The organism is Flagellimonas oceani (assembly GCF_011068285.1).
Classification (GTDB): domain Bacteria; phylum Bacteroidota; class Bacteroidia; order Flavobacteriales; family Flavobacteriaceae; genus Flagellimonas; species Flagellimonas oceani.
The window spans coordinates 3,350,687-3,466,029 of sequence record NZ_CP049616.1 but is presented as its reverse complement, the minus strand read 5'-3'; the positions used below and the strand labels follow the sequence as shown (position 1 = coordinate 3,466,029).

The 115,343-nt window shown below is 43.1% G+C and carries 101 protein-coding genes and 1 pseudogene (2 of these 102 running past the window's edge); 52 read left to right on the top strand and 50 right to left on the bottom strand.

Features of this window, described 5'->3' with window-relative positions; translation table 11 throughout:
- Positions 1-927 carry the 5' portion of an Rne/Rng family ribonuclease gene (locus GVT53_RS15690; RefSeq protein ID WP_166249437.1) on the bottom strand. Its footprint begins 624 nt before the window's first position, so the window shows 927 of its 1,551 coding nt (coding positions 1-927); its start codon is at positions 925-927; the stop codon falls past the left edge of the window.
- A gap of 274 nt (positions 928-1,201) precedes the next feature.
- On the bottom strand, positions 1,202-1,492 hold the full coding sequence (locus tag GVT53_RS15685; protein WP_014032385.1) for an HU family DNA-binding protein: 291 nt from the start codon (positions 1,490-1,492) through the stop codon (positions 1,202-1,204).
- A gap of 124 nt (positions 1,493-1,616) precedes the next feature.
- On the opposite strand from GVT53_RS15685, the gene mutY reads away from it, so the two are divergent.
- Genes mutY through gldD form a run of 4 tightly spaced genes read left to right on the top strand, consistent with a single transcriptional unit; the run spans position 1,617 to position 5,029 of the window.
- Positions 1,617-2,654 (top strand): A/G-specific adenine glycosylase, encoded by a 1,038-nt coding sequence (gene mutY, locus GVT53_RS15680; RefSeq protein ID WP_166249436.1) that lies wholly within the window; start codon positions 1,617-1,619, stop codon positions 2,652-2,654.
- Positions 2,655-2,677: 23 nt separating this feature from the next.
- Positions 2,678-3,145: a single-stranded DNA-binding protein gene (locus GVT53_RS15675; protein WP_166249435.1), complete on the top strand. Its 468-nt coding sequence runs from the start codon at positions 2,678-2,680 to the stop codon at positions 3,143-3,145.
- Positions 3,146-3,171: 26 nt separating this feature from the next.
- Positions 3,172-4,482, top strand: a complete 1,311-nt coding sequence (locus GVT53_RS15670) for a gliding motility-associated protein GldE (protein ID WP_166249434.1) — start codon at positions 3,172-3,174, stop codon at positions 4,480-4,482.
- The gene (gene gldD / locus GVT53_RS15665; protein WP_166249433.1) at positions 4,472-5,029 is read left to right on the top strand and encodes a gliding motility lipoprotein GldD; all 558 of its coding nucleotides are present in this window, start codon (positions 4,472-4,474) and stop codon (positions 5,027-5,029) included. Before GVT53_RS15670 ends, gldD begins: the two co-directional genes overlap by 11 nt.
- 2 nt (positions 5,030-5,031) lie before the next feature.
- Here the strand turns inward: gldD and GVT53_RS15660 are convergent, their stop codons facing one another.
- The 3 genes from GVT53_RS15660 to GVT53_RS15650 all read right to left on the bottom strand — a co-directional run bounded on the left by GVT53_RS15660 (position 5,032) and on the right by GVT53_RS15650 (position 9,013).
- Positions 5,032-5,466: a hypothetical protein gene (locus GVT53_RS15660; RefSeq protein ID WP_166249432.1), complete on the bottom strand. Its 435-nt coding sequence runs from the start codon at positions 5,464-5,466 to the stop codon at positions 5,032-5,034.
- A gap of 150 nt (positions 5,467-5,616) precedes the next feature.
- Positions 5,617-7,689 carry a M16 family metallopeptidase gene (locus GVT53_RS15655; RefSeq protein ID WP_166249431.1) on the bottom strand — a complete coding sequence of 691 codons (2,073 nt, stop codon included), beginning with the start codon at positions 7,687-7,689 and terminating at the stop codon, positions 5,617-5,619.
- Position 7,690: 1 nt separating this feature from the next.
- A complete protein-coding gene (locus tag GVT53_RS15650; RefSeq protein WP_166249430.1) occupies positions 7,691-9,013 on the bottom strand; it encodes a M16 family metallopeptidase in 1,323 nt (440 codons plus the stop codon).
- A gap of 184 nt (positions 9,014-9,197) precedes the next feature.
- On the opposite strand from GVT53_RS15650, the gene GVT53_RS15645 reads away from it, so the two are divergent.
- From GVT53_RS15645 to GVT53_RS15620, 6 genes are all read left to right on the top strand, one after another.
- Positions 9,198-9,653 carry a DUF4199 domain-containing protein gene (locus GVT53_RS15645; protein ID WP_166249429.1) on the top strand — a complete coding sequence of 152 codons (456 nt, stop codon included), beginning with the start codon at positions 9,198-9,200 and terminating at the stop codon, positions 9,651-9,653.
- A gap of 95 nt (positions 9,654-9,748) precedes the next feature.
- Positions 9,749-10,288 carry a 50S ribosomal protein L21 gene (gene rplU, locus GVT53_RS15640; protein ID WP_166249428.1) on the top strand — a complete coding sequence of 180 codons (540 nt, stop codon included), beginning with the start codon at positions 9,749-9,751 and terminating at the stop codon, positions 10,286-10,288.
- Positions 10,289-10,312: 24 nt separating this feature from the next.
- Positions 10,313-10,573: a 50S ribosomal protein L27 gene (gene rpmA / locus GVT53_RS15635; protein WP_163624958.1), complete on the top strand. Its 261-nt coding sequence runs from the start codon at positions 10,313-10,315 to the stop codon at positions 10,571-10,573.
- 149 nt (positions 10,574-10,722) lie between these two features.
- Positions 10,723-12,312 carry a tetratricopeptide repeat protein gene (locus GVT53_RS15630; RefSeq protein ID WP_166249427.1) on the top strand — a complete coding sequence of 530 codons (1,590 nt, stop codon included), beginning with the start codon at positions 10,723-10,725 and terminating at the stop codon, positions 12,310-12,312.
- 171 nt (positions 12,313-12,483) lie between these two features.
- Entirely contained in the window at positions 12,484-15,387 is a 2,904-nt protein-coding gene (locus GVT53_RS15625) for a TonB-dependent receptor (RefSeq protein ID WP_166249426.1), read from the top strand.
- Positions 15,388-15,483: 96 nt separating this feature from the next.
- Positions 15,484-16,503: a phytase gene (locus GVT53_RS15620; protein WP_166249425.1), complete on the top strand. Its 1,020-nt coding sequence runs from the start codon at positions 15,484-15,486 to the stop codon at positions 16,501-16,503.
- A 170-nt stretch (positions 16,504-16,673) separates the two neighbouring features.
- On the opposite strand, the gene GVT53_RS15615 is transcribed toward GVT53_RS15620, so the two are convergent.
- The gene (locus tag GVT53_RS15615; RefSeq protein WP_166249424.1) at positions 16,674-17,786 is read right to left on the bottom strand and encodes a D-TA family PLP-dependent enzyme; all 1,113 of its coding nucleotides are present in this window, start codon (positions 17,784-17,786) and stop codon (positions 16,674-16,676) included.
- Between the two features lie 160 nt (positions 17,787-17,946).
- On the opposite strand from GVT53_RS15615, the gene GVT53_RS15610 reads away from it, so the two are divergent.
- Positions 17,947-18,525 (top strand): DUF3332 domain-containing protein, encoded by a 579-nt coding sequence (locus GVT53_RS15610; RefSeq protein ID WP_166249423.1) that lies wholly within the window; start codon positions 17,947-17,949, stop codon positions 18,523-18,525.
- A 67-nt stretch (positions 18,526-18,592) separates the two neighbouring features.
- Here the strand turns inward: GVT53_RS15610 and ahcY are convergent, their stop codons facing one another.
- Entirely contained in the window at positions 18,593-19,909 is a 1,317-nt protein-coding gene (gene ahcY, locus GVT53_RS15605) for an adenosylhomocysteinase (RefSeq protein ID WP_166249422.1), read from the bottom strand.
- 74 nt (positions 19,910-19,983) lie between these two features.
- Between ahcY and GVT53_RS15600 the strand changes: the two genes are divergently transcribed.
- The 7 genes from GVT53_RS15600 (at position 19,984) to GVT53_RS15570 (ending at position 26,043) form a co-directional block, all read left to right on the top strand.
- The gene (locus tag GVT53_RS15600) at positions 19,984-20,625 is read left to right on the top strand and encodes a 4'-phosphopantetheinyl transferase family protein (RefSeq protein ID WP_166249421.1); all 642 of its coding nucleotides are present in this window, start codon (positions 19,984-19,986) and stop codon (positions 20,623-20,625) included.
- A 40-nt stretch (positions 20,626-20,665) separates the two neighbouring features.
- Positions 20,666-20,926, top strand: a complete 261-nt coding sequence (locus tag GVT53_RS15595) for a YkoF family thiamine/hydroxymethylpyrimidine-binding protein (RefSeq protein ID WP_166249420.1) — start codon at positions 20,666-20,668, stop codon at positions 20,924-20,926.
- Positions 20,910-21,545, top strand: a complete 636-nt coding sequence (gene pnuC / locus GVT53_RS15590) for a nicotinamide riboside transporter PnuC (protein WP_166249419.1) — start codon at positions 20,910-20,912, stop codon at positions 21,543-21,545. Before GVT53_RS15595 ends, pnuC begins: the two co-directional genes overlap by 17 nt.
- Positions 21,506-22,087, top strand: a complete 582-nt coding sequence (locus GVT53_RS15585) for an AAA family ATPase (RefSeq protein WP_166249418.1) — start codon at positions 21,506-21,508, stop codon at positions 22,085-22,087. The genes pnuC and GVT53_RS15585 overlap by 40 nt, the downstream gene beginning before the upstream one ends.
- Positions 22,068-23,606 (top strand): DUF4301 family protein, encoded by a 1,539-nt coding sequence (locus tag GVT53_RS15580; protein WP_166249417.1) that lies wholly within the window; start codon positions 22,068-22,070, stop codon positions 23,604-23,606. The genes GVT53_RS15585 and GVT53_RS15580 overlap by 20 nt, the downstream gene beginning before the upstream one ends.
- A gap of 653 nt (positions 23,607-24,259) precedes the next feature.
- A complete protein-coding gene (locus GVT53_RS15575) occupies positions 24,260-24,562 on the top strand; it encodes a hypothetical protein (RefSeq protein WP_166249416.1) in 303 nt (100 codons plus the stop codon).
- A gap of 134 nt (positions 24,563-24,696) precedes the next feature.
- On the top strand, positions 24,697-26,043 hold the full coding sequence (locus GVT53_RS15570) for a sigma-54-dependent transcriptional regulator (RefSeq protein WP_166249415.1): 1,347 nt from the start codon (positions 24,697-24,699) through the stop codon (positions 26,041-26,043).
- Here GVT53_RS15570 and GVT53_RS15565 read toward each other — a convergent pair.
- Positions 26,018-28,456 carry a hybrid sensor histidine kinase/response regulator gene (locus GVT53_RS15565; protein ID WP_166249414.1) on the bottom strand — a complete coding sequence of 813 codons (2,439 nt, stop codon included), beginning with the start codon at positions 28,454-28,456 and terminating at the stop codon, positions 26,018-26,020. The two genes, GVT53_RS15570 and GVT53_RS15565, sit on opposite strands and share 26 nt — an antisense overlap.
- 275 nt (positions 28,457-28,731) lie before the next feature.
- Between GVT53_RS15565 and GVT53_RS15560 the strand changes: the two genes are divergently transcribed.
- Together GVT53_RS15560 and GVT53_RS15555 are read left to right on the top strand one after the other, a co-directional pair.
- Positions 28,732-30,987, top strand: coding sequence for a TonB-dependent receptor (locus GVT53_RS15560; RefSeq protein ID WP_166249413.1), 2,256 nt, complete (start codon positions 28,732-28,734; stop codon positions 30,985-30,987).
- An 87-nt stretch (positions 30,988-31,074) separates the two neighbouring features.
- Positions 31,075-32,076 (top strand): Gfo/Idh/MocA family protein, encoded by a 1,002-nt coding sequence (locus GVT53_RS15555; protein WP_166249412.1) that lies wholly within the window; start codon positions 31,075-31,077, stop codon positions 32,074-32,076.
- Between the two features lie 4 nt (positions 32,077-32,080).
- Here the strand turns inward: GVT53_RS15555 and GVT53_RS15550 are convergent, their stop codons facing one another.
- The gene (locus tag GVT53_RS15550; protein ID WP_166249411.1) at positions 32,081-33,067 is read right to left on the bottom strand and encodes an aldo/keto reductase; all 987 of its coding nucleotides are present in this window, start codon (positions 33,065-33,067) and stop codon (positions 32,081-32,083) included.
- A 9-nt stretch (positions 33,068-33,076) separates the two neighbouring features.
- The gene (locus GVT53_RS15545) at positions 33,077-33,514 is read right to left on the bottom strand and encodes a Rieske (2Fe-2S) protein (protein ID WP_166249410.1); all 438 of its coding nucleotides are present in this window, start codon (positions 33,512-33,514) and stop codon (positions 33,077-33,079) included.
- 186 nt (positions 33,515-33,700) lie between these two features.
- Here GVT53_RS15545 and greA point away from each other — a divergent pair, with 186 nt between their 5' ends.
- Both greA and GVT53_RS15535 read left to right on the top strand, forming a co-directional pair.
- A complete protein-coding gene (greA, locus tag GVT53_RS15540; protein ID WP_166249409.1) occupies positions 33,701-34,177 on the top strand; it encodes a transcription elongation factor GreA in 477 nt (158 codons plus the stop codon).
- Positions 34,178-34,245: 68 nt separating this feature from the next.
- The gene (locus GVT53_RS15535) at positions 34,246-34,635 is read left to right on the top strand and encodes an HIT family protein (RefSeq protein WP_166249408.1); all 390 of its coding nucleotides are present in this window, start codon (positions 34,246-34,248) and stop codon (positions 34,633-34,635) included.
- On the opposite strand, the gene GVT53_RS15530 is transcribed toward GVT53_RS15535, so the two are convergent.
- Together GVT53_RS15530 and GVT53_RS15525 are read right to left on the bottom strand one after the other, a co-directional pair.
- A complete protein-coding gene (locus GVT53_RS15530) occupies positions 34,632-34,976 on the bottom strand; it encodes a hypothetical protein (protein ID WP_166249407.1) in 345 nt (114 codons plus the stop codon). The two genes, GVT53_RS15535 and GVT53_RS15530, sit on opposite strands and share 4 nt — an antisense overlap.
- A gap of 9 nt (positions 34,977-34,985) precedes the next feature.
- Positions 34,986-36,131 carry a sensor histidine kinase gene (locus GVT53_RS15525; RefSeq protein WP_166249406.1) on the bottom strand — a complete coding sequence of 382 codons (1,146 nt, stop codon included), beginning with the start codon at positions 36,129-36,131 and terminating at the stop codon, positions 34,986-34,988.
- Positions 36,132-36,253: 122 nt separating this feature from the next.
- Here GVT53_RS15525 and GVT53_RS15520 point away from each other — a divergent pair, with 122 nt between their 5' ends.
- Together GVT53_RS15520 and aat are read left to right on the top strand one after the other, a co-directional pair.
- Positions 36,254-36,631 (top strand): DUF3127 domain-containing protein, encoded by a 378-nt coding sequence (locus GVT53_RS15520; RefSeq protein WP_166249405.1) that lies wholly within the window; start codon positions 36,254-36,256, stop codon positions 36,629-36,631.
- Positions 36,632-36,721: 90 nt separating this feature from the next.
- A complete protein-coding gene (aat, locus tag GVT53_RS15515; RefSeq protein WP_166249404.1) occupies positions 36,722-37,396 on the top strand; it encodes a leucyl/phenylalanyl-tRNA--protein transferase in 675 nt (224 codons plus the stop codon).
- Here the strand turns inward: aat and GVT53_RS15510 are convergent.
- The 3 genes from GVT53_RS15510 to GVT53_RS15500 are packed head-to-tail and all read right to left on the bottom strand — an operon-like array spanning position 37,367 to position 39,174.
- Complete coding sequence (locus GVT53_RS15510; RefSeq protein ID WP_240905043.1) at positions 37,367-38,053, bottom strand: DUF2490 domain-containing protein; 687 nt, start codon at positions 38,051-38,053, stop codon at positions 37,367-37,369. The two genes, aat and GVT53_RS15510, sit on opposite strands and share 30 nt — an antisense overlap.
- Positions 38,040-38,624: a hypothetical protein gene (locus tag GVT53_RS15505; RefSeq protein WP_240905042.1), complete on the bottom strand. Its 585-nt coding sequence runs from the start codon at positions 38,622-38,624 to the stop codon at positions 38,040-38,042. The genes GVT53_RS15510 and GVT53_RS15505 overlap by 14 nt, the downstream gene beginning before the upstream one ends.
- Positions 38,611-39,174: a DNA-3-methyladenine glycosylase I gene (locus GVT53_RS15500; protein ID WP_166249402.1), complete on the bottom strand. Its 564-nt coding sequence runs from the start codon at positions 39,172-39,174 to the stop codon at positions 38,611-38,613. Before GVT53_RS15500 ends, GVT53_RS15505 begins: the two co-directional genes overlap by 14 nt.
- Positions 39,175-39,292: 118 nt before the next feature.
- On the opposite strand from GVT53_RS15500, the gene GVT53_RS15495 reads away from it, so the two are divergent.
- The 5 genes from GVT53_RS15495 (at position 39,293) to GVT53_RS15475 (ending at position 45,325) form a co-directional block, all read left to right on the top strand.
- Positions 39,293-39,970: a TetR/AcrR family transcriptional regulator gene (locus GVT53_RS15495; RefSeq protein WP_166250510.1), complete on the top strand. Its 678-nt coding sequence runs from the start codon at positions 39,293-39,295 to the stop codon at positions 39,968-39,970.
- Positions 39,971-41,638 (top strand): peptidase domain-containing ABC transporter, encoded by a 1,668-nt coding sequence (locus GVT53_RS15490; protein WP_166249401.1) that lies wholly within the window; start codon positions 39,971-39,973, stop codon positions 41,636-41,638. It abuts the gene before it with no gap.
- 5 nt (positions 41,639-41,643) lie between these two features.
- Positions 41,644-42,999, top strand: coding sequence for an HlyD family secretion protein (locus GVT53_RS15485; protein ID WP_166249400.1), 1,356 nt, complete (start codon positions 41,644-41,646; stop codon positions 42,997-42,999).
- Positions 42,983-44,398, top strand: a complete 1,416-nt coding sequence (locus GVT53_RS15480; RefSeq protein ID WP_166249399.1) for a TolC family protein — start codon at positions 42,983-42,985, stop codon at positions 44,396-44,398. Before GVT53_RS15485 ends, GVT53_RS15480 begins: the two co-directional genes overlap by 17 nt.
- Positions 44,399-44,704: 306 nt before the next feature.
- A complete protein-coding gene (locus GVT53_RS15475; protein WP_166249398.1) occupies positions 44,705-45,325 on the top strand; it encodes a thioredoxin family protein in 621 nt (206 codons plus the stop codon).
- Here the strand turns inward: GVT53_RS15475 and GVT53_RS15470 are convergent.
- The 5 genes from GVT53_RS15470 to GVT53_RS15450 are packed head-to-tail and all read right to left on the bottom strand — an operon-like array spanning position 45,308 to position 48,756.
- Positions 45,308-46,027: an energy transducer TonB family protein gene (locus tag GVT53_RS15470; protein WP_166249397.1), complete on the bottom strand. Its 720-nt coding sequence runs from the start codon at positions 46,025-46,027 to the stop codon at positions 45,308-45,310. The two genes, GVT53_RS15475 and GVT53_RS15470, sit on opposite strands and share 18 nt — an antisense overlap.
- A gap of 44 nt (positions 46,028-46,071) precedes the next feature.
- Positions 46,072-46,776, bottom strand: a complete 705-nt coding sequence (gene truB, locus GVT53_RS15465; protein ID WP_166249396.1) for a tRNA pseudouridine(55) synthase TruB — start codon at positions 46,774-46,776, stop codon at positions 46,072-46,074.
- 30 nt (positions 46,777-46,806) lie between these two features.
- Entirely contained in the window at positions 46,807-47,601 is a 795-nt protein-coding gene (locus GVT53_RS15460) for an undecaprenyl-diphosphate phosphatase (protein WP_166249395.1), read from the bottom strand.
- The gene (locus tag GVT53_RS15455; protein WP_166249394.1) at positions 47,602-47,868 is read right to left on the bottom strand and encodes a DUF3098 domain-containing protein; all 267 of its coding nucleotides are present in this window, start codon (positions 47,866-47,868) and stop codon (positions 47,602-47,604) included. It lies immediately after the preceding gene.
- A 9-nt stretch (positions 47,869-47,877) separates the two neighbouring features.
- Entirely contained in the window at positions 47,878-48,756 is an 879-nt protein-coding gene (locus GVT53_RS15450; protein WP_166249393.1) for a cell division protein FtsX, read from the bottom strand.
- Between the two features lie 89 nt (positions 48,757-48,845).
- Here GVT53_RS15450 and GVT53_RS15445 point away from each other — a divergent pair, with 89 nt between their 5' ends.
- The 3 genes from GVT53_RS15445 to GVT53_RS15435 all read left to right on the top strand — a co-directional run bounded on the left by GVT53_RS15445 (position 48,846) and on the right by GVT53_RS15435 (position 54,103).
- Positions 48,846-51,917 (top strand): leucine--tRNA ligase, encoded by a 3,072-nt coding sequence (locus tag GVT53_RS15445; RefSeq protein WP_166249392.1) that lies wholly within the window; start codon positions 48,846-48,848, stop codon positions 51,915-51,917.
- A 286-nt stretch (positions 51,918-52,203) separates the two neighbouring features.
- Complete coding sequence (gene ald, locus GVT53_RS15440) at positions 52,204-53,304, top strand: alanine dehydrogenase (protein WP_166249391.1); 1,101 nt, start codon at positions 52,204-52,206, stop codon at positions 53,302-53,304.
- A 97-nt stretch (positions 53,305-53,401) separates the two neighbouring features.
- A complete protein-coding gene (locus GVT53_RS15435) occupies positions 53,402-54,103 on the top strand; it encodes a zinc metallopeptidase (RefSeq protein ID WP_166249390.1) in 702 nt (233 codons plus the stop codon).
- A gap of 70 nt (positions 54,104-54,173) precedes the next feature.
- On the opposite strand, the gene GVT53_RS15430 is transcribed toward GVT53_RS15435, so the two are convergent.
- The 4 genes from GVT53_RS15430 to GVT53_RS15415 all read right to left on the bottom strand — a co-directional run bounded on the left by GVT53_RS15430 (position 54,174) and on the right by GVT53_RS15415 (position 57,070).
- A complete protein-coding gene (locus GVT53_RS15430) occupies positions 54,174-54,692 on the bottom strand; it encodes a ferritin (protein ID WP_166249389.1) in 519 nt (172 codons plus the stop codon).
- Between the two features lie 120 nt (positions 54,693-54,812).
- The gene (locus GVT53_RS15425; RefSeq protein ID WP_166249388.1) at positions 54,813-55,139 is read right to left on the bottom strand and encodes a hypothetical protein; all 327 of its coding nucleotides are present in this window, start codon (positions 55,137-55,139) and stop codon (positions 54,813-54,815) included.
- Positions 55,140-55,177: 38 nt separating this feature from the next.
- Positions 55,178-55,648, bottom strand: a complete 471-nt coding sequence (locus GVT53_RS15420) for an Lrp/AsnC ligand binding domain-containing protein (RefSeq protein WP_108245901.1) — start codon at positions 55,646-55,648, stop codon at positions 55,178-55,180.
- A gap of 48 nt (positions 55,649-55,696) precedes the next feature.
- Positions 55,697-57,070, bottom strand: a complete 1,374-nt coding sequence (locus GVT53_RS15415; protein WP_166249387.1) for a saccharopine dehydrogenase family protein — start codon at positions 57,068-57,070, stop codon at positions 55,697-55,699.
- A gap of 79 nt (positions 57,071-57,149) precedes the next feature.
- On the opposite strand from GVT53_RS15415, the gene GVT53_RS15410 reads away from it, so the two are divergent.
- Positions 57,150-57,530 (top strand): DUF423 domain-containing protein, encoded by a 381-nt coding sequence (locus GVT53_RS15410; RefSeq protein ID WP_166249386.1) that lies wholly within the window; start codon positions 57,150-57,152, stop codon positions 57,528-57,530.
- 15 nt (positions 57,531-57,545) lie between these two features.
- Here the strand turns inward: GVT53_RS15410 and GVT53_RS15405 are convergent, their stop codons facing one another.
- Positions 57,546-58,535 (bottom strand): SH3 domain-containing protein, encoded by a 990-nt coding sequence (locus GVT53_RS15405; protein ID WP_166249385.1) that lies wholly within the window; start codon positions 58,533-58,535, stop codon positions 57,546-57,548.
- A 304-nt stretch (positions 58,536-58,839) separates the two neighbouring features.
- Here GVT53_RS15405 and pckA point away from each other — a divergent pair, with 304 nt between their 5' ends.
- Positions 58,840-60,456 carry a phosphoenolpyruvate carboxykinase (ATP) gene (pckA, locus tag GVT53_RS15400; protein WP_166249384.1) on the top strand — a complete coding sequence of 539 codons (1,617 nt, stop codon included), beginning with the start codon at positions 58,840-58,842 and terminating at the stop codon, positions 60,454-60,456.
- Positions 60,457-60,512: 56 nt separating this feature from the next.
- Here pckA and GVT53_RS15395 read toward each other — a convergent pair whose 3' ends face one another.
- From GVT53_RS15395 to GVT53_RS15385, 3 genes are read right to left on the bottom strand one after another with little or no spacing between them, the layout of a single operon-like run.
- The gene (locus GVT53_RS15395) at positions 60,513-61,256 is read right to left on the bottom strand and encodes a uroporphyrinogen-III synthase (RefSeq protein WP_166249383.1); all 744 of its coding nucleotides are present in this window, start codon (positions 61,254-61,256) and stop codon (positions 60,513-60,515) included.
- Between the two features lie 6 nt (positions 61,257-61,262).
- Positions 61,263-61,919 (bottom strand): DUF4271 domain-containing protein, encoded by a 657-nt coding sequence (locus GVT53_RS15390; RefSeq protein ID WP_166249382.1) that lies wholly within the window; start codon positions 61,917-61,919, stop codon positions 61,263-61,265.
- Positions 61,919-63,574 carry a glycosyltransferase family 39 protein gene (locus tag GVT53_RS15385; protein ID WP_166249381.1) on the bottom strand — a complete coding sequence of 552 codons (1,656 nt, stop codon included), beginning with the start codon at positions 63,572-63,574 and terminating at the stop codon, positions 61,919-61,921. The genes GVT53_RS15390 and GVT53_RS15385 overlap by 1 nt, the downstream gene beginning before the upstream one ends.
- Positions 63,575-63,696: 122 nt before the next feature.
- On the opposite strand from GVT53_RS15385, the gene GVT53_RS15380 reads away from it, so the two are divergent.
- Genes GVT53_RS15380 through GVT53_RS15370 form a run of 3 tightly spaced genes read left to right on the top strand, consistent with a single transcriptional unit; the run spans position 63,697 to position 66,214 of the window.
- Positions 63,697-64,425 (top strand): polyprenol monophosphomannose synthase, encoded by a 729-nt coding sequence (locus GVT53_RS15380; RefSeq protein WP_166249380.1) that lies wholly within the window; start codon positions 63,697-63,699, stop codon positions 64,423-64,425.
- Positions 64,426-64,427: 2 nt separating this feature from the next.
- Positions 64,428-65,762 (top strand): dihydroorotase, encoded by a 1,335-nt coding sequence (locus GVT53_RS15375; RefSeq protein ID WP_166249379.1) that lies wholly within the window; start codon positions 64,428-64,430, stop codon positions 65,760-65,762.
- 2 nt (positions 65,763-65,764) lie between these two features.
- Complete coding sequence (locus tag GVT53_RS15370; protein WP_166249378.1) at positions 65,765-66,214, top strand: DUF4296 domain-containing protein; 450 nt, start codon at positions 65,765-65,767, stop codon at positions 66,212-66,214.
- Here GVT53_RS15370 and GVT53_RS15365 read toward each other — a convergent pair.
- On the bottom strand, positions 66,198-67,202 hold the full coding sequence (locus GVT53_RS15365; RefSeq protein ID WP_166249377.1) for an NAD-dependent epimerase/dehydratase family protein: 1,005 nt from the start codon (positions 67,200-67,202) through the stop codon (positions 66,198-66,200). The genes GVT53_RS15370 and GVT53_RS15365 overlap by 17 nt on opposite strands.
- Before the next feature lie 85 nt (positions 67,203-67,287).
- Here GVT53_RS15365 and tyrS point away from each other — a divergent pair, with 85 nt between their 5' ends.
- Positions 67,288-68,583: a tyrosine--tRNA ligase gene (tyrS, locus tag GVT53_RS15360; protein WP_205791727.1), complete on the top strand. Its 1,296-nt coding sequence runs from the start codon at positions 67,288-67,290 to the stop codon at positions 68,581-68,583.
- Position 68,584: 1 nt separating this feature from the next.
- Here tyrS and GVT53_RS15355 read toward each other — a convergent pair whose 3' ends face one another.
- The 5 genes from GVT53_RS15355 to GVT53_RS15335 all read right to left on the bottom strand — a co-directional run bounded on the left by GVT53_RS15355 (position 68,585) and on the right by GVT53_RS15335 (position 76,481).
- Positions 68,585-69,571, bottom strand: a complete 987-nt coding sequence (locus tag GVT53_RS15355) for a LuxE/PaaK family acyltransferase (protein ID WP_166249375.1) — start codon at positions 69,569-69,571, stop codon at positions 68,585-68,587.
- Between the two features lie 72 nt (positions 69,572-69,643).
- Complete coding sequence (locus GVT53_RS15350; protein WP_166249374.1) at positions 69,644-69,970, bottom strand: T9SS type A sorting domain-containing protein; 327 nt, start codon at positions 69,968-69,970, stop codon at positions 69,644-69,646.
- Positions 69,971-70,118: 148 nt separating this feature from the next.
- On the bottom strand, positions 70,119-70,430 hold the full coding sequence (locus tag GVT53_RS15345) for a T9SS type A sorting domain-containing protein (RefSeq protein ID WP_166249373.1): 312 nt from the start codon (positions 70,428-70,430) through the stop codon (positions 70,119-70,121).
- Between the two features lie 156 nt (positions 70,431-70,586).
- Positions 70,587-73,529 (bottom strand): beta strand repeat-containing protein, encoded by a 2,943-nt coding sequence (locus GVT53_RS21210; RefSeq protein ID WP_205791724.1) that lies wholly within the window; start codon positions 73,527-73,529, stop codon positions 70,587-70,589.
- Positions 73,530-73,577: 48 nt separating this feature from the next.
- Positions 73,578-76,481 carry a TonB-dependent receptor gene (locus GVT53_RS15335; protein ID WP_166249372.1) on the bottom strand — a complete coding sequence of 968 codons (2,904 nt, stop codon included), beginning with the start codon at positions 76,479-76,481 and terminating at the stop codon, positions 73,578-73,580.
- 178 nt (positions 76,482-76,659) lie between these two features.
- Between GVT53_RS15335 and GVT53_RS15330 the strand changes: the two genes are divergently transcribed.
- Both GVT53_RS15330 and GVT53_RS21085 read left to right on the top strand, forming a co-directional pair.
- The gene (locus GVT53_RS15330; RefSeq protein WP_166249371.1) at positions 76,660-77,346 is read left to right on the top strand and encodes a response regulator transcription factor; all 687 of its coding nucleotides are present in this window, start codon (positions 76,660-76,662) and stop codon (positions 77,344-77,346) included.
- Entirely contained in the window at positions 77,346-78,446 is a 1,101-nt protein-coding gene (locus tag GVT53_RS21085) for a sensor histidine kinase (protein ID WP_166249370.1), read from the top strand. The genes GVT53_RS15330 and GVT53_RS21085 overlap by 1 nt, the downstream gene beginning before the upstream one ends.
- Before the next feature lie 83 nt (positions 78,447-78,529).
- Here GVT53_RS21085 and GVT53_RS21205 read toward each other — a convergent pair.
- Positions 78,530-78,826 (bottom strand): annotated as a pseudogene (locus GVT53_RS21205) (glycosyltransferase); the annotation flags it as partial.
- A 721-nt stretch (positions 78,827-79,547) separates the two neighbouring features.
- On the opposite strand from GVT53_RS21205, the gene trmB reads away from it, so the two are divergent.
- From trmB to GVT53_RS15305, 3 genes are read left to right on the top strand one after another with little or no spacing between them, the layout of a single operon-like run.
- Complete coding sequence (trmB, locus tag GVT53_RS15315) at positions 79,548-80,216, top strand: tRNA (guanosine(46)-N7)-methyltransferase TrmB (protein WP_166249368.1); 669 nt, start codon at positions 79,548-79,550, stop codon at positions 80,214-80,216.
- Between the two features lie 3 nt (positions 80,217-80,219).
- A complete protein-coding gene (locus GVT53_RS15310) occupies positions 80,220-80,855 on the top strand; it encodes a LysE family transporter (RefSeq protein WP_166249367.1) in 636 nt (211 codons plus the stop codon).
- Between the two features lies 1 nt (position 80,856).
- Entirely contained in the window at positions 80,857-81,177 is a 321-nt protein-coding gene (locus tag GVT53_RS15305; protein ID WP_166249366.1) for an MGMT family protein, read from the top strand.
- Here GVT53_RS15305 and GVT53_RS15300 read toward each other — a convergent pair whose 3' ends face one another.
- Positions 81,178-82,740 carry an amidase gene (locus GVT53_RS15300; protein WP_240905041.1) on the bottom strand — a complete coding sequence of 521 codons (1,563 nt, stop codon included), beginning with the start codon at positions 82,738-82,740 and terminating at the stop codon, positions 81,178-81,180.
- Between the two features lie 320 nt (positions 82,741-83,060).
- On the opposite strand from GVT53_RS15300, the gene GVT53_RS15295 reads away from it, so the two are divergent.
- The 4 genes from GVT53_RS15295 to GVT53_RS15280 all read left to right on the top strand — a co-directional run bounded on the left by GVT53_RS15295 (position 83,061) and on the right by GVT53_RS15280 (position 85,957).
- Complete coding sequence (locus GVT53_RS15295) at positions 83,061-84,200, top strand: Mrp/NBP35 family ATP-binding protein (protein ID WP_166249364.1); 1,140 nt, start codon at positions 83,061-83,063, stop codon at positions 84,198-84,200.
- A gap of 11 nt (positions 84,201-84,211) precedes the next feature.
- Positions 84,212-84,448: a NifU family protein gene (locus tag GVT53_RS15290; RefSeq protein WP_108246045.1), complete on the top strand. Its 237-nt coding sequence runs from the start codon at positions 84,212-84,214 to the stop codon at positions 84,446-84,448.
- Positions 84,449-84,511: 63 nt separating this feature from the next.
- Positions 84,512-85,570: an NAD(P)/FAD-dependent oxidoreductase gene (locus tag GVT53_RS15285; RefSeq protein ID WP_166249363.1), complete on the top strand. Its 1,059-nt coding sequence runs from the start codon at positions 84,512-84,514 to the stop codon at positions 85,568-85,570.
- A gap of 54 nt (positions 85,571-85,624) precedes the next feature.
- Positions 85,625-85,957, top strand: coding sequence for a 2Fe-2S iron-sulfur cluster-binding family protein (locus GVT53_RS15280; RefSeq protein ID WP_166249362.1), 333 nt, complete (start codon positions 85,625-85,627; stop codon positions 85,955-85,957).
- Here GVT53_RS15280 and GVT53_RS15275 read toward each other — a convergent pair.
- The gene (locus GVT53_RS15275) at positions 85,954-87,690 is read right to left on the bottom strand and encodes an ABC transporter ATP-binding protein (protein WP_166249361.1); all 1,737 of its coding nucleotides are present in this window, start codon (positions 87,688-87,690) and stop codon (positions 85,954-85,956) included. The two genes, GVT53_RS15280 and GVT53_RS15275, sit on opposite strands and share 4 nt — an antisense overlap.
- A gap of 118 nt (positions 87,691-87,808) precedes the next feature.
- Between GVT53_RS15275 and GVT53_RS15270 the strand changes: the two genes are divergently transcribed.
- Both GVT53_RS15270 and GVT53_RS15265 read left to right on the top strand, forming a co-directional pair.
- Positions 87,809-88,846 (top strand): TPM domain-containing protein, encoded by a 1,038-nt coding sequence (locus tag GVT53_RS15270; RefSeq protein WP_166249360.1) that lies wholly within the window; start codon positions 87,809-87,811, stop codon positions 88,844-88,846.
- A gap of 52 nt (positions 88,847-88,898) precedes the next feature.
- The gene (locus GVT53_RS15265; protein WP_166249359.1) at positions 88,899-91,073 is read left to right on the top strand and encodes an acylase; all 2,175 of its coding nucleotides are present in this window, start codon (positions 88,899-88,901) and stop codon (positions 91,071-91,073) included.
- Between the two features lie 13 nt (positions 91,074-91,086).
- Here GVT53_RS15265 and GVT53_RS15260 read toward each other — a convergent pair whose 3' ends face one another.
- The gene (locus tag GVT53_RS15260; protein WP_166249358.1) at positions 91,087-91,746 is read right to left on the bottom strand and encodes a hypothetical protein; all 660 of its coding nucleotides are present in this window, start codon (positions 91,744-91,746) and stop codon (positions 91,087-91,089) included.
- 178 nt (positions 91,747-91,924) lie between these two features.
- On the opposite strand from GVT53_RS15260, the gene GVT53_RS15255 reads away from it, so the two are divergent.
- On the top strand, positions 91,925-92,581 hold the full coding sequence (locus tag GVT53_RS15255) for an outer membrane beta-barrel protein (RefSeq protein ID WP_166249357.1): 657 nt from the start codon (positions 91,925-91,927) through the stop codon (positions 92,579-92,581).
- 23 nt (positions 92,582-92,604) lie between these two features.
- Here the strand turns inward: GVT53_RS15255 and GVT53_RS15250 are convergent, their stop codons facing one another.
- From GVT53_RS15250 to GVT53_RS15240, 3 genes are all read right to left on the bottom strand, one after another.
- Entirely contained in the window at positions 92,605-93,741 is a 1,137-nt protein-coding gene (locus tag GVT53_RS15250) for an acyltransferase family protein (RefSeq protein ID WP_205791712.1), read from the bottom strand.
- A 91-nt stretch (positions 93,742-93,832) separates the two neighbouring features.
- The gene (locus GVT53_RS15245; RefSeq protein ID WP_166249356.1) at positions 93,833-94,996 is read right to left on the bottom strand and encodes a helix-turn-helix domain-containing protein; all 1,164 of its coding nucleotides are present in this window, start codon (positions 94,994-94,996) and stop codon (positions 93,833-93,835) included.
- A 2-nt stretch (positions 94,997-94,998) separates the two neighbouring features.
- Positions 94,999-95,895: a metallophosphoesterase gene (locus GVT53_RS15240; protein ID WP_166249355.1), complete on the bottom strand. Its 897-nt coding sequence runs from the start codon at positions 95,893-95,895 to the stop codon at positions 94,999-95,001.
- Between the two features lie 116 nt (positions 95,896-96,011).
- Here GVT53_RS15240 and GVT53_RS15235 point away from each other — a divergent pair, with 116 nt between their 5' ends.
- Positions 96,012-98,387 (top strand): GAF domain-containing protein, encoded by a 2,376-nt coding sequence (locus GVT53_RS15235; RefSeq protein WP_166249354.1) that lies wholly within the window; start codon positions 96,012-96,014, stop codon positions 98,385-98,387.
- A 1-nt stretch (position 98,388) separates the two neighbouring features.
- Here the strand turns inward: GVT53_RS15235 and GVT53_RS15230 are convergent, their stop codons facing one another.
- Positions 98,389-99,582 carry a Pycsar system effector family protein gene (locus GVT53_RS15230; RefSeq protein WP_166249353.1) on the bottom strand — a complete coding sequence of 398 codons (1,194 nt, stop codon included), beginning with the start codon at positions 99,580-99,582 and terminating at the stop codon, positions 98,389-98,391.
- A gap of 53 nt (positions 99,583-99,635) precedes the next feature.
- On the opposite strand from GVT53_RS15230, the gene GVT53_RS15225 reads away from it, so the two are divergent.
- Entirely contained in the window at positions 99,636-103,340 is a 3,705-nt protein-coding gene (locus GVT53_RS15225) for a metallophosphoesterase (RefSeq protein ID WP_166249352.1), read from the top strand.
- On the opposite strand, the gene GVT53_RS15220 is transcribed toward GVT53_RS15225, so the two are convergent.
- The 8 genes from GVT53_RS15220 to GVT53_RS15185 all read right to left on the bottom strand — a co-directional run.
- Positions 103,337-104,194, bottom strand: a complete 858-nt coding sequence (locus GVT53_RS15220) for an NHL repeat-containing protein (protein WP_166249351.1) — start codon at positions 104,192-104,194, stop codon at positions 103,337-103,339. The genes GVT53_RS15225 and GVT53_RS15220 overlap by 4 nt on opposite strands.
- Entirely contained in the window at positions 104,187-105,089 is a 903-nt protein-coding gene (locus GVT53_RS15215; protein ID WP_166249350.1) for a GyrI-like domain-containing protein, read from the bottom strand. Before GVT53_RS15215 ends, GVT53_RS15220 begins: the two co-directional genes overlap by 8 nt.
- Positions 105,090-105,111: 22 nt before the next feature.
- The gene (locus GVT53_RS15210) at positions 105,112-106,443 is read right to left on the bottom strand and encodes a vanadium-dependent haloperoxidase (RefSeq protein ID WP_166249349.1); all 1,332 of its coding nucleotides are present in this window, start codon (positions 106,441-106,443) and stop codon (positions 105,112-105,114) included.
- 12 nt (positions 106,444-106,455) lie between these two features.
- A complete protein-coding gene (locus tag GVT53_RS15205; RefSeq protein WP_166249348.1) occupies positions 106,456-109,695 on the bottom strand; it encodes a VCBS repeat-containing protein in 3,240 nt (1,079 codons plus the stop codon).
- Positions 109,688-113,035: a VCBS repeat-containing protein gene (locus GVT53_RS15200; protein WP_166249347.1), complete on the bottom strand. Its 3,348-nt coding sequence runs from the start codon at positions 113,033-113,035 to the stop codon at positions 109,688-109,690. Before GVT53_RS15200 ends, GVT53_RS15205 begins: the two co-directional genes overlap by 8 nt.
- A complete protein-coding gene (locus GVT53_RS15195; protein ID WP_205791710.1) occupies positions 112,980-113,261 on the bottom strand; it encodes a hypothetical protein in 282 nt (93 codons plus the stop codon). Before GVT53_RS15195 ends, GVT53_RS15200 begins: the two co-directional genes overlap by 56 nt.
- Positions 113,262-113,366: 105 nt before the next feature.
- Positions 113,367-114,962 carry a RagB/SusD family nutrient uptake outer membrane protein gene (locus GVT53_RS15190; RefSeq protein ID WP_166249346.1) on the bottom strand — a complete coding sequence of 532 codons (1,596 nt, stop codon included), beginning with the start codon at positions 114,960-114,962 and terminating at the stop codon, positions 113,367-113,369.
- An 11-nt stretch (positions 114,963-114,973) separates the two neighbouring features.
- Positions 114,974-115,343: the final stretch of a SusC/RagA family TonB-linked outer membrane protein gene (locus GVT53_RS15185; RefSeq protein WP_166249345.1), read on the bottom strand. It continues 2,693 nt past the right edge of the window; the window shows 370 of its 3,063 coding nt (coding positions 2,694-3,063); its start codon lies beyond the right edge, outside the window; its stop codon occupies positions 114,974-114,976.

Here is a 115,343-nt window from a genome sequence, read left to right as displayed (position 1 = left end):
AGCCCCGCGGCTCATGGATGCTGTTCGGCCAAAAGAGGTCTTTATTTGACGCTCTATCCCGAATTTTTCAAAAATTGGGGCCGGACCGGTGTACAACTTTACAATGGATTCTTTTTCTGGTGCAATTTCATGCAAATAATCCTTGATCTGGTTGTAGAGTGTTTCTTCATCAACATGTATTCCTGTGAAGGAATCGTTGAAGACATCCCTAAGGATGGATGACGCCCTGTTCAGTTCCACCAAAACTTTGGATGGATGCGACGCCCGCTGCAATTTCTTGCTCATGTTTGTCCATTTGGAAAACAAGTTCTGAAGATCTTTGTCCAGTTCTGCAACCTTTTTGCCTTCTGCTACGGTACGTATAATTACTCCAAATCCCTTGGGCTTAATACTTTTTACAAGTCTAATAAGTCTGTCCTTTTCTTCCTTGCTCGCTATTTTTTGTGATACCGAGACTCTATCGGAAAAAGGTACCATGACCAGAAAGCGCCCGGCTATGGAAAGCTCTGAGCTGATTCTTGGCCCCTTTGTTGAGATGGGTTCTTTTACTATTTGTACCAGTAATGACTGATTGGCCTTCAACACATCGTTGATGCTGCCATTCTTGTCAATGTCTTTTTCAAATGGAAAATTTCTAAGGGAATAATCTTTGAGTTTCCCTGTTCTAGCTTTTTTAATGAATTTCAACATGGAGGACAGTTGCGGGCCCAGGTCATGGTAGTGCAGGAAAGCATCTTTTTCATAACCTACATTGACAAATGCTGCATTAAGGCCTGTAACGGGTTTTCTTATCTTGGCTAGGAAGATATCCCCTACGGAAAAGTTGTTGTTGTCCTCTTCCTTGTGTAATTCTACTAATTTTCCATCCTTTAATAAGGCAAAATCGACTGCTTCCGGCGTAGATCTTACTATTAATTCTCTATTCACCTGAATCGATTTTTATTTATCCCACATGAATAATTTTGGGATAAATGATTAAACAATATATGGAATCGGCCATTTTTCGGACCGATTGAAATTCGTTTCTTGAATCTCTATGTCAAAGAACGTAATTGGGTAAAACGAAAAAGTAGTTGAAACAACTACTTTTTCTTGTGTCGGTTAGCTCTTCTGCGTTTCTTACGCTTGTGCGTCGCTACCTTATGTCTTTTTCTTTTCTTTCCACTCGGCATATGCTCTTGCTTTAGTGTTGTTAATTATATTATTTTACTTGTACATTAGTTTTTACGCCTTCCACAAATACTTTGGCCGGCTTGAATGCAGGAATATTGTGTGCTGGAATTTTAATGGTAGTGTTCTTGGAAATGTTCCTACCTGTTTTTTCCGCTCTGGTCTTGATGATAAAGCTACCAAAACCTCTTAAATAAACATTATCACCATTCTCCAAGGATGATTTTACCTCTTCCATAAAGGATTCCACTGTCGCTTGCACATCTCCTTTTTCAATACCTAGTTTCTCCGAGATCCTAGTTACAATATCTGCTTTCGTCATTTTGTAATATTAATTTTCTAATTTTTTTCGGCTTGCAAATATAAACATTATAATTAATCTTTCCCTTTAACCCTTTAATTTTAAGTATATAAACTGATACATTTGGGCTTTATTACTTTCTTAGATGAATTTTGCCCCAAAAATACTGAATTGGTACCGTGAACACCAACGCGATCTCCCTTGGAGAAAAACACGTGACCCCTACAAAGTTTGGCTATCGGAAATTATTCTCCAGCAGACCCGCGTTGCCCAGGGAATGCCCTACTATTACAGCTTCGTGGACGCTTTTCCAACCGTTTACGACCTTGCCAATGCGCCCGAGGAACAGGTGTTGAAGCTGTGGCAAGGGCTCGGGTATTATTCCCGGGCACGCAATTTGCACGCTACGGCAAGGATGGTGGTGGATGATTTCGACGGGAAGTTTCCAGAAACGTACAAGGGATTAAAATCGTTAAAAGGAGTGGGCGATTACACGGCAAGTGCCATTGCATCTTTCTGTTTTGATGTTCCGGAACCCGTAGTGGACGGAAATGTGTACCGTGTTTTGTCACGATATTTTGGAATTGATATACCTATTAATAGCACACAGGGCATCAACTATTTTAAGGAACTCGCCCGCGAAGTGATGGATGCGGAGAACATTAGGGACTACAATCAAGGGATAATGGAGTTCGGTGCCATACAATGTGCTCCAAAAAAACCGTACTGTTTGTTGTGCCCGCTACAGGAAAGTTGTGTTGCGCTCCAAGAGAACAAAGTGGACCAGCTTCCCGTAAAGTTGAACAAAACGAAGGTTCGGAACCGTTACTTTAATTTTTTGGTGTTCCTGGACGATGAGGGCAATACCATTTTGGAGCAACGCACAGGAAAGGGCATTTGGCAGAATTTGTACCAATTTCCGTTGGTGGAATCGGAGAAAATGCTTCAGGCCGAAGCATTGAGGCCCTTGATCAATAAAAAAAATAACCTTCCAAAAACAGAATCCCTATCATTATATAATAATGAACCCGTGGTGCACAAACTGTCACACCAACATTTGCACACACAATTTTGGATCCTAAAAACTTCTGATATATTAAAGGGAGGGACACCTTGGAAAGAAATCGGAGGTTTTCCTGTACCAGTTTTGATAGCAGATTTTATCAGGACATTGAAAATTTAGTACTTTTGATTAATTAAAGAGATATGAGCGGAACATTGAACAAAGTAATGCTGATCGGGCATTTGGGAGACGAAGTAAAAATGCACTATTTTGAAGGAGGCAACTGTATCGGCAGATTTCCTTTGGCCACGAACGAGACCTATACCAATAGGCAAACGGGCGAAAGGGTCACCAATACGGATTGGCACAACATTGTAGTGCGGAACAAGGGAGCGGAAATATGTGAAAAATATCTCAGTAAGGGAGATAAAGTTTACGTAGAGGGCCGTTTAAAAAACAGGCAATGGCAAGGTGAGGACGGCAATATGCGGTACACTACCGAGGTGCACGTGCAAGATTTTACCTTTTTAACGACCAAGAAGGAAAGCATGGCGAATGCACAATCTTCCGGTTCAGGTTCCTCGCCATCCAATTACCAGGAGCCCGGCAACGACCAAAATTCTACGGCACCAATAGATAATTCTGAAGAAGAGGATGATCTACCATTCTAAAATAAAAAGTCTAAAGCAATACTAAATTGGATCCCGAGCCCCATAGTTTGGCATTTTACCTGTCCACCACCAGTGGAATATTCACTTTAAAGATAGTTGTGCTAGTGCTTCTTTTGGCCTGCTCCGCATTGATTTCGGCTGCTGAAGTTGCCTTTTTCGGCCTCTCACAGACCGACCTGAACGAAATGGAGGAGAGCAACTCATCCCGTGGAAAATTGATCGTAAAATTGTTGGATAAGCCCAAAAAGCTGTTGGCCACCATTTTGATTACCAACAATGCCATAAATATTGGTATCGTATTGCTGTTCAGTTCCATTGGCAATACCATTTTTGCCGATATTGACGGAACCCTCCGTTTTTTGCTGGAGGTGGTAATGGCGACCTTTCTTATATTAATGTTCGGTGAGATATTGCCCAAGATTTACGCAAACCGCAACCGGGTGCAGTTCTCTTTGTTTATAGCCGTTCCATTAAATATCCTCAGTTATATTTTTACCCCCCTAAGTTCGCCAATGCGCTCCGTTACCCTGTTTATGGAGGATAAATTGGGCAAGAAAAAATCCAACCTGAGCATTAACCATCTTTCCCAAGCTTTGGAACTGGCCTCCGAGGGCGATACCACCAAAGAAGAACAGAAGATTTTGGAAGGGATCGTAACCTTCGGGAACACAGATACCAAACAGGTAATGCGGCCGCGGATAGACATTTTTGCGGTAAACGAAAAAATGAAATTTCCAGAGGTCCTTCTGGAAATAAAGAAGAACGGTTATTCCAGAATTCCCGTATTTTCGGAGAATATGGACAATGTTTTGGGCGTTCTGTATGTAAAGGACCTGCTTCCATACATTGATAGAAAGACATTTAATTGGATGTCGCTTATCCGCGAGCCCTATTTTGTCCCCGAGAACAAAAAGTTGGACGATCTATTGTTGGAGTTTCAGGACAAGAAAAACCATTTGGCCGTGGTAGTGGACGAATATGGCGGAACATCGGGAATTGTAACCTTGGAAGACATTATTGAAGAAATCGTAGGCGATATCAGCGATGAATTTGATGATGAGGACCTTGTGTTCTCCAAATTGGACGACCACAACTATGTGTTTGATGGCAAAACGGCGCTAAAGGACTTTTACCGTGTGGTAAAAATTGAGGAGGAAGATGAGTTCGAGAGCAAAAAAGGTGAATCCGAAACCATAGCCGGATTCGTACTTGAAATTTCAGGAAGCTTCCCGAAGCTAGCAGAGAAGGTATTGTTCAACAATTACACTTTTGTGGTGGAAAGCATGGATAAAAAGAGATTGAAACGAATAAAAGTGACCTTGCCCCATGATGCATAAGATTTTATTTTTCGTAGCTGTAACCATGCTTTTTATAAGCTGTAAAGAAGAAGTCTTGCCAAAACCCAAGGCCATGTTGCGGTTGGATTACCCCAAGGCAGAATACGCACAGTCCGGCCCAGACTGTGTCTATACGTTTGATAAGAACATCCTCTCAGAAGTTAAGGAAACTAAAGACTGCTCAATGGTGCTTGATTATCCTATGATGAACGGTTCCATCTATTTGACTTATAAGCCCGTGCAAGGGAATTTGGATACTTTGCTCGTAGACGCCCAAAAACTATCCTACGAACATGTGGTGAAGGCAGATAATATTGTGGAGCAGCCATTTATTAATCAGGAAGACGGGGTTTATGGCATGTTCTACGAAGTAAGTGGAAATGCGGCATCGCAATCACAATTTTATGTAACGGATAGCATCAATCACTTTGTGACGGGTTCTTTGTATTTCTACGCGAAACCCAATTACGACTCCATTCTTCCGGCAGCCATGTACCTGCAGAACGATATCAGGAAAATTATGGAAAGTTTGCGCTGGAAAAAGTAAGGCTATTGAACCGTATCCTTGGCCAGCAGTGCTTGGGCACGCTCTATACTGCCATTGATTTTTTCCTTGACCACTTTTACCTTTTCTTCCTCTTCATCCAACCATGCTTGTTTTTCTTCGGATAGTTCCTTGCCGTTCAAAATCTCTTCGTGGTCGAAACGGTCTCCAAAATCTTTCATCCAATCCATCATGGCCATATTCGCATCTTGAAGGTCCTTCATGGCCACTTCATATTGCTGCCCTATTTCGGTAGTATCCACTTTTGGCTTTAGTTCTCCCACCAATTTTCCAATCGTACTCATTTTCGGCATCACCTCGTCGTGGATGGCCATAACCTCTTTCATTTGGGTTTGCTCTTCTGTGGTCTTGTTCTCTTGCTTGCAAGAAAGGTTTGAAAGCAAGACGGCGCATATTAGGAAGGAAAATACTGATCTCATGTTCTTTTATTTGATAACAAAAATAATGATATGTGGTATATCATCATATAATAAATATGTAATAAGTGTTAACCGATGATTATTGAGTGTGGGCATAAATAAAAAAGGCGCCCAAAATGAGCGCCTTTAAATGATTGGAATGTAATTTATTTACTTAAAATCTGAGGCGTCGACGCCTTCGTTCACCTTGACTTCCTTAACAATAAACTCCATGTTTTGTGGCCCCATGCTCTGCATCAACTTAAATGGGAACATGATACCGGAAACTTCCTGATAATCCCCGTAGCCAATAGTGCTTGTCATTTGTTGACCTTGTACTTCCTGGGTAACGATTTCCTGCACCTTAAGTCCTGTTTCCATATCATAGAAGGCAGTTTTTCCATCGCTTATCTTCAATTTATAGGCCTTCTTGCCATCAACTTGCTCTACTCCTTCCAAGGTAACGTCCCCGGCGGCCAAATAGTTCAGTTCTGGAAAGGCCGCGGATTCTTCTTTGATTTTTTCGATTTCCTCAGCGGAAAGATCCTTGCGCTGACCCTGCACCACCATGTAACCGGAATCGCCGTCCAAAACCTGTTTTTGCATGGAGTTGCCCTGCACTTTTATGTTCTGCATGAATTGGTCCTGGGTTGTTTTTTTCATTTCAAGCTCCAATTTCATTCCTTGCATTTCGGCCTCTGCCATCATGGAATAGGAGTCCACACCTTCCAATTTGGATTTTCCGCCTATGGCCTCAATGTAATTCTCTAAAACGGTTTTGGCATCGATTCCTTCGGGAATTTCGGCACCATACTCTGGTTTGTCCGTTTTGGTGGCATACTTGTCATAATAAAGGACGGGAACAGCTTTTCCGTTAAAATTCACCTTTTCCAAATTTTCCAGCACGTCTGTACCTTTTCCGGTGACCACTACACGCGCATTTGTAGTTGAAAAGTGTTTTTTTGCTGCCTTGAGAACATCTTCTTTGGTTATGGCATCCAATCGCTCCAAATAGGTTTCGTAAAAATCCTTTGGTAGATCCTCCGTTTCTATGTTCAACGCATATTCTGCAACTGTTTCAGGTTTTTCCAAAGCCATCACAAAACTACCTGCATATTTGGCCTTGGCATTTGCCAATTCTTCATCGGACACCGGTTCGGATGTCATTTTATCTATTTCTTTTAAAATCTCGACCACCGAACTGTCGGTAACTGCATTTCTGACCTGGGCGTATGCATTAAAACGCATTGGGCTGTATTTGTTTGCCCGTATACCGGAGTAAGAACCATAGGTGTACCCTTTATCCTCCCTCAAGTTTTTGAACAAACGCGCCTGTCCGCCGCCGCCCAAGATCCTGTTTGCCAAAAGGGCATCCAGATAATCTTCGTCCTTCATTTTTAGGTTGGTAATGTTTTCAACGGCCACTTCGGATTGCACGGCATTGGGCACATCCACAAAATTGATCTGGGTGTACTGCACGTCTTTTGGGTCCGAGTAGCTGAGGGACGGTGGTACGGCCTTGGTCCATGGCGTAAAGGCCTTGGTGACCAGTTCCTTAACAGTTTCGAACTCAACATCGCCGATTACTACCAAATAGGCATTTGCAGGCACAAAATAGGAGCGATAGAACTGCTCAACATCTACAAGAGTGACATTGTTTACCGTCTCCTCGGTCATAAACTCGCCATAAGGATGGTTTTTGCCATAGGCCAAAGCAGCTTGGACCCTGTCCGCAATAGCGGAAACATCCTTTTCTTCCGATTTTATTCCTGTTATGATTTTCTCCTTTTCCTTTTCAAACTCTTCTTGTAAAAAGTTTGGGTTGAGCGCGGCATCGGCCATTAATTCCAATACCCTTGGAAAATACTTGGATAAGGAACTTGCAAAGGCACTTTGCTGACCTATATAAATGTTGGCGCCCAAGAAATCCACTTCTTCATAAAATTCGTCTTTTGGGATATTTTTGGATCCTTTGCCCAACATGCTTGCTGTAAGTGCGGAAACACCTGCTTTATCACCTTCCAAAATGGGTGGATTGTCGATGGACAGTTGAATGCGTACCCTTGGCAACTTGTGGTTTTCAACAACCAGCACCTTTAAGCCGTTTTTCAGGTCAAAACGGGCAGGCTCCTTTAGGTTGATTTTTGGAGCTGGGCCTGGTTCCGGTGGCGTACTCCTGTCAATTTGTGCGTATGTGGCCGTCATACATAAGGACAGCACGGTTAAAACTAAAAACTTTTTCATCTTAATTAGCGTCTTTTTGTTCTGGTAAATATTCCAACTCAAGGCGTTGGTTCACCTTCAAATATTTTTTGGCCACTTCCATGATCTCCTCGCGGGTAATGGAGCGGTAAATGTCTATTTCTGTATTGATGAGGTTGGTGTCGTCCTTTAGCATATAGTTTTCTGCCAAGGAATTTGCAATGCCCTCCACGCTGCTGTTGGCGTTTACAAATTGGTTTTCGAACTTGTTCTGAAGTTTTTGGTAATCCTTTTCGGAAATGAGTTCCATTTGAAGCTTCAATATTTCTTCGTCGATTTCTTTTTTGATGTCCTGAATGGAATTGTCGCCCACGGGAAGCCCGCCAACAATGTAAGAACTGTAATCCTCTGCATCAATGGGGACAGAAAGTATTTGCAGTGCCATTTTTTTCTCATCCACCAATTTCTTGTAAAGTTTGGAACTTTCGCCATCGCTTAGGTAGGTGGAAATCATATTGATGACATAGGCATCCCGTTGTCCTTGGCCCGGTGTTCTGTAAGCCAAAAGAATGGCGGGAATCTGAATGTTGGGGTCGTGGTACTTGGCAAAAATGGTTTTTGTGATTGGCTTTTCCTGCACATGGGGCCTTTTTATTTCGGCGCCTTTTGGGATTGGGCCAAAATAATCCTGGATCATTTTTTTGGTCTTGTCGGTCTCAAAATCACCCGCTACGACCAATACGGCGTTATTGGGCACGTAATAGGTTTGGTTGAATTTTTTAAAATCGTCCAAGGTGGCACTGGCCAAATGGTCCAAAGAACCGATAACGCCCCAACGATATGGATGGTCGGTATAAAGATTTTTTAAGATTTGTTCAAAAAATGCTCCATAGGGGGCATTGTCCGTTCTGAGCCTTCTTTCTTCTTGGACCACTTCTTTTTGCGTGTCCACCCCGACCTGTCCAATAATCGGGTGCATTAAGCGTTCGGACTCCAACCAGAGGCCAACTTCCAAACTATTGGAAGGGAAAACTTCATAATAATAGGTGCGGTCCAAAAAAGTGTTGGCATTGTGCCTTCCCCCGTTCGAGGCTACGATTTGGTCCCATTCGCCCCTTTCTATGTTTTTGGTGCCCTCGAACAATAAATGTTCAAAAAAGTGGGCAAAACCCGTTTTTTCCGGGTCTTCGTCCTTGGAGCCCACATGGTACATTACCGATGTGGTCACCACTGGAGCGCCATTGTCCTGATGTAGGATCACATGGAGCCCGTTGTCCAGATCATACTCCTCAAAAACCACTTCTTGAGCGGAAAGTGTCGCTACTGCGAAGAGCATGTAAAATGCGGTAAACAAATGTTTTTTCATTTTAATAGTAAGTATTTAAAAATTGATGTTGCTATGAGGTTGGTATCGATTTGCCGATGGATGTTACGCTAAATATAGAATATTTTTCTTACGCCCAAATGGATTTATAAAAGTCTTTAGATTCAAAATTTAGTATAATTCGCAAACATTCAGTAAATTAAACAATGAATACAAAAACGATACTATGAAAAATATAACCCTTCCAATCCGCTTCGGAATAGTAACCAGTGCTGTGCTGATCGCCTATTTTTTAATCTTGGCCCTTATGGGAAAACACACCAATGTGTTTTACAGCTTGTTCAATGGTGTGATCACGGGTTTTGGGATATACGAAACCATTAAGTACACAAAAATAAAGCAGGGGAAAAGGTTTAGTTACGGCAGTGGGTTTACGGCAGGCATCACCACGGGCTTTATAGCCACCTTGCTGTTTACCATTTTCTTTGCCTTTTACGCTACGGAGCTGGACGGGGCATTTCTGGATAAACTATCTGAGGCCTGGTCCAACGATTACAGGAATTTTCAGGGAATCGTATTTTTTACCGTCGCCATAATGGGGTTTGCTACAACCTTGGTTTTAACGCTTTCGTTTATGCAACTTTTTAAGACCAGCAACAACACAAAAAAAATAATGGGTTAAATAAAAGAGGAATACTTGTAGATTAAGGATTTAGCAGTATATTTGCACCCGCTAATTTTGATAAAGCGCAATAATTTTAATCTAATTAACGCATTATGTACGCAATTGTAGAGATGGCAGGGCAGCAATTTAAAGTTGCAAAAGACCAAAAAGTGTACGTTCACCGTTTGCAAGAAGATGAAGGTAGCAAAGTTACTTTCGACAAAGTTCTTCTTTTGGAAGATGGTGACAACGTAACCATTGGCGCCCCGGTCATAGATGGTGCGGCTGTAGAGGCCAAAGTTGTAAAGCACCTAAAAGGAGATAAGGTAATCGTCTTTAAAAAGAAAAGACGTAAAGGTTACCAGAAAAAGAACGGTCACAGACAATATTTGACGGAGATCGTTGTTGAAGGTATATTGACAAAAGGTGCGAAGAAAGCAGCTCCTGCCAAGGCAAAAGAGGAATCCAAACCTGCGGCAGAACCTAAAAAAGCTGAGAAAAAAGCAGAAGCACCCAAGAAAGAAGCTCCAAAAGCAACCGAGGACTTGAGTTCCAAAACCGTTGCTGAATTGAGGGATATGGCAAAAGCCAAGGAAATTACCGGTTACTCTTCCATGAAGAAAGCCGAGTTGATCGAAGCGTTAAGCAAATAAGAAAAGAACTAAAATTTATATATCATGGCTCACAAGAAAGGTGTAGGTAGTTCAAAAAACGGTAGAGAATCAGAATCGAAACGCTTAGGTGTCAAGATTTTTGGTGGTCAGGCAGCAACTGCCGGTAACATTATTGTAAGACAACGTGGTACCAAGCACAACCCTGGCGAAAACGTATACGCTGGAAAAGACCATACCTTGCATGCCAAGGTAGATGGTGTAGTTAAGTTTGAAAAGAAAGTAGGTGGTAAATCTTATGTTTCCATCGAACCTTTTGAAGCATAACAAGCGATAATAAAATTGAATACTGAAGGCCCCGCAAAAGCGGGGCTTTTTTATTGCCATTGATTTTTAATGGTTTGTTAACCCAATGGTGATGTTGGAGTGAGAATCAAAAGCGTACTTGAACTTTTGCTTTTTTCCCAAAATCACATATGATAAAGGTCCTCGGTTTTGTTTTTTTCTTCAGTTTCCTGATTCCCATAGGCGTTTTGGGACAACAAACAACCGTTCCCTTGACCCAGGGCAAGGCCAACGATACCTACCACGCCCTTCAAAATCAATTGGAGGCTGCCAAAAAGCATCCGGAGAACAAAAGGAAGGTTGCCCAGGTCTATCTTCAACTTGGTGAATACTATCATACCCTTGGTCTCTATACCGAAGCCATAGCACAATATAATTCCGCACTTCAGGAGTTAGGGTCCAATTTGAAGGACCCGTTATATATCACACTTAACAATAATATTGGAAAGGTATACCTCTCACTGAACAATTTTGAACTGGCCGAACAATATTTTGAGGAAACCAGACAAGCATCGGAACAACTCAACGATGATAAGGGTTTGGCCATATCTCTTGGTTTGCTGGGAGCGAGCCACGAAAAACAATCGGAATACGAAGAAGCCCTTCAAGATCAAACCCGAAGTTTGGAGCTTTTTCAAAAATTGGGAGACGACTATGGTGTAGCCATCACCAACGAAAATATGGGCAGTATTTATGAAGATTTGGAACAGTTCGATCGGGCTTACCAATTCTTTGATAGGGCCTATGGTTATTTTGAAGGGAAAAACATGATCGAGGAAATCAATGTGCTCAATAACCTTGGTGATTCATTCCGGAAAAGGGGAGATTATCAACTAGGGTTGGCGTATACCACAAAAGCTTTGGATCTTGCCAAAGGTTTGAACGATCTACACGAACTGGAGAGCGCCCATAAAGACATTTCCAAAAATTATGCCCTTATGGGCAATTTCGAAAAGGCACACGAGCACTTGCTTCTTGCCGAAAAGTATAATAGTGAAATGTTGCAGGCGCAGAACTACGACCAATTGAACGTGCTCCAGACCATATACGAGACCAATAAAAAGGAAGCGGAAATCCAGTTGCTGAAGGAGCAGAACAAAGTGAGCGCCGCCAATCAAAACTTACTTTGGGTGGCACTATTTGCCATAGCCGTCATTTTCATCATCCTCTATTATTATATGGGGAGAAAGCGGAAGGCCAAGTTAAAGATCCAGGAGTACAAGCAGCGGATGCTCAAAGCGGAGCTGGACAAAAAAGCCATTGAGGAGAAAAACCTACAACGCGAGGTACAGCTAAAGGCTGCTTCCCTCTCCCGTTACAGTCTGCATCTGTCACAAAAAAACAAGATCTTGCTCGATATGTCCAACACACTTCGGAACATGGTATCTCGAAAGCACATGGACACTTCCAGTAAAATAAAGGAATTGGTCAAGGAAATTGATTTTAACCTGAAACAGGAACAGGAGTGGGACGAGTTTATGACCTTTTTCAAGGAGATCCATCCAGAGTTCATTAAAAAACTTTCGGTGCTTTCGGAGAATTCACTTTCCCCGGCGGAACTGCGACTGGGCATGTTGTTGCGGTTGAACCTTTCCTCAAAGGAAATAGCATCCATTTTGCGGGTGACCCCGGATAGTGTTCGTGTAGCCAGGTACCGATTGCGTAAAAAGTTGCCCATCGACCAAAAAGAAGAATTGGTCAACTTTATGATTGAACTTTAAGAGCTTATCGCCCCTCTTTTTTAGAAAAGGTTATCCCAATGTAAAAAAACTGTAATTGTTGCCCTCTTGTATCTGTCCATTTTCACATTTGTTTCCTTTTTGTTTCCCTTTAGTTCAAATCATAACCGTTTGATATACATAGTTTTGGAAAGCATTCTAACGTAAACCAAAATGAAACTGATGAACCTTAAAAAACTGATTTTTGTAACGCTATTTCTGGTGCTCGGAACGGCAATGGGCCAAGCACAGACCGGAAATATTCAGGGAACGATTACCGATGAGAATGGTATCTATGTTCCCGGCGCCAATGTGTATATCGAATCCTTGGTAAAAGGAGCCATTTCCAATTTTGATGGAAAATTTACTATGGTCGGAATCCCGGAAGGAGACTATACTCTACGGGTAACCTATATGGGCTATTCGGATGTGGAGCAACAAGTAAGCGTAACCTCGGGTGAAACTGCTGCAGTAAGTATAGTGCTTACCTCCTCCAATATGGAACTGGACGAAGTGCAAGTGAGTGCCTACGGACTTAGTGGGCAATCCAAGGCATTGAACACCCAGAGGAACAATATGAACATCACCAACGTGGTCTCTACCGACCAAATCGGGAAATTCCCCGATGCCAACATTGGCGATGCCGTTAAGCGTATTCCCGGTATCACCATGCAGGTGGATCAAGGCGAGGCACGTAACATTATTGTAAGGGGTCTCTCCCCACAATTGAATTCCGTTACTCTGAACGGTAGTAGAATCCCTTCCGCGGAATCGGATAACAGAAATATTCAGATGGACCTTATCCCTTCGGATATGATCCAGACCATCGAAGTAAACAAAGCCGTTACCCCCGATATGGATGGAGACGCTTTGGGCGGTTCCGTAAACTTGGTGACCAGAACGGCACCACAGGGTTTTAGGCTATCTGCCACTGCCGGCTCGGGAGTTAACTTTATCACCGACAAGCGGATTTGGAATGGGTCCATTTTGGTGGGTGACCGCACCAACGATGGAAAATTCGGTTATATGTTATCCGCAACCATTAACGATAACGACTTTGGTTCCGACAATATCGAAGCCGAGTGGGACAACGAATTTGAATACAATACAGGGGCAGAGGACGAAGAGGGAGAGCCTATTCTTGAAGAAATGGATGTTAATCCCTATACCAATGTTACCGAACAGCGTACCTACTTGGTACAAAGGGTAAGAAGAAGTTTTTCCGCCAATTTTGATTACCAGATCAATGCCGCGAACAACATCTACCTAAAAACAATGTATAACTGGAGGGACGACCGCGAGAACCGATTTGCATTTGCCCAAGAGATATTGGATGGTGAGGATATAGAGGAAGGTGACTTTACCATAACCAATGGAGTCCCGACCCGATTCCCAATTGAGGCCGTGCGCGAGTCCAAAGGTGGAATAGCGGGTGGTAGAAACAAAAACCGTAGGTTGGAGGACCAACGTATGCAGAATTACACTTTGGGAGGTGATCACCTGTTCGGAAACCTAAAATTTGATTGGATGGGCGCCTATGCCAAAGCATCCGAAGAGCGTTTGAACGAGCGTTATGCGGCCTACGCCGCCGAGTATATCGTGAACAACGATAACTTTGACCCGAAGTATCCGATCATGACAGCTGCCGACCCAAGCGACTTTAATAATTTGGACAATTTTGAGTTTGATGAGATTACCAACGAAAACCAATACACCGAAGAAGAGGATATCAACTTTTTTGCAAATTTTGAATTGCCCGCCGATATTTTTGGTAAGGGCGAAGGTAGTATCAAATTCGGGGCAAGAGGTCGTTTTAAGACCAAATTGAGAAACAATGATTTCTTCGAATATGATTTTGAAGATTTGTACCCGACATTGGGATCGGTCCCTGTAAAGAGTTATACAGACCCAGATTTCTTGGCCGGGGAAAAGTATCAGGCAGGCACTTTTGCAAGCGAAGAGTGGTTAGGTTCTTTGGATTTGAACAGTACCAACGGAGAAGCATTGCCAGACGAATTCCTTCCTGGAAACTTTGAGGTAAAAGAGAACGTTTTGGCGGCCTATCTGATGTTCAACCAAAAGCTTTCCGATAAGTTGAGCGTGCTTGCAGGTGTTAGGGTGGAGCACACAAAATTGGATTCCGATGGTAACAGGGTCGTTTACATTGAAGAAGACGAAGATGCCGGAATCGAAGAAAGTATTGAAGTCGAGAGCGTTTCGGACGAGAACTCATATACCAACGTATTGCCCGGCATTCATTTTAAATACAACTTGGACAATAATACGATAATGCGTTTTGCTTGGACCAACACTTTGGCACGTCCCAATTATGTGGATTTGATCCCGAGATCGGAAATTGTGAACGAAGATGAGGAAGTCATCGTGGGTAACCCAGAACTGGACCCGACTACCTCTATGAACTTTGATTTGAACGCTGAGCACTACTTTGAAAGTGTTGGAATTGTTTCAGGTGGCTTGTTTTACAAAAGAATAAACGATTTTATCTACACCTACATCACCGAAGCGGAAGATGATTCATTCGGTTCCGGAACTACAGGTTATGACGTGTTCCAGCCATTAAACGGGGATTCCGCCTCTATTTTTGGTGCCGAGGTGTCTTTCCAGAGACAGTTGGACTTTTTACCAGGTTTTGCCAGAAATTTTAGTATCTATTTGAACTATACCTACTTGTCATCAAGCGCGGACGGCATCCGTAACGAGGATGGCGACGAGCGTACCGATTTGGATTTGCCCAACACTTCCCCAAATATGTTCAATGGATCGTTGGGCTACGCCGATAAAAGGTTCAGTGCAAGGTTGTCCGCCAACTTCTCCGATTCCTATATTGATGAGATTGGTGGCAACGCTTTTGAAGATAGATACTACGATACCCAGTTCTTCTTGGATTTTAATGCCAGCTACGCCATCACGAGCAATTTGAGGATCTATACCGATGTCAACAACATCACCAATCAGCCATTGCGCTATTTCCAAAGTGTGAAGGAAAGAACGCAGCAAGCTGAATTTTACAGTATTCGGTTCACCTTCGGTTTGAAGTACGATTTGTTCAGAAAATAATTTCAGGTAGTATATTTATATACGGTGTCACAACAAGTGCCTGCCCAATAAGGGTAGGCGCTTGGGACTGGCATTTCCTAATCGTTAACAATTAATATGAGAAAAATATTTATTCCAGTTTTAGCTGCTGTTGCCATGGTTTCCTGTAAACAAGGAAGCAAATTACCGGCCATAGCACCGGACGTAATTACAGAAAAAACCCCGAACGATACCGATGATCCCGCTATTTGGATCAATCCTGACGATGCATCAAAAAGTATTGTGTTCGGAACCGATAAAGAGACCACAGGTGGTATTTATGCTTTTGATCTGGACGGAAAAATCATCAAAGAAAAATCCATAACCGGAATTCAACGGCCCAATAATGTGGATTTGGAATATGGCTTTCAACTGAACGATTCCGTTGCTGTTGATGTTATCGCTTTCACCGAAAGGGAGAAACAACAAATTCGCTTGTTTTCCGTACCCGATATGAAGCCTCTTGATGGTGGTGGTTTTCCGGTGTTCGAGGATGAAACCGATGTGGAACAGCGTTTGGCCATGGGCATCAGTTTGTACAAATCCCTGAAAGATTCATCCGTGTACGCCATTGTAGGAAGAAAGATTGGGCCGAGCGGCTCTTACCTATATCAATATAAATTTGAGTCGGACAGCACAGGGGTTTCCGCCAATTTGGTGCGCAAATTCGGTAGCTTTACGGGCGGTAAAGAAATCGAAGCCATCGCCGTGGACAACGAAATGGGCTACGTCTACTATTCCGACGAAGGTGAATGCGTGAAAAAGTACTACGCGGAACCAAGCATGGGCAACGAGGAGCTGGCCTGTTTTGGAGGTGAGCTGTTTTTGGATGATATTGAGGGCATTGCCATTGCCAGATATGCCAACGGAGAAGGTTACATTATTGTGTCGGACCAACAGCGTGGTCAATTCAATATTTTTTCCAGAAAGGACAATAGTTTTATAAAGGCAGTAAACCTATCAACCTTGGAAACCGATGGTTGTGATGTGGTCACCGTACCATTGAACGATACGTTCCCAAATGGCCTTTTCGCAGCCATGAACGATGAAAAGAATTTTTACTTCTACGATTTGAACAAAGCGCTGGACCTGAAATAGTTTTGGGTACATTCTGATTGAATAATCTCGTTTTCGTAACTCAGTGTTAAAAACGAGTATCGAGAACGGGATTTTTCCTTGAAAACCTAATTCTCGATATAAAATTTTTACAAAATTTCACTCGAATTGACGGTTGTCAAGTTAAAAGAACAAAATCGACTACTATCGATTTAAAATTTGAGCTTTCGTTTTCGGGCGGCAATTTCCCAAGTATCCATTTTTTTGCCGTTCTCGATAACCGAAACTTCATCATGAAGATTGATACTGGGACAAATATGATACGGAATGCCGTACAGGACATCACCAACTTTGTATTTGTCCCATTCTTTTACCTTGATTACGCCATGCTCTTCACTTTGTGAAAGCAGTTCGTAGCCATCAAGATTCAGGAATTTTACCCGTTTGTCAATCGGGTTTTCCGCTGCAACGGATTTATGGCCCAGATCCACGGTTATAATACCTTCCGTAGGTTTGGAAATTATACGTGTAACCAGTAGCGCAGCATACTTAAAATTTTGCTCCGTTAGTTTTTCACTGTACCCCCAATCCCAAAGCACACATGTTCCCGGGCTCGTTATTCTATTTTCTTGGAGCAAATGTGATGTAAAGGACGGGGTTCCCCCACAAACTAGTTGAGCTTGTGGATAATCTATTTTAAGCGCATCAAAATATACCACTACATCCATTACCCCTTGTTCTATCTTTTGATTGCGAACATCAAAATCGGGATCTCTTAGGTGCCCATCGTAAGCATGTAGTCCTTTAAAATTCAGTGACTTGCATATTTTCAAGTAATTTATGAGCTCGTCCAGCCCCGGACCAATTTGGATTCCGGACCGGTCCATTCCATTGTTGATGTCAATATAAATATTGGCCGTGAGTTCCTTTTCCTTGGCTTTTTGGTTCAAAAGCTCCGCAGTGTCCACATTGTCCACTAAAGTTGAAAATTCGGTATCGGGAAAGTGTTCCGTCAAACGTAAAAAACGGTCCATCTTGGGCCCTACCAATTGATGGGCAATAAGGACAGCCTTTGCGCCTGCCTCTGCGGCAATCTCCGCTTCGGAAATAGTGGAAGCCTTGAACCTTGAGATTCCCGACTCCAGCAAAAGCTTCATTACCCGTGGCATTTTGTTGGTCTTTATATGTGGCATCAACCTTTCGGTTTGTCCATTCACCAAGGAAATCATCTCTTTAATGTTGAATTTAAGATGTTCCGAGTAAAGTGCGATGGATGGGGAATCGACCGTTTCAATATTTTTTATTTCAAACCAATGGGCATTCATAATATTCTTCTTTTGAACCAATAAAGGTAAGCATCAAGAATTGATGCTGCCGTATTTTTTTGTCCGTAGCCCAATTCAGTTGATTGAAATTGAATTCAAAAAAAACCACAACAAAAATCTTTTGTACCTTGAATACCATTAACTATAAAACTTATTTATTATGAAAAAAGCAATCATTTCTTCATTATTGGCCTGCTCCATACTTTTCACTAGCTGTTTGGGATCCTTTAGAGCTTTCAATAACTTGAAAGATTGGAACCAAGGGCTAACGGACAGTAAATTTTTGGATAATCTTATTTTTTGGGGATTGAACATTGTCCCTGTTTATGGTCTGTTTTTTCTTGGGGACGCCATTATCTTCAACGTAATCGAATTTTGGTCCGGATCTAACCCAATAGCCATGAAAGATGGTGAGTCCGAAACCCAAATGGTGGAGCACGATGGCAACACTTTTGAAATGATCGCCACCAAGAACAGAATTCAAGTGACCGTGGTGGAAGGTCCAAAAAAGGGCAAGAAAATCGATTTGGTTTACAAACCTGACGAAAAATCTTGGAATGCAGTTCGTCCAAATGGCGAAATCATTAAATTATCTTCCTTTGAAGAAGGTTTTTACATTGTTTACATGCCCAACGGCGAAGAGGTTAAAATTGACCCTATGAGCACTAGGGAAGAAGGTTTGGCCCTAATAAAAGGGAAAGATACGTACCATTACAATGAAACTCTTTTGGCCGAGTAGCAACATATTCACCAATAAAAAACCCATGGCTTTGCCATGGGTTTTTTGTTTTGTATACATTCCTGTTTTAGTATCTGTAGTACTCAGGTTTAAAAGGACCTTCTACGGTTACACCGATATATTCCGCTTGCTCCTCGTTAAGTTCTGTCAACTCGGCGCCCAAACGTGATAAGTGCAACTTGGCCACTTTTTCATCCAAATGCTTCGGAAGCATGTACACTTCGTTGGCATATTTGTCGTTGTGGTTCCAAAGCTCGATTTGCGCCAAGGTCTGGTTGGTGAACGAGTTGCTCATCACAAAACTAGGGTGTCCAGTGGCACAACCAAGGTTTACCAATCTACCTTCTGCCAAGATGATTACATCCTTGCCGTCTATGGTATACTTGTCCACTTGAGGCTTTATTTCGTTCTTGGTATCACCATAGGTGCCGTTTAACCAAGCCATATCGATTTCATTGTCAAAATGGCCAATATTGCAAACAATGGCTTTGTCCTTCAAGGCGCGGAAGTGCTCCTCGCGGATAATATCCTTGTTCCCGGTTGTGGTGATAACGATATCGGCATTGGATATAACGGTTTCCAGTTTTTTCACTTCAAAACCGTCCATACACGCCTGTAGGGCACAAATCGGGTCGATTTCGGTAACGGTAACTATGGAACCTGCGCCACGGAAAGATGCGGCGGTACCTTTTCCAACATCGCCATAACCCGCAACAACCACACGTTTTCCGGCCAACATGGTGTCGGTCGCTCTACGGATGGCATCCACGGCACTTTCGCGACAACCGTATTTGTTATCGAACTTGGATTTGGTGACGGAATCGTTCACGTTGATGGCAGGCATCGGAAGCGTTCCTTTTTTCATTCTTTCGTACAAGCGGTGAACCCCTGTGGTGGTTTCTTCGGACAATCCCATTACTCCACCGGCCAGTTCTGGATATTGGTCCAAAACCATATTGGTAAGGTCGCCACCATCGTCCAAGATCATGTTCAACGGCTTTCTGTCCTCGCCAAAAAACAAGGTTTGCTCAATACACCAATCAAACTCCTTTTCGTTCATACCTTTCCAAGCATACACGGGAATACCGGCGGCAGCGATTGCGGCGGCGGCATGGTCTTGTGTGGAGAAAATGTTACAGGAACTCCAAGTAACGTCTGCTCCCAATGCGACCAAGGTTTCGATCAGAACAGCGGTCTGGATGGTCATGTGCAAACACCCTGCTATTCGGGCACCTTTCAACGGTTGTTGTTTCCCGTATTCTTCACGCAAGGCCATAAGACCTGGCATTTCTGCTTCGGCAAGCTCAATTTCTTTCCTTCCCCAATCGGCAAGAGAGATATCCTTCACTTTATAAGGAACATACGGAATTGTCTTTGTGCTCATACTTTATATAAATTTACTTTTGTAGCTTCGCTTTTATAGTGCGACAAAGATACAAATTCACTTAACTTAAGTTAATGCCTCTTTACAAAACAATAACAGTTTCTCCGACCACCAAGGTCTATATCTGGAAAGTGACCGAGACAGAGGGTGAACTTTCTAAGAATGTGGAGCTTACGGACCATTGTCAGAGTAGGATGGACGGTATGAAATCCGAAGCGCACCGTAGGGCATTTTTAAGCATTCGACACCTTATGGCCGAGGCCGGTTATATGGATCAGGACCTCTATTATGATGATTTTGGGAAGCCTCATCTTAAGGATGGCAAGTTTATATCCATTACGCATTCGCGCAATTTTACCGGAATAATTATCAGTGAGTCAGATGAGGTAGGTATAGATATTGAGATGCAACGGGACAAGATTTTGAAGATTGCCCATAAGTTCACCCCAATTCAAGAGTATAAAACTTTGGCCAATTCAGAGGCATTGGTGCGCAAACTCACCATAGTTTGGGGAGCAAAGGAATCGCTCTACAAGATCTATGCGCAACAGGGGCTCAGTTTTTTAAGACACATCAATGTTATCGATTTTTCTTTTGAGGACACCCGAACCGTTGCCGAGATACTGTACAACGGAAAAAAGTCCCATTACGAAATCGAATTTCTGGAGTTCGAGGGATTTACATGTGTTTATGCCCTTAAAATGATGGGCGGATAATGATTCCTTTTTGTAGTTTTGCCACGAAACTATTTGCCCCATGAAGATATCTGTTGAACTGACTCTATCCCCGCTACAGGACGATTTTGAAGCTCCGGTCATTGCATTTATAAAAAAGCTGCGCGATTCTGGACTTACCGTTTTGGAGAATCCAATGAGTACCCAGATTTTTGGTGATTACGACGCGGTAATGGAATTGCTCAATTCCGAAATAAGGGAAAGTTTTGAGAATTTGGAACATGTGGTGCTGACCATGAAAATGGCAAAATCCGACAGAAGCGAGTATGAGCCCCATTTTTGATTTCTTCCTTGGTCCCTACGAAGACCGTGAGTTCTCACTCATTATTTTGGAGGCCACCGCTTTTTTCTTTGGGATTGCCAGCGTTGTCTACGCCAAAAAAGAAGATATTCTGGTATATCCTACAGGTCTGGTAGCTACTGTTATTACGACCTATATCTTTTTTGTCGATAATCTTTTTGGGGACATGATGATGAATTTCTACTATTCCATTATGAGTATTTATGGATGGTGGAACTGGGCAAGACGGAGGGATGACAGAAAGCCCGTGATCCAGATTACCCGGACGAATGCCAAAGAAAAATGGGTGGGCATCGGTTTTTTTCTACTGACCATGTTGGTCACCTACGGTGTTTACAGGGCATTTGGTGCAGAAATAGGGACTACCAACTACGTGGACATATTTACCTCGGGTATTTTCTTTACGGCAATGTGGTACATGGCCAACAAAAAACTGGAAAACTGGACCCTTTGGATATTGGGAGATTTAATTACCGTACCTTTGTATGCCTATAGAGGATGGGGTATGTTCTCTTTACAATACCTCATTTTTACTGTTCTAGCCGTACAGGGATATCTAGCATGGAAGAAAAACTTGGGCAACAGCCCTCAAACCTCATAAAAGTAGTCCTATTTGGACCTGAATCCACAGGTAAGACTACCCTTGCCAAACAATTGGCCGAACATTACCAAACGGAATGGGTGCCCGAATATGCGAGGGAGTACCTTCAAGATAAATGGGACAGGGAGCAGAAAACCTGTGCGCCACACGATTTGTTGCCCATAGCCTATGGGCAGATGCAATTGGAGAACCAATTGGCAAAAAGCGCCAATAATGTACTTATCTGTGATACTGATCTATTGGAGACCAAAGTGTATTCGGAAGCCTATTACAACAGTACATGCGACCCACTTTTGGAAGAATACGCCCTAAAAAACAAGTACGACCTTTATTTCTTGACCTATATTGATACACCTTGGGTCGCCGACGATCTTCGGGACAAACCCGATGAAAGAGAACGAATGTTTGCGTATTTCAAGGAAGCTTTGGAGAAAAATAACAGGAAATTCGTTATTTTAAGGGGTGATAAAGCGTCAAGGCTTTCCACAGCAGTCGAACACATTGATAAACTTCTCCAAAAACATGATAGAATTAAGTCCTAAAGACTTGGAACAACTGGATTCCAAAGGAATTTCAAAAGAAAAAGTAGCAAATCAAATACAAACATTTAAAGAAGGCATCCCTTTTGTACAACTATCACAGGCAGCTGTGGTCGGCAACGGGATACTTCGGTTCTCCGAAAAGGAACAGTTGGACCTGCTTCAATATTTTGAGGATACCAGAACGGAGCTTGAACTTTTAAAGTTTGTGCCCGCTTCGGGTGCGGCATCACGGATGTTCAAGGCCATGTTCAATTTTTTGGACAGTTATGACCCGTCAAAAGAAACACTATCCGAATACATAGAACGTACTGGAGATAACGATGCCAAAAAGTTTACCGAAAACCTTTCGGATTTTCCTTTTTACGATCTGATCATGTCCCGAATTAAGGGTAAGGCGTCCAACAAAGATGAGGAAGCCTACCTTTTTGTAGAGGAAATGTTGAGCGAGAGTGGCCTAAACTATGGATTTTATCCCAAAGGCCTTTTGCCTTTTCATAAATATAAGGAAGGGACTGCCACGCCTTTCGAGGAGCATTTAAAGGAGGCAGCGCTCTATGCCAAGACCAAGGGCAGGGCAAATCTTCATTTTACCGTGTCGGAACAGCATGATGAGATGTTCGCCAAGGAAGAGGCATCGGTGGGACCAAAGGTCTCTGAAAACACGGACACTAAATTTCAAGTTTCCTACTCAAACCAAAAACCTTCCACGGACACCATTGCGGTGGATATGGAGAACAAGCCCTTTAAAAATAACGATGGGTCCATTTTGTTCCGTCCAGGAGGGCATGGCGCTCTTATTGAAAACCTGAACGATCAGGATGCCGACATTATCTTCATCAAGAATATAGATAATGTGGTCATCGATAAAGACTTGGAGACCGTATCCAACAGTAAAAAAATGTTGGCAGGTGTGCTTAAAAAAGTTCAGGACAAAGCGTTCGCTTATGCCAAACTTTTGGAAAAGGGCGATGTTTCCATTGAAAAAGCAGAAGAAATCAAGTTGTTTTTGGAAAAAGACCTTAATGTCCGTATGCCCAAAAATTATGATGATTTTGGGGTTGATGAACAAAAAACGATTTTGAAGGATAAAATCAACCGTCCCATCAGAATATGTGGTATGGTAAAGAACGAGGGCGAACCCGGTGGCGGTCCGTTTTGGGTAAAGGATTCCCAAGGTAACGTATCCCTTCAGATCATTGAATCCGCCCAAATTGATATGGAGAACAAAGATCAGGCAGCGATACTACAAAACGCTACCCATTTTAACCCTGTAGACCTAGTATGCGGCGTTCGGGACCATAAAGGGAAAAAGTTCAACCTTTTGGATTTTGTGGACACCAAACAAGGCTTTATCACCGGTAAGACCAAAGAGGGGAAAGAGCTGAAGGCGTTGGAGCTTCCCGGACTTTGGAACGGGGCCATGGCTTTTTGGAACACCATTTTCGTGGAGGTGCCTTTGGTGACCTTTAATCCTGTAAAAACTGTGAACGATCTTTTAAAGCCTACCCATCAGCCGTAGAAATCTAAGAACCAAATAATTATGGCCGCTACCTAAAAAGTAGCGGTTTTTTTTGTTCAAAAAAGTGACCTGTCATCAAAAGATGTGTCCAATAAGTAGATTCGAAATTATTTTCGATGACATGATTAAATTTTGATAATCCTTGCGGGTTGTCTTAACTAGGTTGGTTGATTTGGTAAGGAGGCCGTGCACTATGTGCGGCTTTCTTTTCATAAATGTTCAAAACGGAGGGCAACGGCATATAAATTATGTTTTACAAAATAATCTTGTTCCTTAATCTGGTATCGTTGGGGCTGGCTCTGTATATACTGATATCATATATTAAGAACAGAAATAGGGATAAACATATCAAAAAGCAGGATGATGCTATATAAACACTATCCATGTATTGTCCATTTCTGCCAATCTGTACCATGGTCTTTTTTCCTTGTGACCATATATTGGCAAATAGGGAAGGCTGCTTAGGCAGCCTTTTTTGTATAATTTTTACACACTTTGTTTACGGTATTACACAGTTTTACACATTATCCAAAAACGGCACAAAAACATAACGTTTTCATATTCAGTTATTTATGTTGATTTTTGATGAAAACTTTGAATTGGCACTATGTTTTCAGTTAGATAAGCAAGTTTAACAATAAAATTAAAATACCATGAAAAATTTAGCTTTAGCAACAGTACTATCATTTGTAGGAATCACAGCATTTGCCAATGTTGAAACTCCACAACTAGAAAATAACAGTGCAATCGAGATCGTAGTAGGTGATTTTGAAGAGATCAACGTATCTGACCTTCCATCTGCCGTATCAAGTGCAGTAGAAACCAATTATCCTTCTGCTACAATCGATAAAGCATACAAAAACGATCAAGACCAGTACAAATTGGAACTTACCCTTGAAGACGGTACTACAGGAACTGTATATGCCGATGCTGAAGGGAACTGGATTGACATGTAATTAGATATATCATCCCACAGTAGTTAGTTTGGTTAAGAAAAGGGTTGCATTGTGCAGCCCTTTTTTTTGTGATAATTTTATAAGAACAAAGCCATCCATAAAAAAGTATGGGCCGTATATTAGTTAACTGATATATGCCCAAAATCCTAATCATTGAAGACGATACTGCCTTCTGCCAAATGCTTCAAAAGTTTTTGGCAAAGAACGGTTTTGATGTATCCACAAGCTATTCCATCAAAGAGGCCGAAGACCTTATTTCCTCCTCTACTTTTGATATTATCCTGTCCGATGTACGACTGCCGAAGGGCAATGGTGTTACATTGCTGCCACAGGTAAAACGGGATTCTCCAAGAACACAGGTGATCCTGATGACCGGTTATGCCGAGGTCAAAACTGCGGTAAATGCCATTAAAAAAGGAGCTTTCGATTATATTTCCAAACCGTTTACACCCGAAGCAATACTTGCAGTGATCAAGGAAGCCTTGAACACAGATGTAATCGAGGCCAAAATCGATGACAAGACTCCAAAAAAGGCACCAATAGCGGAAAGGAAACCCGTTGGGTTTTTAAAAGGACAGGGAGAAAAGTCAAAAAAACTACAACAGTACATAGAGTTGGTGGCGCCCACGAACATGTCCGTTCTACTTACCGGGGAAAGCGGTACCGGCAAGGAGGTGACCGCAAACTCCATACATAGGGCAAGCAATAGAAGCGATAAGCCATTTATTGCGGTAGATTGTGGGGCCATACCCAAGGAAATTGCCACAAGCGAGTTTTTTGGTCACGTAAAAGGTAGTTTCACGGGGGCCATAGATGATAAAAAAGGCCATTTTGAAGCTGCCAATGGAGGTACGCTCTTTTTGGACGAGGTGGGGAATCTATCCTACGAACACCAAGTGCAATTGCTGCGGGCCATTCAAGAACGTAAAATAAAACGTGTGGGAAGTACCCAGGAAATACTTGTGGATATCCGAATCATCGCCGCCACCAACGAAAACCTTCTCGAAGCGGTGGAAGAAGGCGATTTTAGGGAGGATCTGTACCACCGCCTCAATGAATTTTCCATAGAAGTACCATCGTTAAGGGACAGGAAGGAAGATATTCTCCTGTTCGCGGATTATTTTCTGGCAAGGTCCAATTCCGAATTGAACAAGAATGTCTTGTATTTCTCTGAAGAGACCAAACGGATCTTGATGGATTACGATTGGCCCGGAAATTTAAGGGAAATGAAAAATGTGATCAAAAGGGCCGTGCTTTTCTCCAATACCGAAACCATGCTCCCGACTGCCTTGGCAGATGAGGTAGTGGATGGGGCCAGTAATCATAAAGAGCTTGTTTTTTCCAAGGGCGATTTTGAAAAGGAACGTATTCTGGATGCCTTAAAACAAACCAACTTTAACAAGAGCAAAGCGGCAAAATTGTTACAGATCACCAGAAAGACCCTGTACAATAAAATTAATCAGTACCAGTTGGATGTGTAGCCAAATAGTTTCTGACCTCATAATCAAGACTGTTCAGCACAGTCCGAAGCTCGGATAAAATTTCAAATACTTTTTCTCCTTTTACATCATCGGAAATAGTTTCCAAAACCTCCAATAATTGTATCGCACCGCTCACCTCCAATTGCCTGAACATGGGCAGCATTTTATGGGACGTGGCCCTAATGTCGGTATAATCCTCATTGCCAATGGCAGAAAACAAAAGCTCGGTATTTTTATTCGAATTCTCCAAAAACACCTCCAAAACCTCTTTTATTGATTGAAAATCGTCTAAAAATGGAGAAATATTGGAAATAGTGAACATTTTGGATTCTGGCGGGACAATTGTTTTGTGTTCGTGCACAACATCAGAAATTTGAAGCGCTTCCAACAGGGTAACTGCCTTAAATGGTTTTTGCAGCACATCTGTAAAACCAATCCTCAAATATTCGGATTTATCCCCTATCTGTTGCCCCGTCATGGCTATTATGGGTTTAGGGTAGCCCATATTCTTCATGTTTTCCAGAACGGTAAAGCCATCCACGGTGGGCATTTGGATGTCCGTCAGTACCACATCGAACTGTGCTATTTTTGAAAGATCAACATCTTTGAAACAGGTAAACGTATTTGTTTTGATGTTGTGGGTCTTGCATACTTCGGCGATCAGGCTCAACATATTTACATCATCGTCAATGACCAAAACATGTAGGCCATCCTGCATTAAAACTGGAATTTTTGGAGCTTCCTCTTCGATTTGAATATCGGAGAACTCAATGGGAAGCTCAATTGTAAAGGTGCTTCCCTTGTCCACTTCACTTTTCAAACGTAAAGAGCCTCCCAACAGTTCCGTCAGTTTTTTGGATATGGTGAGACCAAGACCGTACCCTACGCGCTTTTTTTGGGAGGAAGTTCCCGCTTGGGTAAACTCTTGAAAAATATCTTCCTGTTTTTCCGCAGGTATTCCAATGCCCGTATCCTCAACCTCGATTCTAGCCCATGTGCCCTTGTTTTTCTCTACCACCGCAGCAGAAACTTTGACCCGGCCTTCATCGGTAAATTTAAAGGCGTTGCCAATAAGGTTGGTTAATATTTGCCGTATTCTAAAAGGATCGTTGATGATGGGCGTTCTTAAATCCTCGGCAATTTCCAATTGTAGCGAAACCTTGCTTTTGGATTGCATTTCCTCAAAATTTATAGCAGTTTCCTCAATTAATTGTGACAAAACAAAAGGCACTTTGTCCAATTGGATTTTTCCAGCCTCCAATTTTGAAAAATCCAACAAATCGTTCACCAGCTTTTCCACATAGTCGGAGGACGATCGTATTTTGTTTAAGTAGCCAGTTTGTTTGTCGGTCAATCCGCTTTGTCCGATCAGGTCGGAATAGCCACCGATTGTGTTCAAAGGGGTGCGTAGGTCGTGGCTCACGGTCGATATGAGCTGTTCCCTGCTTTTTAAAAGCGATTCCGAATATTTTTTGGCGCTTTCCAGCCGTTCCCGATATTCTTGCACTTTCCAATAATCCTTGGATATGATAAAAGTAAACACGATTACAATGATGAGCCCCAAGATTACCGCCCCACCTGCCAATCGTGTACTCTTTTTCAAAGCCTCTTCCCGTTGTAGGGTGTCCAAATAAGTGTTCTGTGCCATTTCCTGTTCAAAATCCGACAAGATCCCCCTCATTTTTTGGGAAAGCTCAAGGTCCGTGCGATAAATTTCAAGCTCTTTTTGAAGCACGGTCCGCTCGGCGGAGGCCGTTTCTGCAATGGCCTTGTTCAGAATGGATTTGGAGACCTCTAAAATGGAATCAATATTGTTTGCGTCCGAGTTCCCATCGGCATTGGGAATATTTTTGTTGAGGATGGCCACGGACCTCCGTATGGACTCTTTGGCTTCCGGGGACAATTTTTCAAAATTAGGGGCGAATGTTTCGGGGGTTATTCTGCCCATGCCCACTTCCATATCGTGAAAAGCCTTTAAAACCGAATCCAACGAAGTGTTGTTTTCGTTCCTTACCTTAAGTTTTCGCAATTCCGCGTTGTTGAACACCTTTTGGCTCAGCAACTCTTGTACACTGTCCAATTTGGAACTTTGGTTGCTATAGTTTTTTTGGACCAAGGGTTTTAGGGAATCTATGAACTGGGTAATCGAGTCCACTTTCTGTGCGTAGGACTTTAAATCATTGGGTTTTTTGGTCTGAAGGGCCAGCTTGGATAGGTTTTCGGCATCGTAAAGCTGTGTGAGCAGCCTATTGGTCTTTAGTAGCTTTTCGTTGCTCTCGTCCTTGTTTTTTGAAGAGGTATAACTTTTGAACTCGTTGTAGATAAAGAATGCGGCCAGCGTTGCAAGAATGCCCAGCGCAACATAGCTCAATACAATTTTTAGGGTGAACCTATTTTTGGATTTAGGGTGCATACTCTTATATACGCTCGTACTTAGGGTGCACGGTTGTTAGCAAAAGTTAAATTTTTAAGATGTTTTTTATGAAAATCAATATACGCATCTTACATTTGCCGCATCTCAAAGGGGTGCTTTATAAAAAGGCTGAGATTATACCCAATGAACCTGGGCGGGTAATGCTGCCAAGGGAATGCGCTCGCCGCATCTTGGAATTTCTATGTTTCTTTTGGAAACAACAATCAATTATTAACAAAGAATAATGACCCCTTTTATTCGTAACATTTTTACGAATGAAACTCTATTCAATTATTCAAAAAAGAGCCTGTTCCGGCTCATTGCGACCGTCACAAAAAAGCAAGGGACATCGCATCAAAACCTTATTTGCGGGCACTGCCTGCTTAGGATTGGCATTTAGCATGAGTGCCCAAGAAGAACCTATCGATAGTCTCGAGGGAAAAGAAGTTGTGCTGGATGAGGTCCTTGTTCAGTCGGTAAGGATCACCAAGGATTTCCCGATTACTTTTTCCGATCTGGACAAAGTGGAACTGGCCCCTCGAAACCTAGGGCAGGACATCCCTATTCTGATGAATTTTATGCCTGCCGTGGTCACTACGTCCGATGCTGGGGCAGGTATAGGCTATACGAGCATGCGTGTTCGTGGTAGCGACGCGACCCGGGTCAACGTAACCATTAACGGTATTCCGTACAACGATGCGGAATCGCACGGTACTTTCTGGGTGAACATGCCCGATTTTGCCACCTCTACCCAAAGTTTGCAGTTGCAGCGCGGCGTGGGAACTTCCACCAACGGAGCAGGGGCCTTCGGAGCAAGTTTAAATATGCTTACCGATGCTTTTTCCAATGAAGCGTATGCCAGGATTTCATCATCTGTCGGAAGTTTTAACACCTTGCGGAACAACGTAAAGTTCAGTACAGGGTTGATGAACGACCACTTTGAATTTTCAGGGAGACTTTCCAGGGTAACTTCTGAAGGTTATGTGGATAGGGCAGCATCCGAATTGGAAGGCTATTTTCTACAGGGAACCTACAAGGATGATAACACCTTGGTAAAAGCGCTGCTTTTTGGAGGACATGAAGTTACCTACCAAGCATGGAACGGAATATCCGCAGAACAGCTGCAAGATCAAGATAACCGTACCTACAACTCGGCCGGGGAATATACCGATGATAACGGAGACACCCAATACTACGAAAATGAAGTGGATAACTACAAGCAGGATCACTTTCAGTTGCACTGGTACGAGACTTGGAACCCGGCTTGGGAGACCCATTTGGCCGTGCACTATACAAGAGGCCGGGGCTTTTTTGAACAGTACAGGGAAGATGACGATTTTGTAACCTATGGTCTGGAGCCTATCACCGTGAATGGTGAATTGGTAGAGAACACCGATTTGATCCGCCGCCGTTGGTTGGACAACGATTTTTATGGAACGGTATTTTCCGCCACCTATAATAGCGACAAGCTCGAACTCATCATGGGAGGTGGCTATAACGAGTACAAAGGTGATCACTTTGGCGAGATCATTTGGGCCGAATATGCCAGCGACAGTGAAATACGGGATAGGTATTACGACGATAATTCCACCAAAACGGACTTTAATGCTTATACCAAGGCCAATTTTGAACTAACGGACCAGTGGTCCCTATTTGGCGATGTGCAATATCGTACGGTAAGTTATCAGGCCAATGGGGAGGATACGGGTCTGGTGGACGATACCTTCAATTTTTTCAATCCAAAGGCAGGGGTTACCTTCGATTTGAACCAAAACAATAATTTTTATTTCTCGTATGCCCGTGCCAATAGGGAGCCCAACCGTAACGATTACGAGAGCGGAAGCCCAAAACCCGAGAAACTCAACGATTTTGAGCTGGGGTGGAGGTATGTTTCGCCAAGTTTCCAATTGAACACCAATGTGTACTATATGCGATACAAAGATCAATTGGTACTTACGGGCGAATTGAACGATGTAGGAGCCCCGTTGAGGTCTAACGTCGGTGACAGTTACCGTTTGGGACTCGAAATTGATGCAAATGTAAGCCTCTCCGATTCGTTTACATGGAGACCGAACATAGCTTTGAGCGATAACAGGAACCTTGATTATTTCTTTGAGCAGGATGGGGAACTTCAAAACTTGGGAAATACGAACATTGCCTTCTCTCCAAAATTGATTGCCGGCAATATTATTACCTATCAGCCCAGTACTGACTTTCAGGTTTCGTTGCTGTCAAAATTTGTGGGCAAACAGTATATGGGCAACATAGATTCAGAGACTTCGGTTTTGGACAGCTATACCCAAACTGATTTCAATATCCAGTATACCATCAACATGGATTCTTTTATAAAGAGCATTGAAATTTCCGGTTTGGTGAACAATATTTTCGATGCCGATATTGTCTCCAACGGATATTTTTACACTTTTGATGATGACTTTTCCAATCCGGGAACCATCACCACTGTTGAAGAAGCCTTTTATTACCCGCAGGCAGGAATCAACTTTCTGTTAGGGGCAACACTCAATTTTTAGTCAGTTCGAGTAAAATCCAGAAAGGATTTTGTATCGAGAACTGCTTTATGTAATGGTTTTGAACGGGATTCTGTAATTTTAACCGTAATGACAGAATCCCGTTTTAATTTTTCAGCAGAAAAACCCCTTCGTTGGGGAGTGATCGGTTGTGGCGCCGTTACCGAAAAAAAAAGCGTGCCAGCCTTTAAAACGACCTCAGGTTTTGAAGTGGCCATGGTAATGCGGAGAAACCCTAAAAAGGTTGAAGATTATGCCAAAAGACATCATATACCCAATTGGACCACCAATGCCGATGAGCTGATCAACAACCCAAAGGTTGATGCCGTATATATTGCCACGCCGCCCGATACCCATAAATTGTATGCATTAAAAGTGGCCGCAGCCGGAAAACCCTGTTGTGTGGAAAAACCCATGGCGCCTACCTACAAAGATAGTTTGGCCATTTATAATGCCTTCGTGGATAAAGGAATACCGCTTTTTATAGCGTACTACCGCCGTTCACTGCCCAGATTTCTTAAAATCAAAGAATGGTTGGATGGTGGGCAAATAGGTGAAGTGAGACATATTCACTGGCAAAAGACCAAACCGCCAAGTGATATTGATCTAAGCAAAGCATATAACTGGAGAACCGATGCGGCAATTGCCCGTGGCGGATATTTTGATGATTTGGCCAGTCATGGGTTGGACTTGTTCACCTTTTTATTGGGTGATATTGAAGAGGCCAATGGTTTTTGCACGAACCAAATTGGATTGTATTCCGCTTTTGATGCCATAACGGCAAATTGGATACACGAGGGAGGGATTACAGGAACAGGCAACTGGAACTTTGGAACGTACCACCGAACCGATAAGGTCGAAATTATGGGTTCCAAGGGAAGCATTCGTTTTGCCGTTTTGGACGAAGCACCCGTTGAGCTTCAAAATGCTTTGGGGCATCAAATTTTGAATATTCCGCACCCAGAACACATTCAAGAGTTCCATGTAGAGAATATAAAAAATCATCTTCAAGGACAAGGAAGGCATCCCTCAACTGGAACGACCGGTCTGCATACCAGTTGGGTAATGGAAGAAATTTTGGGAAAACTCTGATCTATTACCAAAGTTGGTGCACGTGTTTTTTTATGTATTCGTGGTATATTTGGTTTACAGCTGCTTTTTCCTCTTTTGTGAGCGAGGGTAATTTCACCGCTTCAAGATTGCTTTTCAGGTGTTCTTCTTTTGATGCCCCTGGAATAATACAACTGACCTCGGGGAAATCCAATATCCATCGTAGAGCCATGGGTGCTAGGTTTTTTCTTTCGGGAAATACTTTTTTGAGTTCTTCAACAGCTTGTAATCCTACTTCAAAAGGGACACCGCTAAAGGTTTCTCCTTTATCAAAAGCTGCACCATCTCTGTTAAACTTCCTGTGGTCTTCTTCGTCAAAAGTGGAGTCCGAAGAAAATTTCCCGGTAAGTAGTCCACTGGCCAAAGGCACGCGGACGATTACACCGATATCCTTCTTCTGTACTTTTTCAAAAAACAATTCCGAAGGACGCTGCCGGAACATATTGAAGATAATTTGAACCGTGCTTACATTTGGGTATTCCATCGCCTTTAGGCCTTCCTCTACCTTTTCTATACTAACACCAAGGTTCTTTATTTTACCCTCTTCCCTTAATCGGTCGAACAGTTCAAAAATTTCAGGCCTATAAAAAACTTCGGTGGGCGGGCAATGTAGTTGGATTAAATCCAAACAATCCATCCCAGTATTTTTTAAACTGTCCTCCACATATTTTCGGAGTACGTCCACAGTATAGCCTTCGTTAACATGGGGATTTATTTGCCTGCCACATTTAGTGGCCACAAAAACTTCTTCCGATCTGGATTTTACCACTCGGCCCACTGCAGCTTCACTAGCACCGGCCTCATAAACATCTGCGGTGTCTATAAAGTTTACCCCCGCATCTATGGCTTCGTTTATTATCTTTTCGGCTAGGGCATCATCAAAACCAGAGCCCCATTTTCCTCCTACCTGCCATGTGCCCAGAGAGATTTCGGAGACATTGATGCCTGTTTTGCCCAGTCTTCTATATTTCATCCTTAAAATTTAGTTCGAGATTATCACAACATTCCCACTTTGTGTAGCCCTGTAAAAAAGTAAATCGTAGTACCGGTTTCCATCATCGGGCCTGTCCAATTGCTGTCCCGTAAAAAGATTGTAGGTGTAGCCTTCACAACCGCAAACTGCGTTTTGCCCCTCGATAGTCATGGTAGAGCATTCGTTTGGTGCATGGTTGGGGCAACTCGCCTCAAAAGCATAATAGGTATCCAAGCTGGATTTGATAACAAATGCACCACGGGTTCCCACGCCATTGTTGCCCACATAAACAGGGTTTCCAATGTTGTTGAGGTCATTGTAGAGCGGGAGATTTAGGTTCAATTCAAAACGAAACCGTACCTCTTGTAAATATGGATTTCTGTTGGTGCTATCCGAGCTGCAGGATAAAATAAGTGCCAAAAGAACGACGCCCCAGAAGTGCTTCATGTTAGATTGTTTCAGTGGATTATGGCGACAAAGTTGATCAAAAATTCTCTATATTTGCGTTAAATCCTCGCAAAAACCATGCAGGTCATGGGCATCGTTGAGGATTTTTTGTATTTGTAGAGGAAGAGTACATTGGGGAAATTTTTTGATTTTCTTCAATGCCTCTTTGTATTAAAAATTAACGTTATGAGCAAAGTTTCATACTATACACCCGAAGGATTAAAGAAATTGAGGGACGAACTGAACCACTTAAAAGATGTGGAACGTCCCAAAGCCTCTCAGGCCATTGCAGAAGCAAGGGATAAAGGAGATCTTTCCGAAAACGCGGAATATGATGCCGCCAAAGAAGCCCAGGGCCTTTTGGAAATGAAGATTTCCAAAATGGAAGAGACCTTGGCCAATGCCCGTTTGATCGATGAATCCCAGTTGGACAACTCCAAAATATTGGTGCTATCGACGGTGAAGCTCAAAAACCAAACCAACGGCATGGAGATGAAGTATACTTTGGTGGCAGAGAGCGAAGCGGATCTAAAAACAGGTAAAATTTCCGTTACATCTCCCATTGGAAAAGGATTGTTGGGTAAAAAAGTGGGCGACGTGGCAGAGATCAAGGTGCCGAACGGAACCTTGAAATTCGAAATTTTAGAGATTACAAGAGAGTAAGAGCCGCTTTATTGGTTATATTTAATCCCGTTGTTAAACGGGATTTTTTATTTTAAAACTGAATCAAAATGGCCAGTATCTTTACCAAGATCATCAGCGGGGAAATACCTTCTTATAAAATTGCCGAAGATGATGATAATTATGCTTTTTTGGACATCAACCCCAACGCCAAGGGACATACTTTATGTGTTCCCAAAAAGGAAGTGGACAAAATCTTGGACCTTGATGAGGAATCCTACACCAAGTTAATGGCATTTTCAAGAAAGGTGGGTATCGCCATTCAAAAGGCCGTGCCCTGTAAGCGGGTGGGAATGTCGGTGATCGGGTTGGAAGTGCCCCATGTGCATGTGCACCTTATCCCGCTCCAAAGTATGGCAAACGCCACTTTTCAGCATAAGGAAGAATTTACCCAAAAAGAATTTGAGGAGGTGGCAAGGGCCATCAGGTCAAACCTTTAGCCTTCTAAATAAAAGTACACACCTGCCGCCGCAAGGCATAACATCAAAATTAAAATGGTAAAAAACAGCATGGTAAAGCGTACAGCGGGCCTATCCGGTTTTACCAGTTTGTTGTAGTATTCATAAACACGCTCAATATCCGGTGTCCAGTCCACAGGGTATATGGTGGAATTGCATTTTTTGCATTTGATCTCGTTGGTGACAACACCGGTAGTTCTATGATAAAGTGCGTTAAAGGTGTGTTTCTGGTAAAACGTAATCGTAAGTTCCTGATTAAAACATTTGGGGCAATTGTTGGTGATATCAGCTTCTTGTATTACGAGTTGCTTTTCTTTGGCCATAATTTCAATTTATAGTGCTCGCAGCGTAATTTGCATGATAGTTCCTTCTCTACTGGACGAAAATACTTTAATTTTTCCTTTATGGTACTCTTCAACAATTCTTTTTACTAACGAAAGGCCTAATCCCCAGCCTCTTTGCTTAGAGGTGACACCTGGGTTAAAAATGTTCTGGAAGTCGCTTTTTGGAATCCCATGGCCCGTATCTGATACCAAAATATGGATGTTCTGGCCTTTCTTTTCAATTTGTATGGCAATATTGCCCTTTCCTTTCATGGCATCGATGCCGTTTTTTACCAAGTTCTCGATACTCCAGTTGTACAAAGGCGGATTCATGAGCACATTGGCCCCATCCACATCGGAACTAAAGGAAAAATGGACCAGTTTGGAACTGCGTTGTTTTAGATAGTCGTATGCTTTTTTGGTCTCTGTAACAATATCGTGTACGCGTAGTTCTGGAACGGAACCGATTTTGGAAAAACGCTCCGTAATGGTTTCCAACCGGTCAATGTCCTTTGCAATCTCTTGGGTCACTTCGGGATTGATGTCCTCGGACTTCAAGAGTTCGTTCCAACCCAACAACGATGTAAGGGGGGTCCCGATTTGATGCGCCGTTTCCTTGGCCATCCCCGCCCAAAGCTTGTTCTGTTCCGAGGCCTTGTTGGTACGGAAGAAAAAGAAGATCACCGCACCGAACAAAAAAATGATCAACAAAAGGGCCAGTGGGTAATACTTCAGCTTGTTGAGCACCTCCGAATTCCCGTAGTACAAAGTTTCGAGCAACTCATCTTCTTGAATGATCTGTATCGGTTCGTTCTCGTTTCTGAACTGAGCTATCTTTTTCTGGATATATACACTGTCGGCCACCTTTTCTTCGGGAATGTTATGGGTCTTGTACGATCCCTCTTCGTTTACCAAGATCATTGGGGTAGAGGTGTTGTTGCCCAGTACTTTAAGGGTGAGGTTCCCCAGTTCCTGATCTACGGAGGATTGGATCAGCTCCAATTGGGCCGTTGCCCAAATTTCCATTTTTAACCGCTCTTCTTCCTTAAATTTTCTGAAGAAACTATTGGTGTTCCATAAAATAAGACTCACAATAATGAAGGCCGCGATCAGCAAGGTAATATTGGAAGTTTTCCGCTTGGTACTAAAGTTCATTGGTGGTCAAATTCTTTTTAAAGATAGGGAATTGGAAAACATGTTGATAGTTAGTTTAAATAACGGCTCTCCATGGAATTCATTTTATGTACTTTTGAGTTTTCAACAAAAATTAACATTGCATGGAAGTTCAGGGAAGAATCAAAATGATAGATGAAACCAAGACCTACGGGAACAATGGTTTTAGAAAAAGAGAGGTGGTCGTAACTACTGAAGAGCAATACCCACAACATATATTGGTCGAGTTTGTTCAAGATAAGTGCGACTTGCTAAATAATTATTCCGTTGGTCAAATGGTGAAGATCAGCATCAATCTAAGAGGTAGGGAGTGGGTCAATCCACAAGGAGAGACCAAATATTTCAACTCTATCCAAGGATGGCGGATTGAGAACCTTCAGTCTGAGCCCGCAGGCGACAATATGCCTCCCGTTCCGCCAATGGAAGCTTTTGAGCCTGCCGACGATTACAATGAAGAGGATCACGACGATCTTCCTTTCTGATAAAGGTTCCGTAACACGATAAATTTTGAAAATCCAGGCTCCATGTCTGGATTTTTTAGTTTTTTGGCCGATTTGTATTTTTAGAAAAAATTGATTGTGGAACATACGCCCCTACATTTTTTGAGCAAGAGGCTGGAATTTCCTCCCGTTGATACCGCCAGTGGGGATGGATTGCTTGCAGTGGGGGGCGATCTATCGCCCGAAAGATTGTTGTTGGCCTATAAAAACGGGATTTTTCCTTGGTTTAACGATGATTCCTTGATTCTTTGGTGGACTCCCGACCCAAGAATGGTACTTTTTCCAGAAAAGGTAAAAGTGTCCAAAAGCATGAGAAAAGTAATCCGGGACAATATATTTACCTTGACCCAGAACACTTGTTTTGAACAGGTGATCGATTATTGTGCCCAAATTGAACGAAAGGGGCAGGACGGAACCTGGATCACGCCCGAAATGAAAACAGCTTATATGAAGCTCTACAAAAATGGGCATGCCAAATCCTTCGAAGTTTGGGAAGACGGGAATTTGGTAGGCGGACTTTACGGAGTTGACCTAGGCCATGTTTTTTGTGGGGAAAGTATGTTCAGTCTGAGGCCCAATGCATCCAAATATGCGTTCATAAAAATGGCACAGCAATGTAATGCCAAAGGCTACCAAATTATTGATTGCCAAGTGCACACCGATCATTTGGAGGGCCTTGGTGCGGAAATGATCTCAAGAAAGCAGTTCGTAAAAATTTTACAGGGACAGTTGCGCACTCGTCAGTAAAAACAAAATGTTCTGTGGCAGGCTGGAGCTGTAATCCTCCATACGGTATTCCACGCCCATTTGAAGTTTCAATCCACGGTTCAATTCCCAACCGATCTGGCCCGATAGGCGTGCATCATATTCTGGCGAATTGTTCTTGGCCACACTCAACAAGTTTTCAAGGCTCCCTACAAAATAAGGCTCTCCGACATTCAATTTTTCTCCCATCAATGGAAAATCCACCGCAAACCTATACCGGAACCTGTGGGTGGTCAATGAGTTGGTGATTCGTTGCTCCGTTCGTACCCTGTGGCCGTATCTTATGGCAAAAGGCTTGTTGGTAATATTGTATTGTTGGGTAAGGCGCAGTTCGTTTTCCCTGCTTTTTTCAAAATTGTTCCTGAACCTGTACTGGATACCGAACGCTATACTTTGGTCATCGCGAACCTTTAGTTTGGAAAAATGGGCAAGGTCCAATTGCCTAACACGTAATGTAAGTGCTTCGTCGTCGTAGATATAGTTACGGCTGGCCAACGAAAAGTTATGGGAATACGTACCCGTTACTTTGTAATTGGCGGCGACTTGCGGTTGCCAATATCCGGTCAGGTTTGTTTGGGCGCCGACCGTGGCCAATGGTAAAAGCAGCAATACGATCAAAAACCACTTAGTACAGTACATGGTCATAACTTGGTGGAAAGGATTTTCGGACCCGGATCGGTTGGCCTTCCGAATCGAATAGGGCCTCATACTCTTGGTAGTCCCTTTTTTCTTTGGCCGAAAAGACCAACTCATAGTTTACTTCGGGCAAAATCAGGTTCTGAAAAGCGTTGTGCAAAGTCTTTTCTTCGGATTGGCCATTTTTCACCGGGTGTTGTTGCTGTATTTTTTTTATCCTGTATTTGGCGTGGTTTTTTTTAAGGTGGGATACAATGGCGTTCCAAGTATCGTTTGGAATGTCCCGTTCCTTGATGATAAATTCCACGTCTTCCAAAGCCCCATTTTTATCGAATTCCACGCTATACCGTAGTCTATCTTTTTTGAACTTGGCCTCGTAACTCAGTTTGGTACTGTCCGTTTCCTTATAAAAACGTACCCTCCTCGCATTTTTCAGGTAATCCTCAATTAGAGAAAATGACCTACTGGGAAACTCTTCTTTATCTATTCTTGACTCCTGCTCGTACTTATCTTGTGCAGCACCTAGTTGCACAATTGCGAATACAAGCAGTAATGTTTGGTTATACTTCATCATATCTAAAACAGTTTACTTCGTGGTCGTTCACCATGCCCGTTGCCTGCATGTGCGCATACATTACGGTACTCCCCACAAACTTGAAGCCACGTTTTTTTAAATCTTTGCTTATCGCATCCGATAATTCGGTCGTTGCCGGAGCATTTTTGTAGTTTTTCAACTCGTTTTTAATGGGCTCATCGTTCACGAACCCCCAGATGTATTTACTGAAACTGCCAAACTCCTTTTGAATTTCCATAAATGCCCTTGCATTGGAAACGGTGGCCTTCACTTTTAATTTATTTCTGATGATTCCCGGGTCCTGTAAGAGTTCGTCAATTTTAATTTGATCGTAATCGGCGATCTTTCTATAATCAAATTGATCGAAAGCGTTCCTGAAGTTTTCCCGTTTTCGCAATACGGTTATCCAGCTTAGGCCAGCTTGAAAGGTCTCCAGGATCAAAAACTCGAAAAGGGTTTCGTCATCTCTGACTGGAACGCCCCATTCCGTATCGTGGTAAGCTTCATACAATGGGTCGCCAATACACCATCCGCATCTATGTTTGTCCATCAAAACAATTTTAATCAAAAATAAAGGAAAAACACCAGAGTTAATTGAAAGTTAAAGTGTTAAATGTTAATAGTAATACTTTTATATTCGCGAGGGTAATTTTTAAAAGTGATGTATGATGGACGTATTGATGCAGTCCCTGAAAATAGGGGTAAATGAAAAGCTTTACATTAAAGATCCGGAGTCCTCGGCTTTGGGCAAGAATATTATTGAACACAGTATTTTGATGATCGATGAAATAGGTTTTGATCATTTTAACTTCAAAAAATTGGGTGCTACCATAAATTCCAACGAAAGCTCGATTTATAGGTATTTTGAAAACAAGCATAAATTGTTGCTGTATTTGGCCACATGGTATTGGGGTTGGGTGGAATACAGAATGGTGTTTGCGACCAACGGCATTTCCGATCCGGTTAAAAAGTTGGAGAAAGGCGTTGAGATATTAACGCAGAACGTGGAGGAGGACAGCACCATATCCCACGTTAACGAGGTGGTGCTCAATAGGATCATTATCAACGAATACTCAAAATCATACTTGGTCAAAGAGATTAACCAAGAGGACAAGGATAGTTTTTTTATTGTTTGTAAAAGGTTGGTCAACCGGTTGAGTGAGATGATCACCGCTGTGGATGCCACCTATCCTTATCCGATAAGTTTGGCGAGCAATGTAATGGAGGGATCGCTCCACCAATATTTTTTAAAGGAACATTTCCCAACGCTTACCAACTGCAACAAAACAATTACACCGACCGAGTTTTTTAAAGATCTCATATTCCGCACACTAAATAAAAAATAAATGGCTAAAAAAATACTTACGGCATGGCAGCGCTTAATGGGTCTCCTGACCTTGGATAAAAAAGATGTTTTTCAGATTTTTTACTATGCTATTTTTGCTGGTTTGGTAAACCTGTCCTTGCCACTGGGCATACAGGCGATCATCAACCTCATTCAGGGGGCCAGGGTAAGCACATCCTGGATCGTGCTTGTGGTTTTGGTTACCATGGGGGTCGCTTTTGTGGGAGTGTTACAGCTGATGCAGATACGGATCATTGAGAACCTTCAGCAAAAAATATTTACCAGGTCTTCTTTTGAATTTGCCTATCGGTTTCCAAAGATCAAAATGAGCGAACTCCGCTATTATTACCCGCCAGAGTTGGCAAACCGCTTTTTTGATACCCTCACGGTACAAAAATCTCTGTCCAAGATACTCATCGACTTTCCGGCCGCGTTATTACAGATCATATTCGGATTGTTGCTGTTGTCCTTTTACCACCCCTTCTTCATTATTTATGGGCTGTTGTTGCTCCTGCTCATTTACATAGTGTTCAAGTTTACGGCACAACGCGGGCTCGATACAAGTTTGGAAGAATCCAAGATCAAATACAAAGTGGCACATTGGGTCCAGGAAATCGCACGTTCCATTATCAGTTTCAAGCTTTCAGGAAAAACATCGCATGCCTTGGAGAAGAACGATACTTTGGTGGATGAATATTTAGAGGCCAGGGAGAGTCACTTTAGGGTCCTGGTGATGCAATTTATTCAAATGATAGGCTTTAAGGTGCTGGTAACGGCCGGCCTATTGCTGATCGGTGGATTACTTGTGCTGGAGCAACAGATGAACATTGGTCAATTCGTAGCGGCAGAAATCATCATCCTATTGGTCATAAGCTCTGTGGAGAAAATGATTTTGGGCTTGGAGACTGTGTACGACCTCTTGACATCTTTGGAAAAAATGGGTCAGGTGGTGGATAAGGAATTGGAGCCACAGACCGGGGAAACCCCATTTAAGGAAGGGGAAGGGTTGACCGTGGAACTAGAAGATATCGTTTACAAAGTCCCTGGCTTGGACAAAAAGATCATAGACCATCTCTCGCTCACCATTCGTCCGGATACTAGATTGTTAATACAGGGAAAAAGCGGTTCCGGGAGGTCCACCCTATTGCGGATGATAGCAGGTATCCTAGAACCGGATGAAGGAAAAATATATGTAAACAATGTGGCGCTGCAAGGAATCAAGTTGAGCAAGTACCGTTCTTATCTGGGACACTCGCTCACCGAGGAGTACCCTTTTGAAGGCACCCTGCTGAACAACATCACCTTTGGGAACAAGGACATCCCAATAGAAGATGTGTACTGGGCATTGGACAAAGTGAGCCTTACGCAGTTTGTAAAGGAGCAGCCCCAAGGCCTCAAAACCATTTTGTATCCCGAGGGTAAAAAAATACCCGATTTTATATCCAGAAAAATTGTGCTGGCCCGAAGCATCGTTACAAGGCCCAAACTAATGATATTAAAAGACCCATTGGAACAGTACGGTGAAGATGACACCGAAAAAATGATGGACTTTTTGGCGGATCCCGCCAACGGATGGGCCTTGGTGGTGGTTAGTGAAAACCCCAAATGGGCAAGCCGCTGCAACGAAATCATACGAATGGACAAAGGTAAATTGATCAACATAAAATAAAGTTCATGCTCAATATTTCTTCAAATAATAAATTGAACGAGAAGGTGGACCTTTCCGGTTATGAAGCTGGAAAAAAGGTCTTCCATAAAAGGCATTATAAGCAGTTCAACCGCTTTTTGGCTTCTTTTTCCATTATTGCGGTCTTTATGATGTTTTTGCCATGGACCCAGAATATATCCGGCAGGGGCTACCTTACCACCTTGACCCCGGACCAAAGGCCACAAACCATTCAGTCGCCAATACCCGGGCGGATTGAAAGGTGGTTTGTGAGAGAAGGCGAATATGTGAAAAAAGGGGATACCATTTTGCATATCTCCGAGATAAAGAGCGAGTATTTCGACCCCGATTTGGTAGAGCGTACCGGGAAGCAGATAAAGGCAAAAAATATGTCGGTCACTTCCTACCAAGAAAAGGTAAAGGCCCTGAACCAGCAGATCAATGCCCTCAATAATGAGCTGGGACTCAAACTGGAGCAAGCTCGGAACAAACTCATACAATCCAAATTGAAGGTAAAAAGCGATAGTATTGATTTGGAGGCCGCAAAAACCAATATTATGATTGCGCAGCGCCAATTTGACCGAGTGGACAAGTTACAGGAAGAAGGACTTAAAGCTGTGACCGATGTGGAAGAGAAGCGCCTCAAATTACAAGAAACACAAGCGAAGCTAATTAGTCAAGAAAACAAATTGCTTACCAGTAAAAACGATGTGATCAATGCCCAAGTGGAAATTAACAGGGTCAGGGCCGAGTATGCCGATAAAATATCAAAGGCGCAGAGCGATCTGTATACGGCCCAATCCAATCAGTTCGACTCGGAAGCACAGGTAACCAAACTCGAAAACCAGTACACCAACTACGAAATGCGGAACGATATGCTTTACATAAGAGCGCCGCAAAACGGATATATCACCAAGGCCATACAATCGGGAATCGGGGAAACCTTTAAAGAAGGCGCCCAATTGGTGGGGATAATGCCCTCGGATTACGATATCGCCGTAGAAACTTTTGTGGACCCCATAGACCTTCCCTTGATACATGTGGACGAAAAGGTGCGCATCCAGTTCGATGGTTGGCCCGCAATCGTATTTAGCGGATGGCCCAACGTGTCGTACGGAACTTTTGGCGGTAAGGTAGTTGCCATTGAGAATTTCATCAGCCCCAATGGAAAATATAGGGTGCTCTTGGCGCCGGACGAGGAAGAGGCCCCATGGCCCAAGGATATAAGAGTGGGTTCCGGGGCCAGTACCATGGCCCTATTGGAAGATGTTCCCATTTGGTACGAACTGTGGCGACAGCTCAACGGCTTCCCGCCAAATTATTATCAACCTCAAAATACAAGTGCAAATGCTTCAAAGAAATAGAAGATTACTTTTATGTTGTACCCTCTTTTTCTTTAACATCAGCTTTTTTTACGCGCAGCAAGATTCTTTGGTGCTGGGATTTAAGGAATATTTGGGCTATGTAAAAAAATATCACCCCATAGCAAAGCAGGCGCAGTTGAACATTGCCATGGGGCAGGCGCAGCTTATGAAGGCCCGTGGAGGGTTTGACCCCAAAGTTGAGGTGGATTATAATACCAAAGAGTTCAAGGACACCGAATACTGGGACCGATTGAATGCCACCTTCAAGATTCCGACTTGGTTTGGTATTGAGCTCAAAGGTAATTTTCAGCAAGCTGAAGGAACTTACATCAACCCGGATGAAACCTTGCCCGAAGATGGCCTCTACAGCGCAGGGGTCTCCATGTCCGTTCTGCAGGGATTCTGGATCAACGAACGAATGGCAACCTTGAGGAAGGCCAAGTTTTTTAGGGAACAGACCAAGGCCGATCAAGACCTGCAGGTCAACCAGGTACTGTACAATGCTTCATTGGCCTATTTTGATTGGTTAAAAGCGTACCGGGATGCCGAAGTGTACAAGGATTTTCTGGAAAATGCCGAAATGCGCTTTCAAGGAATCAAAGAAAGTGCCTTGGCAGGCGATATTGCCATAATCGATACCGTAGAAGCAAAAATAGCCGTCCGAAACCGAGACTTGGGTTATCAACAGGCAAAGGTGGAATTGATGAAAAAATCTCTGGAACTGAGCAACTTTTTATGGATCGAGGATGTGCCCGTTGAGCTTCAGGGAGGTATAAGTCCAAATTTGGAGCCCGAAATGGATATCAATACAACCTTGGAGATAGAAGGCGTGCCTTTGGACAGCTTCAATTTGGATACACACCCCAAACTTTTGTCACTGGATTATAAAATAGAAGGGCTTACGGTCGACAAGCGTTTGAAGGCCAATAAATTGCTCCCCAAGTTAAATGCGGAGTATAATTTTGTGACGGAAACCCCCGAATTTATAAACTCGTTCGTTACCGAAAATTATAAAGCGGGATTGAGTTTTCAAATGCCCATATTCTTGAGAAAGGAACGGGGCGACCTCAAACTGGCCAAATTTAAGCTCCGTGATGCCGAATACGAAAGGGACAATGCCCAAGTGGAAATTCAGAACAAGGTCATAGCCATTTATAACGAGTTGGATTCCTTTACCGAGCAAAACCAATTGATAACGGATATTGTAAAGGACTATACCACCATGCTGAACGCAGAAGAGCGAAAGTTTAGTTTTGGGGAAAGTTCCCTGTTCCTTATCAATTCAAGGGAAAGCAAGCTTATTGATGCATATCTCAAACAGAACGAGATGCAGAACAAGTTTTTCTACACCAAGGCAAAACTGTTCAAGAGCTTGGCCATAAATCCAAAAACATTGTAAGGATCTAAATGGTATTTATGATTCAAATTTGTCAGTTTGAGTAATTTTTTGGTGGTTGAGCGAAGTCGAAACCAAAGAAAAATCGTATCGAGAACCAAGATTTCAAGCCAAAACCGATTCCCGATACCTGCCTTTGCCGGCCGGTAGGCAAAATCCCTTAGGAATTTCACTCGAATTGACGGTTTTTGGCATCTAGGAAGCGTTCAAAACCAACAATGGTTTGTAAGGATTCGATCTAACAAACAACCAATGACAAAAGTCACCAAAGCATAAAATACATGGTGCTACTTTTGTAAAAATAGTATTATGGAAATACTTGAGAATAACAAATTGGAAGTGGTCAAGGGGTACTTAGCAAAGGCTATGGATTATCCAAGGTATCGTGCGTTGGTCTCCAAGTTGGCCATGACAGGCGCTTCAACCGGCCCCAATCAATCGGAACTATATGTCAATTACACCAAATTGGGGGATAAACGAATGTCGCGTTGGGAAAAAACATTCCAAATCTCCGAAGAAGTCGAGCGAAAACTGAAATCCTATGATAGGGAATTGGTGTTTCTTGTGCTTACGGAAAGCTGGTGTGGGGATGCCGCAGCGAGTTTACCGGTTATGAATAAAATTGCCGAAGCAAGTCCAAATATTTCCCTAAAAGTGATTTTGCGTGACGAGAGTCTCGATTTAATGGATGCTTTCCTCACCAATGGCGCCCGTTCCATTCCCAAATTGATTGTTTTGGATAAAGCCAAGAATGAGATCATAGGCGAATGGGGCCCAAGACCAAGCATTGCCACACTAATGGTTGAGGACTACAAATGGGAGCACGGTAAATTAAGTGATGAGTTCAAACAAGAACTTCAGGTTTGGTACAATAAGAACAAGGGACAAAATATTCTGGAAGATATAGTGGAACTACTTGCTTTGAAATAGGTATGTAATTGTTCCGATCTGTGAATTTTGAGAATCTGGACTAAAGCGTGCCTTCAAGGCATAAGCAATCGCATTGTCCACTAAACAACCATTACTGGTCCCCGAACTTTTATCGTTAAAGGAAGCCTCGGTAACATAGCCATTATTGTCCACGGTTATGTTTATCACCACTTTACCACCTTCTATACAAGTATAAATGGGCGGGGGGAGGTAATATGCGTTTCGTTCTACCAAGGAATAGGAGATGGAAGTACGTCTATCCTTCAGGTAATTGGTAAACTCCTCTTTTTGTGCATCGCGTTCGCCCAATTTTTCTTTTTTCTCGTCACGTTGGGCCTTTAGCTGTTTTAACTGTTCCTCAAAACCCGAATTGTCTGCATATTCGCCCGTTTCACTGCTAAGGGCTCTTTCTTCAATTAGTTCTTCCAAGGTTTTTAAAGGCTCGGGATTGCCAACGCTGGGTTTTGCAGTTTCGTTCAAGGCCATATGGCTTTTAATGGGGTCGTTGGCAGCTTGCATTTCTTCCAGTCGTTGCTCCTCCTCTTCAAGAAGTTGCTCTATATCCTCATCGGCCAAGCTCATTTCAACGACATACTCTTCCTCTTGTATGCCGCCTAAGTGAATATTGAATAGCAATAATATCACTATGGACATAGCGAAGAAAGTGATCAAAAGTGATAACTGGCTCTTGTTTAAGTTCATGGTTTTATTATAACCGCTTTTTTGCAAAAATATTTTCCCAATCTTTAGGTTGAAGCGTTTACTTCAAGATTTTCCTTGAAAACATTGGGGCTTGTAGCATTATTTACGTTGAAATCACCTATTTTGGTTCTTCTGAGGTTGGATAAATGGGCTCCACAGTCCAAAGCTTTGCCAAAATCGTGCGCCAAGGAACGGATATAGGTCCCTTTGCTGCACACCACCCTGAAATCCACTTCGGGGAGTTCTATTCGGGTAATCTCAAACTCAAGAATTTCTATTTTGCGTGATTTTATTTCGACTTGCTTTCCTTCGCGGGCAAGTTCGTACAATCGTTTGCCATCCTTTTTTAGGGCAGAAAAGATGGGCGGTACTTGATCTATTTCCCCCAAGAATTTTGATGTGGCTGCCTTTATCTGGTCATCAGATAGATGTTCGGTCGGAAAGGTCTCGTTTACTTCGGTTTCTAAATCGTAGGACGGTGTGGTGGCACCAAGTGTAAAAGTTCCCGTGTATTCCTTGACCTGTCCTTGAAGCTCCGGGATTTTTTTGGTGAATTTTCCCGTACAGATAATCAACAGACCTGTGGCCAAGGGGTCCAAGGTGCCTGCGTGACCAATTTTTATCTTTTTAAGGCTGAATTTTTTACGTATGGCCCACTTGAGGGCATTCACTGCTTGGAACGAAGTCCATTCCAGAGGTTTGTCGATCAATAAAATCTGACCGTTCAAAAAATCTTCTTTGGAGTTCAAAAGCTTGGGGTTTTGGACAAATATACTGATCTATCCCCAAATGCTCCACGCGATGGCAATGAGGCCCACAATCAAACAGTAAATGGCAAAATAGGTAAGTTTGCTTTGGCGTACCAGTTTGATCATCCAAGTACAAGCTGCAAGGCCTGCAAGAAATGCAGCCACAAAACCTGCGCCCATGGCTACGGCCTGGTCGCCCTGAAAAGCAATATCGCCACCCATCAAATCTTTGGCGACTTTTCCCAAAATCAACGGAACCACCATCAAAAAGGAAAACCGGGCCGATTTGGTTTTGTCAACGCCCAAAAGCACCGCAGCAGAAATCGTCGCACCACTTCGGGAAATTCCTGGGAGTATGGCCACGGCCTGTGCCATTCCAATGGCAAAAGCACTACGAAAGGATACATTTTTGTCGGTGGTCTTCGCCAAATCTGCCAAATACAGTAAAAATGCGGTGATCACCAGCATGATCCCAACGATGACGATGGCGCCATCAAAAAAGACTTCGATAAAATCTTCGAGAAACAATCCCACCAACGCAGCGGGAATCATAGAAATGATGATTTTTAAAGAAAATTTGGTTTCTTCATTCCATTTGAACTGGAACAGCCCTTTCAATATGTCAAAAACATCTTTGCGGAACACCACCAAGGTGCTCAAGGCAGTTGCAAAGTGCAATACCACGGTAAACAAAAGGCTTTCTTCCGGAACGGCCTGCGCTCCCAAAATAGCTTTTCCCAATTCTAAGTGACCGCTGGAGGATACAGGTAAAAATTCGGTCAATCCTTGAATGATTCCAAGGATGATGGCATCGATCAATTCCAATTATTCCTTGTTTTTCTTGTTCGGATTCAACAAAATCGCATATACTTGAATGCCAAGGCCAATAAGAATCAAGGTAGGCGCAAGGCGAATTCTTCTAAAATTGTATATCTCGGGATTGAACACTTCGGGGTCGTCGCTTCCACCGCCGCTCATCAAAATATATCCAAGGGCTATAAAGGCAATGCCTATAAATAGGAAGAGGTAGTTTTTCTTTTGGAAAACAAACTCTTTGGGTGGTTTTTTGCCGTTGTCGTTTTTCTTGCTCATATCGCAAAGTTAATAATAAAGATCGTCCGTTCTCAGGTTTAAGAAACGTTGTGTTGCAAAATGGGTGCTGGCCCAAGAAATGATGACGCCCAGACCAAAGACACCAACAAACAAAATGATAAGTACCATATAATCTTGCAAAAGATTGAGTTCGGGGAAATTCTTATTGATATAATATACCAAAACCCCTAGCCCGATCAAGGCGACAAAGGCTCCGGCCATCCCCAGTTTAATGTTCGTCCAAATAAATGGCCTTCGGATAAAGGTTTTGGTGGCGCCCACCATTTGCATGGTTTTGATGATGAATCGTTTGGAATAAATGGACAATCGAATGGAACTGTTGATCAGCAAAACGGCGATGACCGTAAAAACGGCACTGGCCACCAATATCCAAAGACTGATTTTTCGAGCATTGTTATTGAGCAGGGAAATCAACGGTTTGTCGTAACTTACTTCGTCCACGTAGGCTTTGGCCGCAAGTTCTTCTGCAATCTCATCAATTTGTTGTGGGGAAACGAAATCGGCCTTCAGGTTTACGTCAATGGAATTTTTTAGGGGATTGTAGCCCAAGAACTCCTCAAAATTTTCACCAATGTCCTCGCTGTATTGTTCCGCGGCATCTTCTTTGGAAATATATTCGGCTGATTTGGTGTATTCGGCAAGCATCAAGCTTTTCTGCAACTGATCTATTTCCACAGGTTTGGCACTGTCCTTCAAAAACACCGAAATGGTGATCTGCTCCTTAAAGTGATCCGCCAATTTTTTTGTATTGAGCACCAAAAGGCCCAAAACACCCAAAAGAAACAGGACTAAGGCAATGCTCAAAGCCACGGAAAAGTAGGAGGAAATCAGTTTTCGACGCTGATATCGTTCAATATATTGGCTCATATAGTAGAATCAGTATGTAAAAATAGAAAAGTAAATTGTATTTAGGGGATTAAACCTATTTTTGCACACGAAATTGAACAAGATTAACAATGAATTACGATTTCCGCGAGATTGAGGCCAAATGGCAGAAGTATTGGGCAGAAAATGAAACGTTTAAGGCATCCAACGATTCCGAAAAACCTAAATTTTATGCATTGTCGATGTTCCCTTACCCATCAGGGGCAGGCTTGCACGTAGGGCACCCATTGGGGTATATTGCCACGGACATCTATTCGCGTTACAAAAGACATAAAGGATTCAATGTGTTGCATCCCATGGGCTACGATTCCTTTGGGTTGCCAGCGGAGCAGTATGCGATTCAAACAGGGCAGCATCCCGCCATAACCACGGAAAACAACATCAACAGATACCGTGAGCAGTTAGATCAGCTCGGTTTTTCTTTTGATTGGAGCCGCGAAGTGCGTACTTCCAACCCGCAATATTATAAATGGACGCAATGGATTTTTATCCAATTGTTCAATGCGTGGTACAACCAGAAATCCGACAAAGCAGAAAACATCTCCAGTTTGATTTCCATTTTTGAAGTAGAAGGAAATGCCAATGTTGAAGCTGCTTGTGATGATGATACTCCAACTTTTGATGCCGCAACTTGGAATGGCTACTCCGATAAGGAAAAGCAAAAAATCCTTTTAAAATACAGACTGACCTATTTGGCCGACACCGAAGTGAACTGGTGTCCCGCCTTGGGAACCGTTTTGGCCAATGATGAAATCGTGAACGGTGTTTCCGAGCGTGGAGGTCATCCCGTGGTGCGTAAAAAAATGACGCAATGGAGTATGCGCATCACCGCTTATGCCCAGCGCTTATTGGACGGATTGGACAAAATTGATTGGCCACAACCTTTAAAGGATTCCCAGACCAACTGGATTGGACGATCTGTTGGGGCCACTGTTAAGTTTAGAGTTATGAGTGAAAAGTTAAGAGTGAGCGAGAGTGAAAACTCTGAACTCAAAACTCAAAACTCATCACTTTTTATAGAAGTCTTCACCACCCGTCCCGACACCATTTTCGGGGTAAGTTTTATGACCTTGGCCCCGGAGCACGAGTTGGTGGCCAAAATCACTACGCCAGAACAAAAAGCTGAGGTCGATGCTTACGTGGAAGCTACGGCAAAACGTTCCGAGCGTGACCGTATGGCGGATGTAAAAACCATTTCAGGAGTATTTACGGGAGCTTATGCAGAGCATCCGTTCACCAAAGAGCCCATTCCTATTTGGATTGGTGACTACGTGTTGGCCAGTTACGGAACGGGAGCGGTTATGGCCGTACCCTGTGGCGACCAACGCGATCATGACTTTGCAACGCACTATCAAATACCTATTCCAAACATTTTTGAAGGGGTAGATATTTCCGAAGAGGCGTTTGCCGACAAGGAAAATACCATCATTGCCAATTCTGATTTTCTAAACGGATTGCCGTATAAAAAGGCGATGAAGAAAATCATCGCTGAATTGGAAAGGATCGGGCACGGCGAAGGCAAAGTGAATTACCGACTACGTGACGCCGTATTTAGCCGTCAGCGGTATTGGGGAGAACCCTTCCCCGTGTATTATGTGGATGGTATGCCGCAGATGATCGATGTAGAGCATTTGCCCTTGCAATTGCCCGAAGTGGAAAAATACCTTCCTACCGAAACGGGCGAGCCACCATTGGGCAACGCTACGGAATGGGCATGGGACCGCCTCAAGGCGGAAGTAGTTAGCAATGAGCTAATCGATAATGAGAATGTATTTCCTTTGGAGTTGAATACAATGCCCGGTTGGGCGGGAAGTTCCCAATACTTTAATAGGTATATGGATCCACGGAACGATGACGCTATTTTCTCCCCTGAGGCCATCAACTATTGGCAAGATGTAGACTTGTATATCGGAGGTAGCGAGCACGCTACGGGCCACTTGCTGTATTCCCGCTTTTGGCAGAAGTTTATGTTTGATATGGGGTATGTGCCCAAAGACGAATTTGCCCAAAAGTTGATCAACCAAGGGATGATTACGGGGACGTCTGAGTTTGCATATGTAACGGGTTACAAATCGGAAAGCGGTTTTGAAGGTGAAAGAGCTTCAAATAATATTTTTCTTTTAAAAGAAGGGGAGAATGGTCAGCTTGGACAATATCAACATTATACTCAAGATGTGAAGTATGTGTTTTTTAGTTCAGACTATGAATATGTAAATGATTATAAAAAAGGTAGCCTAGCAGTTCCTTTTAACGAAATTATTCCTCATAGATTTGATGTAAATCAAGTTGAAGGTGGGGTTCTTCATATAGATGAATATTTGAAGGATAACCCTACCTACAAGGATTCAATTTTTGTGGTGCCTGGTGGATTTTGGTACAAAGGAATGTTTACTGAGCTTTTCAAGGAGAAGTCTAGAGATTTTAGAACTTATTCCGAAGTGGAAAAAATGTCTAAATCCAAATACAATGTTGTCAACCCCGATGCCATTTGTGAGGAGTACGGAGCAGATTCTTTGCGTTTGTACGAAATGTTCTTGGGACCCTTAGAGCAATCCAAGCCTTGGAACACGGCGGGAATCACGGGCGTACATTCCTTCCTAAAGAAACTTTGGAAACTCTATTCCCCCTTCATCGATTCGGACGCTGAGCGTAGTCGAAGCGTCACTGAAGCTGAACCCACCGCCGAAAACCTAAAAACCCTGCACAAGACTATCAAAAAAGTGGAAGAGGATATCGAGAACTTCTCGTTCAATACTTCGGTGTCCACCTTTATGATTTGTGTCAACGAGTTGACAGCTCAAAAATGCACCAGCAAGGCCATTTTGGAACCGTTGGCCATTTTAGTGTCGCCTTATGCACCTCACATTGCCGAGGAGCTTTGGAGTCGTTTGGGGCATTCAGAGTCCATTGCCGAAGCACCTTTCCCTAAATTTGAGGAGAAGTACTTGGTGGAAAGCAGCAAGGAATACCCCATATCCTTTAATGGAAAAATGCGCTTCAAATTGGAGCTGCCTTTGGATATGAGCAAGGATGAAATCGAGGCTGCCGTTATGGCCCACGAGAAAACCAAGGAACAGTTGCAGGGCAGAACTCCCAACAAGGTCATTGTGGTGCCCGGAAGGATTGTGAATATCGTGGGATAGTCTCAAAATAGGATTATTAGAAGAATTATTTAAGAATTTTATAGTAATACCCCCTAAAAAGCATGCCAATCGGCATGCTTTTTTATTATTATACATACATACCCTTTAAAAATTAGGGGTAGTATATATAAAATCTATTTAAAAATATTTTAACCCTATAAAAAACAGGGTGTAAATGTTAAAAAATGGTTATTTTGACTATTTACCCCTGTTTTTTATCGAGTATATGTGTTTTTATTTGATTTTTTTATTCAACTTTGACCCATCAACCATTAAAAACAACAAAATGACTGTTGGGATACCTAAAGAAATCAAAAACAACGAAAGCCGGGTGGGTATGACGCCAGCCGGGGTATTTGAATTGGTAAAGAACAACCACACCGTATATGTGCAATCCGGCGCAGGTGAGGGAAGTGGATTTTTTAATCAGGATTACCAACAGGCTGGGGCCACTATTTTGGACACCATCGGTCAGGTGTATGCCATGAGCGATATGATTGTAAAGGTAAAAGAGCCCATTGCGGAAGAATATAATTTGATTCAGGATGGACAGATCGTCTTCACTTATTTTCACTTTGCATCGAGTGAAGCGTTGACCAAGGCCATGATCAGGAGCAAAGCCATTTGCATTGCGTATGAAACAGTGGAAGACGAAGATGGAAGCTTGCCTTTGCTGACTCCGATGTCCGAGGTGGCAGGCAGAATGGCCATTCAGCAAGGAGCTAAATATTTGGAAAAACCCGTGAGAGGCAAAGGAGTCCTTTTGGGAGGGGTTCCCGGGGTGTCCCCAGGTCGTGTTTTGGTGCTCGGAGCCGGTACCGTGGGTATTCAGGCTGCTAAAATGGCAGCAGGTTTGGGTGCGCAGGTAACCATTCTGGATGTGAACATGAAACGCCTTAGGTATGTGAACGATATCATGCCGAGCCATGTGGTGACCGGTTTTTCCAACGAGTTCAATATCAGAAAACATATAAAAACGAACGATTTAATCATCGGTGGAGTCCTTTTGAAAGGAGCAAAAGCCCCTAACTTGATCACTAGGGACATGCTCAAGGATATGCATCCAGGAACCGTTATTGTAGATGTAGCGGTAGATCAAGGCGGATGCGTGGAGACCACCAAACCAACGACCCATGAGGACCCCATTTATATTATAGATGATGTGGTCCATTACTGTGTAGCCAATATGCCAGGGGCAGTGCCTTATACTTCTACTGTTGCCTTGACGAATGTAACACTGCCCTATGTGCTAAAATTGGCGAACTTGGGATGGCGTAGTGCCTGCAAGTTGGATAGATCCTTGGAAAAAGGATTGAATGTGGTCGAAGGTGAGATCGTTTACAAAGAAATTGCGGAAACCTTTCATTTGGAGCCGGTATTCGCCTAATCAACTAACATTTTGACAGAAAATAGACCCTGCCATTTATTTGGCGGGGTTTTTGCTTTTATGTGGTATATTTATATCTACGTAAAACGATAAAGTTATGATGACATATTATATATTGATCGGTGGTATTGCCCTAGTGAGCTGGTTGGTGAGCAACCGATTGAAGAGTAAGTTCAAAAAATATTCAAAGGTCCATTTGCGAAATGGGATGAGCGGTGCGGAAATTGCACAGAAAATGCTCGATGATCATGGAATTCGGGATGTGAAAGTGATTTCCACCCCCGGTATGCTGACGGACCATTATAATCCGAAAAACAAAACCGTCAACCTTAGTGAAGGGGTTTACAACCAACGCAATGCTTCGGCAGCTGCGGTGGCGGCCCACGAATGCGGACACGCTGTGCAGCATGCACAAGCTTATGAGTGGTTGACGATGCGCTCGAAGTTGGTTCCCGTGGTAAGTGTCACTTCTGGAATGTCCACTTGGGTGGTGTTCGGTGGTATCATGTTGATGGCCGCTACGGGTGCCGCAGGTGGCATTGGCTTTTACATTGCGGTAGCTGGACTTATTATGATGGGCTTTGCCACTTTGTTCAGTTTTATTACACTGCCTGTGGAATACGATGCCAGTAAAAGAGCATTGGTGTGGTTGAAGCAAAAAAATATGGTGACCCAAGAAGAATACTCAGGTGCTGAAGATGCGCTCAAATGGGCGGCAAGAACCTATTTGGTGGCAGCTTTGGGTGCTTTGGCCTCCCTATTGTACTGGGCCGTTCAGGTTTTTGGCGGCAGGGACTAAGAAATATAAATTGCGAAACAAAAAAGGGAGCCATTTGGCTCCCTTTTTTAGTATAACTACGTTTGATAGCTTAATCGATCCAATTGGCAACTTGGTTGTCGATCATTTGAAGGCCCACACCTTCGGTGCCGGTCACTTCGATCATATCCAAGATATCCCTAACGGTGTTTTCCTCCTCAATTTGCTCCAATACAAACCAGTCCAAGAATTTTTCAGTGGCGAAATCTCCAAGTTCACGGGATTTTTTTACAATATTGTGAATGGATTTTGTCACTTTCACCTCGTGCTCCAACGTTGATTCAAAAACATCAACAATGGATGAGTAGTCATGGTTGATTCCAGTGACCTCTGGAGAAATTGGGTTTCCGCCCGTATCCACCAAAAAGTTGAAAATCTTCATCATATGCTCACGTTCTTCCTCGGCTTGTTTGAAGAAAAACTTGGCGCTGGTAAAGAAACCGTTCTGTTCGCACCAAGAGGCCATGGCCAAATAGGTGGCGGAAGCATGGGCCTCCATTTTTATCTGTCCGTTGAGCAAATCCATGGATTCCACTTTAATGCTCATACTTTGTCTTGCTATATCTTTCATAGGTACTATGATTTTTATCCTGTTATGTTAACAAATTTACGGATTTTATGGGCGTATAAAAAGTAACGGCCTAGTTTTAAGACAGTTTAAGATTGAATAAAAATAAGGAACAACTTGGTGTTAGGAATATGCGGTTTCCATAGCGGCGCTTACAGAGAGGCCCAAGGACACGAAACTGTTAGAGACCAATTTCTTAAGATCCAATATTTCCAAAGTGTTCAGGACAAAAAGATGTTCCTTGTTGCATAGCATAAGCACTTCGAATCCATGCGCGTTCAGATCGCTGTCAAAATGGTCCTCAATGGCTATGCTCATCACTTTATGGCGAAGTGCAAGCAATTGGCACAACGACATACGAACTGTTTTCTGACCAAAATCAACATAAAAACAGCGCTCGTTAGCAGCTTGGTATAAGGTGTAATATGTGGATTGAAATATTACATTCATGGGACAAATGTAATGTTTATTTAGATTCAATACAAATATCAAATCTGTATTTGGCGATCAATTTGTTGATCTAAAGAGATGAAGGTCTCGGTACGGGAAACGCCTTCGATCTGTTGTATTTTTTTGTTGAGTACCTGCATCAGGTGCTCGTTGTCCTGGCACAGTACTTTTATAAGAATGGACCAGTTCCCCGTGGTGTAGTGGCACTCCAGTACCTCGGGTATATCTTTCAGCTGTTTTACGGCCTTGGGGTTGGTCATGGCCTTATCCAAATAAATACCGATGTAGGCCATGGTGGAATATCCCAGAACCTTTGGGTTGATCACGAACTTGGAACCTGATATCAGACCTGAACTTTCCAGTTTACGTAACCTTTGGTGAATGGCCGCACCAGAAATACCGATGTTCCTAGCAATCTCGAGGATGGGTTTACGGGCATCCTCCATAAGGTATCTTAGAATTTTCTTGTCGATACCATCAATCTTGACCGAATTGTTATTGTTTTTCACAATACTTGTTTTGATTTGAAGTCAAAGATATTTAAAATATTAAGGAGTCTAACCGGCAACAGAATCTGGATTGTAACCAAGGTAGGGCACTTCAAACTCTTTAAAACGTATTCCGTTGGCTTTTAGCTCCTCTAAAATAGGTTTGTAAACTTCTTTTTTGATTGGAATTTGAACCCCAGGTGTGGTAATCTTTCCGTTCAATATCTGTAATGTGGCCATGGCAACGGGCAACCCTACGGTCTTGGACATGGCGGTGTGGGAACGGTTTTCCCCAATCACCACCATATTGGCATCAATCTGCTTTTTTTCACCATTGAGTTCGTAACCAAATTTGTGGTACATCACGATCATGTCCTTCTCGTGCTCTTTCAAGGTCCAGCTGTCCTCCAGAATATATTGCAGCATTTGGGCGGGAGTTGCATTTTTCAACGGTATTTTCTTGGAGTCATCAAAAAGGTTCAACTCCTGTAGTTTTAGCCACATGATATCATCTTGGTCAATTTTAAGGTAATGCCTCAGCTTTAATTCCACAGAATCCGTTGGGGAATAAGGAAGAAATAGATTTACAAACTCCCGGTACGACATACCTTCGGAGTTTTCCAAGGTATAGCTGTCATCCGTCATCCCCAGAATAACGAACATTTGCCATGCTTTGGAAAAGCCGACCCTTCTCATGGTGCCGCGGTACAAGGTCAGGGCATTCTGTAGGCCATAAGCCTCCCTATATTTTAATGAGTCCCTATTCGCATATACCTCAAAAGTCCCATAGTTCTCCACTTCCAAGAACTCGGTTCTCCTGAAGAGTTTTTGATAGGGAATGTATTTGTATGTTCCTTCCTGAATAAATTTTGCCGTACCCCCCTGTCCCGCTAGGACCACATTTCTGGGGTTCCAAGTAAATTTATAGTTCCAAAGATTGGTGTCGCTCTCGGGTGCCACCAATCCCCCTGTAAAAGATTCGAAAAGAAGCATTTTGCCCCCGGCATCCCGTATCCGGTCTATGACTTCCATGGCGCTCATGTGGTCTATTCCGGGGTCCAGACCGATTTCGTTCATAAAAACAAGGTTGTTTTCTTTTACCTCTTTGTCCAATGCTCTTAGTTCATCGCTAACATAAGACGCTGTGATAAAATGCTTCTTAAACTCGATACAATCGCGGGCAACATTAATGTGCAGACTTGCCGGCAACATGGAAACAACGATGGAGGCATCGGCAACAGCTTTTTTTCTATCCGTTTCGTTGAAAATATCCAACCCGAATACAGTACAGTTCGGATGCTTTGCAACAGTGTCGGGAATATGTTCGGGGCGAAGGTCCCCAATTTTTATATGTAGGTTTTCTTCGTTTGATTTTTTTAGGAAATAATCTAAAAGGTATGAGGTTGATTTACCTGCTCCTATAACTAAAATAGTACGGACCATGTGTTTTGTTTACTTTTGAATTGTATGGTCACTAAGGTATTAAAATGTTATATTTTTAAAAAAATAGTAAGTTAAAGTTATGAACAGAACAATTTTGTTAACAGGAACGATAATGGGTATGGTGGCCATTATTTTGGGTGCATTCGGGGCCCATGGATTGGAAAAGTTAGTGGACGCAGATGCCGTTCAAACCTTCGAGACGGGAGTAAGGTACCAAATGTACCATGCCCTGTTCCTGTTGTTTTTGGGACTATATGCCGGAATAGCCGAAAAGACTAAAAAAACAGTGTTTGTTCTTGTTCTTTTAGGGGTAATCCTATTTTCTTTTTCGATTTATCTGCTCGCGTTGAATAGTTTGACCTCTTTTGATTTTTCCGTAATCGGCTTTTTGACCCCGATAGGCGGAGTCTTCATGATCATGGGCTGGGTACTTTTGGCATTTCGAATACTAAAGTCCTAATAAGATTGTTGGGTGCTATTCCCTCTTTTTGGTGGTATAGTATCCAAAAATCCATCCTTCTTTACCCTTAAAGTTAACTTTGTACCAGCGATCGGTAACCCCATTTACCTTCTGTAAAGATTCCCCTTGTGCCGTTATGTGGCAGATATCACCTTTTTTAACTTGAAATAGAATATCACTTTTGGAATCGGGCTCAGTTCTTACATTGGCCAAGTCGGTCTTAATGCCCAGTTTGTTGGATGAAAGGTTTTCAAAGGAATCAAGTTCTTTGATATAGAAAGCCTCACCTTGACCAGCGTTATCGTAAAGCGCTTTGTTTACGTTTTCTATCAATTTTGACTTTTTAAAGTTGGGATTGGCCAGAATATTTTCCAATAGTTCAAACTTTTTTTCGGCCGACTCTTCCATGGCCCTCCAATATAGGATACCCAATTTCACATCAATTTCATCCTGAATCGCATCAATATCGCCTTGAATCCAGCCTTTCTTCTCCCTTTTCATGCTGGTCACCTCGTGCCATCCCTCTTTTTCTTCATTTTCAAAAAGGACGACCATGTCCATAGGTTCCAGTTTCTTTCCTTCAAAGGTCATAATGTCGGGTCTTTTGTAAAGCTCCGTTCCGGTATCAATAATGGCCAGTTCTCCCCCTATGGCAAAAAGATGTTCATAGACCCATCCCTCGCTTCCATCGGAAAGTTTCACTTTTAAATACTCCTTGTCATCCCCAGCCTTTTCCTTCTCACCAAGAAACGCCACGGTTTCGCCAAAATAGATAGTGGTAAGGTACTTTGCGTCCTTACGCCCGGGTTTGTCTCGCAGCCCCACTTTGGGCCATAGACATATAGCGGTGGAATTTTCATCCGAAAGAATGGTGCCATCAGAATCCACGACTTCAAAAGTGTTGGGTCTATCAGAAGAGCCACCCTTCTTTTCTTGTTTAGAATTACAGCCCAAGCTTAAAAAAAGTACGGTACAGATTAAGGTAATACCTTTTACATTTTGCATATCAGTATAGTTTTGAGCCTGAAATGTATTGGAAACATTCATAAAATGATGGCCCCAATTGACGGATGGGTGTTTTGAATTGACGAACGAGGTAAAAACTAGGATTTACTGCCCATTTTTAACGTATTGATCCTTTTACTTTTATGATTGCACGTTTTTAAGAGAGATGCGGAATAATTTCTTGATAAATGGGCAATTCGTTCGCAAAGTCACATTTTAACCTCAAAAGCAATCAATTAAGCAATTTTTAAAAGGCTAAAAAACTAATATTTTCTAGCTTTGTACCAATCATAAAAATTAAACTATGAAGGATTCCGCTTCAATCACGAAAACGATTTCGTTAAAATCATATGGGATAAGCCATGACAATATCCACTATCAATTGTCCCCAGAAGAGCTCCATGAGACCACTATTGATAGGGACATGGGCCAAGAGGCCTCTTCCGGTGCCTTGGCCGTCAATACCGGAGAGTTTACGGGCAGGTCCCCAAAAGACCGCTTTATCGTGAAGGATGACATTACCAAGGACAAGATCTGGTGGGGCAACATCAACATTCCTTTCGAAAGCGATAGTTTCGATGCGCTGTACGACAAGGTGATCGCCTATTTGGACACCAAAGAGCTCTACGTTCGGGATTCGTATGCCTGCGCCGATGCGGATTACCGGTTGAACATCCGGGTGATCAACGAGTACCCGTGGTCCAACATGTTCGCGTACAATATGTTCCTGCGGCCTTCGGATGAGGAACTGGAAGACTTTGACCCCGAGTGGACGGTGGTCAACGCACCGGGCTTTATGGCGGACCCGGAGGTGGACGGTACACGGCAGCACAACTTTGCCATCCTCAATTTTAGCAGAAAGATCGCCCTTATCGGCGGTACGGGCTACACGGGCGAGATCAAGAAAGGGATATTCTCCGCCCTCAACTTTATATTGCCGGTATACAAGAATACCCTGCCCATGCACTGCTCGGCCAATGTTGGTGAGTCCGGTGACACGGCCATATTCTTCGGACTATCGGGAACGGGGAAGACGACCCTTTCCACGGACCCGGACAGAAAGCTGATCGGCGACGACGAGCACGGCTGGACGCCCGACAATACGGTCTTCAATTTTGAAGGAGGCTGCTATGCCAAGGTAATCGACCTGTCAAAAGAAAAGGAGCCGGAAATCTATGGGGCCATTAAAAAAGGAGCGATATTGGAAAACGTGGTGATGGACGACAAAGGGGATGTTGATTTCACCGATACCTCCATTACGCAGAACACCAGGGTAAGCTACCCCATCCACCATATCGATAATATCCAATGGCCATCGATTGGAAAGAACGTGAAGAACATCTTTTTCCTTACCGCGGATGCCTTTGGGGTATTGCCCCCCATCTCCAAGCTGACCCCGGCCCAGGCGGCCTACCATTTTATCTCTGGCTACACGGCCAAGGTAGCGGGCACGGAAGCAGGTGTTGTGGAGCCACAGCCGTCATTTTCGGCATGTTTCGGAGCTCCGTTCATGCCCTTGCACCCTGCCAAATATGCGGAGATGCTGAGCAAGAAGATGAAGGAGTCCGGCGTGGACGTGTGGTTGGTGAACACGGGCTGGACGGGCGGACCGTACGGAGTGGGCACCCGAATGGAGCTAAAATATACCCGTGCCATGATCAGTGCGGCATTGAGCGGGAAGCTGGGACTGTACAATTACGAGAAGTACCATATCCACTCGGTGTTCGGCGTGGCCCAGCCCAGGGAGTGTCCGGGAGTGCCAACAAAGGTACTGAGCCCAAGGGCAACATGGAACGATGACGAGGCGTACTACAAAACCGCCTTTAAGCTCACCAATGCCTTTAGGGAGAACTTTAAAAAGTTTGAGGAATATGCCAGCGAGGAAATTCGAAGGGGAGGACCACAACGGTATGCCTTCTAAAAAAAAAGACGCCCTCGGATTCCGAGGGCGTTGTTGTTTTAAGACCAGTGTCAAGATTACTTGTTAACGCTGGTAATGTACTTTTGTAATGCCATGGTCATGGAAGGCGTTTCAGGTGTTGGGGCCTGAATGTCTATCCTAAGGCCGGCACTGGTTGCCGCTTTTACCGTACTGTTGCCAAAAACGGCAATTCTGGTATCGTTTTGTTCAAAATCGGGAAAGTTCTTCATTAAAGATTCAATTCCTGATGGGCTGAAGAACACTAAAATGTCGTAATACACATTTCTAAGATCGGAAAGGTCGCTGATTACCGTTTTGTAAAATATTCCTCTTTTCCAGTCGACCCCTAACTCGTCCAATAATTCTGGCACAATGGGTTTTAAGGAGTCGGAAGAAGGTAACAGGAACTTTTCGTCTTTGTACTTCTTGATCAAGGGAATCAGCTCGTTAAAAGTCCTTTTCCCAACATAGATCTTCCTTTTTCTGTACACCACATACTTCTGCAGGTAGTAGGCCACGGCCTCTGACTGACAAAAATATTTCATGGAATCCGGAACTTTGAAGCGCATTTCATCGGCAATTCTAAAAAAATGGTCCACGGAGTTTCTGCTCGTTAGGATGATTGCCGTAAAGTTGTTCAAGTCGATTTTCTGCTGTCTCACATTTTTGGCTTCCACGCCTTCAACGTGTATGAAAGGTCTAAAATCTACTTTAACTTTCTCTTTTTCAATTAATCTTGAATAGGGGGAGTTTTCGACTTTGGGTTCTGGTTGGGAAACCAAAATTGTTTTTACTTTCATAAGTTATCAACCTTTTAAATAGCTTCCAATTATCACCAAGGGTGCAATTTCGAGTGTGCAAAGGTACAAAATAAAATACATAAAATACGGGAACAGTGCTTTTTGATGGTTCTTTAATAGCTTGGTCAGGCCAATGCCATTTATAAGAAAAATCATGGCTAGCGCTACATATATGGTTGTTTTTGAGTTGGTTGTGATGTAAATCAGCAAAATATTGGCCATACAAATTATGATGCTGCTATAGTTGAGGTACGAAATTTTACTGAAAATGAGGCCGCCAACAAAACCTATGTTGTTGAAAACGAATCCCGTAAACATTTGCAGCAAGAATTTTACCAGCTCAAACAGGGCCAAAAAACCCAAAATCAATAAATAATTAATGACCGTGCCCTCTACAGGGAACAAATCAAAGGTAGTAAGTACAAGAAAAATGAACAGGGAAAAGTTGACAAGCTGAAACAAAGTCAACAATAAATAGAACCAATGCGAGAACTGTCCTTTTTTGTTATGCAGTAGGATGTATTTATCGTTAAAGGGAAGTATTATAAAATTGAGGAACTTTTTATGGAACAGATATTTGCCAAGAGCCAAAATTACCAGGCCCACAAAAAGCGTTATGGTCATCCAATCCAGTGAAACGATTGTTTTTTCAATGGGTTCCATTATTCAATTTTAACAGGTTTGCCGTTGAGGCCGGGCAAAAGGCCGTTTTCTGCAATTCCGATCCTAAAGTATGCCGGGCTTTCCATGGTGGACAAAGGTAGGTCAAAGGAATAGTAAATGGTATCTTTAGATTTCAACAAGGCTTGTTGCGGAGAAGTGTTCTCCACTTTTAAAGGTCGCATTTGCTGGACTTGTTTGTGTTTATTGGAATAGGATATGGTATATTTTAATTGCTCCAATGGCACATCAAAAGGATATGGGTTGTACACCTTGAGCGAATATTTGATTCCGGTCTCGGGCTTTTCCACGATGCACTGTAATTTTCGGTAAGATTGAAAATCGTTAATATATATCCCGTGAAAAACTGTGCTGTCCAGATGCATATAACTAATGTCGCCACTTTTTCTGTACTGGGAAACATAGAGTACCCTTTTTCCGCGCACACGCTCCTCGGAATCATCAATGGAATATTGGTTTTTACGGTACATAAAGTTGTTCAGCGATATGGCAGGGACGTCCGAATAAAACTCATACATGGAGGAACGGCGATAGGAGTTTTCAAAAATAACGGGCACACCGCCCGATTTTCTTTTTAGGTCGTTCACCCATTCTTTGTTGCCATGGGTCTCAAAATGCATGGGAAATAACGGATAATACACCATCCAAGCCCTTGCGTACATCAGAAGTACCAAACTTACCAAGCCTATTCGGTACATCCATTTTCTGCTTTTGGCATTATTTAGAAGGTGGCCAAAAGCAATTACGGCCAAAGGAATGGAGATGGCGATGGTCCATTGTGCCTGTACCCTTCGGTTAAAGCTGGAGATAAAAAAGAAAATCAGTATTCCGTAAACCAAATAAATCAATGCTTTTGAGAACTTATCGGTTGATTTATATTTGAAAAAAGCACCATACACCCAGTAAAACAAAAGGCCGATAATCACAATGTTGTTCAAGAAAAAGCCCAAGGTAAACTCATCGAACTTATAGGCTTGGTTGGGGCGTTCGTACAAATGGAAGGTGATGGAAACAAAATCGTTCTGGTAAAGCCATATAAAATGGGGAGCGTAGCAAATTAGGGCCAAAATTACCGCCAACCATGCTTTTTTGTTGAAAATGAGCTTGTAGTTGGACAATAATACGAACACAATAACGAGCACAGCATGGTACTTACTGTACATTAATGCGGCCATGACCAACCCCAATCCGACTGTGGTCAGGATGTCCTCCTTTTTCAGAAAACGCTTGTACAACCAAAGGAAAAGTGCGGTAAAAAATAAAAGGGATGTATCGGGAAGGGTTAAAAAGCCGTAGGCATTCATCAAGGTAAATGAGAACACCAGAATAAAAAAATGAACCACGTAATCCTTTTTCTTTGGGTTGTCCACTAGCAACCAGAGCAACATATAGGTTCCCGCGGACAATACACAGCTCATAAACCGCACTCCGAGCTCACCATCAAAAAGAAAACTGCTGAGCTTTATCAAAAATGCGACCATGGGCGGATGGTCAAAATAGCCCCAGGCCATGTTCTGTGCATAGTACCAATAGTAAGCTTCGTCATAAATAAGTTCCGTTACCGATGATTGCAATAGGTTGAGTACAAATAGAACGGACAAGAGAACAAAAAAAAGTCTGGGAAACTTTTGAGACATCAAATTGTGGTTTTAGACGGGCAAAGTTACAAATATTGGTCAAGTACTGTTTAAGCATGGTTCCCGATACTTGCATGTACAATTTAGAAAACCGTATTTTTGAGCATTCTAATCCAGTGCGAATGGCAGACGGCTTGGTGATTATACCTACATTCAACGAAATCGAGAACATCGAGGCCATAACAAGAACGGTCTTCGACCTTAAAAAGGACTTTAATGTTCTCGTGGTCGACGATAATTCCCCCGATGGTACTGCGGATTGTGTGAGAGCCTTGCAGAACGAATTTCCTGAACGACTTTTTTTAGAGGTTAGGAAGGAGAAATCGGGTCTGGGCACTGCCTATATCCATGGATTTAAATGGGCCTTGGAAAAAGGGTACGAATATATTTTTGAGATGGATGCCGATTTTTCACATCGTCCTGCCGACCTGTCCCGTTTGCACAGGGCATGCATCAACGGTGCCGATGTGGCCGTTGGCTCCCGCTATAAAAAGGGCGTAAACGTGGTCAACTGGCCATTGGCAAGGATCCTGCTTTCTTACGGGGCATCGTTTTATGTGAAATTGATCACGGGCATGAAAGTGCACGATCCCACGGCCGGATTTGTCTGTTACAGAAGAAAAGTGCTGGAAACCATCAATTTGGACAATGTTCGCTTTATCGGTTATGCTTTTCAGATAGAAATGAAGTACAGGGCCTACCTCAGAAAATTCAAGATTGAAGAGGTCTCGATTATTTTTACAGATCGGGTGAACGGAAAATCAAAAATGAACTCCGCAATCATCAGGGAAGCCATTTTTGGGGTGATAGCCATGAAATTTAGGAGTGTGTTTTTTAAAAAGAGCTTTTAGTTATGTCGAAAATACTGTTGAAGAATGCCAAGATCGTGAACGAGAACAGCATTTTTGAATCGGATGTATTGTTGGATGGGGATTTTATATCAAGAATCGATTCGGACATTTCGGATGCCGACGCCAGGGTGATAGATCTGGAAGGTGATCTGTTGTTGCCCGGAATCATAGATGACCAAGTGCATTTTAGGGAGCCCGGACTTACCCATAAGGGTACCATTGCAACGGAAAGTCGAGCGGCGATTGCCGGGGGCATCACCACGTTTATGGAGCAGCCCAATACCATTCCGCAGACCACCACCATTGAAAAATTAGAGGAAAAGTTTGCCATTGCCGCCAAGGATTCATCAGCCAACTATTCATTCCTTTTTGGTGGAACCAATGACAATCTGGAAGAGCTAAAACGATTGGACAAGAATGCATGTTCAGGGGTAAAATTGTTCTTGGGTTCCTCAACAGGGAATATGTTGGTGGACAATGAGGAAGTCCTGGAGAAGATTTTCAGCAATACCGAAATGGTCATCTCCGCCCATTGCGAGGACGAAGGCACCATTAGGGCCAATTTGGCCAAGTACAAAGAAATGTACGGGGACGACATCCCAATAGAAATGCACCCTATTATCCGAAGTGCGGAGGCCTGTTACCTATCTTCTTCAAATGCGATTGCGCTGGCCAAAAAAACAGGGGCAAGGTTGCACGTGTTCCATGTGTCCACAGGAATTGAAACCAATTTGTTTACGAACCAGATTCCATTGGAGGAGAAGAAAATCACCGCTGAGGTATGTATTCACCACCTTTGGTTCTCCGATGAGGATTATACCACAAAGGGAACGCACATCAAATGGAACCCGGCCGTAAAGACGGCATCCGATAGGGATAAGCTTTGGGAAGCACTCTTGGACGACCGTTTTGATGTGATTGCCACCGATCATGCCCCGCATACATTGGAAGAGAAGGACAATCCTTATATGAATGCGCCATCCGGCGGCCCTTTGGTGCAGCATGCCTTGTTGGCCATGCTCCAAAAGCATCGGGAAGGTCTCATCAGTTTGGAAAAAATGGTCGAAAAAATGTGCCATAACCCTGCAAAATTGTTTGATATTGACCGCCGTGGATTTATACGCGAAGGGTATTATGCGGATTTGGTGCAAGTGAAGCAAAACGTTAAAAATAAGGTTGAAAAAGCCAATCTTTTCTATAAATGTGGCTGGTCTCCCTTTGAAGGTGTTACTTTTGATTCCGAAGTAAAACGCACCTTTGTGAATGGTCTGTTGGCCTATGAAAACGGTAATTTTAGCGTAGAAAAGAAGGCGAAGCGGCTTACGTTCAATCGTTAGGGATGAAATACATTTTTACATACATTCTAGGTTTTGTGATTCTGGTTTCCTGTGCCGAAAAGGTAGTGGACGAACCCGAGAACCTTATCCCAAAGGAGAAAATGACCGAGATTCTGCATGATCTGGCCATATTGAATGCGGCAAAATCGGGAGCTTCCCGAAAGTTCAAGGATTCCGGTATCGATGTGATGGAGTTCCTGTATGCGAAATATGATATAGATAGCGCACAATTTTCACAGAGCGACCTTTATTACGCCTCCATTCCCTTGGAATACCAATCCATCTATAAAGATGTAGAAGCAAGATTAAGTAGGCAAAAAGATACTTTGGAAGCTATTGGCAAGCGATTGAACGATAGCATTCGAGAGGCAAATATTAGAAGAACGGATTCCTTAAAGGCCATTAGAGAACAAAAAGAAGAGAAAAACCCGGTCTCTACTTCTCCTGAATAAATTTGTCGCAGCAAAATTTTATTGCCCTGTCCAAATCTTCAAATTTAAAATCCAATTGCGACTTTATTTTTTCGCTGCTGTAGTGTTCCTTGTGGTACAATCCTTTGGCAACGGCTTTGGACAGTTTCCTTCTTTTTCCATATAGGTTGCTTCGGACCCAATCCCACCGCCAGAAAAACTCGATCATAAACCTGGAAACCTTTTTGCTCGGCGGAACCACTCCCAAGTCAGGAGCAATTTTATCGAAAAGCTCTTTGTAGGTCATGTTTTGATTGACCAATATGAAACCCTCTGTTCGGATATTCGAATTCATCAACATGGTCATGGCATTGACCACATCGGTCACAGTTACAAAACCAGTTCCACCGGGAATAAAATATGACTTTCCTTTGGAAGCGTAGGTAAAAAACGTTCCACTGCCCGATTTCCAAAATCCCGGGCCGATCACCACGCCCGGATTCACGATTACAACATTAAGCCCTTCCTGTGAGCCACGCCAAACTTCGAGTTCTGCTTCATATTTGGTAATCCCGTAAACAGAGGCCCTCGCTTCGTTCCACTCATTATCTTCGGTAGCTTCCTTTTGTTTTAAGCTCGCCCCGACCGCTGCAATGGAACTCACATAGCACAACTTTTTTACACCATTTTTTATGGAAAGGTTTACTACATTGGCTGTGCCCTCAACATTGGTGCGCTGTAGTATTTTGTAATCCTTCGGATCAAAGGAAATCAGTGCGGCACAATGGTACACGTAATCAACATCAATAAAAAGGTTGTCCAATCCACCCAGTTCGGTAATATCTGCCTGTACCCAATCGATTTTATCCATTAAAGTGGATGGGTCATCCGTATAATAACCAAAAACCTTGCGGACTTTTTCCAAGGACGCTTTGGTCCTATAATTGCTCCTGACGGTATTCCCACTACGGATCAAATGGAAAAGTAAATGGGAACCGACTAGTCCAGTACCTCCTGTAACCAAAATCATAAGGTAAAAGTACCTATTTGTACCGTAAAAATTGAGTCAAATGCCAACTTCATTTTATATTTGCAGCTATTCCAAAAAACGGATCATGACTAAGAATTTTGTTCAAGAACTACAATGGAGGGGAATGGTGCACGATGTGATGCCAGGAGCCGAGGAACACTTAATGGAACAAATGCGAGGGGCATATGTGGGCATAGACCCAACAGCGGATTCTTTGCACATTGGCCATTTGGTGAGTGTGATGATGTTGCGGCACTTTCAACTGGCAGGTCATAAACCTTACGCTCTAGTGGGCGGTGCCACGGGTATGATCGGTGATCCTTCGGGCAAGTCTGCGGAACGTAATTTGTTGGACGAAGAAACTTTGCGTCACAATCAAGAGGCGATCAAGGCGCAATTGGGCCGTTTTTTGGATTTTGAAAGTGGCGAGGATAATGCGGCCGTATTGGTGAACAACTACGACTGGATGAAAAATTTCTCGTTCTTGGAATTTATCCGTGATGTTGGAAAGCACATCACCGTAAACTACATGATGGCTAAGGATTCGGTTAAAAAACGACTTTCTTCGGATGCGAAAGAGGGCATGTCCTTTACCGAGTTTACCTATCAATTGGTTCAGGGGTACGATTTTCTGTATCTATACCAAAACCATGATTGCAGTCTTCAGATGGGCGGTAGCGATCAGTGGGGCAACATTACCACGGGCACGGAGTTGATCCGTAGGATTGGTGGCGGAAAAGGTTTTGCGCTTACCTGTCCGTTGATCACCAAGGCCGATGGGACCAAATTCGGGAAAACCGAAGGTGGAAATGTATGGTTGGATGCGGAAAGAACATCTCCTTATAAATTTTATCAGTACTGGCTGAACACTTCGGATGAAGATGCCGAGAAGTATATCAAAATCTTTACTTTTTTAAGTCAGACAGAGATTGATGCTTTGGTCTCCGAACATAAGGAAGCTCCCCACCAGAGGGCACTACAAAGGAGGTTGGCCGAGGAAGTCACTATTATGGTGCATTCCCAAGAGGATTTGGACAATGCCATTAAGGCGAGCGATATCCTTTTTGGAAAATCAACTTCGGATGATTTAAAACAACTCAACGAGAAAACATTTTTGGATGTTTTTGAAGGTGTACCGCAAGCAATCGTGGGTAAAGATGAACTTGAACCCGGTTTGGACATGATCGGCGCACTAGCGGCTAAGACAGGATTTTTGGGTTCCAATGGTGAAGCGAGAAGGGAATTGAAGCAAAATTCCATTTCCGTGAACAAGGAAAAGGTGAAAGAGGATTACCTGATAACGGCCTCCGATCTAATCAACGATAAATTTGTGCTGTTGCAACGGGGCAAGAAGAATTATTTTGTTTTGGTCGTGGAGTAGTTTACAGCACCATCAAATTACAGCCTCTTATATCTGAATCATCAAAACGGCCAAGGACTTCAAAAGTTCCATTGGAATGGACCTTGCCTAAATCCTGGGTAGCGATAAACGAACAGGAGTATAGGTTGGCAAGATCTATCACGTTAATGCCACCGGTTTTTCCGTTAGGTTGAATGCTAAGTGGATCTTCGGTGTCACGCGTTATGATTTTCATCCATGGCGGTGTATCAAAAACGCCGTTGCCTTTGGAATATCCTTGTGACAAAAGCTCGGTCATGCCATATTCGGAATGGATATGGTCAACACCCAAACCTTTTTTTAAGATTTGGTGGAGCTCATCGCGAATCAGTTCTTTACGGCGACCTTTCATGCCACCGGTTTCCATGACCATGGTATTTTTTAAGGTGGATGGAAATTGTTCCACCAGATCTAAAAGGGCAAAGGACACCCCAATGAGCAAGGTTTTGGAACCTTTTTGCTCCAATGCCATCAATTTTTGATGGAGTTCCCCGAGATTATGAAGATAAAATCCGCTGCTGGGATGTGCTGAGCGGTCAATCAAGCTTTTTACCATATAGATCAGGGATGATCCGTCTCTTTCCAAATAGGAGGGCAAAAGGGCCAGGATACAAAGTTCTTCGGGTTTCCCGTAGAACGATTCAAATGCTTTTAGAAAGCTTTCTTCGTACAGGCCAATGTCAGCTACAAAGTGTTTGCTGGTGGTGTTTTGAGTGGTTCCGCTACTGGTAAAAATGGTCTCTGCTTTTCTTTGGGTCGATACTATCTGATGGGTTTTAAAGAACGAAATGGGCAGAAAGGGAATCTCCAGATGGTCTGAGACGTGTTTGGGGTTCTTTTTTAAATGGTCACAAAAACTCCTGTAGATCGTATTGTTTTCATACTGAAACCGAAACATATCCAATGCGACCGCTTCAAATTCATCTGCATTGCCAATGCTAAAAATACGATGGGTGTCAAACTGCTTCATTTGACATCAAAAGTACCCAAAATTAAAAAGCCCTTTGGGAAAGGGCCTTAAAAATATTGAGTGGTTTTTATTTTATTTAACGACCAGTTTACGGGTCATGGTTTTTTTATTTTCTGTTACCTGGAGTACATAAACTCCGGGAACTAGTCGGGAAATGTCCAAAGTATTGGTGCTTATTCTTTCTGTGAGTACAACTTCGCCAAAAACATCGTAAACTCTGACTTCTTTGGTGCCGTTGGTTTCCGTGGAGATGTATACTTCATTTCCATAAGCAGGGTTCGGGTACATTTTAAAACCCTTGAGCTCCTGTACTGCGGGCTCGTTGTTAACTGTAACTAGGTCTTGACCGAAAGAAAGTAATGGTAAAGCCATAAGTAAAACAAAGTAGATTTTCTTCATGTATGCTGATTTGGGGTCTATGTGCAGGGTAAAAGTAGGTAAACAGGGGGTTGTAGGCTATTTTATGTTGTGAAAGCACTAAAACGGGTGGTAAAGCGTTGAAAGCTGTGGTTAAGGTATGTGCAAAGAGGGTAAGAATAGATGGGAACTACTTAACAATGAGCTTTCTAGTGGCTACTTTGTTGTGTTCAAAAACCCTTAGGATGTAAACGCCTTTGTTCAATTCGGAAAGGTTGAGTTCCCTTCCTAAAATAGTGGTTTGCAGGACCTGTGTGCCCAGTACATCAAAGACCAATATTTTTTTAGGTCCGTTTAGTTCGGTTTCAATATAGACCTTGCCTTGTGTAACGGGATTGGGGTACAGCTTAAACCCGTCAATATCCGCACTTGAACTGGCGCTTTGCTGAGAAAACCCAAGTGAACAGACAAAAAAGAAGATGACGAAGTAAAAGTGCTTCATACGTTAATGGTTGCAAACGGTATGCCACAAATATATAAAAATAGTGATGCGATTGTTGAACCATTTGACGATTAGGGTATTACTTTTCGATGAAATGCAAAAAAGAAGCCCCCGCGATCGCGGGGGCTCTTAAAATATAAGTGTCTACTAATCTTATTAGTTAGCCCAGTCAAAGATTGTTAGGTCTACTGTAGCAGCGGCATCATATGCTTCAGCTGGATCAGCATCTGCACCTTCAATTTGAACGTTGGCCAATGGACCAGCGTCGCTCATCAAGACAGAAGTGTCATATCCAACCAAAGAAAGTCCTGTAATAGTTGCACCAGATTCTTTTTTGAACTGAAGAGCTGTACCTCCAACTGTGGAAACAGCGGTCAAGTTAACCAAGCTTGGGTTTTCGTTAGCTCCATCGGCCTCAACAACAGTGGAGAAGCCAGAAGTGTGGTATACATAAGCATTGGTCAATGTACCGTTCCATCCTTCTGTCCAGTCGATAGCGTCATCTTCGTTGTTTTCCAAGTAGAAGTTGGAAGCGGAAACGGTTCCACCAAAGAACTCAACACCGTCGTCTGTTCCATTTTTGATGGCAACATTATCGATTGTGGTTCCAGAACCTACTGCATAAAGCGTAAGGCCGTTATACTGAGATTCGGTGCTGATCTGCGCACCGGCATAGTTGATGATCAAGTATTCGATGCTACCTGAATTGTCGTCATCTTCAGTACCACCATAAAGAATACCTCCTACTTCAGCTTCGGCATCCACACCTTCGGTAGTAGTGGCTTTACCGGCAATTACCAAACCGCCCCAGTCACCAGGAGTTGTGTTGGATGAGGTCATAACAACTGGATTTGCAGCAGTACCTTGTACATTGATGGTACCTCCTTTTTGAACCACGATGTAGGTTTTGGTCTCGTCACCATCTTCAACATCGGCAATGATGGTTGTTCCGGCAGGAATGTTCAACGTAGCTCCATCTTCAACACTGAAAGATTGGTTCAAGTAGTAAGTTACATCGGCATCCAATGTAAGTGTAGAGTTAAGAGAACCTGTCAATGTAGCAGATTGTGCTTCAGCATTTCCTGTAGCCCAAATAAACGTATTGATGTCAACAGAGGCAACAGCAGCATAAGTTTCTGCTGGGTCGGCATCGCCACCCTCGATTTGAACGTTGGCCAATGGACCAGCGTCGCTCATCAATACAGATGTATCATATCCATCTAGAGAAAGTCCTGTAATGGTTGCTCCAGATTCTTTTTTGAACTGAAGGGCTGTACCACCAACTGTGGAAACAGCGGTCAAGTTAACCAAGCTTGGGTTACCATTTGCACCATCGGCTTCAACAACAGTGGAGAAACCAGCTGTGTGCAATACGTAAGCATTGGTCAGTGTACCGTTCCATCCTTCTGTCCAGTCGATAGCGTCATCTTCGTTGTTTTCCAAATAGAAGTTGGAAGCGGAAACGGTTCCACCGAAGAACTCAACACCATCATCGGTACCGTTCAAGATGGCAACGTTATCGATTGTAGTAGCAGAACCTACAGCGTAAAGGGTTAGACCATTATACTGAGATTCAGTGCTGATCTGCGCACCAGCGTAGTTAATGATCAAGTATTCAATGCTACCAGAGTTGTCCGCATCGTTTGTTCCACCGTAGATGATACCACCTACTTCGGCTTCGGCATCCACACCTTCGGTAGTGGTTGCATCACCAGCAATTACCAATCCGCCCCAATCACCTGGCTCTTCGTTGGAAGAAGTCATAACAACAGGGTCGGTAGCAGTACCTTGAATATCGATCATACCACCTTTTTGTACTACGATGTATGTTTTGGTTTCAGTGCCTTCCTCAACATCGGCAACGATTCTTGTTCCAGCAGGAATAGTCAATGTAGCACCGGATTCTACGCTAAAGCTTCCTTCTAAAAAGTAGTCTACAGCGGGATCCAAAGTTAAATCGGAAGTTAGGGAACCTGTCAATTTGCTTTCTTCTATCACAAGTGCAGAGTTTACCCATCCAAACATTTCTACATCAACTGTAGCGTCACCAACGTAAGATAGGTTGGGATTGGCATCTGCACCTTCAATTTGAACGTTGGCCAATGGACCAGCGTCGCTCATCAATACAGATGTATCATATCCGTTCAAAGAAAGTCCTGTAATGGTTGCTCCAGATTCTTTTTTAAACTGAAGGGCTGTACCTCCAACTGAAGAAACAGCGGTCAAATTAACCAAACTTGGGTTTTTGTTCTCTCCATCTGCTTCAACAACAGTAGAGAATCCAGAAGTGTGAACTACATAAGCATTTGTCAATGTACCGTTCCATCCTTCAGTCCAGTCGATAGCATCATCTTCGTTGTTTTCCAAATAGAAGTTGGAAGCGGAAACAGTTCCACCGAAGAACTCAACACCATCATCGGTACCGTTAAGTACGGCAACGTTACTTATTGTTGTACCTGAACCAACAGCGTAAAGGGTTAGACCGTTGTACTGAGATTCTGTACTGATCTGCGCACCAGCGTAGTTAATGATCAAGTAATCAATGCTACCAGAGTTGTCGGCATCGTCAGTACCTCCGTAGATGATACCACCTACTTCAGCTTCAGCATCCACACCTTCGGTAGTGGTTGCGTTACCAGCAAGGATTAAACCGCCCCAGTCACCTGGCTCTTCGTTTGCGGAAGTAAGGATAACAGGGTTGCCCTCGGTACCTTGGACATCGATCATACCTCCTTTTTGAACTACGATGTATGTTTTGGTTTCGGTACCTTCCTCAACTTCGGCTGTAATTGTCGTTCCAGCAGGGATGGTCAAAGTAGCTCCGGACTCCACGCTGAAAGAACCTTGTAACACATAGGTCTCAGCTGGGTCTAGGGTCATATCCTCAGACATTGAACCTGTAAGCGTTGTAGCTGGATTTTCACATGGCTCGCAAGAACCACCACAGTCTACACCTGTTTCATCCCCGTTTTGGATGTTGTCATCACAGGTAGGCGTGGTTGGATTGTCCCCGCCATTATCGTCACCACTACAACTGGTAAAAACCAGTGCCATTGTGGCCAGCGATAACATTGAAAGTTTCAAAATTTTCGTTTTCATAAAAGAAATGGATTTAGATTAATTATTAGACTATTGTATTGATTAGCGTTAAAAAATATATTTAAGTCCTAGACTAAATGTTCTGCCCAAAGTATAAGAGCGAACTACATCGGTAATGGTCTCCCTTTGTGGAGCACCAGGTCCCAAACGTACTTCCCGGTCATCTGAAAATGCTTCCAATTCTGCTCTGCTTTCAGAGGTCAAGTAGTTTATGGACTGTTCTATTTTTGGATTTAACAAGTTTTGACCGGATAACGATACTTGAAAGTTTTGTCCGAATTGCTTACTAATTTTCGAATTCAGCACCACGAACCCTTTTTCCAAAATGGCATCGTTGTAACGGGTATCCCAATCTTCTTGAGCTCTTGCAAATCCCATGGCAAAAATCTTGTCCGAAGCATAGCTTGCGGATACGTTGGCCACCCAATCGTTGGAGGTTTCCAAGTTTAAGCTACTGTTCATGATCCAATCGGAAGCACCTTGTAAGGGGGCATTTTTATTGGTTCCGTATCTAAAGGTTTCTATAATTGCACCTTCTTCGGTGGTTCTTTCGATAAGGTCTTGCTCGTGCCACATTCTACTCGCGTTGAGTACCAAGCTTAGTGTTGGTCCCAATGGATTGCCGTCCTCGTCGTTCATTTCAGGAGTTATGATATCTATTTTGGATTCTATCTCGATACCATAGATAGTGGCTTCTTCACCTGTGTTCCTAAACGTGAACAAGGCGCCATCGGAACCACGTGCACGTACTTTGTTGATGGGGTCTTCTATGCTTTTGTAAAACAAGGAAGCAGAGATCAACTGGCCCCTAGTTGGGAAGAACTCCCATTTAAGGTCGAAGTTGTTGGCGAACGAAGCTTCCAATGCATTATCTCCAACAGTACCAAAAACTTGTTGCCCTGTAGGGGAGATGTATCGAAAAGGAGCAATTTCCTTAAACTCTGGAAGTGTAATACTACGGCTGGCAGCAAAACGAAGAGCATGCTCTTCGTTAAGTGCATATTTTATGTTTAAACTAGGATAAACGTTGGTATAATCTCTTGAAACGGAACCAACTTCACCACCAGGGGCATTGGCCACATCATAGTTTACTACGATTTCGTCTTGTTGCGCCCTAAGGCCGGCGTTAAAGTTCCAGTTTCCAAAGCCAACGTTAAAAAGGGCAAACCCTGCAATGGATTCATACTCACCTGTATATTCATCCTTTACTTCTCCAGCTTCGTTGGATTGGAAAGCTATGATTTCCAAAATATTGTTATTGAAGTTGGCATCTGTAAAGATCTGATCAAGATCATCCAATGAAGTGGAGCTTGGTCTATTGTCATCTACGTTGGAAACTCCATAAAAAGTAGATTCAAAATCTCTTGTCTTTTTTCTATAGTTTGCCCCAAGGTCAATGTAAAATCTTTTATTTTCTTCATCAATGATTTTCAGCCTATCTTTTAAAAGACCGTTGTACTCTTCATCATCAATTGTTTGGGAAAGCTTTCTTGATTCAAAGGCACTGTTTTCATAGAGAAAAGCATTTACAGGGTCTGAGGTAAAGTTGATGATGTTACGAATCCTGTTCGGCTCATCGGCGTTAAGTTTGTTGTAACTAACGGCCCAGTCCAATACATTTTTTTTCCCAAACTTGTGGTTACCAATCAACTGGGTAACAAACAAACGGGTCTGCTTGGTGTTTTGATCCCTTAAAAAATCAGAAAAATCTCCAATGGTCTCTTCCTGAATGTTACCAAAACCATTTCTACCTCCTTCTGATACTACATCATTTAAGGTATTTACAAAAAGTGTAACAGATTTTATGATGTTTTTATCATCTTGGTAGGTAAGGTCCAACATGGCATTGTTTACATGCTCTGTTTCCCACTGTTGAAAATCTGTAATGGAGTCTGTAACGGTGACCTGATCATAAATCAAAAATTCGCCAGGGCTGTAATATTTATGATTTTTGGAGTTGGACAATGTACCGAACACCTTGAACTTGTTGTCAAAAAAGGATTTTCCACCACTTATGTTGACACCCATATTGGCCGGAGTTTCAACAGTACTGGCGTCCCATGATTGGTTGGTGATTTGATCTCTGATATCGATATCGGTATCGTAAAACCCGAGAGAGGTATCTTCGTAGTTTGCGGTTACCTTAAAACCTTGCCCGTCCGAACCATCGCCGATGGCGTTGGTGTTGGCACCAACGGAAACACCCACTTCCAGTTCACTGGTTCCGGACAATTCCCTTGAGGCAATATTTATATTACCAGAAGCTTGGTCGGCAGAAGTGGCAGCAGAATAGGTCTTGCTAATACTTACGTTTTGGATTACCCTAGTTGGAAATAAGCCAAGGTCTATGTTCTTTTTTTCGATGTCATCGGATGGAATGGGAAGGCCATTAAAAGTGGTGGTCAAATATCTGTCACCAAGACCACGGACAAATACATCTCCAGAGGCCTCACTTTCGGTAACACCGGATATTTTAGTGGCGGCTGATTTTACATCGGAGATTCCCAAATTCCCCAATTCTACGGCACCAATACTTTCTTTTATCTCAATTGCACGTTTTTGGTCCAAGAGCAAGGCGGTTTCGGAATCTTTTCTGGCTACAGTGGTAACAACTACTTCATCCAGTGCCATTCCTTGCCCCGCACTCATTGGAACGTCTACGCTTGTAACTTTTCCAGCTTCAACCGTTACATCAGGAATTTCTACAGTTTCATACCCTAAATAGCTGTATACTACGGTGTAAGTACCTGGGGCAACACCGGAAATTTCATAAAGGCCATCAAAATCGGAGGTGGTTCCTATGGTGGTTCCCTTAATTACCACATTGGCAAAAGCAAGTGGCTCGTTGTTGTACTCTTGGTCGGTAAGTTTACCGACAATGCTACCCGTGGATTGCTGGGCGCTGCTCAGTGATGTTGCCAACAAGGCAAAAATCAGTAAAAAATATTTCATTATCAGGTATATATTTGGCGCAAAGAACGCCACAGGTTGTAAAAGCCGTGTTAGTTGTATGTTAAGTGTTTATTTCAGTTGTGTTACAATAAGGTTACTAGATTAAATCAACGTTAAGCGTTTATCCCGTAAGTGTATTATCTTTACATTTGGGCGATTAACACAGAAATACCATCCCATGAAAAACAAGGACATTAAGATTCTATTGGTAGACGATGAACCTGATATTCTGGAAATTATAAGCTATAACCTTTCTGCGGAAGGGTATGAGGTCTTCACCGCCAAAAATGGTGTGGAAGGCGTGGCCAAGGCCAAAAAGAAAAGTCCACACCTCATTATTATGGATGTAATGATGCCAGAAATGGATGGGATTGAAGCCTGCGAAATGATTCGAAACACGCCCGGATTGGACCATACCATCATTACTTTCCTAACTGCACGTGGTGAAGATTACTCCCAAGTTGCCGGTTTTGATGCCGGTGCCGACGATTATATTACAAAACCCATAAAGCCAAAGGTGCTGGTCAGCAAGGTGAAGGCATTGCTGCGAAGATTGAAAGACGACAAGAAGGAAGTGGAAGATATCGTTAAAGTTGGGGACATCATTATTAATAGGGAAGAGTACAAAATTGTGAACGATGGCGACGAAATGGTACTCCCAAGAAAGGAATTTGAACTCCTTTCACTTTTAACATCCAAACCAAACAAAGTCTTTAAGCGAGAAGTGATCTTGGATAAGGTTTGGGGCAACGAAGTGGTTGTGGGTGGCCGAACCATAGATGTCCATATTAGGAAACTACGTGAAAAAATCGGCGACCACCACTTTAAAACTGTTAAGGGTGTGGGGTATAAGTTTGTACTCTAATGGCCATAAAACTAAAGAAATCATACAAATTTGCGCTTCGATCTTCTTTGGTTATCACCATTTTGATCACTCTGGTATTTATAGGATTTCATATGTATGTTGACCATATAGATTGGTCACACACCCTGTTTTTTGCCTTGATAAGTTTTGGCATTTGCTTTGCCATCATCCAAATACGTGTAGAACGCTTCATTTATCGGCGAATCAAAAGAATTTATGATGATGTTTCCCTTCTGGAATCATCCTCCTTCTCCTCAAAACCTGTAACCACCGATATGCGCACCTTGGTACAGGAAATAGAAAAATTTGCCGAAGGAAAGAAAATAGAGATAGACACCCTTAAAATCCGTGAAGAATACCGAAAGGACTTTCTGGGCAATGTATCCCACGAGTTAAAGACGCCGCTTTTTACCGTACAGGGTTATATTTTGACCTTGCTCGATGGTGCCATGAAGGATAAAAAGCTCCGCAAAAAATACCTGCAACGCGCCAACAAAGGTGTAGAACGACTCATCTACATAGTTAAGGACCTTGATTTGATCACCAAGTTGGAAGCAGGTGAACTAAAGTTGGAAAGGGAAGATTTTGATGTTATCGAGCTTATACAAAACACATTTGACCTTTTGGAAATGAAAGCCGCACGCAAGGAAATATCCCTCACCTTTGATATGGAATACCCAAATCCTATTTACGTAAACGGGGACAAGGAGAAGATACAGCAGGTTATCAGTAATCTATTGGTCAACTCCATAAAATACGGTCTTCCGAAGGGAACCACAGAGGTAAGTGTGGAAAACCTCATTAAAAACAAAGTGATCGTTCGTGTAACCGATAATGGCGGAGGTATTCCCAAGCAGCATATCCCACGACTTTTTGAACGCTTTTACCGTGTGGACCAAAGTGGTAGCCGTGCCGAGGGCGGCTCAGGTCTTGGCCTCTCCATCGTAAAGCACATCGTGGAGGCCCATGGCGAAAAAATCTATGTTGAGAGCGAGGTCGATGTAGGTTCCGAGTTCTCTTTTACGTTGGAAAAGGCTTCGCTTCCAGAGGTGGAGAAGACTTCGAACAAAGAGGAAAAATCGACGCTGGATTCAAATTGAGCCAATCCATCATAATCCATTATTTGGGACAGATCTGCTAATTTAAAATCTTCCTGTTTACTAAAGGGGACAAGCCCTTGCTTTTGCATCCGTTTGGCCAAATATTCCTGCTCATACTGACCGGGGGTCGGAATAAAAAACGCCCTTTTCTCCAGTTTGGCAAGATCCATCACAGTGGTGTAGCCCGATCGGCAGAGGACTTTTGCACTTAGGTTCAGGGCCTTCTCCAATTCGTCGGATTTCATAAAGTTGTAATGCAACACTTTTCCTTTTGGAGTTTGAATCTCTTCCACAACCTGTTCATCTTCGATCTTGCCCTTTACAAAAAGAATGCTGCCTTCGAACCCCTGTAATTCATGCAAAAGTTTCTCCTCTAACATGGTGCGTTGCGGTTCGGGACCAGAGAGCAGAACCATAAGGTCGTTGACAATGGGAAGTTCTTTTTTCTCGAATCGGCTCAAAGGACCCAAATAGGCTATGTTCAATTTGGACTTTTTCAAATGGCCCAATTTTCCGGTCAAATTTGGTTTTTCCTGTACATCGGGAACCCAGCATGCATCAAACTTTTTGATGATCTTTTGATGCGCCTTGGAGCTCATCCACGTCGTGTTTCCTGATAATACATTGAGTTGGTGGGTGATGAATACACAGGGTACTTTCTTATAGTATGCACCGAGTCGATTGTCGGAAATAATTCCGTCCAGCCCATGTTCCTTCACCAATTGCTTGACTGCTTTTTTTTCTTTTGACATCGCCTTGAGTACTTTGGGCGAGTCCCAGATCATTTTTATTTTGAAGTTCTTCCCCTTTTCGGCATACGAAATCTTGTAAGAAGGCAGTTCAAAAGCAGGCAAATTTGGAAATTCCTTTTTAAGTAAGGATAATGCCACCCCGTCCGAAGCCAAATAGGGTTGGTGTCCGTGCCGTAACAATTCATGGATTATGGGGATGCACCTAGTGGCATGTCCCAGGCCCCAGTTCAATGGAGCGACCAGAATACGTTTGGAAGAATTCATAACAACAAAAAAACAAAATGCGAATTGCTTTTAGATTTCCTTAGTTTTGCCAAATCATTAATTTTTTGCTCAATTCAATACGAAAGTGGGAAGTAAGAACAAACTGAAAAGGTTCAAAGAGAACGAAACATTTGCCAATGTGGTGCAGCCCACAAGAGAGGAAGTTTTGGACGGATTCAAGTATAAGGGCGATTGGGCATCTTTTTTTGGCAATGATAATCCCATTGTGCTGGAACTGGGCTGCGGCAAGGGCGAATATACCGTTGGACTTGCCCAAATAAATCCAAACAAAAACCATATCGGAATAGATATAAAGGGAGCCAGGTTTTGGCGCGGTGCAAAAACCGCGTTGGAGGAAAAATTGGACAACGTAGCTTTTTTGCGCACCCAAATTGAATTGGTGGACCATCTTTTTGGTGAAGGCGAGGTTAGCGAAATTTGGATAACCTTTCCAGACCCACAAATTAAGTACAAACGCACCAAGCACCGAATGACGAACCCCGTATTTTTGGAGCGATATAAAAAAATCTTGAAGCCAGGAGGGCTTATCAATCTAAAAACGGATAGCGAGTACATGCACGGCTATACCCTTGGACTTTTGCAAGGTTTGGGGCACGAAATTTTGTACGCCAATCACGATGTGTACAAAAATGAGGGAGCGCCTCGCGAAGTTCTCGATATTCAGACTTTCTACGAAAATCAGTATCTTGAAAAAGGAAAACCAATTACTTACATCCAATTTAGGATCAACTAACCAATGACCCACGTACTCATTCTCTTTTTTGCCACGTTTTCGGCAGCCTTTATGGCCACCGTACCTCCCGGTTTGCTCAATATGAACGCAGCTAAGGTCAGTGTGGAAAAAGGAAAGTTGAACGGGATTATTTTTAGTTTGGGAGTTTCCAGTACCATTATGGTACAGGCCTATATTGCGGTCTATATCTCTAAGTTTTTGTACCGTAACCCTGAGGTGATAGATGTACTCTTCAAAATTGCCGTGGTTGTTTTCGCCTTTTTTGCCATTTACTTTTTTGTGATGGCAAAGCGCAACAAAGCAAAGGCACAAGCCATTAAAGAAGTCAATCTGAGCAAAAAGAACAGTTTTTTCAAGGGAGTTTTGTTGGCCGCTCTCAATCTGCTGACAATCCCCTACTACAGCGGCTTGAACGCCATGTGGAACGAAGCGGGATGGATAAAGTTCGAAGCCAAGGACATCACCACTTTTGTATTTGCCGCAGGGGCCGGAACATTTTCGGTTTTGTACCTCTATACCTTTTATTTTGATAAGATGGAGACCAAGACCAACCGTTTCTCCAAGAACTCCAACTACATTTTGAGCGCGTTGATGCTCTTGTTGCTCATAATTACCCTAATTCGAATTATGTACCGCTGATATGGAAGAAAACTTCTTTGACAAAGTCTACGAAGTCGCCAAACAGATTCCCTACGGCAGGGTAACCTCCTATGGTGCCATAGCCAAATATCTGGGAGCCGCACGCAGTGCCAGAATGGTAGGTTGGGCCATGAACAATTCCTTGGCAAAAGATGTCCCTGCGCACCGCGTAGTGAATCGCGTAGGGGTGTTAACGGGCAAGCATCATTTTGATGGAAGCAACATTATGCAGCAACTTCTGGAAAACGAGGGCATCCCAGTGAAAGACAATCAAATTGTTGACTTCCAGAAATATTTTTGGAATCCTGCCACAGAGCTTTGATCAATAGCCGGGAGGATGTAATTCATCAAAAGAAGTGTTGTCCTGAAATGCTTTGGCCAATAGTAAAATACTTTCTTCACCATACAAATTGCCCACAAAAGTCATGCTTGTAGGATGGTTCTTGTCATCCAGACCCGTCGGAACCGCAATTACGGGATGGCCTGTTAGGTTGGTGGCCAAAAGTTGGTCATTTCCAAATGTGGGCGAAATAAGCACATCGTAATCCTTCATCAAATCGTGCATTTTTTGAATAAGCACTTGGCGCTGCCTGTTTGCCTGAATATATTCCACGGCGGGAATAAACCTGCTTTGCCGCAAGGAATTGGCACGGGAACGTTGGTCCTGTTCCACCATGGTGTCAACGCCGCCCGAACGTACAAGTTCATCAAAAAAAGCACCCGCTTCGGCTCTCAGGATAATGTCAAATCCGCGATAGGGCACATCCTCTGGCATTTCAACCGCGGTGGGTTCAATGCCCAATTTCTTAAGGGATTTCAGTGCATTTCTCAGATTATCGCCTGTTTGTGTCGTGTCTTCTTCGATGTCTTTTTTCAAATAAGCCACTTTTAGTTTTTTGAAATCTTTTTTCCAATCCACGCCAAAAGGCAGATCAACGGTGGTCAGGTCATTCTTGTCCTTTCCCTGAATGGCCTCAAAAACAATGGCACAATCCTCGGCATTTCGTCCCAACGGACCAACCTTGTCCATGGACCAGCTCAAGCTCATCACTCCGTGGCGGCTCACCCTGCCGTAAGTTGGGCGGAGGCCTGTAACCCCGTTTCGCGTACTTGGGGAAGTAATGGAGCCCAAGGTTTCCGTTCCCAATGCAAAAGGAACAAGCCCGGCCGAAGTTGCGGAACCCGAACCTGCCGAAGAACCACTGGCGCCTTGAGTAGTGTCCCAGGGATTTTTGGTTTTCCCATCGAACCAAACATCGCCACGGGCCAACGCGCCTGAAACCAATTTGGCCACTAAAATGGCTCCGGCATCCTCCAGTTTTTTCACAACCGTGGCCGTTTCATCAATAATCTGGTCCTTGTACGGAGCAGCTCCCCAAGTGGTCGGGTAGCCGGGAACCGCCATCAAATCTTTCGTCCCGTAGGGAATGCCGTGCAAGATGCCGCGATACTTACCGTTTTTGATTTCCTCATCGGCACGCTTGGCCTGTGCCAATGCCAAACTATCGGTTATGCTGATGCTGCATTGGAGTGCCGGCTGATATTTTTTGAGTCGGGCCAAGAAAAATTTCGTCAGCTCCGTTGAGGTTATTTTCTGATTTTTAATCAAGGAAGCCAATTGCGGAATGGTGTAAAATGCCAATAAATCGTATGGCTCTGGAATGTCAACATTATCAGGTATTTCCCATTCCGTCCCATTGTGTTGCGTTGGCATGATAAAGCCAAATGGGGTGGGGTCAAAACGGATGGCAGGAAACACATCATTTCCCACAGGATATTTGCGCAATGAATCAAAACCGCTGCGGTTTCTTTTTAAATAGGGGTAAAGGGTATCAATATTTTTGTTCGCAAAATGAAGCCCGATCAATTTTTCCGACTTTTTCACATCCCGTTTGGTGAAAGTGTTTTTATTGGTGGAACATGAGAGCCATGTCAACGAAATAAACAAAAGAAAAATGAGGGAAATTTTGGTTTTTGGTAGCATGTTGGTCGATAATTTCAAATAGCAGCTTCTAAACTACATTTTTTCAAAAAACCAACACAATAATAAAACTCTTTTGTGCCCGGTAACCGTGTTTATTGCATTACCCTTATTTTAAAACTGATTTTTTTGAAATTCAGCACGCTAACTTCTTAATCTAAGACCAACACCGTATCTTTGTAATTTAGAATTGATTTAAACGACTGCATATAAAATCAGGATACATGAAGCTGAAAAAAGTGGACATTCTTAAGGCATTGGAAAAAATATCGGCTCCCGGCGAAGGACAGAACTTGGTGGAGAGTGGTTCGGTTACCAATGTTCAAGTTTTTGGTGATGAGGTTGAGGTGGATGTAACGATAAAAAACCCGAGTCTACAGGCAAAGAAGAAGACCGAGGTGGAAATATTGAAATGTATTCACCGAGAAGTATACGAGAAAGCAAAAATAAAGGTCAACCTAAAAGTTGAAGCCCCCGCAAAACCTAAAGTAAATCAAATAAAGGGAAACCCAATTCCGGGAATCCAGAATATCATAGCCGTAGCATCCGGGAAAGGTGGCGTAGGTAAATCTACCGTAACCGCCAATATCGCTGTTACTTTGGCCAAAATGGGCTTTAAAGTGGGACTGTTGGATACGGATATCTATGGGCCATCCATGCCCATTATGTTCGATGTGGCCACGGAGAAACCATTGTCCATCAATGTGGATGGCAAGGCCAAGATGAAGCCCATCGAAAACTATGGGGTAAAATTACTTTCCATAGGATTTTTCACCCAGCCCAACCAAGCCGTGATTTGGAGAGGGCCCATGGCTGCAAAAGCATTGAACCAAATGATCTTTGATGCTCATTGGGGCGAATTGGACTTCCTGTTGTTGGATTTGCCACCGGGAACCGGGGATATCCATTTGAGCATAATGCAATCCTTGCCCGTAACCGGTGCGGTAGTGGTGAGCACTCCGCAAGAAATCGCTTTGGCCGATGCCAGAAAAGGAGTGGCCATGTTCCAGCAAGAGGCCATTAATGTGCCCGTATTGGGAATCGTGGAGAATATGGCGTATTTTACACCAGCGGAACTGCCAGATAACAAATATCACATCTTTGGAGAGAACGGTGCAAAAAACCTATCAGAAGATTTGGATGTGCCGTTTTTAGGAGAGATTCCATTGGTACAGAGCATTCGAGAGGCCGGAGATGTTGGAAGGCCGGCAGCATTACAGACAGCGACCCCTACCGAAGAAGCCTTTGAGGAGCTTACCAAAAATGTGGTTCAGGAAGTTGTAAGAAGAAATACGGACCTTCCTCCGACCGAAGCAATAAAGATTACAACAATGGCCGGTTGTGCCGCTGTTAAAAAGAAATGAGCATGACAACAATGACATCAGAAGAAACAAGAAGTAATGTAGAAAAGGCGTTGGAAGAAATACGTCCATTTTTACAGAGCGATGGAGGAGATATTACTTTGATATCCATCGAGGACAATACAGTAAAAGTGCGTTTGGAAGGAAACTGCATCGGATGCAGTGTAAACCAAATGACCTTGAAAAGTGGTGTGGAAATGACCATTAAAAAGTACGCGCCACAAATCGAGGAAGTCATCAATATCTCCTAACTGATAAAAATCATAAATCTTTTTTTGGGCATGCACTAAGTTGCGCGCCAAAACCCCTAGTATATGATCAAAACAGATATTCTGATAATTGGAGCGGGACCTACGGGTCTCTTTGCTGTTTTTGAAGCCGGCCTTTTACAACTCAAATGTCATTTAATCGATGCATTGCCGCAAGCAGGCGGACAATGTTCGGAAATATACCCAAAGAAACCCATTTACGACATTCCCGGTTATCCCGAAGTATTGGCGGGCGATTTGGTGGACAATCTCATGGAGCAGATAAAACCGTTTCAGCCCGGTTTTACCCTGGGCGAGCGTGCCGAGACCATTGAGAAATTGGAAGATGGGTCATTTATCGTCACAACCAACAAAGGAACCAAGCATCACGCTCCCGTAGTTGCCATTGCTGGCGGCCTGGGAAGTTTTGAACCACGAAAGCCATTGTTGAAGGACCTGGAAAAGTATGAGGACAACGGAGTGGCCTACATGATCAAAGAACCGGAAATCTACCGAGGCAAAAAAGTGTTGATCGCAGGTGGAGGAGATTCCGCTTTGGACTGGTCCATCTTTTTGGCCGATATTGCCAAAGAAGTGACCTTGGTTCACCGCAGAAACGAATTTAGGGGTGCCTTGGATTCCGTGGAGAAAGTACAACAGCTCAAAAATGAGGGCAAAATCAATTTGATCACCCCCGCCGAAGTGGTTGCGCTCAAGGGAGAAAGCCAATTGGAGAAAGTTACCGTTAAGGACACGGCCACATCCGAAGAAAAGGATGTCGAGGTAGATAACTTTATTCCGTTGTTTGGATTATCACCAAAATTAGGGTCCATTTCCAATTGGGGACTCGAAATAGAGAAAAATGCCATCAAGGTGGATAACACGTACGATTACCAAACCAATATCCCTGGTATCTATGCCATTGGGGATGTCAATACCTACCCTGGGAAATTAAAATTGATCCTTTGCGGTTTCCACGAAGCCACGTTGATGTGCCAAAGTGCCTATCAAAAAATATTCCCCGATAAAAAATATGTCATGAAGTATACCACCGTTGGCGGTGTTACAGGATTTGATGGCAGTAAAAAAGAAGCGCCGAAAGCGGTGGTCAAAGCAATTGATTAATTATTAGTATAAATGTCCCCTTGAGGGGACTTTAGGGGTGTCCCTAGAAAGATTATGAGTGATATAAAGCTAAAGATAACCGACCGTGAAGGTGTTTCGCACGAAGTGGATGCACCAACAGATATGAACATGAACCTGATGGAAGTGGTTCGTTCCTACGAACTTGCTCCGGAGGGAACCATCGGAATTTGTGGTGGGATGGCAATGTGCGCTTCTTGCCAATGCTATGTGCAATCCGACCATGAGCTTCCGGAAAAGTCGGATGACGAGGAAGCAATGTTGGCCGAAGCCTTTTTTGTGAAGGACAACAGTCGCTTGGGTTGCCAAATCCATATTACGGAAGACTTGGATGGTCTTGAAGTTGAACTCGCTCCTGAGGAAGCTTAAATCCTTGCTTGGTAGGTAAACAGATTGTAATATCTTCCTTCGGAAGCAATTAATTTTTCGTGGGTGCCCTGTTCCAGTATGTGACCGTTTTCAATCACTAAAATTTGGTCCGCCTTGCGAATAGTGCTCAGTCGGTGTGCAATTACAAAAGTGGTCCTGCCTTTGGTCAACTCCCCCAAACTTTTTTGAATAAGTGCTTCGGATTCGGTATCCAAGCTTGATGTGGCCTCATCCAAAACCAATATTTTTGGGTCGGCCAAAATGGCCCGTGCAATGGCAATACGCTGGCGCTGACCACCCGAGAGCTTAACGCCACGTTCCCCAATAAGCGTATCCAAACCTTTGTCAAAACGATCGGTAAATTCATCCACGTAGGCGGCTTTCACAGCTTCGCGTAATTTTTCTTCACTGGCATCGGGTCGTGGGAAAAGTATATTTTCCCGAATGCTGCCTTCAAACAAAAAATCATCTTGCAGCACAACGCCCAAATGCTGACGGAAACTGTTCAAATTTACTTTGGAAAGGTCGTGCCCATCAATGGTAATTTTCCCCGAATCTGGGTTTAAAAAACTGGCGGCCAAACCGGCAATGGTGGATTTGCCCGAACCGGAACTCCCGACCAAAGCGATAACCTGCCCGGGTTCCACATCAAAACTGATGCTGTGCAGGACTTGTTTGTCTTCCTCATAGGAAAAAGAGACATCGGAAAAAGACATTTTACCGACCACATTATCCAAAACGATGTTTCGGTTTTCTTCGTCCGATTCTTCTTCCAGATTCATCAATTCCTCGGTGCGGTCCAAGCCGGCCAAGGCCTCCGTCAATTGGCTTCCCACGCTGCTCATTTGCACAATGGGGGCAATCATCAAACCCAACAACACGGTAAACTCCACAAATTGCCCTACGGTAAGGGTGCCTTGAATGATTTTATACCCACCAAAACCCATCACGCTCGTGGTAGCCACACCCAATAAAAAGGTGGAGGAACTGGTCATAAAAGCGGTAGTGGTCAAGCTCTTTTTTACATTTTCATACAAACGTTCCACTCCCACTTCAAACACTTCTTCTTCCTGTTTTTCGGCATTAAAACCTTTAATGACGCGGATTCCGCCCAAGGTTTCCGTCAATCTGCCTTTAACTTCAGCATTGATCTTGCCGCGATTTCTGAAAATGGGGCGGATGATTTTGAATGCTTTTAAAGCGATGATGGCAAAAATGGTCAGCGGAATAAAGGTGAAAAGCGTCATAAACACACTGATTTTCATAAGCAATGTCACAGAAACCACCGCTGTGATGATTCCACCGACCAGTTGCACCAAACCGGTGCCGATTAAATTCCGGACTCCTTCAACATCCGACATAATTCGGGAAACCAAAGCACCCGACTTTGCATTATCAAAAAAGCGAACGGGCAATGCCAGCACTTTTTTCTGCACCTGAGCCCGCAGTTCTGAAATCAGATATTGCGCCTGAACGCTTAAAATTTTGGTCAATAAAAAGGAAGTGACCGCCTGTACCAAAATGGCCAACATAACCCCGGCGACCAGATATTTGAGCATATCCACATCTTTGTTCACGATAACGTTATCGATGAGGTATCTGGAGGCAATCGGCGCCACAAAACTGGCCGCTTTGCTGACGGCAATCAAAAAAAGGCCAATAAAAACGAGCTTGCGTTTGGGCCAAATAATGGTTTTAAATGCGGTGAGGATGCTTACTTTTTTATCGGGCATATTTTTTTTTAGAAAGAGTTTGCAAGTTACATCAATTTAAAAGGATGTTGCACAGATAGTGTTTTGAGTATGGAAAGAATACAAATGCTATATTTAGAGGTTCCAAATTTGAAAAATTATGCTAAAAACGAAATGCTTTGGTCTTATTTTTTTGATTTGCTCGCTGTGCGCGGCACAGCTAGAGTATCCCAAATTGACCGAAATCGTTACGGACAATGCACAGATTTTTACCCCATCACAACTTGAAGAACTTCGCACCAAGTTGTATCAATTTGAATCGGAAACCACCAATCAATTGGTGGTCTTGACCATTGATGATTTAGGGAACGAGACTATTGAACAGTATGCACTGATGGTCTTTAATCAAAATAAATTGGGACAGTCCGGCGATGACAATGGCGTATTGATTCTGTTCTCGGAACTCGATAGGAAAGTGCGAATTGAGGTGGGCTATGGTTTGGAACCTTATATCACCGATGCCGTTGCATCGCGTATTATCCGAAACACCATGATTCCCAGAGTTAAGGAAGAAAATTACTTTGAGGGAATCGATTTGGCCACCGATCAGATCATCGAATTCCTGAACAATCCGGAAGCATTGGACGAGTTTAAAGCGGAGATAGATGCCGAGGCTGAAGTGCCTTGGTGGTTATATATAATTATTGGCTTGTTTTTGATGATGTTCGTAGCCGCAGGGGGATTCGTTTTTTATAAGGGCTATTCCACGGTTATCGAAATAATCCGGGGCATTTTTACTGGAAAACTGGCAGTGGTACGAGGGGTGTTCATGGGAATTTTCATGATGTTTCCATTGATTTTTGGATTGGTCTTTATTGGAATACCCCTGTTTTTTATGGCCATGTTGCTTGGTTATGATGATTTGTTGAATGGAATGGCCAAAGATTTCACTTGGGTTTTTGGGGTCATTTTGACATTTATTGTTATCACCGTACTCTTGGCAATCCTAAAAATCAGGAAGAAAGGGGACAAAGACTTTAAACTGTCGCTTTTTAAATCCGACAAGACCTATATAAAGAAAACCTTTTCCTCTTCGGGCACCCATTCCTTTGGATCCAGTTCCCGGAGCGGTTCGTCCAGCAGCTTCTCTGGCGGAGGCGGGAGCTCTGGTGGTGGTGGCGCCAGTGGAAGTTGGTAATTGTTCCCGATTTCCCGTATTTTCACAAAAACTAACTAAACCGATTCCCTAAATGAGAATTACAATCCTTGCCGTATTATTCCTGTTCATTTCCTGTGCTGAAAAACCCCGTACCGAGGTGGAACAGTGGGAGGCACAAGCGGAAAATATTACCATAATCCGAGACGATTTTGGCGTACCACATATTTATGGAAAAACAGATGCCGATGCCGTTTTTGGTCTGCTATATGCACAATGCGAGGATGATTTTAACAGGGTTGAACAAAATTATATTTGGGCCACGGGGCGATTGGCCGAAGTGGAAGGGGAAGAGGCGCTGTACAGTGACCTTCGTGCCAAATTGTTTATGACGGAAGAAGAGGCCAAGGCCAATTACGAAAACAGTCCAGCGTGGTTAAAGGAACTATGTGATGCCTTTGCGGATGGAATCAATTACTACTTGCACACCCATCCGGAGGTAAAGCCGAAATTATTGACCCGTTTCGAGCCTTGGATGCCCATGTATTTTAGCGAAGGCTCCATTGGAGGGGATATTGAGCGTATATCCACAAGAAAAATCAAGAGTTTTTATGAGAGCGGTATGGAATTGCCCGAAATGGAGGCCCTTCAGCTCAAAAAAGAAGAAGAAATGGCCGAGCCGCAAGGTTCCAATGGCATCGCCATTTCTGGGGAATTGACGGAATCCGGGAATGCGATGCTGCTGATCAATCCGCACACTTCATTTTATTTTAGGGGGGAAGTGCACGTGGTCAGCGAAGAAGGTTTGAATGCCTATGGAGCGGTGACTTGGGGTCAGTTTTTTGTGTATCAGGGCTTCAACGAGAAAACGGGTTGGATGCATACCTCTACCTATACCGATGTGATGGATGAGTTCAAGGAAACCATTGTTAAAAATGATGGCAAACTGTTCTATCAGTACGGGGAGGAATTGCGCCCTGTGGATTCCAGTTCGGTCACCTTAAAATATAAGGACGGGGAAAGTATGAAGCAGAAAACCTTCCCGATGTATCGAACGCATCACGGGCCCATTACCCATCAAGTGGACGACCAATGGACTGCTTCGGCTATGATGTGGGAACCTGTAAAAGCACTGGAGCAATCCTACATCCGTACCAAACAGGATGGTTATGATGGTTTTAGAAAAATGATGGACATCCGGACCAATTCGTCCAACAATACCGTTTATGCCGATGCCGAAGGGAACATTGCCTATTTCCATGGTAATTTTGTGCCAAAACGCGATACCATTTTTGATTATACCGAACCAGTGGATGGGAGCAATCCCAAAACGGATTGGCAAGGTCTACATACCGTCGATGAAAATATTTTGGTGCTGAATCCAGCGAATGGTTGGATTCAAAATTGCAATTCCACGCCCTATACTTCGGCCTTGGAGTTCAGCCCAAAGCGTGAAGATTACCCCAATTATATGTCCAGAGATCAGGAAAATTTTAGGGGCATTCACGCCATTGGGTTGTTGACCGATCGTAGTGGTTATACGTTGGACGGATTGATTGAAATGGCACACGACCCATATCTGCCTGCTTTTGAAGCCTTGATTCCCGGGTTGGTGAGGGCTTATAACGAGAATACAAAAGCGTATCCAGAACTGCAAGAGTCGATTGAAGTGCTACGGGAATGGGATTTTACAACATCCAAAGAGTCCATTGCCATGACCTTGGCTCACTATTATGGTACGCTTTGTTATGCAAAAGCAGAAAGACCCGAAGGGATGTATTCCATGCAATGGGTGCAATATTGGGGCAGTGATTGGCCCGATGCACAAAAACTGGATATGTTTCAAGAAACGTTGACCAAGCTTCAAAAAGATTTCGGTACTTGGAAAATGCCTTGGGGCGAGGTGAATCGCTACCAGCGTTTAAACGGGTATATCCGTCAACCTTTTGATGATGACAAACCCAGTATCCCAATCGGTTTTGCCAGTGGAACATGGGGTGCTTTGGCCGCGTATGGCGCTAGATATGACAACAATACCAAAAAAATCTATGGTACACGGGGCAACAGTTTTGTGGCAGCCGTGGAATTCGGTGATAAGGTAAGGGCAAAAACCATATTGGCAGGGGGTCAGAGCGGCGATCCGGATTCACCACATTTTGATGATCAAGCCCAACGCTACGCCGATATGGAGTTTAAGGATGCCGCGTATTATAAGGATGATGTGTTGAAACGTGCAAAAGCCACCTATTCCCCAGGTGAGAAATACTAAACGAGAAACTTAGTTACTTTTTTTTGACATTGCTATCCTCTTCTTTTACAATAATGAGGCTGGCCTTGGAACCTGTGGATAAATTCCAGCGGTTATTGTGGATAACGACACCTTTATCGTCCGTTACTATAACCTGTGCAGTATTTGGGCCGGAAGAACCTTGGTTGAGGGCTTCGAATTCAATTCGGTTGAAACCTTCAACAAGATCTAGGTTGATTCCTCTATAAGAACCTGAAAGAAGCAAATTGTATTCCGCTACTTCTCCATTGACATAAATTTTGATACGGTCACCGTCCACATACTCATGATCCCTCGCAACAATGCCCACAAATTTTGCAGTGGTCTTAAAATCGCCCAAATATTGATCTCCGAAGTGTTCGTTGGCCCCTTTTTCACGCTTTTCCATCACTTTGGGGTCTATCACCATATCGTGACCGGCCTGCAGGAGTTCCCTGTCCGGCAACATTTTTACGCCGGGCTTTTCGTTTTTGGAGGTAAGGTTTTCGTCGAGTACCGAAGGCATACGAAGTGATGTGCCTTGGTTGCTTGCTTTTATATCGAGTTTGTTGTTGTCGCCAATCTTCAATGGTCGGGTTGTGGGCAAATCGCCCTGTGCAAACATTGGCAAGCTGAACAAAACTGCTCCCAAAACAATGTAAATCTTCTTTTTCATCGCAACGCGGATAAAAATCCAATTATAAATTTAGCAAATACCTTGCCATCAGCATTATAAATTGCCGTTAAATCGATAAAAATAAACGACTCGTTAAAGTCTTGCCAAATAATAATTTTTAGGAAAACGGGGAATAAAACTTGATACTGTTCAGCTTTAACCTTAAAATCCAATTAAAATGAAAAGAGTATTATTTTTTGCCCTATTGCTGGGCTTTGCAACAATTCAAGCCCAAAATTCAGATGAAGACAAACGAACAATCCCCAAAGGGACCTGGAATTTGGGAGTTGATGCCAATCTGAATAGTTACAGTTCCGAATCACAAGGCGATGCATCTTCTATCGAAACGGATAGGTTTTCGGTCGGACTATTTCCTAGAGTGGGCTATGCTTTCTCGGAAAATTGGATGGTCGGCCTAAGGACCGGTTATAATCGAACAAAAGTTGAAAATGATTTGAATCAACAACCAAATTTCAATCAATCAGAAAGTAAAACGGAGGCCTTTACTTTTGCACCTTATGTCCGAAAGTATTATAGTTGGGGAAAAAATTTGTTGTTCTATGCTCAGGGTGAGGCTGGGTATACCGGTTCTTGGTCCGAGAACATTACCGATGAAACCAATAGGTCCACTTCTGAAGCGGATCAGTTTTATGTGGCATTTAGGCCGGGGATTACCTTCTTCGTTTCCCAAAAATTGGCTTTGGAATCTTCCTTTGGCATTCTACAATATTCTACGAGTAAGTCCGAAAACAACGGAGCAGAAACTACCTCAAATGGTTTTGATTTTGGTTTGGATTCGTCCAATGTTTTTTTAGGATTGTCTTATTACTTCTAATAAGTATGAAATGGAATGGCCCGCTACGTTTTAGCGGGCTTTTTCTTTTTAAGTCCAAAGAGCGGATGCAACAACGGAATGCGAAGAATGATCAAGTCATAGATCAACCAACTGACCCCAAATGTCCCTACCACCAAAATGAATGCTTTCGGCACAAAGCTCCAGTTCAAATCCATCAGATAATAGCCAATGGCAACGGTGACCGTCTGGTGCAAAATATAGAAGGGGTAAACGGCCCTGTTCGCATAGGCGAGTTCTTTGCTGGGTTTGTTGAGGTATTGTGCGGCATAGGCAAAGAGCACCAATATCCAAGACCAAATATTCGTGACCTTCAACAATGCTTCCGTAAAATGAATTACGTAGCCATCTTCAAAAAATAGCCAAATAATCAATTGTCCCGAAAAACAGAGGATGCCCAAAGCAAGTGCTTTTTGCTTCATTCTGGCAACTGTTTGCCAAAATACCTCTCCCGTGGCTATCAAAATAAAACCATAGAAGAAAAGGATGATGCTAAAGGTAAAATTGAACCAATCGTCCACCAAAGCGTGAGTGACATCAAAAAAAGGTTCAACCAGGGATTCCACAAAGTAGAGTGGAATCACAAATGCATAGATGCCCCAGGTTTTTTGAGTCAAACGCTTCACCCATTCGATAAAAAGGGTTTGATGCCTTCTCAAATAAACAAATAGCGGCGCCAAAATCCACGAAAAAACCAAAAGGTAAGGCAAGAACCAAAGGTGGTGCCAACTAAGATTTCCTTCGGGGTAGACACCATCAAAAGCGACCGTGGTAAAATATTCCCAGTACGAACCCGAAAATTGCCCTTCCGCCATCCGTTCAAAATATACCTGTGGGGGCACGATCAATATCATACCGGCAACCAAAGGGATGCCCAAGCGAAGGAAACGTTCCCACATAAATTTGCCCATGCTCCGTTTGCCCAAGGCGTAATAGGTCCCCATGCCCGATATCACAAAAAGTATGGGCAAGCGCCATTGGTTCAGGAATAGCATCGGCCAGCGGAGCCAATCGTAAATCTCATTGTTTTTGATATGCCAGCCCCATGGCACAAAAAACATTCCCACGTGGTAAAAAATCAGCAGCGCAAATACAATTACACGTAGCCAATCCAAATCGTAACGCCTGATGGTGGTTTTCATCCTTTTAAATTTTTTTCAAAGATGAAGAGTGTGGTTCAATCGAAGGTGTTTTCTGGTTTGGGAAACGTCCTGAATTGCAATTATGGAGAAATTAGCCTCTTTTTTGCTTCATAAATGCGGAAGGTGATTGTCCGGTATGTTTTTTAAAGGCATTGTAAAAAGCGGACTTGGATTTGAAACCTACGGACTGCCCCACGGCTTCCACGGTAAGCTGTTTGAATTCATCATCCAATAACCTTTCTTGGGCCAAGGCAATTCGTTTTTGATTGATGTAATCGTTGAAGTTGGTTCCAGTTTCGGAATTGATGAGTTTGGACACGGTATTGCCATTGGTGCCCAGTTCGTCCGCTACTTTCTTTAGGCTAATATCTTGGTTGGAATAGTACTGGGATGCCATCACAAAACCTTCAATGGATTCAAATTGAGTGGAGTTGTTGGCAAGGGTCTCATACTTATCCGCAATCCAAGATTTTTCAAAAAAACGGGATTCCGAGAGTATAAAAAACGAGGTAATGAAGATGGTAATGGTTTGCATAATACCGATGATATGATCTCCACCATCATCATCATAATTCAAGTAGATAAGGAACAAGGAAACCATCAACACAAAAAAGAAAATAACGGTGTTTCTGGAAAAAATATACTTGTCCACTTTGATGTGTTTTGGTGATGTCCACCCCCGTTTTCTTGTTTTTAACACCAATAAAAGCGACAAAATCAGATAGAACGCAAAACTGAGCAGTACCAACCATCTGAACTCATCTTTGATATAGTGGTAGGAATAGTCCATATCCCCAGGAACCTCCAAAAAGCCCAAATTCCGATGGTAGGCCCCCAAATAGGCATTAAGTTTTACTTGGACAGGGCTTAAATAATAGTTGATTTGCGAAATCGCGTACAGAAAGGGCAGTACAAAGTGGGGCCAATGTTTTTTTAGGGTAATGGGCTTTCGTTCCAGCAAGGTGTACAAGAAAAAATAGAGCGTCGGGGTGATAAGGAGCACCAAAAATTCAGTGGAATCATTAAATTGGATGGTGTATTTCATCAAACCCGTATAGCAGAGGTACACATCCAAAAAAACCAAGCACTGCACCAAGAGGGACCATCCGAACAACTTGATGGCTGACTTCCTTTTTGCCCTCAAAAAAATGACAAAGGCCAGGAAAAAACCTTGAACAATGCCCAATAGCATGAGGTGGGACGCAAGGTCGTGCCTTATGGGGATTTGATCAAATATGGCCTCAAGACTTTCCATTTTCAAGGCGAGATGTAATCTTGTAATTTTTCTGGACCTTCCAGCAAAACCCGAACAATCTGTAACGTACCATCAGGTTTGGTGTCAATGTGCCATTTGATGAGGGATATTTTTCCTTTTTCAATCTCTATGCCGGTGATACTCCTGGGGTGGACACAACTACCATCGTTAAAAAAAGGGATCTGGCCCGGTTCGGGAAAGCGTGGTCTGTGCGTATGCCCGGCCAAGGTTACGAGCAAATCTTTTTTTAGGATCCATCGTTTGATGCGCTTCTCGATACGGATAAGTTCCTTGTAATTTTTAGCTGGACTTGTCGGGTCGGCAATACCAACGACTTGGAGCGGTTTCCATAACACCCGGACCAAAAACCTGCCTATGCGCCAACAAACATAGTTCCACCAATCCGCTTGGTGGCCGTGCGTGCAAAAAAGCTCTTGCCCAGTTTCCGTATGCTTTAAAATAATGGCTTCGTGATAGGTGATTCCCTCAAAAAGTTCCTTGTCGGAACCATCGATCGGTTCAAAATAATGGGAAAGATGCTCATCTACATAATCGGGGTCGCGGTACACCATATCGTGGTTGCCCCAAATCATGTGCAACCGCTTTTCCAAATGGAACCTTCGTAAAAGTTGGTATACATTTTTATGGGCCTCAAAAATGGACTCAAAACTAATGTTTTCCCAAAGTTCGTCACCATCGCCAAGCTCAATATATTGGAAACCTTCGCGATAATAATGGTTTAGTGCATGGAAATATATGTTGCGATTGTTGGCAAAATCATCGGCAAAACTATTGTCCCCGCGATGGCAATCACTAAAAAAAATAAATTTGGAATCATCATCAAATGGGACGGATTTAGCATTGTTGTAGGCTCTGTCTAATCGGGTTGAGGAGGACATGAAATATTTTTACTGAATATCCTAAAAAATGGTGATTTGTCCATAAAGATATTCATTAATGGGTATGCATTCCTACTTTTTGTAAATTTGCTGTTCAAACCACGACTAATCTGGGTATGAAGCACGACCTCAATTCGGAAAGCCCGCTCGTTCAGTTGGTAAGTTTCAACAAATTGTTGGAGCATTACGATGAGCAGCTCAACAGTTCCCATCCACACATTGCCGCAAGGGCAAAATATGTGTTGGATACACAGGCTCCCTACCCTTTTTTAAGGGATGGGTTTACCGATTTGTCCTTGTTGGAAAAATACAAGGATGTGATCAGTGTGATCTTGGAGGATTCTTTTGCTCCGATTTTGACCAAGAACGAGATCAAAACGGCATCTACACCGTTTGAAAGCCTGGTCTTCAACTCATCGGAACGTTTTCGTAAGATTTTGAGGGACGCAGGCGAGGATTTTGATCTGGAAATCACGAACATACCCACGGAGTTTGGGTATATTATGAGGTGTACCGTAATTTTAATGTTCTATTATGGGTACAATTTAGACTTTAAACGCCCGTTCTTTTACGATATTCCCGATACCAATGGAGTGATGCGCAGGTACCGAATTCTGTACAATGCGGATTTTATGGAGATCATTCCCACCGAAAAGGCCAAGGAACTCACGCAGGATGATGTGGACGAGTTGCTGGACAATTTCTATAATTTAAAAATTTGGAAAGAGAAGATTCCGCCCAACAGCTTTATCGCCAAAGGATTTGTAATTTCCAATATGTTCGATGTGACCGCAGAGCATTCCGTGTCAGAGATCAAATCGACCTTGATCGGCCGTGCCCAAAGGGGCAACGAGACCTTTATGGAAAGTTTTGAGGATACCTTTCGCTCGTTTTTTAACCTTAACGATATTAAGGTAGGTTTTTCCGGATATGACTCCAATGCCAACCGATTTTTCAAAATATACGGCAAGGGCATGGAGAGCTTTATACTTAATGGGAAGGATTTGGAGGAATGTGATTCCATTTTCTGTAACTATACCTACGACAAGTTGTTCAAGGAGAACAAGTATTTTGCCATTTCCAATGTGGAGAAATATTTTAAAAGTTCGAATGGTGAGATCCAACCCTATAAAAGCATGATGGAGCAGGGCATTAAAAGTGCCATCTTGGCTCCGATTGCCGTAAACGGAAACCTTTTGGGCGTATTGGAGCTGGTTTCGGGCAAGGTGAACGAGCTCAACAGTGTCAATGCCAATAAGTTGGATGATGTGATGCCATACATTATCGCCGCTGTGATGCGAACCATAGAGGAAGAAGAAAATTTAATAGATGCCGTGATCCAGCATGAGTGTACCTCGGTCCATCCATCCGTGTATTGGAAATTCCAAGAAGAGGCCAAGCGTTTTATGGCAGACGAACTGGCGGGCAACGAACCTGTGTTCAAGGAGGTGGTTTTCAAGAATGTTTACCCATTGTATGGCCAAATTGACATCAAGGATTCGGCCCAAGAGCGAAATCTAGCCATCCAAAGGGATTTAATGATCCAACTCTCGGAGATCAACGATGTGCTGGATATCGCTTTTCAAAAATATAAACTCCCTATTTACGAAGAATTGATGTTCAGGGTGAACAATTATTTGGGCGAGGTAAAAGAAGCATTGTACACCCATACCGAGCAAGCTGTTTTTGATTTTGTGAAGGAAGAAGTAGACCCAGTATTCAACCACCTTCAAAAAGAAGATAAAGAAATCGCTGGGCTGCTCCAACAATACAATCAAAAAATAGATAAGGCCACCGAAAGCTACTACGATCACCGTAGAAATTACGATAATAGTGTAATGGAAGCCAATATGAAGCTTGCGGCGCTACTCGATAAAAGGCAGGAAGAAGCACAAGAAATGTTCCCGCACTATTTTGAACGCTACAAGACCGATGGGGTGGAGCACAATATGTACATTGGTAGCTCAATTACCAAGGATAAGGAGTTCAGTCAACTGTTTTTGAGCAATTTGAGGTTATGGCAGCTTCAGGTCATGTGCGAAATGGAGAACAAGTACTATAGCTTAAAGCCCCATTTGCCCGTTAAGTTGGATGTGGCATCGTTGGTTTTGGTGTACAGCACATCATTGGCCATACGTTTCCGAATGGATGAAAAACGTTTTGATGTTGACGGTACCTATAATGCCAGGTACGAGGTCATCAAAAAGCGTATCGATAAATCATTCATCAAGGGGACCAACGAACGTTTGACACAAAAGGGCAAATTGGCCATTGTGTACTCCCAGCGCAAGGACGAAAAGGAATACATGCGATACATCAGTTTCCTGAAAGCGAAAGGATACTTTACCAACAATATCGAGATTGTGGAGCTGGAAGGAGTCCAGGGTGTATCCGGCCTAAAGGCCATACGGGCAGAAATCCTTTACCAAAAGGACAAGAAATCGGAGCGTACCTATACTTACGACGATTTAATGGAGGAACTGAACTCCTAAATTAGAAAATCAACCTTTCCGGGCCAAAATACCTAAAGGCAATTATAAAAGAGATTACGGAGATGATCATGCCCAACATAAAAATGTTGTAGGTAATTCGCAGTATTTTGTATTTTTTGTTCAGGACAACGCCCAGGTAGTAGAGGTCTTTGGTCAAGGAGGAATATACATAATCCTTGTCCTTTACCAGCTCTTTCAGTGCCCATTCATATTCGGAAAGTTCCATTTTATGAAAGTTTCCAAAAAACAAGAGATTGACCTTTCTCTTTTCCACGTCTTCTTTGGTGAATTTACCGCTCGTAACATTGGGCCTTGTGGCCAATACCGAAAGTACCATGGAAACAATACTGAACATGATGAAAATCAATGTAGGGTAAATCATGTAGGAGTTGGAAGGGTTATCGAGCTTTGTCAACAAATTGGCCAGCACCAAAGAAATGATTATGGCATTGACCGAAAGTAAGATGTTCGCTTTGGTATCGGCGATATCGCTCAACTTCAAATGATTTTTTAGCGTGACCCGATACAGGGTTTGAACGCTCCTATCGGGGCTCTCATTTTTGTACTTAGCCTTTAAGGCTTCTTTTTTGGCTATCTTTTTTTCTTCTTTCTTTTCTTTCAACAATTTTTTTAGGTTCTGTTGTTTACCTTCTTCCCAATTTTCCTTGGCATAGTCAGTGAAAAAAATATGTTTGGTGCGGAACATTTTAATGTTTTTGTCCCGCCATTCCTTGTTCGAATAATCGGCGACCCCCAATGCTTTCAGTTCTTCCTTTAAAAAATCGGTGGTCTCCCAATAGCTTTTTTTGGCAAAATGCGATGTATCGGCATCTCGGATGATCCCTTCCATAAGGTTGGATGGTTCGTTGCACATTTTGGTGACCATGATCAGCGAACACACCTCCTCGATTCCTTTGGGGTCATAACCGTTTTTTTGGAGAAAGTCCCTTGCAATGATGCAACTGTTTTCTTCGTGGTTTTCCCAGCCTTTGGTATGGCCAACATCATGCAGCCAAGCAGCCAGCAACAACCTTTCGTTTTCAGTCTCGCCAAGGTTATAATAGTTGAGCAATTCTTTAGTACTTTTGACTACTCTTTGGGTATGTCTCAAGTTGTGGTACACAAATCTGGAATCCAATTTTTCTGTAAGTAGTTCAGAAACAAAGTGTTCGGTTTTTTCAACAATTTCTGACATAGTTCTAAATTAGAGCATCCAAATTACAAAATTTTGGAATCAACCTCCTGTATATGAAAAAACATTACTTCTTTGTTATTTTGGCGGTCTTGGCCTCGGCCTGTGCAACCTACGAGACCAAATATGCAGAGCCTTTTTCGGCTTACAATACTTTGGTCGAAAAAGAGGTCGACCATACATTTTATTTGATAGGTGATGCAGGCAAATCGCCCATGGGCGGGTTGAACCCGACCTTGGAAAAATTTAAGAAGGTTCTTGATACGGCAGGACCGAACAGTACCGCAATTTTTTTGGGAGACAATATTTATCCTGCAGGTTTGCCCGATAAAAAGGACTCTACCATAGCCTATTTGGAGGCCAAGAATCATTTGGACGCCCAATTGAGCACTCTGGAAAACTATAAAGGACAAAAACTTTTTATTCCAGGTAACCACGACTGGTATACGGAAGGGCTCAAGGGCCTTAAACGTGAAGAAGAATATATTGAGGATGCATTGGGCGATAAAGATGCATTTCAACCGGAAAATGGTTGTCCTATTGAAGAGATAGAAGTCAATGATGAAATCTTGGTCGTTGTGATCGATACGGAGTGGTACCTCGTAAATTGGGACAAGCACCCCACCATGAACGATGAGTGCGAAATCAAGACCAGAAGCCGCTTTTTTGAGGAACTGGAGAGCATAATCAAAAAGAACAGGGACAGAACAGTGCTCTTGGCCATGCACCATCCCATGTTTTCCTACGGTTCGCACGGGGGGCAATTTTCATTCAAACAGGGAATCTATCCCAATGGTGGCAAAGTTCCCATGCCCTTGTTGGGGTCGGCCATCAACCTGCTCAGAAAAACATCGGGGGCAACAACAGAGGACCTGTCCAATAAAATGTACAACGAACTGAAAAAACGGGTGCTTACCCTTTCCCAATATTCGGACAAAATCATTTTTGCATCTGGGCACGAACACACCCTTCAGTATATCGAGGAATACGGAAAACCGCAAATCGTAAGCGGTTCTGGGGCCAAAACAGGATCGACCCGTTTATTGAACGGCAGTAAATTTTCGACCGGTAAGAACGGATATGCCATCTTAACGGTATATACCGATGGCTCATCCCAAGTGGAATTTCATGGTACGGATACCGACGGACCCTTGTACCGGACAGAGGTTCTCCCACCATCCACATCGACCAAAACCGTTGAACTGGCCGCCGATTTTCCGGCGTTCAAAACAGCGTCGGTATATGCTCCCGAAGAGGTCCAAAAAAGTGGGTTTCACAAATTATTGTGGGGCGATCGGTACAGAAAATACTATGGAACCGAGGTAAAGGCGCCCACCGTTCGGTTGGATACCCTTTTTGGGGGATTGACCGTTGTTCGGAAGGGCGGGGGAAACCAGTCAAATTCCTTGCGATTGGCCGATAAAAAAGGTAGGGAGTACGTGATGCGGGGGTTGAGAAAGAGCGCAGAAAGATACCTGCAGGCCATTGCTTTTCAAGACCAATACATCATTGGACAGTTTCAGGATACCTACACACAGGAATTGTTGTTGGATCTTTACACCGGGGCGCATCCCTATGCCCCATTTACCATAGGTAAACTTTCCGATGCCTTGGGAATGTACCATACCAATCCCAAATTATACTATGTGCCGAAGCAGTCGGTTTTGGGCGATTTTAATACTGAATTTGGTGATGGTCTATACATGATCGAGGAGCATGTCTCGGACGACCATGATAATTTGGAAAGTTTTGGCTATACCAAAAAGATTGAGAGCACATACGACCTCATGGAAAAGTTGAGGGAGGATGAGGAATACAGCATTGATCAAAAAGAATATGTAAAAGCACGGCTTTTCGATATTTTAATAGGTGATTGGGACCGCCACGTTGATCAATGGCGATGGGCCGAATTTGAGACTGAGAACGGAAACAAGGTATATAAGCCCATAGCTCGGGACAGAGATCAGGTGTTTTCGAGATGGGGAGATGGACTTATCATGAACTTTGGCTCCAGGGCAGTTCCGGCACTTCGTATTTTTGAAGGCTTCCATGAAAAGGTCAGAAGTGTCGAGGGGCTCACCTCTTCCCCAAGGACTTTTGCGTTGGATATGGCCTTGCTATCGGCATCTACTTTGGATATGTGGATGGAACAAGCCGAGTTTATTCAGGAAAACCTGAGCGGAGCGATTATTGACGATGCATTTTTAGCCTTCCCTGAAGAGGTCAGGGACGAAACCTTGACCGATATAAAAAGGATAATCCTCGCCAGAAAGGCAAATTTGGTCAAGACTGCTCAGGATTACTATGCCGTTCTCAACAAATACAGTGTGATTACGGGCACGGATAAAGACGATTATTTCAGTATCGTTTCGCTTCCCAATGGTGATGTTGAGGTTAGGGGGTATCGGATCAAAGGGGGGGAGTATACGGATATGTTCTTTAGTAAAATTTATAGCCACGATTATACCAAGGAAATATGGATCTATGGTCTGGATGATGATGATGTGTTCGATGCCCGTACGGCAACCTCAAAAATAAAGGTGCGCATCGTTGGTGGACAGAATAATGATGTCTACCAAATTTCCGAAGACTCCAAAAAGTTGTTGGTGTACGATTTTAAGGCCAAGAAAAACACATTGGACGAAGCGTATGGCGGAAAAATCAAATTGGTGAATGATTACGACACCAACACCTACGAGTTTTTAAACATTAAGGGAAGCAATAACCAGTTGCTGCCTACCATTGGGTTTAATCCGGATGATGGTGTAAGGGTAGGGCTGGCCAATACATACACATTCAACGGTTTCAGAAAAAACCCTTTTACCCAACAACACACGGTAAATGCGGCCTATTACTTTGCGACCGATGGTTTTGATCTAGGATACCGCGGAGAATTTGCCCATGTTTTTAACAAGGTGAATTTGGAGATAAGAGCGAGGTTTACCAGTCCCAATTTTACCCAAAACTTTTTTGGTTTTGGCAACGAAACGGTCAATAATGATGATGCAGAGCCCCTCGGTCTCGATTACAACAGGGTACGTATCCAAACGTTGACATTTGCTCCCTCCTTGGTATGGCGGGGATTTTTGGGATCAAAGGTAAGATTGGGATTGGCCTACGAAAATATCGAGATAGAGGAAACAGAGGATAGGTTTATTAATGAATTTTATCTGGAAAATGGTAAAGAAAACCACCTGAGTTTCTTCGGGGTGGATGGGGAATACACCTATTCCAATACCGATAACGAGGCATTTCCAACTTTGGGAATGGCCTTTGGTCTGGAAGGAGGTTTCAAGACCAATTTGGATGATTCCAAGTCTTTCGGCTATGTCATTCCTTCGTTTTCCGTGGATCATAAGGTTACGGCCGATGGTCGGTTGGTTCTGGCCACAAAGTTCAAGGGCCAATTTATTATTGGAGATGGGTACGAGTTTTATCAGGCGGCCAGTATAGGGGGAAACAATGGGTTGCGCGGGTTCCGTTTTCAACGATTTACTGGAAAAACCGCTTATTATCAAAACACCGATTTAAGGTACAGCTTTAGACGAACCAAAACGGGCATTTTACCGGTGACCCCGGGAATTTATGGAGGGTTTGATTATGGTCGGGTGTGGTTTCCGGGCGAAGACTCGGACAAATGGCACAACTCTTATGGAGGAGGGTTGTTTTTGAACGGCGCCGATGTGCTCTCCGCTAATTTGGGACTTTTTAATAGTTCTGACGGGCTCCGGTTTGCCTTTGGTGTTGGATTTGGATTTTAATCCAATTTTAGTCGGTAAAGCCTTTGCCCACCGTGTTTGTTCCCTTCATCCGCGATCAAAAGTGTGCTATTGTTTTCAAAACAGACTGATTCAACTTGCGTATCAGTGTTCAAGTCCATGATTTTGATGGATGACTTGGTATAATCCGGGACGGTAAAATCTGTCAAAAGAAAAACAAAACCATAGCTCAAGAGGGCTACCGTTTTCCCATCAGGGGAAATATCGGCACTGGTCACCGAACAATGGTCTTTGTCGCCACATAGGAACAAGGATCCCAAAAACTCAGCTTCATATTCCCCTTCCTTGTCCGGTATACGATAAATCAAGGTTTTTCCGGTATAGGGCCTTGTCCGGTTTTTTGTAAAAATGTAGAGATGATCGTTTAGGTGAAAAAATCCTTCGGTATCAAAATACAGGCTATCTTTTTTCGGGGGAAAATCGTTTTGTTGGGGATATTTGAACTCGATTTTTTTAGCATTAGGTTCCTTTTTGTCAAATTCCTCTTGGTTCACTTTGTAGATGACCAGATCTTCTCGAGCATTTTTGTTGTTGCCAAAATCACCAATGTAAAGGTTTCCGTGCATATCGGAGGTCAAATCTTCCCAATCCCTGTTCTTGGCATGGTCAATTTTCAAGGACTCCCTTTCTTTTCCTTCCTTGTCAATTTTATAGATTTTGTCCTTATTGCCACTGTCCTCGATTACCCATAAATTTCCATCGGCCGCTACTTCCATTCCGGAAACTTCCTTAAGGCTGGAAGGCAATTTGCCCAATTCTCGCATAGCGGTCACCTGCACGTTTTGAGCACAAGCTTGTAATACAATTAGAAAAAATAAGGAGAGCGTCTTAATCATAAGGTTCTTTAAGTGGTAGAAATATTTCCGCTTTCCATTTGATTTGATTTCCTTCATTTTGAGGATTGTCGTGAAATATTTCATAAGGAGTATTCTCCACCTCAATATTGTTCTTTTGCGCATAGTCTAACAAAGCATACCAGGCACGGTCCGAGGTAATATAATTTCCGTTGTATTCAGCCTTCAAAGCTTTTTTTCTGAATATTCTTTTGTATTGTATGTCTGTACCAATTGGAAGTTTTTCGGAACGGATAATCGGACGTCCAAAGTTAAAATAAATACTGTCAGTATCTCGATTCCATTTAGTGATTTCAATAATAGGAAATCCATCGAACTCAACTCCACTTTCAATTAGCGTACCCATCAAGTAACTAAAATTTCTCATCATTTCATCCGCTTTTTGCAGTTGGGTCGTCTTTATGGGCAAATATGCAATGTACTTTGTAGAAATCTCTTCTTCACCAACAATTCGAACTTTGAAACTCTCTTTGTGTTTTTTTAATTCTTGCATAAAATCCAGCACGGTTGCTCTGCTTCTTTTTTCAAAGTCGGTATCGTAAAATGGTACTAGTATTTTATTCATCAAACTGTGCTCTTTGTCCCTAATTTTCACTTTTACATGAGATGTTGAATCTGTAATCGATTCAATTTCCCAATTATAAATGTTTGTAGAATCTCCAAACTTAATCTCTTGGGAAAGATGGAATAAATCTTCTTCTTGACTAATTTTTTCCGAATTGGTCAAATTCCTAGACCAATGCTTTAAACTTTGGTTGATTGCACCGGGAAAGGTATGTGCCTTAAAGCGAATGATATAGTCGGATGGCTTGAGCAACAGATACCACAAAATCACTCCTACCACAAGGGCAAGGATCATAGAGATAATCTTCTTCATAACTAAGGACCAAAAATACGGATTAGCCTTTTGTCATATCCAATTTATCGACTATAAATTTTCCTAGGTCCCTACCTTGTTTGATTCCAACCTCTATGGCTGCACGATAATGGATTCCTCCGTACATACGGCTCAATGCAGCTTCGTCTGACGCCTGGTTAAAGGACGTAAAGGAGCGTACGGGCAGACCGTAGGGCACTTCGGTATCATCATCAAAGGTAAAGTTGTCGCCGAATATGTCCGTTAAAGCTATTGCTGCTGCTCCTGATACCACGCTATGCCCGCTCGTGTATTCGGGAAAGGGAGGGGTTTGCAATACGGGCTCCCAGCTGTCATCAATGTATTCGTTGATCACTGTTTCCGGACGAATTAGGTTACTTCTGTATTTTTCGTCCCAACAGCTGATAAAGCCATCCGCAATGGCAATGGAAGTCTTGGTATAAGCATATACCGTTTTTGCAAAATCCGCATTGGTTTTTCTTGCGGCAATTTTAGTGATGCCGATCCAGTGGGCCCCGGGAGTAATCTTTTTAGTGGCAAACATTAAGTGCCCTCGGGTAACGGAAACATAAGGGTTGCAGTCCCAAAACTGTGCAATGGCAATCTCGTCGGATTTATCACCTTTGCCGACCATACTTTTTCTAACCTCGTAAACCTCCATTACTTCTTGGTAAAACTTGGAGTCTTTTTCCATGGAAAATTCTGGAGGCGGAACGGGCTTGAACTGCTGTGCGGAATCAATGGCAAATGGACGTATCTTCATCCAATGTGGTTCAATACCGTTCATGTAAGCTGGGGGAGTGGGCTGCCAGCGGGATGGGTCATCGGAATCCACGGAAAACTTGGGCATTGTTCGCGTCTCTTTGTAGTTGTCCTTGTTCATCCAATCCCCAACAAAGTTGGCGACTTCCAGCCCGTATTCCTTGCTGGCATTAAAAACGGTTTCGTTCTTTTCCTTCCATGTGGTATATAGACTATCCCTGAAGTTTTCCATTCTTTCTTCAGAAAAAATAAGTCTCTTGCTAATGTCCATATGGGCGATCAAGGCGGCCATTTCGTAGTTGATGTTCTCCTTGTTCTTAGGATCAGGGATACTTTTTAAATCGGTTACCTGCCCGGCCAAGGAGTTGTAGTCGTCACTTTTCTTGGCTATAATTTCGTATGCCGCAATGTTGGAGTAGGCAAATATTCTACTGGCAACAGGGGGCGAGAATATATCATGGATCATTATTTCGATCACTTTGTCCACAGAGGCATGGAACTCCTCGGGAGATACTTCAACAGGTTCCTCTTTTTTTTGGCATGATGCCAAAACCAATACTACTGCTACGATCAAACTTAAAATTTTCTTCATGGCCTTAAGAGATTAATCATTGATTTTATAGACTTGTGCTTTATCGTTATTGAATACAGCCAACAAATATTTTTTATTGTTGAGTGTGATTGTGCTTAGATGTCGGATGGATTTTTTGGTAAAATCCAATCCCAATTGGTTGCCCAAAACAACGCTGCCGTTACTTTGTATCAGTGCTCCTGGAAATGAATCCATTCTGCCGTGATATGGCTTCACACCAAAGTAATTGCCCGCTAACAGAACTTCTTTGTCGCCGTCACCATCAAAATCGTCTACAACAAACGAAAGGATAGGAGATACTTGAAGCTCGTTTTTGAACGGGACAAAAACAAAGTTGCCGCCATCATTCCTTAAATAACCGGATTTTAATGTGTTTACCTGTAATTGGGTGGACGCGTCCAGGGCTTTCTCACCAAATATTTCCTCCATGGTGTCGCCGGCAAAGGATTTGTAGGTGGTGTATTTCTTTTTTAAGTACACCAGTTGTGATGCCAGGCCGTCCAAAGTTTCCAAGGGATAGTACTTTCCATCTTTTTCCATGGCGGTGACCGTTTCGGTCTGACCATTATCGTCAAAATCGTTAAAGTATAATTTCATGGGATGCTCTTCGGAGGCCTTGAACCTTGAATTGGTGCCCCAATTTCCAAGAAGATAATCCGTGTCTCCGTCCCCGTCTACGTCAAAGGCTTCAATGGCTTGCCAAAGCCCGGGAATATTTACATGCTCCACTTCGGTAAAAGTACCGTTTTCATATTTTAAGAACTTGGGAGACATCCATTCCCCGACCAAAATAAGGTCGGTAGTGCCATCACCATCAAAATCGCTCCAAATGGCATCGGTTACCATTCCCTTGGAAAATTTTTCAAAATCTTTCTTTGTTTTGAAGACCCCTTTGTCGTTTTCCAGTAAATGGGAATTGGCAGGAGCCCCGAACTGAGCAGTTATTGTGTGTCCGCCGATAAAAACGTCCAAATCACCATCACCATCAAAATCAAAAGGCGCCACAACGGATGAATTTTGATAGGACTCCGGTAATCCCACGCTTTGGAACACGGTATCATTTTTTACGTAATAGGCATCCAGCAAGGGTTCCGACTTTCCAAAAAAGTCACCGCCACCGGAGCTAACGATCAAGTCGTTTTTTCCGTCATTGTTATAGTCGGCGATGCTGGCCGAAATATTTTCCTGGATGGAATCTTTTTGAAGGCTTTCCATGTTTTGGTTTACAAAAAAGGAGTCCTGTTGTACGAATATTTGCGATGGTTCATATTTTGACCCTCCTATAAAAATATCTTCTTTGCCATCATTGTTTAAATCGCCCATGGCGAATGCAGGCCCTCTATCCGATATTTGATACGGAATCAGTTTTTCACGGTTAAAGTCCGTGTAGTTGTCCTCAATATGTTTAAAGACCAACCCTAAATTGTCTTCGACGGGACTGAACAACGGTTTTTTCCTTTTATGAAGCGAATTGTAATCAAAAGGTTTCGTGTTTTTGGGCTCAATGGTCAGTGTTTGATTCACTGGAACATTTTGTAAAACCTGATAGGACTTGTTCGGCCAAATGATTTTGATGGAATCAACTTTGGAGACATTTTTATATCCAAAGTGGACCATGGGTTCGGAGGAGGCCTGAAACCCTCTTGTCGGGAACAGTTCCTTGAATTGAAGCCCTCCGTTGGCATAGGTATATACCTTGGTTCCAATTCCGAACTTATTGTTCTGGGCATAGTTGAACTTTAATTTTAGATAGCTGCCCTCGCCGTTTGTTTTATTGATGTACAAAGTGGCCGGCTGGTCAATATTGTTCGTCACCAAATCCAGATCACCGTCACCATCGAGGTCGCCCATGGCGGTTGCCCCGGAAACCAGGGTATCCTTGGTGATCCATTTGTCGGACATATCCTGAAAGTGGAGGTCCTTTCCACCTTTAAAAACATAGTTGTGAACGCTTCCTGACGGCATTAGGGCCAAAGCTTGTTGATCTACCAGTTTAGTGTTGTCAATCTTGCTCTTGATCTGGTCGTTGGATACAAATTTGATAAAATCAAGATCGTTGGGCCTTTTTGGGATGCCGTTGGAAATAAACACGTCCTGTTGACCATCAAGGTCGTAGTCGCCAAAAAGCGCGCTCCAGCTCCAGTCGGTCGCTGCAATGCCGCTCATTAAAGCGGTTTCCATAAAGTTGCCATCAGGTTGGTTTACATAAAGCATATTGCGCGTAAACTGATAATGGTAACCAAAACGGTCTATCCGCATCTTTTGGGTCTGGATGTTGTCATCTCCTTCGGAAGATTTTAGTGCCACTTCATCTTCTGGGAGCATGTCCAACGACAGAAAATCGGGCCTACCATCGTTGTTGATGTCGGCCACATCGTTGCCCATGGAAAAGCGGGAAGTGTGTCCAAAATATTTTTTCAAGCTTTCGGTGAATGTGCCATTTCCATTGTTTAGGTAGTAATAATCATCTTCATGGAAATCGTTGCCCACATAAATATCCGGATACCCATCTTGATTAAAATCCGCTACGGCCAAACCTAGCCCATAGCCGTTTATGCCACCATAAATGCCGGCTTCTTCACTGACATCGGTAAATTTGCCATTGTCGTTACGCAACAATTTGTCACCAGTTTCATATTGTCGTTCGTACCGTAGATCAAAACGGCCAAAAGAGTTTTGGGTGTGTACGGCATGGTTGAGCAGATACATATCCAGATCGCCGTCCAGATCGTAATCAAAAAAGGCCGCATTGGAACTGTAGGAATCAAAATCCAATCCATATTTGGCGGCACTTTCGGTAAAGGTGTTGTCGCCGTTATTGATGTACAGTTCATTAAAACCATTGAACCCGTTGATACCGACCACGGCACAAACATAAATGTCCAAGAATCCATCCCCGTTTACATCGGCCATGGTAACCCCAGTGTTCCAATCACTGCTCCCTTCGATTCCCGCAGAACTTGATATGTCTTCAAACTTGAGGTTCCCTTTATTGAGGTAGAGTTTGTTTTTGACCTGGTTCCCGGTAAAAAAAATGTCGGGCAAACCGTCATTGTTGATATCACCAATGGATACACCACCTCCATTATAAAAATACAGGTAGTCCAAAATGCTCAAGTCTTTGGTGGGGGTTAGGGCATTGGTGAAATCCAGCCCCGTTTTTTTTGGGTCGGGATTTTCAAAAAGACTGCCTCCCTCGTCGCAGGAAATGGCCAGAACGGCAAGAAACAATATGAAGGGAAACCTATTCATTTAGGGCAAAAATCTTTGGTTTGTTGTTGTTAACGGCGGCAATAACATAAATTTTACCGTTTTTATCCTTGAACTGTTTCAAATATTTTACTTCATCCCTGACTTTGAAACCGCTGGTCTCATAATCTTGCCAAGTAAACCCCATTTTGCCGTCTCCCAGCAACAAGTTTCCTTGGCTTGCATCCAAACGTGAAAACTGTGGTTTAAACTCATAGTTGTTACCGGCCATGATAAGGTCCAGGTTGCCATCGTTGTTTACATCGGTACACGTAATGTCGCAAACACAGGAAAGTTGTACTCTTGGCGGTAAATTTTTAATGGTATACCTGCCGCCACCTTCGTTGATCGCAATTACGGATGCCGAGGTTTCCACTTTTTTCACAATGGATTTATCCATCACTTCTTTGGGAAACAATTGGTGAATGGTGCGGTGGGCGTAATCGGATGCCTTTAAGTTTTGCTTTTTAAGTAGCGGAAGTTGCTCGGTAAGCTCCCTTTTTTGATGGATCGGGTAGTCCCCGCCATTTTCTTGCATGGTCACGATCTGCTCAATGGTCCCGTTATTGTCGTAATCATTGATGTACATCCGCATTGGGGCATATTCCGTTGGTTTGTAATGGAGGTTGAGGCCTTGATTGCCCAAAATCAGGTCTTGGTCGCCATCCCCATCCAAATCTGCGGTTTCCACCGTGTTCCACCAACCGTAAAGACTGTCCAGTGAACTGGTCATCTTGGATAATCTTCTTCCGGTATTCTTGTAGATTTTTGGCGTATCCCATTCCGATGTTACAATCAGGTCTTTTTTACCATCCCCGTCCATATCCTCCCATTTGGAATCGGTGACCATTCCGGCATCTTTTAGGTCGTAGGCCAAACGTTCGGTAACATTGTTAAAGGTTCCGTCCCCGTTGTTCTCCAAAAAGAGGTGGTCTGGCGATACACCGTAAACTCCTACCACGCTTCGGGAGCCGATAAAAAGGTCTACGTCTCCATCATCATCAAAATCCAATGCTGAAATGGTAGAAATGTTCTTAAATGTTGATGGCAGCTCATTTTCTGATCTCGAAAAGTTTCCGTTGCCATCATTTAGGTACAATCGGGCCCTATAGTTGCGTTGCATGGACACGTCGTTTCCGCCCGAGCCTACGACCAGGTCCATATCGCCATCGCCGTCAGCATCAAAAAAAGTTGCTGCCACATCTTCGTATTGTTTGTCTTCTTCAAATACAGTGGATTTTTTTGGTATAACATTACCAGCGCCGCGATGGAGGTAAACTGACCCTGCTTGATCTTTTGCCCCGCCCACAAAAAAATCTTCATGGCCATCTCCGTTAACATCGGCAACGGCAAGGGAGGGCCCCTCTTGTGAGAGTTTATTGGAAATCAAGCCTTCGTAGTCAAAGTCGTTGTAATTGTCTTCCTTATGCTGGACTATTGTGTTGTTGTCCAATTCTTTCAGGTATGATTTTTTGAGTTCTTTTTTGGGAACGGTATACACTCCGGTCGCATTGGCGTGGTCCAAGGCAAGTACCTGATTGGCTTGCACATTTTCCAATTTTTCCGTGCGTTCGTCCGGCCAAACGATTCGGATGGAATCCAATTGCTTGGTTTTGCCGAGTCCAATGGTCATATCGTATTGTATGGAGGATTGAAATCCTCTAGATGGAATCAATTCTTGGTTGATGATGTTGCCATCAAAATAGATTTTGGCCAAGGTGCCCACGGCAAAGGGATTGTTTTCTGGCCCCTTGAACTTTAGTTGGATAAAGTTGTTGTCCAATTGGGAATCCGTGTTGTTTTTATAGATAAAGGCCGGTGTGTTTACATTATTGATCACCAAATCCAAGTCGCCATCGTTGTCCAAGTCCGCATAGGCAGCGCCATTGGAACGGGATGGAAGTTCAAAGCCCCATTCCTTGTTGGCATTTTTAAAGGAGATATCGCCATTGTTCTTGTAGGCGTAGTTGGGTTGTGGCTTTATGGGCATTTTACTGATGATGGAGTCAATGGATTCCTTTTTGCCCGTGAGCGCCATTTTTTGAACAATCTCGTTGGCAAAGAAATCCACGAAGTCCAAATCCGTTAAATCGTGGTTGATGCCGTTGGTGATGAATATGTCCTTTAGGCCATCGTTGTCCATATCGAACATAAGTCCTGCCCAGCTCCAATCTGTGGCATCTATGCCGCTATAATAGGCCACTTCGGAAAAGCTTCCGTTCCCATTGTTGAGCTGTAAGGTGTTCTGTATGTACTGTTGTCCAAAATCCTTGTTCTGTTTTAGGTTGAAAACGTTGTAGCCTTCAAATTCCATTACAGATTTTACCCTCGACTCTTCTTCGGGAAGCATATCGGTAATAAAGATGTCGTTGTGCCCATCGTTGTTAATATCCGCAATATCGATTCCCATGGCGGAAAGGCTCAAGTGCGATGTCCATTCGTTGATTTCTTCGCTAAAAGTGCCATCTTTTTGGTTGATGTACAGGTAATCCCTCTCGTAAAAATCGTTGGATACGTAGATGTCCGGATAGAGGTCGCCGTTAAAGTCCGTGACGAGCACCCCAAGACCAAAACCGATAAGGCTGCCATAGATTCCAGCCTCTTCGCTAACATCCACAAATTTGCCGTTGTCGTTTCTTAGGAGCATATCCCCAACACCCCTGAAAATATGCGGTACTCCTTCCCAATCCTGTGCCCGGACTTCACGCTGTTCGGCATAGCCCAAACTACTAACGGGAATGTTACTGTTGTTAAGGATGTAAGCGTCGAGATCTCCATCCTTGTCGTAATCAAAGAAGGAGGCATGGGTGGTAAAACCGGTCTTGGCCAGGTTATATTCTTCGGCCTTTTCGGTAAAGGTTAAATCTCCATTGTTTATATAAAGGTCGTTATCATGGTTGTTGCCTTCCATGTTCCCTGCATTGCAGACATAAATGTCCATAAGTCCATCGTGGTTGATATCTACCATCACCACTCCGGTTGACCAGGGTTTGTTGCCCAGAACACCAGCGCTTTCGGAGATGTCCTCAAACTTCATGTCACCTTTGTTCAGGTAAAGCCTGTTGGGTTCCATGTTGCCGGTGAGGTAAATATCCTGTAGACCATCGTTATTTATATCGCCAATGGCAACACCGCCACCATTATAGAAATTTCGGTATTTGAAGATGTTGAAGTTTTTCCTGTTTTCAACTTTGTTGATGAAGGTAATGCCTGTTTCTTCCGGTTTCAAAAGGGTGAAAAGTGTCTCGGGTTTCACTTCTTCTTCCGATGGGGCGGCTTCTTTGTTGTTACAAGCGACCAAGCCCATTAAAAGGAGGCCTACGGTTATATTTTTCAGTTTCATTTATCGTTCTGTTTTTGACCAAAAAAACGGGAGCACCATTGTTCATCGTTATGATGAATTCCTCTTTCCCATTAATGATTATTTTTTCAATTTTTCTGGCTGCACCGGAAATTACCAGGTTTTGCTTCAAACTCACATTACCTTTTTCGTCATTTTGCAATAAAAATCCGTGCGAAGCATCCAATCTACCAAGTTGGGTGCTTATCTCAAAATTATTGCCCACCATTAATATTTCATTAATCGTTTGTTTGCTGTTTTTTATTATTGATTGCAAAAAGCAATGCCGCCCTGGTTAAGGACGGCATTTATAGTAAACAGCTTAAACTTTATTCTATTGGTAACCTGGATTTTGAACTAGATTTGGGTTAGCTAAAACATCAGCTCTAGGAATTGGAAATATTAATTTGGTTTCATCACCCGCCTCCTTTAGATTCCAAGCTCTTAGATATTGTCCAAATCTTATCAAATCTTGCCTTCTTACAGATTCTTGGTACAATTCACGTCCTCTTTCGGCCAATAAATCAGCCTCGGTAACAGAAGCAAGAGGAGTTGCACCTCTTGTTTCCCTTAAAGCATTGATCATTGCTAAAGGATTGTTGCCCATTCTTAGCATCGCTTCTGCTTTCATCAAGTATGCGTCGGCAAAACGATATTTTACAACATGCTGTCTTCTATCTCCCCCTTCTTCGTTGGGATGATATTTCAACATTCTTATTCCAGCAGTTTCCAATACTGCATCATCTCCAGGAGAAGTATACTCAGCTTTCTCCGCTTCTCTTGTAAAAACCAATGGTACGCCACCAACATTATCCCTTGCATTCAAAGGTGTCCCATCTTGCTCATACTGTTGGTTAATTAGGAACCCTAGACCAATACCAAGGTTTTCGGCGTTTGCTGTGCTTGGATCATGTACAACACCTCTTCTTTCTTCTTGACCGTCATTTGGATAATTTGTATCCGAAGGTCCTTCGAAAAGATCGTAGAACTCTGCAAGTGTGGTAAATCCGTTCCAACCACCACCATCGTTAAATCCAGGAAAGTTTTGGTTGTAGTGTAGGGTGTGCCAAATTCTTGATCCTGCATCGGCAGGTGACCACCATATGGTTTCTGTGTCGTTTCCTGGTTTGAAGATATCGAAAAACTCTCCTTCTCCTGCAAGGGTATATCCGCTGGCGGCTATTTCATCTACCGCATCGATTACAACTTGCATATCTGCAGCTTGTGGAGTTGTTTCAAGATATACGTGTTTGTTGAGATGAACTTTTGCCAACAAATGCAAGGCAGAAGCTTTTGTTGGATTGGATTTCAACCCAATGGCATCTCCTGCAGTCACATCGGGTAAATCTTGAATCGCGATATTTAGGTCGGCAACAATACTATCAATAGCAACCTGACCTGTCAATACTTCTGGAATTGCACTGTTCGGTAGGTCTACGTCTCTGTAGGGAACCTGTCTCCACATGTCCAAAATCCAGTGCATGGCCCAAGCTCTATAAAAGCGTGCTGCAGCTTTTTGTTCTGTAATGTCACCACTTGCTGTATTCACACTTTTTGGGCTGATTACGCGCGTTGCATTAATTGTAACACTGTTTAATTGTTGCCATGGCACAACTATATCTGAAAGTTCAGCATTCCAAGTTTGCCTATGGATAGATAGCCATCTACCATTGTCCCCCCAGTCGGTACCTCTTGTTGGCACGATATATTCATCTGTGGATACTTCATTTAGAGCGAATAGGCCTTCTTGGTTGCCCAACTGTCCACCTGCAACAATATTTCTGATGTTCGCTACTTCACCTTGTACGTTTGCAACACCGGCAAAGCCTTCTGTTATCAACGAGTCTGTACCTTCAATCTCCAAATCGGTGCAAGAAAACACCAAGGAGACCAAGAGTGTGATATTTAAATATTTAGTTATTCTCTTCATTGTGCAATTTTTTAAAATGTAACATTAATCCCGAGACTAAAAGTCCTTGGTCTTGGGTATTGAAGATAATCAATAGAGGCCGAAGGCAATCCATTAGCAGGAACGTCTGTAGTACTAACTTCTGGATCTAGACCGCTGTAATCGGTAATCAAGAATAGGTTTTGACCGTTTAGGCTAAGACGCATGCTATTAAAAGTACCATCGCCACTTAATGGAACGTTATATGAAATTGAAGCTGACTGAAGCCTTACAAAATCTCCTTTTTCCAAGAAATAAGTGCTTGGGTTTGTTGCGGATAATGTAACGCCGTTATCAACTACACTTTTTAAGTTATTTCTACTCCCAATCTGTGGGGCGGCAAACAAGGCATTGGCAGTATTG

Coding starts and splice junctions, on each gene's coding strand:
- GVT53_RS15685 (WP_014032385.1), bottom strand. CDS start 1,492: ATGACGAAAGCAGATATTGTAACTAGGATCTCGGAGAAACTAGGTATT.
- mutY (WP_166249436.1), top strand. CDS start 1,617: ATGAATTTTGCCCCAAAAATACTGAATTGGTACCGTGAACACCAACGC.
- GVT53_RS15675 (WP_166249435.1), top strand. CDS start 2,678: ATGAGCGGAACATTGAACAAAGTAATGCTGATCGGGCATTTGGGAGAC.
- gldD (WP_166249433.1), top strand. CDS start 4,472: ATGATGCATAAGATTTTATTTTTCGTAGCTGTAACCATGCTTTTTATA.
- GVT53_RS15660 (WP_166249432.1), bottom strand. CDS start 5,466: ATGAGATCAGTATTTTCCTTCCTAATATGCGCCGTCTTGCTTTCAAAC.
- GVT53_RS15655 (WP_166249431.1), bottom strand. CDS start 7,689: ATGAAAAAGTTTTTAGTTTTAACCGTGCTGTCCTTATGTATGACGGCC.
- GVT53_RS15650 (WP_166249430.1), bottom strand. CDS start 9,013: ATGAAAAAACATTTGTTTACCGCATTTTACATGCTCTTCGCAGTAGCG.
- GVT53_RS15645 (WP_166249429.1), top strand. CDS start 9,198: ATGAAAAATATAACCCTTCCAATCCGCTTCGGAATAGTAACCAGTGCT.
- rplU (WP_166249428.1), top strand. CDS start 9,749: ATGTACGCAATTGTAGAGATGGCAGGGCAGCAATTTAAAGTTGCAAAA.
- rpmA (WP_163624958.1), top strand. CDS start 10,313: ATGGCTCACAAGAAAGGTGTAGGTAGTTCAAAAAACGGTAGAGAATCA.
- GVT53_RS15630 (WP_166249427.1), top strand. CDS start 10,723: ATGATAAAGGTCCTCGGTTTTGTTTTTTTCTTCAGTTTCCTGATTCCC.
- GVT53_RS15625 (WP_166249426.1), top strand. CDS start 12,484: ATGAAACTGATGAACCTTAAAAAACTGATTTTTGTAACGCTATTTCTG.
- GVT53_RS15620 (WP_166249425.1), top strand. CDS start 15,484: ATGAGAAAAATATTTATTCCAGTTTTAGCTGCTGTTGCCATGGTTTCC.
- GVT53_RS15615 (WP_166249424.1), bottom strand. CDS start 17,786: ATGAATGCCCATTGGTTTGAAATAAAAAATATTGAAACGGTCGATTCC.
- GVT53_RS15610 (WP_166249423.1), top strand. CDS start 17,947: ATGAAAAAAGCAATCATTTCTTCATTATTGGCCTGCTCCATACTTTTC.
- ahcY (WP_166249422.1), bottom strand. CDS start 19,909: ATGAGCACAAAGACAATTCCGTATGTTCCTTATAAAGTGAAGGATATC.
- GVT53_RS15600 (WP_166249421.1), top strand. CDS start 19,984: ATGCCTCTTTACAAAACAATAACAGTTTCTCCGACCACCAAGGTCTAT.
- GVT53_RS15595 (WP_166249420.1), top strand. CDS start 20,666: ATGAAGATATCTGTTGAACTGACTCTATCCCCGCTACAGGACGATTTT.
- pnuC (WP_166249419.1), top strand. CDS start 20,910: ATGAGCCCCATTTTTGATTTCTTCCTTGGTCCCTACGAAGACCGTGAG.
- GVT53_RS15585 (WP_166249418.1), top strand. CDS start 21,506: ATGGAAGAAAAACTTGGGCAACAGCCCTCAAACCTCATAAAAGTAGTC.
- GVT53_RS15580 (WP_166249417.1), top strand. CDS start 22,068: ATGATAGAATTAAGTCCTAAAGACTTGGAACAACTGGATTCCAAAGGA.
- GVT53_RS15575 (WP_166249416.1), top strand. CDS start 24,260: ATGAAAAATTTAGCTTTAGCAACAGTACTATCATTTGTAGGAATCACA.
- GVT53_RS15570 (WP_166249415.1), top strand. CDS start 24,697: ATGCCCAAAATCCTAATCATTGAAGACGATACTGCCTTCTGCCAAATG.
- GVT53_RS15565 (WP_166249414.1), bottom strand. CDS start 28,456: ATGCACCCTAAATCCAAAAATAGGTTCACCCTAAAAATTGTATTGAGC.
- GVT53_RS15560 (WP_166249413.1), top strand. CDS start 28,732: ATGAAACTCTATTCAATTATTCAAAAAAGAGCCTGTTCCGGCTCATTG.
- GVT53_RS15555 (WP_166249412.1), top strand. CDS start 31,075: ATGACAGAATCCCGTTTTAATTTTTCAGCAGAAAAACCCCTTCGTTGG.
- GVT53_RS15550 (WP_166249411.1), bottom strand. CDS start 33,067: ATGAAATATAGAAGACTGGGCAAAACAGGCATCAATGTCTCCGAAATC.
- GVT53_RS15545 (WP_166249410.1), bottom strand. CDS start 33,514: ATGAAGCACTTCTGGGGCGTCGTTCTTTTGGCACTTATTTTATCCTGC.
- greA (WP_166249409.1), top strand. CDS start 33,701: ATGAGCAAAGTTTCATACTATACACCCGAAGGATTAAAGAAATTGAGG.
- GVT53_RS15535 (WP_166249408.1), top strand. CDS start 34,246: ATGGCCAGTATCTTTACCAAGATCATCAGCGGGGAAATACCTTCTTAT.
- GVT53_RS15530 (WP_166249407.1), bottom strand. CDS start 34,976: ATGGCCAAAGAAAAGCAACTCGTAATACAAGAAGCTGATATCACCAAC.
- GVT53_RS15525 (WP_166249406.1), bottom strand. CDS start 36,131: ATGAACTTTAGTACCAAGCGGAAAACTTCCAATATTACCTTGCTGATC.
- GVT53_RS15520 (WP_166249405.1), top strand. CDS start 36,254: ATGGAAGTTCAGGGAAGAATCAAAATGATAGATGAAACCAAGACCTAC.
- GVT53_RS15510 (WP_240905043.1), bottom strand. CDS start 38,053: ATGTACTGTACTAAGTGGTTTTTGATCGTATTGCTGCTTTTACCATTG.
- GVT53_RS15505 (WP_240905042.1), bottom strand. CDS start 38,624: ATGATGAAGTATAACCAAACATTACTGCTTGTATTCGCAATTGTGCAA.
- GVT53_RS15500 (WP_166249402.1), bottom strand. CDS start 39,174: ATGGACAAACATAGATGCGGATGGTGTATTGGCGACCCATTGTATGAA.
- GVT53_RS15495 (WP_166250510.1), top strand. CDS start 39,293: ATGGACGTATTGATGCAGTCCCTGAAAATAGGGGTAAATGAAAAGCTT.
- GVT53_RS15490 (WP_166249401.1), top strand. CDS start 39,971: ATGGCTAAAAAAATACTTACGGCATGGCAGCGCTTAATGGGTCTCCTG.
- GVT53_RS15485 (WP_166249400.1), top strand. CDS start 41,644: ATGCTCAATATTTCTTCAAATAATAAATTGAACGAGAAGGTGGACCTT.
- GVT53_RS15480 (WP_166249399.1), top strand. CDS start 42,983: ATGCTTCAAAGAAATAGAAGATTACTTTTATGTTGTACCCTCTTTTTC.
- GVT53_RS15475 (WP_166249398.1), top strand. CDS start 44,705: ATGGAAATACTTGAGAATAACAAATTGGAAGTGGTCAAGGGGTACTTA.
- GVT53_RS15470 (WP_166249397.1), bottom strand. CDS start 46,027: ATGAACTTAAACAAGAGCCAGTTATCACTTTTGATCACTTTCTTCGCT.
- GVT53_RS15455 (WP_166249394.1), bottom strand. CDS start 47,868: ATGAGCAAGAAAAACGACAACGGCAAAAAACCACCCAAAGAGTTTGTT.
- GVT53_RS15450 (WP_166249393.1), bottom strand. CDS start 48,756: ATGAGCCAATATATTGAACGATATCAGCGTCGAAAACTGATTTCCTCC.
- GVT53_RS15445 (WP_166249392.1), top strand. CDS start 48,846: ATGAATTACGATTTCCGCGAGATTGAGGCCAAATGGCAGAAGTATTGG.
- ald (WP_166249391.1), top strand. CDS start 52,204: ATGACTGTTGGGATACCTAAAGAAATCAAAAACAACGAAAGCCGGGTG.
- GVT53_RS15435 (WP_166249390.1), top strand. CDS start 53,402: ATGATGACATATTATATATTGATCGGTGGTATTGCCCTAGTGAGCTGG.
- GVT53_RS15430 (WP_166249389.1), bottom strand. CDS start 54,692: ATGAAAGATATAGCAAGACAAAGTATGAGCATTAAAGTGGAATCCATG.
- GVT53_RS15425 (WP_166249388.1), bottom strand. CDS start 55,139: ATGAATGTAATATTTCAATCCACATATTACACCTTATACCAAGCTGCT.
- GVT53_RS15415 (WP_166249387.1), bottom strand. CDS start 57,070: ATGGTCCGTACTATTTTAGTTATAGGAGCAGGTAAATCAACCTCATAC.
- GVT53_RS15410 (WP_166249386.1), top strand. CDS start 57,150: ATGAACAGAACAATTTTGTTAACAGGAACGATAATGGGTATGGTGGCC.
- GVT53_RS15405 (WP_166249385.1), bottom strand. CDS start 58,535: ATGCAAAATGTAAAAGGTATTACCTTAATCTGTACCGTACTTTTTTTA.
- pckA (WP_166249384.1), top strand. CDS start 58,840: ATGAAGGATTCCGCTTCAATCACGAAAACGATTTCGTTAAAATCATAT.
- GVT53_RS15395 (WP_166249383.1), bottom strand. CDS start 61,256: ATGAAAGTAAAAACAATTTTGGTTTCCCAACCAGAACCCAAAGTCGAA.
- GVT53_RS15390 (WP_166249382.1), bottom strand. CDS start 61,919: ATGGAACCCATTGAAAAAACAATCGTTTCACTGGATTGGATGACCATA.
- GVT53_RS15385 (WP_166249381.1), bottom strand. CDS start 63,574: ATGTCTCAAAAGTTTCCCAGACTTTTTTTTGTTCTCTTGTCCGTTCTA.
- GVT53_RS15380 (WP_166249380.1), top strand. CDS start 63,697: ATGGCAGACGGCTTGGTGATTATACCTACATTCAACGAAATCGAGAAC.
- GVT53_RS15375 (WP_166249379.1), top strand. CDS start 64,428: ATGTCGAAAATACTGTTGAAGAATGCCAAGATCGTGAACGAGAACAGC.
- GVT53_RS15370 (WP_166249378.1), top strand. CDS start 65,765: ATGAAATACATTTTTACATACATTCTAGGTTTTGTGATTCTGGTTTCC.
- GVT53_RS15365 (WP_166249377.1), bottom strand. CDS start 67,202: ATGATTTTGGTTACAGGAGGTACTGGACTAGTCGGTTCCCATTTACTT.
- tyrS (WP_205791727.1), top strand. CDS start 67,288: ATGACTAAGAATTTTGTTCAAGAACTACAATGGAGGGGAATGGTGCAC.
- GVT53_RS15355 (WP_166249375.1), bottom strand. CDS start 69,571: ATGAAGCAGTTTGACACCCATCGTATTTTTAGCATTGGCAATGCAGAT.
- GVT53_RS15350 (WP_166249374.1), bottom strand. CDS start 69,970: ATGAAGAAAATCTACTTTGTTTTACTTATGGCTTTACCATTACTTTCT.
- GVT53_RS15345 (WP_166249373.1), bottom strand. CDS start 70,430: ATGAAGCACTTTTACTTCGTCATCTTCTTTTTTGTCTGTTCACTTGGG.
- GVT53_RS21210 (WP_205791724.1), bottom strand. CDS start 73,529: ATGAAAACGAAAATTTTGAAACTTTCAATGTTATCGCTGGCCACAATG.
- GVT53_RS15335 (WP_166249372.1), bottom strand. CDS start 76,481: ATGAAATATTTTTTACTGATTTTTGCCTTGTTGGCAACATCACTGAGC.
- GVT53_RS15330 (WP_166249371.1), top strand. CDS start 76,660: ATGAAAAACAAGGACATTAAGATTCTATTGGTAGACGATGAACCTGAT.
- GVT53_RS21085 (WP_166249370.1), top strand. CDS start 77,346: ATGGCCATAAAACTAAAGAAATCATACAAATTTGCGCTTCGATCTTCT.
- GVT53_RS15310 (WP_166249367.1), top strand. CDS start 80,220: ATGACCCACGTACTCATTCTCTTTTTTGCCACGTTTTCGGCAGCCTTT.
- GVT53_RS15305 (WP_166249366.1), top strand. CDS start 80,857: ATGGAAGAAAACTTCTTTGACAAAGTCTACGAAGTCGCCAAACAGATT.
- GVT53_RS15295 (WP_166249364.1), top strand. CDS start 83,061: ATGAAGCTGAAAAAAGTGGACATTCTTAAGGCATTGGAAAAAATATCG.
- GVT53_RS15290 (WP_108246045.1), top strand. CDS start 84,212: ATGACATCAGAAGAAACAAGAAGTAATGTAGAAAAGGCGTTGGAAGAA.
- GVT53_RS15285 (WP_166249363.1), top strand. CDS start 84,512: ATGATCAAAACAGATATTCTGATAATTGGAGCGGGACCTACGGGTCTC.
- GVT53_RS15280 (WP_166249362.1), top strand. CDS start 85,625: ATGAGTGATATAAAGCTAAAGATAACCGACCGTGAAGGTGTTTCGCAC.
- GVT53_RS15275 (WP_166249361.1), bottom strand. CDS start 87,690: ATGCCCGATAAAAAAGTAAGCATCCTCACCGCATTTAAAACCATTATT.
- GVT53_RS15270 (WP_166249360.1), top strand. CDS start 87,809: ATGCTAAAAACGAAATGCTTTGGTCTTATTTTTTTGATTTGCTCGCTG.
- GVT53_RS15265 (WP_166249359.1), top strand. CDS start 88,899: ATGAGAATTACAATCCTTGCCGTATTATTCCTGTTCATTTCCTGTGCT.
- GVT53_RS15260 (WP_166249358.1), bottom strand. CDS start 91,746: ATGAAAAAGAAGATTTACATTGTTTTGGGAGCAGTTTTGTTCAGCTTG.
- GVT53_RS15255 (WP_166249357.1), top strand. CDS start 91,925: ATGAAAAGAGTATTATTTTTTGCCCTATTGCTGGGCTTTGCAACAATT.
- GVT53_RS15250 (WP_205791712.1), bottom strand. CDS start 93,741: ATGAAAACCACCATCAGGCGTTACGATTTGGATTGGCTACGTGTAATT.
- GVT53_RS15245 (WP_166249356.1), bottom strand. CDS start 94,996: ATGGAAAGTCTTGAGGCCATATTTGATCAAATCCCCATAAGGCACGAC.
- GVT53_RS15240 (WP_166249355.1), bottom strand. CDS start 95,895: ATGTCCTCCTCAACCCGATTAGACAGAGCCTACAACAATGCTAAATCC.
- GVT53_RS15235 (WP_166249354.1), top strand. CDS start 96,012: ATGAAGCACGACCTCAATTCGGAAAGCCCGCTCGTTCAGTTGGTAAGT.
- GVT53_RS15230 (WP_166249353.1), bottom strand. CDS start 99,582: ATGTCAGAAATTGTTGAAAAAACCGAACACTTTGTTTCTGAACTACTT.
- GVT53_RS15225 (WP_166249352.1), top strand. CDS start 99,636: ATGAAAAAACATTACTTCTTTGTTATTTTGGCGGTCTTGGCCTCGGCC.
- GVT53_RS15220 (WP_166249351.1), bottom strand. CDS start 104,194: ATGATTAAGACGCTCTCCTTATTTTTTCTAATTGTATTACAAGCTTGT.
- GVT53_RS15215 (WP_166249350.1), bottom strand. CDS start 105,089: ATGAAGAAGATTATCTCTATGATCCTTGCCCTTGTGGTAGGAGTGATT.
- GVT53_RS15210 (WP_166249349.1), bottom strand. CDS start 106,443: ATGAAGAAAATTTTAAGTTTGATCGTAGCAGTAGTATTGGTTTTGGCA.
- GVT53_RS15205 (WP_166249348.1), bottom strand. CDS start 109,695: ATGAATAGGTTTCCCTTCATATTGTTTCTTGCCGTTCTGGCCATTTCC.
- GVT53_RS15200 (WP_166249347.1), bottom strand. CDS start 113,035: ATGAAACTGAAAAATATAACCGTAGGCCTCCTTTTAATGGGCTTGGTC.
- GVT53_RS15195 (WP_205791710.1), bottom strand. CDS start 113,261: ATGGTGGGCAATAATTTTGAGATAAGCACCCAACTTGGTAGATTGGAT.
- GVT53_RS15190 (WP_166249346.1), bottom strand. CDS start 114,962: ATGAAGAGAATAACTAAATATTTAAATATCACACTCTTGGTCTCCTTG.